Below are 115,343 nucleotides of genomic sequence, written 5' to 3' on the forward strand. Positions count from 1 at the left end.
CCTTGGACTGGCTCCATTTGGAAATTGGGTATTTAAGAAGTAGGGTTACAGGTAAGTCAGTAGTAAACGATGACGGGTAATGTCTTGTTTTTAGCGCTAAAAACGGGAGATTAGGCAGCCTATTTTCTGGTATGTGTTAAAGTCACGCTTTTTTCGACAGGCTTCATTCCAAATTTGGTTCCGGTAAGGATCACGATGGCTACGGAGCCGATCAGTAATTTTTTAAGCACATTATTCATGATTTCCTGGTTTTAGGCGTTCGTAAAATCTTTCAGAGATAAGACGTAATTGCCTAAGAAACGTTTCAATAAATTGACGTTCATTAGACCATCTGTGTTTAAATTTCGACGAACAGTCGTAAATTACCTATCAACAGTTTGTACTAAAATTGCATTAGAGATTATAAAATGACTATAGCGTGGATTCCATCACTTTAAATAAGGAAAGAGACTCATCTTCTTTGGCAGTCATCAATGTTTTAGCCGCTTTACCTTTATCTTTATAACCCAAAAGGTGTAAGGTGCCATGAGCCATGACGCGGTATAATTCGTCTGCTACGGTATGCTTAAATATTTTTGCGTTTTCCTGAATTCGCTCCAAGCTGATAAAAATGTCACCAACAATCATTTTAAGCTCCTCTGAGTTATCAAAAGTTATCACATCAGTATAGGTGTCATGATCAAGGTATTCTTGGTTTATACGCAGTAAATATTCGTCTGAGCACAAAATAAAGTTCAATTCCTGTAACGAATAACCTTCTTTTTCAATGATCGCCTTAATCCAGGCCTTTAGCAAGGTTTTCTTTTTAAGGGTATAACTAAGGTCTTCGGTGAAAAAATGAACTGCTGCTTTTGCCATTTGTATATAGAATTATTGGGTCAAATTTAGCAATTTAAAATATTCCGCAATTTTATTTTTATAATAGTAGTTCAGGCTGGGCGGTAATTTTTGAATCCATTCGGACTCATTCTTTTGATTTTTACGGAATTTTTCCAGCATCTGCTGATAAGAAGGAGGTAGGTCTTTACCAGCTTTACTTTCTCTTTTTGAATCCTGGTCCTGCTCTCGTTTGGCATCATTTGCATCCAGCAGTTTCGTTAACAAGTCTTTCTGGCGGTTCAGCGTTTCTTGTTCCAGGCGCTTATTCACCAGGTCGGTCTCTGTGGCCTTCATGTCCTTGATCATTTGATTCAGGTTACCCAATCCGGACTTACCATCTTTATTTTCCTCGCTATTGATTTTTTGCAAGGCTTCTCGAATCATTTGCTGCTGCTGAGCCATTTTAGCAAATTCTTCAGACATCTGACCCTTTGGAACAGTGCCTTTATTCCCTGATTTTTGCAGTTGATCTTTCGCTTTTTGCATGCTGTTATTGAGTTGCTGTTGCATTTGTTGCAACTGCTTCATGCTTTGTTTTTTCCCTTTACCACCACCACTGGAGTTTTTCATCATCTTTTGGAGTTGTTCGAGTGCTTCATTGAGCATTAGTGATAAATTATTGATGGAGGTCATGGTGTATTGCTGGTTCTTGTTTGCAGCAGCAGTATTTCTTTCGCCAAGGTTATCCAAGCTTTTATCCATATTAAAGTTGATCTTTTGAAGCTCGTCAGTTACTGTGCTTTCAATCTGTGGAACTCTTTTGCTTAGAGAAGACAAGCTATCCGCAATGGTCTTCATATTGTCTTTGATCGCCCTTTGTTCTTGTACATTGGCGGTGTAAAGCGGGTCATTACTACTTAGTTTCTTCAAACTCAGCATTACCTTTTCCTGATCAAATGAAGTTCTCAGCAGATTTTCCAGTAATTGCCGCAGCTCTTGAACGTTCAGGTTATTCTCCATTTCCGCAGATTGTTGTTGCATTTCGTCCATCTTTTTGGCCATCTTCTCTAGCTGATCTGCTGCATTCTGTTGGTTTTCAGCGGCCTTCTTACGGTCGTTTTTATCCAGGTTGTCTTTACTCTCTTTTTGCTGCTGTTGAATGTTTTTACGCTCCTTTTCAGGGTTTTCGAATGGATTTGGTCGTTCTAGCTGCTCATTTTTTTCTTGAAGACTTTTCAATTCTTTTTGAACATCTTCAAAAGTCCTACGTTGCTCCTCTTGCTGTTGTTTCAAGTCGCCAGTTGGTTTTTTTTGATCTTTGCTTTGCTGAGAAAGGGATTTCTGAGCTTTGGCGAGTTCCTTTAGCCGATCAATGTTGTTTTGCAGATTTTGTTCAAATTCCAATTGCTTGTAAAGCTCCAGGATACGATCGAGCTCATTTTTTAGAGATTTATTATCGACTTGCATCTTGGAAAGTTCTTGCTGCGTCTGGTCTTTGTTGTTTTGATCCATCAAATTTTGCAGCTTTTCCAGTAATGCCTTGGTTTTATCGTCTAACACGTTTTTAAAAAGCTCATCGATTTGCTTTTGTTTTTCCAGCAGCTCATCCTTTACTGCAGCATGCTCTTCTTTTTCAAAATTGTTCTTATCATTCAGCTGTTTGAGTGATTTAACCGTTTCTTCCAACTGCTTTTGCTTGTCCACTAACTGCTGGATTTGCTTTTTATCGTCGAAGGTCAGCGTTTTTTTATCCAGTAGCGCAGCACCCAGCTTTTTACTTTCTTTTTCTACTGTGCCAGCTAGTTTGATGGCCTGATCCATTTTCTGTTTGACTGCCTGACTACCTTGATTTATTTTTTCTGCGACCTGTTGTGCTGTTGGGAGCTCATAGGTTTTTATCGCAGATTTGGCAGTTTTAGGCCCGTTTACACCATCATTATCTGCTACTTCAAAGTAATATTCCAACTGCTGACCAGGCTTGATTGCGGCCTGACTGAGGTCCCAGTAGAAGAAAAATGCGTTCTCCAGTTGTGCTTTTTTCACTGGAATGGATTGGCTTACCTTGTTTGTTACTTTTCCATTTTCAGTGACGATATAGCTGAATTTTAATGAGCTAAAGCCATGGTCATCAGTTATTTTTCCAGAAAAATATAGCGCTTTACTACTTATAGAATCCGGCGATTCAGACACCGCGATATTTGGGTATTCATCTGCTATGATGCCAATTTGATGTACCAGGGAATCAGTTCCTCCAGCAAAAATGCTATTTTTTGGACTCAGGTGGTATTCTCCACTCTTTCGTAAAGTGCTTTTAACTGTAAAAATATTGTTTTTAGAACGCAGCACTTGTGCTTTCTTATCCAATATAAAAACCAACTCATCGCTGTTTGCCGTGGTTAATTTCCATGTGACAGCGGTGCCATCTGGCAACAACAGATCACCTGCATTGGAAACGGTCTCCGCCTTTTTACCCAGATATGCAGGATAATGAAGTTCGGCTGTCATGGCTACAATTGATGGACGTGGCTTCACTTCAATCACATAAGGTAGCGAGTTGAACCCAGCTGCAGCAAAGTGGATTTCCTTATTCTTTTGAAGGTTTTTGAAAGTATATTGAAAGGTCGTTGCGTCCTTCTTTTCGAGTTTATAGGTATTCAATCCATCAGATATATAAACCTCTTGTGGGATCTCATTTCCCGTGATTTTAAGGTTCAAGGTCAAGTCATCTCCTTGCGCACAAACTAGTTTTTCATTGAGCAACTTAAAATTAAAGGGGGCTTTTTGCAAAATCTGTTTATTGTACTGTACAAAACTACTGGTACCTTCTTTCAATATTGCAGGGGCAATAATGGCAATCAAAACGATGATGCTCAATGGGAATAGGGAATATCGCAGGTATTTTTTATTTTCATTGAGGCGGATAGCACTGCTAAATGGAATGGGCTTCAGCTCATTGATCTTTTGATCGATACCTGCCATGATCAGCAGATTATGCGCTGGATTTTGATCTGCAAGTGCCTTGAGTTGCAAAGTATTTAACAACTTGTCTTTTACATTGAAGAAATGATCTCCAATGAGCGTTGCAGCCTGTTCTATACTTAGATTTTTACTCAGCTTAAAATAGGAAAGGGCTGGTTTAACAACCCAGAACACGATAACAAGAATTGAAAGGGCAATCGAGCTAAAAAACAAAAAGGTTTTAATAGAGACTCCTGGTTGAGTATAATAAACCAGGAGGAACAGCACTAAGTATAAGGCCAGGAGGAAAGTGGCGGCATAAATGCTACCCCGCAAGAGTTTATTCAAGTAAAACTTTTGCGTAAATTCATTAACCTTTGAAATTAAAAGTTCGTAATTGCTGTTCATTAATTAGCTTTATGATGCTTAAAGGTAGAGAATGAATATTGGTTTTGATAAAATTAAAGATATAATAGCATTAAATTAACGTAGGGATGCCGTTTTTTGTATTGTTCGTGCAGGAACGTGTATGTGGTATAATTAAGTATCGTGATTTATAATTCAATAGCAAAATGACCAATTCAATTTATGGCCTGGCAATGGCAGCTTTATTTACAACAATCGGATTAAAAGCCCCTGTGATGGAAAACACCTTAACCTGGAAAAAAAATCAAGTCATTGCACATCGTGGCGCCTGGAAAAAGAAGGGACTACCTGAGAACTCCATTGCTTCGTTAAAAGAAGCGATTAAGTTGGGCTGTTATGGATCAGAGTTTGATGTACAGATGACCTCTGACAGTATTTTGGTAGTCAATCATGATGCAGATTTCCTCGGAATACCAATAGCGACCTCGACCTACGCTCAGTTGTTGGAGAAAAAACTGAGTAATGGAGAACATATCCCTACCTTGGAAGCCTATTTAAAAGCAGGGAAGAAGCAAAAAGGAACAAAATTGATATTGGAACTGAAACCGGCTAAAGTCAGCGGCGAAAGGGATCTTCAAATGACGAGAAAGGCAGTCGCGATGGTGCAGCAGCTGGGGGCCGGGGCATGGGTAGATTACATCAGTTTCAGTTATGCGATGGGGGAAGAAGTGCTGGCTTTACAACCCGGGGCGAAGGTGGCTTACCTGAATGGGGATGCGACTTTAGAAAAATTAATATTCTCAGGATTTTATGGTGCGGATTATCATTTTTCGGTCTATAAAAATGGCGATTGGTTTACCAAATCAAAAGCACTCGGACTAACCTTAAATGCCTGGACTGTTAACACAGCTGCAGATATGACCTGGCTGTTAGATCAGGATATCGAATTCATTACCACCAATGAGCCAGAGCTCCTGTTTGAGCTGCTTCAAAATAGGAAATAGCCTCCTTTTAAAACAAAAAAGCATCGCGATTGCTCGCGATGCTGTACAATTATGTTTTTAATAATCTAGATTACTTTAACATTAATCGCATTCAACCCTTTTTTACCGCTTTCAACATCGTATTCAACTTTGTCGTTTTCACGAATTTCATCGATAAGGCCTGTTGAATGTACAAAAATTTCGCTATCTCCGTTAGCTGGAATGATGAATCCGAAACCTTTAGTTACATTAAAAAATTTTACTGTTCCTTCTTGCATTGTATTATTTATTAATAAATTAAGTGTGCAAGATACGGAATATTTTTAATAATACACAGGGGCTCAATTTTTTGATAAATTGCGTTTTTGAGGCTTTATCGCACTTATTTTTTACCCACCACAATCAGGTTAATTTCACTGGAATGTGGGATACCAAGGGTCGTACCTGGTTGAATTTTTAACAAATTTTGCAGGTATACATGGATGATCGCTTCCAGTGTTTTTTTCCTGGGTTCGTAGTTTTCCGGGTCTGAAGTCCGGAAGTTTCCTAAGTACATTTTGCCTTTTGCATCTACCAATGCACTGAACTCATAACCGAAGTCTTCATAAGCCCGAGAAATGTCTATTCTATATTTCGGAAACAGGTAGTCATAAGCCTCCGTTTTGCCGTTGATCCGGTCCACGACTTCTAGCTTTTTCACTCGGATCATATCACTCATTGGTTGAAAAACCACGGGCTGACGACCGGCGAATGCCAGCTTCAGGTCAGCGGGCTTTTGATTACTCGCTTTCGCTAATTTTTGGATATATAACGTATCTGCTTTCGATGGTTTTTGCAAATTTTCTGGCGTTGTTTTGAGTACATTTTTAATATAATCATCCGAGTAATAGGTGATATTTACATCCGAACGGATGTCTTTCGCGATCTCCTTCTTGTTGACTTGCAAGCGCTGCATTTGTAAACTATCCTTGCTAATTTTCTTTATCCTGAACCACTCTTTTGCGAAGTTATAGACATCACCATGATCATATTGTAAGAAAAAAGTCTGCATTCTCTTTTTCTGTGGACTATAAGCCATGATCGAGTCGTTAGACTTAAACTGAATGATCCAGCTGGGTTCTTGTTGGAATCCCATTTCATTAAAAGATAAACCAGTACTGAAACGGCGCTTTACCTCATGGTATTTAATGCCTTTTATCGTGTCAAAAGATAGTTCTCTTGTTTTATTTCTTCTTTCTTCATTGGATTCGGAGTTACAACTCAGAAAAACACTAACGACGGCTAATAAGATATAAATGAGCTTTTTGGACATGCAAAGAAAATAATGGTATGGGTTAAAACTGAAGACAAAGGTATAAGAATCGGCAGATTTTATATTCTTTGTTTTAGTTTTATGATCCGAATGCGGATTTCACCTTTCCTCAAGACGGTTACAATGACTGTTTTATGATCGCCATCCCGGAAGAGCTTGTTGACCTCTGTTAAGGTGTAGCTGGTAGAAGGAATAAAATTCAAGTATAAGATTTCGTCTTCTGCCAATAATCCTGCTTGTTCTGCGGGGGAATCGGGTTCTATTCTGCCAATAAAATAACGTTTAAGCTGGGTATCCTCTGAATAGACCTCCATTCCAGCCATATCGTGTTGAAAGGGGCGCTTAAAATTTCCGTTCTTCCGCAAGTACATAGAATTGTCTGCGTAGTCAAAAGTGATGTCGAATCGGCTCAATATATCAGCCCCAAGGTTCCCATTTCGATCATTGAGCAATACCTTTGCAGCAACCTCCTCATATTTTGGATAAGCCGTCAGTACATTGTTCAATTGAAAAGTTCCGATTTTTACCACAGGTAATCTACCGATATTTCCACTGATGGGACCACCAAGTCCAATTCCCAAGTTGGCTAAGATGGAAATCGGCGGCAAAGGAAAAGGTTTTTTATTAAGAATTTCCAAGGAGACTGCATGACTCGCGCCATTATCGATCAACATTTTCAAGGTTAAGGCACCAAGTTCCGGTGATTCCACCTCTATTTTTGCATATGGCTTATCATTGATTAATTCCAAAGGAATCCGTTCCCCTTTGATTTTTCGGCCATATGAAGGTAGATAGAAAACAATTCTTTTAGTAGAGTATTTAAGCTCTACAATGAAACTTTTGAAGAAATGATAGCCCAATAGCCCATGAATAGGTATTCCCAGGTAGCTCGATAAGCGAAATAAGTCTTCTTTTAGTATGGCTGTGGGAATATGGCTTAGGGTTGCTTTTCCAATGCGTGCGTTGACCGAACTGGATACAAAAGCTTCAATTTCATTGCCTTTACCCAAGCCGGAGATTTTGATAGTCCGTAAGTCTTTAATCTTTAAGCTGTCGGAGATGCGCGGGTCTGAGATGATCATTGGTCCAACACCCGTGTCTAAAATGAAGTTAAAAGGTCCTTTTTCATTGATAAAAACGGGAATAATAACCAGATTTTTCATCAGAATGAAATTGATTGCGTCTTTTTTTCGGTTATTTGGAAATTCAAAATTTTGGGCGTAACCGGTTTTTATGGTCATAGCGATGACCAAGAACAGCAGGAGAGTTTTTAGCCAGATCAAATTTATCGCACAGACGGACCGTTTCATTGATCTAATTTAATAAATTAGTACATAGGATGATTAGAGTTAAGGATAAATGTAAATTTTATTTTTCCGATTACAATTGTTGTCAGGTATAGCGGAGGTTACCTGAAAATTGGATTTCAACCATTAATATGATTATAAAATGAAACGCTTCTTATTATTATTCCTGCTTTTAGCAGTTAGTTACCATCTGAATGCCCAAACCACAAGAATCTGGGTAGTCAGACATGGAGAAAAAAACCTAGAAAATCCGGCAGATAAGGATCCTGCATTAAGCCCGGCTGGTGAAGAGCGGGCTATGGCCTTGGCCAAATACTTGAAAGGAAAAAAAATGGCCGCCTTATTCAGTACAGACTATAAGCGAACTAGAGGAACTTTAGCGCCACTAGCCGCTGTACAAAAATTACCTTTACAGTTGTATAAATCTACCGCTTACCAAGCGCTTGCCGATACGATCCTGAACAACTATAAGGGGAAAAACATTGTTATTTGTGGTCATTCAAACCGTCTTTTGGGGATAATAGCGGCATTTAAAGCCACAAGTACCTTGAAAGAGATTTCTGAGGATGAATACAACCACATTTTTCTGATAGAAATTGTAGGAGATCGGGTGAAGCTCAAAGAAAGGACGTATGGTAAATTATAGCTTTTCAAAAGGAATGTCCAAAAGGTCATAATTTCTCCATCCCTGGAAGTCAAAATGCCACCATTCATTTGACATCACGCGAAAGCCATGGGATTGCATAACCTGGATCAGAAGGTTACGGTTTTTCTGCACAGGAGTAGGGAGCGCGCTATAATTCGCTGCTGCCATAGGAGAAAAACTGTCGTAAGCGGTGGGCATTTCCAATTCTTTTCCTGTCTTCAGGTTGACCAGAGTAAGGTCTATTGCGCAACCTCTATTGTGACGGGAGCCTACTTTGGGATTGGCCACAAAATTCTTATTACTCGCCTTTATGTAGAGTGTTTTTGTCGCTGTATAAGGGCGATAGGCATCGTAGATCTTTAGCGCATAACCTTTTTTGGCAAGCACAGCCTGTACTTTTTTCAATTGCATGACCACCGGCTGTCGGGCAAAAGCACGAGCTTGTTTATAGACTGCAAGCTTCATGAAATTATTGCTTGTGGCATAGCGAATGTCTAGCACAATGCCCGGAATTTCTTTTTTAAGTTCCAGGAGTTTCTGATTTGAGTTGTCTTGGTAGGCTTGTTGATAGGCAGTAAAACTGCTGACAACTTTTAAAGGTTTGGGGCTGTTTTTTTTTACAGCACCGGGGTTCTGGAAAAAAAAGGCGGTTAACAGAAAAAGGGAAATGGTTTGAATCATCTATTATTGATTGGAAACGACTAAAAGTTCAATATCCTTATAAGGGAGGTTAAACATATTGGCCAGGTCTTTATTCGTGAGGTGACCCTGATATATATATAATGCTTCTCTGATTCCAGGCTTACTCCAAATTACTCCGGTTAAGCCACCGAGATCCCCAATGTCTAGTAAGATTGGCGCAAAGATATTGGTTAGTGCATAAGAGGCTGTTCTTGGAACGCGCGAAGCAATATTTGGAACACAGTAATGAATCACGTCATGTTTTCTAAACACGGGATTGCTGTGGTTGGTTACTTCAGAGGTTTCGAAGCAACCGCCTTGATCAATGCTCACATCAATCACTACCGAATTCGGTTTCATCCTCATCACCATTTCTTCCATCACGATACAAGGGCTTCTGCCATGATTTGCACGAATTGCGCCGATCACAACATCACAAGTGGTAATTGCCTTGCTTAAAACGATCGGTTGCATCACCGAAGTGAAGACCCTGCTCCCTAAGTTATTTTGAAGCCTTCTGAGGCGATAGAGGGAGCTATCGAACACTTTTACTTCCGCACCTAGAGATAGTGCCGTACGCGCGGCGTATTCTCCGACCGTTCCTGCCCCTAAAATGACAACTTCAGTTGGCGGGACGCCTGTGAAGCCGCCGAGCATCAATCCTTTCCCACCTGTTGCCGAGCTTAAATATTCGGCCGCGATAAAAATTGAGGTTGCGCCAACAATTTCGCTCATGGCCCGTACCACGCTTAAAATCCCACCTTCATCCCGAAGGTTTTCAAAACAGAGCGCGTTGATCTTTTTATTTAATAAAGCTTTTAGGTAGTTTTCTTTCAGCCCGCCCATTTGAAGCGCAGAGATCAGCGTTTGCCCTTTATGCATCATCGCAATCTCTTCTATCGTGGGCGGTGCTATTTTGACCAGTATATCTGCCTCAAAAACACTTTTCTTATGAAAAGAAATAGTAGCGCCTTGCTCACTATAGTCGTTGTCTGAAAAATTAGCTCCAACTCCTGCGCCACTCTCTATAATGACCCGATGCCCATTATTGATCAAAAGGGCAACAGATAATGGGGTCAGTGCGATCCTGTTCTCCTGAAATGAAATTTCTTTTGGAATGCCAATATAGAGACTGTTGGTTTTTTTATTAATTTCCGACATGGTCTCTTTGGGCTGTAGTAGCCCTTTTTGAGCAATAGAGGCCATTCCTTCCCGTAATCCTGTAGCCATTTTATTTATAGATATTTAATCTGAAATTAAGCAAAATACCTGAAAATAAGTGTATTTAGAATTTATATTCTGGAAATTGATAGTAATCTTTCCGTTTCTGAGCTTGCGGAGATTTCAATTTTAATATAATGTTCTGGTAGGAGTTCTGCTACTTTTTCCGGCCATTCGATCAGGCAGATATGGTCCGAATAAAAATATTCTTCATAACCAATATCATAAGCTTCTTGTAAGTTTTTAATCCTGTAAAAATCAAAATGATAAATAATTCGGCCATTTCCTTCATATTCATTTACAATAGAAAAAGTAGGACTAGAAACGACCTCTGTGACACCTAATGCCTTAGCCAAGGCTTTAATGAAAGTTGTTTTTCCGGCGCCCATTTCCCCCTCAAAGATGAAAAAATTCTCATTTTGAGCAAATTCAAGCACTTCTTGCGCCGCCTGATCCAGGCCTGCTAAATTTTTAACTTCAATGTTCATTTGAATCCGATTGGTTTTTTTACGAATCAAAAATAATCAATTTATTATAACCAGATTCTGATTGCTAGAGAATGACCATAGAAAGGGTATAGTATACAATAGCCAGACTATACGAATTTTTGTATAGTCTGGCCAGGAGGTATAATATAGGTGAAACCTATTTACTTGGAGCTATAAGTAGCTACTGGAATGATCATTTCTTCCAAGGAGATCCCACCATGTTGAAAGGTTTCATTATAATAGTTCACAAATTGATTATAGTTATTCTGATAAACGAAATAACGGTCTTCCTTGGCAAAGATATAGTTGGAGCTGATGTTGATTTTAGGCAACTGTGCTTCATGTGGATTTTTAATTAAAAACACCTCTTTTGCATTGTAATTTAGGTTTCTACCTTGTTTGTAGCGTAAGTTTGTGTTCGTATTTCTATCTCCAATCACCTTACTTGCATGTTTTACACGGATTGTTCCGTGATCTGTTGTGATCACCAGTTTCACCTTTTTCTGAGACAATTTTTTCAATAGCTCCATCAATGGAGAATGCTCAAACCAGGAAAGCGTAAGGGAACGGTATGCAGCGTCATCATTGGCCAGCTCACGAATCATTTGCATGTCCGTACGGGCATGAGATAACATGTCTACAAAGTTATATACGATGGCATTAAAGTCGTTTTGAAGTAGATTGTTGACCTGTTCGTTTAAAGCCTTACCGTCATCATAAGTCAGAATTTTATGGTAACTATGCTTGCAGTCTTTTCTAAATGTTCTTTTGATATTCTCAGTGAGGAAAGTGCTTTCATGTAAGTTCTTCCCACCTTCATCATCGTCATTTTGCCATAGTTTAGGGAATCGTTTTTCCATCTCTAAAGGCATCAGTCCAGAGAAAATCGAATTTCTTGCATATTGTGTTGCAGTTGGAAGAATACTAGAATACGTATCTTCTTCTTCCAGGCGGAAATGTTCGGTAATTAGCGGGTTGATGATTTTCCATTGGTCATAACGTAAATTGTCTATGAGAATGAAAAATACGGGGATATTATTGTCGTTGATAAGAGGAAAAGCTTTCTTTTTCAAAAGCTCATTTGAAAGTAAAGGCGCTTTTTCTTTGCCATTTACCCAACCCAAATAGTGGTCTTCAATAAATTTAGAGAATTGTGCATTGGCTTCCGATTTTTGCATTGTCAGGATCTCATGCATTTGTGGGTCATCCAGTTTTTCAAGCTCTAATTCCCAGAAAACTAACTTTTTATAGACTTCTACCCATTCTTCATAACTGAGTTTATCATTCAAGGTCATACCTAGCCTACGGAAATCTTGCTGATAGGCCATAGATGTCTTTTCGCTGACTAAACGCTTATTGTCAATGATCTTTTTAATGGTCAATAACACTTGTTTTGGGTTCACTGGCTTAATCAAATAGTCATCGATTTTAGAACCAATCGCATCCTCCATTAAGTTTTCTTCTTCACTTTTGGTGATCAATACAACCGGTACATCATTTCTAATGTTTTTGATGGCAGTAAGGGTTTCCAATCCGGTTAGTCCCGGCATATTTTCATCTAAAAAAACCAAGTCAAAGTGCTCTTTACCAAAGGCTTCTAATGCGTCGTTGCCATTGGTGAAAGTAGTAACATGGTATCCTTTTTCGTTTAGTAATAGTATATGTGGTTTTAATAAGTTAATCTCATCGTCGGCCCATAAAATTTTGGTTTCCTGCATTGCTGTACTTATATAAAATAAAATTAAATCTTTCAAAAAAGAATTTCTCTTTCTTAGTATGGATAAAAATAGCAATTTTTGTACCGTATAATTTTATTTGTAAGGATTGAACAAAAAGAAAATCATAAATGACCCCGTATATGGCTTCATAAATATCCCCTCTGAAATCGTGTTTGATTTGATCTCGCACCCTTATTTTCAGCGGTTACGATATATTAAGCAATTGGGGATGACCCATTTGGTGTATCCAGGAGCCCTGCACACCAGGTTTCATCATGCGCTAGGCGCAATGCATTTAATGAGTCTCGCTTTGGAAATTCTTAAAAGTAAAGGACAGGAGATCAGCAAGGAAGAGGAAGAAGCGGCGTCAATTGCCATACTTTTACATGACATCGGACATGGGCCTTTTTCTCATGCGCTGGAGCATACGCTAGTCAACGGGATTCATCATGAAGCCATTTCTATGTTGATCATGGAAAAGTTAAATGTGGAGTTTGAAGGCCGGTTAACAATGGCAATAAACATCTTCAAAGGTGATTATCCAAAAAAATTCCTACCACAACTGGTTTCCGGGCAACTGGATCTGGATCGCATGGATTACCTCAATCGCGATAGCTTCTTTACTGGGGTAAGCGAAGGAGTGATCAGTTTTGATCGCATCATCAAGATGTTCAATGTATTGGATGGGGAATTGGTGATTGAAGAGAAAGGCATCTATTCTATCGAAAACTTCCTGATTGCGAGAAGACTGATGTATTGGCAGGTATATCTCCATAAAACGGTGGTTGCCGGAGAATATTTGCTGGTTAAAATATTGGAACGTGCAAAAGAACTTGCCAGCAGAGGCGATACACTCTTTGCAACACCAGCACTACAGCATTTCTTGAAGAATGACGTCAATAAAGCCGATTTCTTCCAGGATGATAGTCATTTGCAAGCATTTTTCAAGCTGGACGACCAGGATATTGTGGCTTCAGTAAAAGTTTGGAGGGAACATGCTGACCCAATTTTATCAAAATTGTGCGACATGTTCATCAGCCGTAATCTATATAAAGTAGAGATCAGCTCAGATGCACCAGATCCAAAACGCGTTCAGGAGCTACAAGCGAAAACAGCTGCACTTTTACAACTTAACGAACAGGAAGTTAATTATTTTGTTTTTACAGACCAGATAGAAAACCGCGCATATAACGCCGGAAGTGGAAATATCAATATTCTGTTTAAGAACAATACCATCATTGACATTGCAAAAGCATCGGATTTATCTAATTTAAAATCTTTAGATAAAACGGTAACCAAACATATACTATGCTATCCTAGAATGATTTAGCATTTTTTAACAAAATAATTAATTTTTAATCCCGTTTTTAGATTGACCAAGTGATAACCTAATTAGGTTTATTTGTTCATATCAATTTAACACTTAACTTTGTACGATGCAATTTACTGCCAAGCAGATAAGCGAATTTATAGATGGCACCATTGAAGGCGATGAAAATGCTAAGGTAACAGAACTTTCTAAGATAGAAAATGGTACTGCTGGGTCTTTATGTTTTTTGTCTAATCCTAAATATGAAAACTATTTATACTCAACGAAGGCCTCTGTAGTCATCGTAGGGAATGATTTTTTTCCATCTCAGCCAATTGAAAGCACCTTAATTAAGGTGGCTGATCCTTATAGCGCGTTCTCAGTTTTGCTGGAGAAGTACAATGAGGTAATGAATCAGTTGAATGCACAATCAGGTATTGAGCAACCTTGTTTTATCCACCCTTCCGCTAAAATCGGTAATAATGTTTTTATTGCAGCATTTAGTTATATCAGCGAAAACGTAGTCATAGGTGATGATACCAAGATTCAGGCGCAAGTTTTCGTAGGCGCAGATACCCTAATTGGGAATAACTGTCAGATTTTTCCTGGCGTAAAAATATACAACCGTTCAGTTCTTGGAAATAACATTGTCATTCACGCAAATACCGTAATTGGTAGTGATGGTTTTGGCTTTGCGCCACAACCGGATGGTACGTATTCGAAGATTGCACAGATCGGAAATGTGGTGATTGAAGACGATGTAGAGATTGGCGCAAACACTGCTATAGACCGCGCTACAATGGGCTCTACTTTCATTAGAAAAGGAGTGAAACTAGATAACCTGATCCAAATTGCACACAATGTAGATATGGGCGCCCACACGGTAGTTGCAGCGCAAACGGGTATCTCTGGAAGTACAAAAGTCGGAGAAAATTCCGTGATTGGAGGACAAGTTGGTATTGCTGGTCACCTGAGCCTTGCAAAAGGAACTCAGATTGGTGCTCAGGCAGGAATCAACTTCAATACCACTACCGAGTTTAAACAATGGCATGGTAGCCCTGCACAGCCTTTAAGAGACTGGATGAGGGCTTCAGTGATCTTTAAACAACTGCCAACCGTTGAAAAACGAATTGTGGCATTAGAAAATACTATCTCAGAACTCAAAGCATTAATTGAACAAAACAGCACAATAGCAAAATAATGAATGTGAAGCAAAAAACCATAAAAGGCGAAGTTTCTGTATCGGGCGTAGGCCTGCATACCGGAGCAAATGTGACGCTTACTTTTTGTCCGGCACCAGAAAATCACGGATTTAAATTTCAAAGAATTGATTTACCGGGTAGCCCGATTGTGGATGCTGATTGTGACAACGTTACGGACACTGCAAGAGGAACTACAATTTCTCAAAACGGTGCAAGTATCAGTACAGTAGAACACGTAATGGCTTCTCTTGTTGGGATGGACCTGGATAACGTGTTGATTAAGTTGGATGGCCCTGAAACGCCTATCATGGATGGGAGCGCAATTATGTTCCTTGAAGCACTGGAAAGTGTTGGTGCACAGATCCAAAGCGTTGATCGTGAATATTTCTCGATTCCGCATAACATTACTTATACAGAACCGGACAGAAAAGTCGAAATCGTGGCCATGCCATTAGATGATTACAGGTTTACTTGTATGATCGACTATAATTCTCCTGTATTGGGGAGCCAGCATGCCGGAATTTCCAGCATTGCAGAATTTAAAAAAGAAATTGCTTCTTGTAGAACTTTCTGTTTCCTGCACGAATTGGAATACCAACTTCAAAACAACCTGATTAAAGGGGGGGATTTGAATAATGCCATCGTGATTGTAGATAAGGAAGTGACTAAAGAAGAGCTAGATCACCTTGCGAAAATCTTCAACAGAAGCGCAATAGAAGTAGCTCCTCAAGGCATCTTAAATAATATGGAATTGCGGTACCAGAATGAGCCAGCAAGACATAAATTGTTAGATATGATCGGTGACCTTGCTTTGGTAGGGGTACACTTAAAAGGTCATATCATGGCTGCACGTCCTGGACATGCTGCCAATGTGGCTTTTGCGAAGAAAATCAAAGCAGCCATTAAAAAAGAGAAAAATAAAAAAGTACAGCACATCTATGATCCATCTGTAAAACCACTATATGATGTGGTTCAGATTATGGATATTCTGCCACACAGACAGCCATTTCTGTTTATAGATAAGATTTTGGAATTGTCTAAAACACATGTTGTTGGTGTTAAAAATGTGACGATGAACGAAGAGTTCTTTAAAGGGCACTTCCCGGGAGCACCAGTATTTCCTGGTGTTATTCAGATCGAAGCAATGGCACAAACCGGTGGTATTTTAGTGTTAAGTACCGTTGAAGATCCAAGAAATTACCTGACGTTGTTTTTGAAAATTGACAATGTACGTTTTAGAGCTCAGGTGTTACCTGGTGATACCATCGTATTCAGGTGTGACTTAATGGAGCCTATCAGAAGAGGAATCGCTCAAATGAAGGGTGTCGGCATGGTCGGAGGTAAAGTAGTGGTGGAAGCAGAAATGATGGCCCAAATTGTTAAAGTAAAAGAAAGCGAAACCGTATCATGATACAACCCTTAGCGTATATACATCCGCAGGCAAAAATTGCCGATAATGTAGTAATTGAGCCTTTTGCAGTGATACACAAGGATGTAGAAATTGGGGAAGGAACCTGGATCGGTTCAAATGTGGTCATCATGGATGGCGCTAGAATTGGTAAAAATTGTCGGGTATTCCCTGGATCTGTGATCTCAGGTGTACCTCAGGATTTGAAGTTTGCAGGGGAAGTAACCACTGCGGAGATTGGCGATAATACCACGATCAGAGAGTGTGTAACCATCAATAGAGGAACGAAAGATAAATGGAAAACTGTGATTGGCAGCAACTGTTTGATTCAGGCGTATTCTCACATCGCTCACGATTGTGAGGTTGGGGATCACTGTATTTTCTCTAACAGCACTACGCTTGCAGGACATATCACCATCGGTGATTATGTGGTTCTTGCGGGCTTGGTAGCGATTCATCAGTTTGTGAAAGTAGGTTCTCATGCTTTTGTCACTGGTGGTTCATTGGTGAGAAAAGATGTTCCTCCATATGTGAAAGCTGCGCGTGAGCCACTTTCTTATGCAGGAATCAACTCAGTTGGTTTGAGAAGAAGAGGTTTTTCTTCAGAACAAATCAATGAAATTCAGGAAATCTACCGTGTATTATTTGTGAAGCATAACAATGTAAGTAAAGCATTAGATATGATTGAAGCAGAATTTGCACCAACGGAAATCAGAGACGAAATCTTAGAATTCATCAGAAACTCGAATAGAGGAGTGATGAAAGGCTTTGGTTCTGGTAGCTAATATTATTAATGAAAATCAGCTTAAATAAGGCCGGTAGAAGATTTAACCAGGAGTGGATTTTTCGTAATGTAGATTATGAATTTAAAAGCCCGGGTACTTATGCCATCCTTGGACCCAATGGTTCAGGAAAATCGACCTTATTAAGCATGATTCTAGGCAATTTATCTCCTTCTGAGGGCAAAATCAGCTATCAGAAGGACAAAATTGTCCCCGTAGAAAATATCTATCAACACCTGAGTTTCGCAGCACCTTACCTCGATTTGATCGAAGAATTCACGCTGGAAGAGACGATAGATTTTCATTTCAAATTTAAAGGGCTGTACAAAGACATGACTAAAGCGGGAGTGTTGGAGTTGCTTGGACTAGAGAAATCGCAGGATAAGGCCTTAAAATACTTCTCTTCGGGAATGAAACAGCGTACTAAACTCGTGCTGGCCTTCTGTACCGATACCCCAATCTTACTTTTAGATGAGCCAACTTCTAATCTTGATCAGCAGGGTGTGGACTGGTATCTGGACTTAATTGCGAACTTTACCGACCAAAGATTAGTCATAGTAGGGTCAAATCAGGAGGTCGAGTATTCATTTTGCGAGCATTTAATCCAAGTTACTGACTATAAATAATGTCATGTTTCTATTTTTTTTCGGCCTTTAATGGCGTTTAAACGAAGAAAAGCGCATAAAAAAATATTTTTTTAAAATACTATTGTGGGATTCATAAATAGTACTTACCTTTGCAGAACGAAATAACGGCCTGGTGGTCAGGTGTTAGTTCAAATAAAAATGTAAAATATTACTCCGCAAGGAGGTTATATATAAAGAGAATAAAATAAGAATTTTCATAGTTTAGTTTTAGGTTTAGGTTGATTGTGGCTTCGGAGTGGTTCCCGAAGCCATCTTTTTTTACCCGTTTTTTTTTCTTAGCTTGAGGATTCCTGAGCATCATTTCTGAAATATTCAGGATTATAATCAAAACATGGATAAAGCCAGCATCAGAAAAAGAATTTTGCCCATTCGAAAGGGGCTCTCCCCAGAAATTGTACATCAGCTTAGCGAAAAGTTACTCGAACAGTTTAAACAGCTCGACCTTTCTAAACTGAAAACCCTCCATATTTTTCTACCAATTAAATCCCAGAATGAACCGGATACTTTTTTGATCATTGATTGGTTGAAGAAACACCATCCAGGCATTCAGATTGTAGTGCCTAGAGCTGATTTTGAAACATCTTTAATGACCCATCACTATTTTGAGGGGCTGGAAGATCTGGAAATAAACGCGTATCATATTCCCGAACCTGCAAAAGCAAAAATTCATACTGGAAAAATCGATATGGTCATCGTTCCTTTGATTGCATTTGATAAGAATGGTTACCGTGTGGGCTACGGGAAAGGATTCTATGATCGGTTTTTACAAGGGATAGCAGCAAAAAAGATCGGTTTGTCACTCCTGGATGAATTGCTGGAGATCGACAATGTCAACGCTCATGATGTGAAGCTGGATCAATGTATCACACCAGAAAAAATATACGTTTTTCCCGTCAGTGGTTAATTCTCCCAATTGTTAGGCTATTTTTTGATTTCCCTTTGTGCTTTAATAAAGTCGCTGACCAGGTATGCGATCGTTTTTGCAGTAGCGGCACTTGCTCTGCCATCTGCCATTTGACTGGCGCCTTCACAAACGTGCATGTAAGCGAACTTCTTTCTGGATTGAAGGATGATCCTTCTGATGTCATTGATCTGGAATCCTGAGGGCGTAAATGCGCTGGAAAGGACATTTTCAATGCAGTCCAGGTCTATTTCCAATCCGGGTTCATTATTTAAGCCTGCAAGTAATGGAGATAGGGCCTCCTGGTGGGTTATTTCCTGCTTTAACAGGTCGTCAAAAAATACCGTATTTATCTTTGGGTTGTTTTCGATTTCAACTAAAATAGCCCTGTTGTTATAGTTCTGGTGTAAACCAAAAATGGCGTAATGTTCTAAGAAACCTTGTTGTATGGCATAGCTGAAGCCATTGCCACTGTGTCTGCCGTGGGTAGGTCGCAAGTCTGCATGCGCATCAATATTCAATACATCCATTGCTTTCTTAAGGCCTTTGGCACATCCTTTCAGAATCGGATAGGCATTATTATGACCGCCACCAATGACAATAGGCGTTTTCCCTGCTTCAATGATCTTTTGAATCACCGGATACACTTGTTCGTCAATTTGTGTCACTGCATTTTCCAGGTTCTGGATTTGATTTTTTGCTGGATCTTCAAAGTCAAAATGGCCCAAAACCATTAATTCATTGCCCGGTAAAAAATCAGTGCTTTGGAGGTTTAATAAAGCTTTAAGTGCTGGTGCCCATGCTGTTGCGGTGCCAGCGATGCCATGATTGGCACGTACGCCAATATCTTCCGGAATTCCCAGCAGGACAAAAGTGGCTGGACTGTCTCTCAATTCCTTCCAGCTACTGAAAATCTGTACCTGTGTTCCAAGTTTGACTTCTCCTTCTCGCTGATGAATCAGTGTAGATATTTCTGCTTTTCCGTATATTTTTAAGGCCTCCATTATCGGATTTTACCGTTAATAATGATCGTTTTTATTTGTGATTGTCCGAAACTATAAGGTAGGAAAGCCAAGGAAGAGATAGGTCTGGTGATGATTAGATTGGCTTTTTTCCCTTTTGTGATGCTGCCGGTTTCCCTGCTTAACTCCATGGCTGCTGCGCCGTTTAAGGTACAAGCATTTATCGCCTCTTCGGGTAGCATTTTCAATTTTATACAACCCAAGGACAGGACGAAATTCATATTGCCAGAAGGGGTGGAGCCGGGATTATAATCACTGGCTAGTGCCACCGGGGCGTTTGCCTGGATTAAGGCGCGAGCATTGGCAAAAGGAATACCTAGATAAAATGAGCAGGAGGGCAATAAGGTGGCGATGGTATTGCCATTCGATAATGCGGCAATTGCTGCTTCATCTGTCGCTTCTAAATGGTCAACAGAAATAGCTTGGTGTTTTACGCCAATTTGAACGCCTCCGGATACGGAAAGCTGATTGGCATGGATCTTTGGTTTGAGGCCATATTTGGCCGCTGCAGTTAGTAATTGATCGGTTTCCTCCACAGAGAAGAAACCTGTCTCACAAAATACGTCCATATAATCGGCCAGCCCCTCGGCTGAGATTTGAGGTAACATCTCGTCGATAATCTGAGAAATATATCCCTGATGGTTGTTTTTATAAGCGATAGGAAAGGCATGGGCGGCTAGAAAACTCGCTTTTATGGGTATTGGAAAGCTTTCTTTTAGCCTGCGTATCACCCGCAGCATTTTCAATTCACTACCGACCGATAATCCATAACCGCTTTTGATCTCCAAGGCAGCGGTGCCCTGCTGGATCATGTCGTTTAAGCGTATTGCTGCAGTTTCAAATAAAGCCTCTTCTGTAGCTTGTTGCATTTTTGCGGCAGAGTTTAAAATACCACCTCCTGCAGCAGCAATCTCCTCATAGCTTTTCCCTGCAATTTTCATCACGAATTCTTCCTCCCTTGGGGCGGCAAAGACGATATGAGAATGCGAGTCACACCAGGAAGGGAGCACATAGCCACCTTCAGCAGAAAGCGTTTCCAGGTCGTTTGGTAATTTTCCTGGAAGCGCATCCATGGTTCCAAAATCACTAATCAGTCCGTTTTCACAAAGGAGCCAGGCATCTTCCAGTGTTGGAAGGTGGCTCATTTCTGGTCCTCTGAGCATAAGTTGCTCTTTAGGATGTAAGCCAACAAGGGTGCCAATATGGGTGATGAGTAAGGAAGCCATGGTTTATGTATTTAAGTGGTTAATTCTAACATCACCGGACAATGGTCAGAGTGAACGGCATCTGCTAAAATAGTCACGTTTTTTAGTCTTTCCAACATCGGTTTACTGGCCAGGTGATAATCGATACGCCAACCCAGGTTCTTTCCTCGGGAACCAGCTCTGAAACTCCACCAGGTATAATGGTGAGGATCTTTGTTGAAATGTCTGAAGGTGTCAATAAAACCGTTTGTCAGGAACATTTCCATCCATTCTCTTTCCTCTGGTAAAAATCCCGAGGAGTTCGCGTTAGATTTCGGATTGTGGATGTCGATAGCCGTATGGCAGATATTGTAATCCCCGGAAATGATCAGATTTGGATGCTCCTTGCGAAGTTCGCCAATGTAATTGTCGAAAAAACGCATGAATTCATACTTTTTAACCTGTCTTTCATCACCACTTGATCCGGATGGCAAATATACGCTCATTAAGGAGAACGTGTCGAAATCGGCTCTAATGATGCGTCCTTCTTTGTCGATCCATTCCTCTCCGCAGCCATAGGCTACATGGTTAGGTTTGATGCGTGTTAAAATGGCCACGCCACTGTATCCTTTTTTCTCTGCCGGAAACCAGTAATGGTGGTATCCAAGCTGCTCTATTAAGGCCAGGATTTCAGGGATTTGAATTGGCAATGCTTTAACTTCTTGTAAGCAGACCATGTCTGCATCTGTGCTCTGTAACCAGCCAATGAAGTTTTTTGTAGTGGCAGAACGTATGCCATTGACGTTATAAGAAATGATTTTCATCAGAATTGCTTTGTTTTTATGCTGAAATGATTGGCTCAGCGTTGTTTTCGTAGGATCAGTTTAAGACGCAGAAGGAAGAGGTTGTTGTGCCTGAAGTTTCATCTCTTTCTCGAGTTTCTTCGCTTCACGACGCTTCAATAAGGTGATGGTCATTTTTACATCAGTTTCAGGGCGATCATTTTTGTCGGTTGCTACGGCTGCAACCATATCAATCAGGTCTATACCTTTCACCACTTCACCATAAACGGTATAATTGCGATCCAGGTGAGGTACGCCACCAATGGTCTTATATACTTCACGCTGATATGTTGGAATTTTTGCTTTTAACCGAGTGGTTTCTAAACGATCAAGGTCCTCATCGTTAAACTTTTTACCTTGAACGAGGTAAAACTGACTCCCACTAGAGGATTTCTCTGGATTGTTGTCGCGGGCAGCGGCCAAAACACCTTTCTTATGAAATAAGCTGTCGCGGAATTCTGCAGGAACATTATAGCCAACACTACCCTCACCTAACATTTGGCCTGGCTTTGCATTTTTTGAATCTGGATCTCCGCCCTGAATCATGAATCCTTTAATCACCCTATGAAATAAAGTGCCGTTAAAAACACCTTTCTTGGTTAGTTTCACAAAGTTATCTCTGTGTAATGGGGTTTCATTATAGAGCATGATAATACATTCTCCCAGGTCAGTTTTTAACCTTACAAATTGATGTTTTGGTTTGGCTGCAAAGGCTGTGCTGAAACATAAGCACAGGATAAGTACGCAGAATTTTTTCATTATATAGTCAAATTTAGGGCTAAGTTAAAGTAAATCTGCTTTATTAAAAGGGCCAGTCGTTTTCTCTCACAATTATGACTAATTTTGGGAAAACATGAAGCTGCAACAAAAACTTACCTTAGGCCTATGTGCATTTTACCTGATCACGATGATCGGGTTTGCATTGAATATGCACTTTTGTGGGGGCAAGCTTTCTGAAGTGCGTTGGATAGAAAATGCAAGTTGCAGCGCATGTAAATCCTCAGCAAAGAAGCAGGAATCCGGTGATTGTTGCAAGGATAAATCAATTGAAGCGAAAATTAAAGACAGTCATCAGGTCGGGGCTAAAGTAAAATTACCTACGGATTTCAGTCTGGAAATGTTGTTTAGCCCGATGATTTCGGAAGTTTTCCGCCAATTGATGCCCATGCTATTTAGTCGCATAGAAAACAAGGCGCCGCCGCTTTCTTCCATTCTTTCCCTTCACGCTTACCATTGCGTATTCAGAAATTAGATCAGGAATAATTTATTTTCCTTACGGCAAGCTTGCTGTGAGGGCTTTGACGCGCTAACATTTCGCCGTCAACGAGTTCATTATTAACACATAAATTATATCCCATGAATACTATTAAAAATCTAATCATACTCTCTATCGTTTTAATCGCAGGTAATGCATCTGCTCAACAAATCACTACTGCCGAACTACAAGTTACCGGTTTAACTTGCTCCATGTGCTCTCAGGCCACGGAAAAATCTTTGAAAACACTGGATTTTGTAGATGCAATTGAGCCGGATTTGAATAAAAACCTATTTGCGATTACTTTCAAAAAAGATAAAGCAGTTAATATTGATCAGATCAGGAAAAAAGTGGAAGATGCTGGGTTCTCTGTAGGAAACTTAACTGCGGTTTTCAATTTTAACAATACTAAAGTAGACGATAAAGGATTGGCAACTGCCGGAACTAATGTTTATCAGTTTTTAAATCAAAAAAGTCAGACGTTAAATGGTCCTGTAACAGCAACAGTAGTCGATAAGAACTTTATTTCTGGTACAGCCTTTAAGAAAAAATCAGCACAGGTTAAATCGGATTCTTATGCCAGTGGCTCAGGCTTAATTAACGGTAAAAAAACACGTATTTATCACTTAAGCATTTAATCGCGGCGCATGAGATTTCTTAAATTTTTATGGTTACCGATCGTTCTTGCGATGGGTACCTCTACTCAGGCGCAGGAATTATATGTGTTTTCGGAGCCTGCCAGCAATATGCCAGCAAAGTCAGTAGGGTTTAGATTAACCAACGAAGGTCGGGTTAAGCCTGATTTCACCATTAGGACAACGCCAGAGCTTATGTTTGGCTTCAACAAGAACCTAATGGTGCATGCGCAGGGATTTTTGTCCAACATGGATGGTCGTTATAAGGCTGAAGGAGCAAGTCTGTACGCCAAATACAGATTCCTGTCAATAGATGATATGAAGCGACATTTTCGCGCTGCGGCATTTGGAAGGATAAGTACCAGCAATAGACATGGGCATTCGCAAGATATTAATTTGGAAGGGGATAATTCCGGGATTCAAGGGGGAGTAATTTTCACTCAGTTACTACATAAACTGGCTTTGTCGAGCACCTTGAGTTATACCAAAGCTTTTGACAATCAGGCTGAAGACATGTTCAATAAACCAAATCAAATGCTGGGTTACAGCCTTTCTTCAGGTTATCTGTTATTGCCTTTCGTTTATAAGAATTATAATCAGCCAAACCTGAACCTTTATTTTGAAGTATTGGGCAAGACTAACCCTGAAAATGGGAGTTCTTATGTGGATCTGGCGCCGGCAGTTCAAATGATCATCAACAGTAGAACACGTATAGATCTTGGCTATAGATTTGAAGTAGCAGGGAATATTGCCAATCGTTATAATAAGAACATGTACATGATCAGGGCGGAGTTTAACTTTTACAATGTACTAAAATAAGTTCCGAAATCTATTTATTATCATAGATCAAGAATATGACTTTTTAATAGTTATATATTTGTGAATCACTTAAATATAAAATTATGAAAAAGGTATTTTTATTGCTGGTTGTACTTTCTATCAGCGTTGCGTCTTTCGCACAAACGAAATGGACCGTCGATCCAATGCACTCTTTTGTGAACTTCTCTATAGGCCACATGGGAATTTCATTTGTAGACGGCTCATTTAATAAATTTGAGGGAACTGTGGAATCTGCTAAACCAGATTTTGTGGATGCTAAAGTTAAATTTACAGTAGATGTAAATAGCATAGATACTCGCGTAGAATCGCGTAATAAACATTTGAAAACAGATGATTTCTTTAATGCGGAGAAGTATCCAACGATGACTTTCGAAAGTACCTCTTTCAAAAAATTAACTGGAAAAAATTACGAGCTGGCAGGCAAATTAACCATTCGTGACATCACTAAGGACGTAAAGTTTAATGTGGTTTTTGGGGGGACGATTACTGATCCAAAAGGAACAACGAAAGCAGGTTTCGCTGCAAATACAACGATTAACCGTTTAGATTATAACATTAAATTTGATCCGACAGGAATGGGAGTTGCTAAAGACGTTAACATTTCTTTAAATCTGGAGCTTGTTCAGGCAAAATAAGGACATTTATAATCATCAGTTGATCATTCTTTAATAGGTAGGGCTTCATCAGGGAACCCGATTTTTGAAACCCTACCTATATTCTTTAGCCCTCCTCCTTTGTTAGGGGCTCTGTTTTTTCATTTATCATCATGACAAACTTATCTCAATTCCGAACTTTCAGTCAACATTTACCTGTTCAGGACTATTTAATGCCCGTTTTATTTATGGGGCATGGCTCTCCAATGAACGGGATCGAAGACAATGAATTCAGCGCAAAGTGGACTGAAATGGCGCAGGATATTCCTGTTCCAACAGCTGTAATTGTGGTTTCCGCACATTGGTTTACCAAAGGGACACACCTTACCGCCATGGACTTTCCCCGCACCATTCATGATTTTGGGGGCTTCCCTCAGGCTCTATTTGATGTGGATTACCCCAGTCCAGGGAGCCCAGAACTGGCTATTGCAGCCAAAAAGCTGATCCATAGTGTAGAAGTTGGTCTAGACCACGATTGGGGCTTAGACCATGGGGCATGGACCGTTTTGAGGCACATGTATCCAGCAGCAAATGTACCTGTGGTACAATTGAGTATTGATTATTCCAAGGATGCCCGGTTCCACTATGACCTTGCAAAAGAGCTTTATGAGCTGCGAAAAAAAGGCGTGCTTATTCTTGGTAGCGGAAATATGGTGCATAACCTGAGGATGATGAGTTGGGAAATGATCAATGGTGGAGGCTATGATTGGGCTTTAGAGATTAATGATGAATTTAAGCGTCTGATTTTAAACAATGAGCATCAGCCATTGCAGGCTTACCAGACGCTTGGAAAGGCTGCAATGCTGGCCATTCCTACACCCGAGCATTACTTACCATTGATGTACACTTTGGGCCTGAAAAACGAGCAGGAATCAGTTTCACTTTTCAATGATAAAGCTGTTGCGGGTTCTTTAACCATGACATCAGTCAGGATTGGTTAGCCTTTTTATAAATCTTCAGCAGGTAATTATTTTGGGTTTACATTAGTTTTTTTAACCACTTGAGGACCCACCCTTTTTTTTCATAGGGGGGATAAATCAGGTTACTCATCTCCAGTTTGGATTGAAAAACAATGGCTCTTTCATGAGAAAAGGTTTTAAATCCATATTGGCCGTGGCAGCTGCCTAATCCGCTTCTATTTACACCCCCAAAAGGCAATTTAGGATTACTGATGTGGATCAAGACATCGTTTACACAGGTTCCTCCGGCGCTGGTGTTTTTGATCACTTGCTGAATCCGTTTTTTATCCTGACTAAAAATGTAAAGCGCTAAAGGTTTATCCATTTTGTTGATTAAAGAAATGGCCTCTTCTATTTTTTTAAAGGTGATAATGGGCAATACCGGGCCAAAAATCTCTTCCTTCATGATGTTTGCATTTTCCGGTAAAGCGGTCAAAATTGTAGGTGTAATGGTTTGTGTAGCATCATCGCCATTTCCGCCAAAAGGAATTTTGGCACCTTTGTCGACGGCATCACTAATCAATGCTTCAATACGGTTGAAATGTTTTTTATTGATGATTTTCGCATAACTATCCAGGTTGAGCTCCCCGCTTTTAGTGTAAAACATCTGATGGACAGCGGATTTATATTTTTCGATAAAAGCCTGCTCAAGGGATTCATGAATTAAGATGTAATCGGGAGCAATGCAGGTTTGACCAGCATTTGTCAGCTTTCCCCAGGCAATTTTTGAAGCAGCAGTATCCAGGTTGGCTGTTTCATCAATCAGTGTTGGCGATTTTCCACCTAGCTCTAGTGTTAAGGAAGTTAGGTTTTTTGCCGCAGCTTCCATAACGATCTTTCCAACAGCTGTACTTCCTGTAAAAAAGATGTGATCAAAGGGCAGGCTCAAGAGGTAAGTGGAGAGCTCGGCATCCCCTTCAAAACAGGAAACTTCGGATTCCTCAAAGCATTTTTCTATGATCCGGCAGATGATGGAGCTGGTTTCAGAACTCAGTTCTGAAGGTTTTAATATGGCGCAATTCCCCGCGGCGATGGCTGAAATTAGTGGCGCCATCAGGAGCTGAAAAGGGTAGTTCCATGGCGAAATAATCAGGCAAACTCCCTTTGGCTCATAATAAATCCTGTTTTTTGCCGTCAGTGCTGTAATCGTTTTTCCTACTTTTACCGGACGCATCCAGTCACTTAAATTCTTGATCGCAAAATCTATTTCCGCGTAAATAAAAATAATTTCAGTGATCGCCGACTCGAACTCGCTTTTCCTTAAGTCACTTTGTAAAGCCGCATAAATTTCTTTTTCATGCGCTTGGATACTACTCTTTAAAGCACTTAATTTATTAATTCGTTGCGTTGCATTGCTGTTTCTAAGCGTATATTTATGCGCCTGCTGTGCTTTAAAAACGGAGTTAATAGTTTGTATCATAAGTGCCAGGTAGGTTATGCTAATAAAAAGGACCTCATTTGAGGTTACTAAATATACAAAATGAAACGATCTTATGCTCAATGTTGCTTTGCAAGGAGATAAATATTGTGGAGGGATCTAACGTAAATATTGAGCCAACTTGCCGGGTAATTAGGTAATCCCGGTCTGAATTACCAAAACAAACAAAATGAAAAGATTATTTACCCTCTTGTTGCTTGCTGGAACTGTCGCTCAGGCACAACAAAATCCGACACTTAGTGTAGAGAAAATCATGCGCGATCAGAAATGGATCGGTGTGGCGCCTACAAACTTCCGCTGGTCAGCCGACAGTAAAAGCCTGTTCTTTGATTGGAACCCTGAAAATAAAGAAAAATCAGAAGGTTACCAGGTACAAGTAGCGTCTTTGAAAAGAGAAAAGTCTGATGAGAAAGCGAAAACGCTGGCTATAGGCACTAACTATATTTACACGGACGATCATTCGATGGGAATCGTTGAGAAAGCAGGCGATCTTTACCTGTATCATCCAAAAACAAAACAGGAGCAAAGATTAACCCGAACCACAGAAAGAGAAATTAATCCTCGTTTTCTGAAGGATGGAACTGTCGTTTTTCAACGTGGCGACAATCTTTTTGCCCTTAATTTGAAGAACAATGAAGTTAGTCAACTGACCAACTTTGTACGGGGAAAAGCAGGGAGTAGCGGGGATAAAAGCAAGCCTACGATTCAGAATACCTGGTTAAAAGATGAACAGACAGATCTTTTTGACATCATTAAGAAAAGAAATAAAGAAGGAAAGCCAACAAGAAACAGGTTTGCTATGGCAACTCCTGACAAAGGGGAGAAAACATTAAGGCCGATTTACCTGGAAGAGAAATTTTTGAGCGGATTAGTGGTCAGTCCGGATGCCAGATATGTGAGCTATAAGCTGATCAGCCCGGCTGTAGGTGCAGTAAATACAATCGTTCCCAATTACATCACGGCTTCCGGTTATACGGAAGATATCGCCGGGAGAACTAAAGTTGGGGAGCCATTGCCAACTTATCAGAATTATATCTACGACCAGCAACGTGATACTGTTTATAGTGTGCATACGGATCAAATCCCAGGGATAAAAGACCTCCCTGACTATGTAAAGGACTACCCTAAACAACTGGCAGAGCGTCAAAAGAAAAACGAAGATCGTCAGGTAAATCTCAGCGGCCCCTATTGGAATGCATCAGGAACGGCAGCATTCATGATCGCCGATGCACAAGATAATAAAGACCTTTGGTTTCTTAAACTGGATGCAGCAACGGGAAACCTGAGCCTTATCGACCGACAAAGAGATGAGGCCTGGATAGGTGGCCCTGGTATTGGCTGGGGAAATGTAGGCTGGGTAGATCAAAATCGCTTTTATTTTCAAAGTGAGGCTTCTGGATACAGTCATTTGTACCTGGCAAATATTGCGACCGGTGCCAAGCAAGAACTGACCTCCGGTAAATGGGAAGTGCAAGGATTGCAACTTTCAAAAGACAAGAAAACCTTCTATATCACCGCAAATAAAGACCATCCTGGCATCACTCATTTCTATAAACTGGATGTAAATGGAGGCCCATTGATACAATTAACCAGTATGAAGGGCGGGAATGAAGTGACGCTTTCTCCGGATGAAAAATGGCTGGCCATCAATTATTCTTACATGAATAAACCATGGGAGCTATATATTCAGCCAAATAAACCAGGTGCAAAAGCCATTCAGGTGACCAGTTCCAGCTCTGAAGAGTTCAAAGCTTATCCATGGAGGGAGCCAGACCTGGTCTCTTTTAAAAACCGTTACGGATCTGATGTATACGCCAGAATTTATCCGGCTAAGAACCCACATCCTAACCGTCCAGCAGTTGTCTTTGTACATGGTGCTGGTTATTTGCAAAATGTGCATTACTGGTGGAGCCAGTATTCAAGAGAGTATATGTTCAATAATATGCTGTCAGACAATGGGTATACGGTGATTGATATCGATTATACCGCAAGTTCTGGTTACGGAAGAGACCATAGAACGGGTATATACAGACATATGGGCGGAAAAGATTTAACAGATCAGGTAGATGGTGTAAAATTGTTGGTAGAGAAATACAACGTAGATCCCAAGCATGTAGGGCTATACGGAGGCTCCTACGGCGGTTTTATTACCCTAATGGCCTTATTCAACGAATCGGATGTTTTTGCCAGTGGAGCCGCTTTAAGGTCGGTTACCGATTGGGCACATTACAACCATGGCTATACTTCAAATATCCTAAATGAACCATTTAATGATGAACTTGCTTATAAACGTAGCTCTCCAATCAATTTTGCAAAGGGTTTAAAAGGTAATTTATTGATGTGTCATGGCATGGTAGACGAGAATGTGCAGTTCCAGGATATCGTTCGGCTCTCGCAACGGTTCATTGAATTGGGGAAAGACAATTGGGAACTCGCTGTTTATCCGGTTGAAGATCATGGATTTGTGGAACCTTCCAGTTGGACGGATGAGTATAAAAGGATCTTTAAATTGTTCGAGACGACTTTGAAAAAGTAAATAGAGGAAAACTAATACTTAATTCATATGTATAGTTTTTCTCTATATGTGTATCAGTATTAAGTATCTGTTATCTCTTGAATTTGGTTGCATTTCAGGGGATATAGCCTTACCTTTGTATCACGAAATTAAAAAATAAAAAACTATGATTAATATAGGTCAACAATTCCCATCATTCTCAAAAACTGCTGTAGTTAGTATCGAAAAAGGTAAAGAATTCGAAACAATTACTTCAGATTCTTTAATCAACGAAAACAACCAGTGGACTTGTATGTTCTGGTGGCCAAAAGATTTTACTTTTGTTTGCCCAACAGAAATTGCTGAATTTAACAACAACTTCAATGAATTCCGTGACCGTGATACTACCTTAATCGGTGCATCTACGGATTCAGAATTCGTTCACGCTGCATGGAGAACTCATCACGATGATTTACGTGATTTGAAATTCCCAATGTTAGCAGATACTTCTAAATCTTTAGCTGAAGCTTTAGATATTTTAGAGCCAAACGAAAAAATCGCTTACCGTGCTACTTTCATCATCGATCCTCAAGGTATCGTTCGTTGGGCAAGTGTAAATGATTTAAGCGTTGGTCGTAACGTTAAAGAAGTGATCAGAGTACTAGATGCTTTGCAAACTGACGAACTTTGCCCATGTAACTGGGAAAAAGGTCAAGAGACTTTAACTGTATAATTTTACTGTTTAATCCTAAGAATCCCTGTAAAATGCATTTTTGCAGGGATTTCTTTTACCCAAAAATTTATTTATCATGACAGCAGCAACAGAAACCATTCAGGAATTATTAGCCGTAGTAGGTCTTGAACCAGATTATAGAAATGAGAGCCTAACGCTTTTAGAAAAAGGTAATTCAAGATACGTACGTGATTTAAAATTAAACTTAAGCAGCACTTTTACCTCAAATCACCTGAGCGACAAAGAATGCGCATTAATCGCATTGAGCATTGCTGTAAATAACAACAATAAAGTATTGACCGATTTCTTTGAGAAATTGGCGATCGCTAAAGAAGCAACTGCAGAAGAGATTGCAGAAGCAGTTGGTTGTGCCTCTCTATTGGCCCTAAATAACGTTTTTTACCGTTTCCGTCACTTCACAGGAAAAGAAAAATATACTCAAATTCCTGCCCGTGTACGCATGCAAATTATGAGCAGCCCGGTTACTGGTAAAGAGTTTTTTGAGCTAATGAGTATTGCCGTTTCTGCCGTTAATGGCTGTGAAATGTGTGTAAATGCACATGAACACTCGATACTTGCTTTAGGCGCTACAGAAGAAAGAGTATTTGATGCGGTACGTATCGCTTCAATCGTTACTTCTGCAGGTAAAGTAATTTACTAATTCCGTTTGTGCTTCGGGGGTATTAGATTACACTTGAAGAATTGTTAAAAAAGAAGCTTGACTACTCATCGGCTGAAACCTTTTGCGCTAAACAGCGCAAAAATTTCAAAGCCGCTTCCTAGCAAAGCTTCTTTTTTTATGCAATAAAGGTTCGGAATGTAGCCCAAGCCAGCGTATTGTAAAGCCTACTTGGAGCCGAAATCTGGAAATACATTGAAATTTGAAAAAGGAAATTGCTAAACCTTGAACAGCGATAAATTGGTAGGAGTATGATGCGAATATATAAAAGCAGAACTAATGCTTTCTAGACATCCCCGAATCTTTGCTTTTCATCAAATATTCGGGGATGAAATTTTAGTTCTGCTTATTAAGGAAATTAAGCCAGGTTCCTACCCGCGTTTACGATACCGTAAACAGTCCTAATCGCCAGTTTTTCTAAAGATTGTTGTTCTTCCTCAGTAAGGTCATGTTGCAATTGTTCTAAAGCATAGTGCTGAATCAATACCAATGGCAGTACAATCTTCTCCCTAACGGAAATAGAGCGCTTCTCTACCGGGTAATTCTCCATCAGGCTCTCATGTCCTGAAAGTTTCAATAAGAGTTCCTTAGAGAGCTTAAATTCGTTGTAAAGCATCGTCCAGAATGCACCATAAGTCTTATCATTGGCAAAGTAGGCCGTAATCGCGAAATCTGTCTTGCTCATAGACATCATGCAATTGTCTACGATTGTTTTAAAATAACCTGATTCCTGATACGTTTTTACCACTTTATCCCAATTTCCAAGGTCTAACTGGCTTTTTAATGCTGTTCCGATACCGTAAAAACCTGGAATGTTTTGTTTCAACTGGCTCCAGGATGTGACAAAGCTAATGGCCCTCAAATCCTCTAATTTCAATGCTTCTCCAGAATTTCTCTTTACCGGTCTGCTGCTGATGGTGATCTTAGACAATAACGTAAGCGGTGAGAACTTCTCCAGGTAGCTTAAGAATAAAGGGTGTTTACGTAAAGCAACGAAGGCATCAAAGCTTTCTGTGGCCATTTCATCCAATAGGTTTTTATGTAATGGATCCAGAAGGATGTTGTGCTTTTCCTTCATACCTGCAGAAATGCCGGCATTGATCAGTTGCTCCATATTGAATTCTGCACTGTCAATAGAACCGTATTGAGAACTGATACTTTGCCCCTGAACGGTAAGTTGAATGTTTTTATTTGCAATCTCTTTCCCCATTGAGGCATAGAAACGGTGTGTTTTACCCCCCCCTCTGGAAGGAGGCCCGCCTCTGCCATCAAAAAAGGCCAGCTGTATGTTATGCTTATCGGCAGTAGTAGTAAGGGCTACTTTCGCATTGAAAATAGACCAATTGGCCATTAAATAACCACCGTCTTTAGTACTGTCGGAGAAGCCCAGCATGATGTGCTGTTTGCCACCTCTCTTTTGTAAGTGTTTTTTGTAAAACGGATGACTATAAAGCGTCTCCATAATGCTTGCTGCGTCTGCTAAGTCATGAACGGTTTCGAAAAGCGGCACAAAATCTATCGTCAGCTCATCTTCTGTCCAGCCATTGTAAAGGAACAGCTCTATCAGTTGTAAAATATCACTTGCTTGTTGACAATTACTAATGATAAACCTGTGGCAGGCCAATGCACCATTTATTTGCTGTATTTGTTTAATCTCAGCAATGGTTTGCAGTGTATCTTCTGTCAAAGCGTTCGGCGCTTCTGTATAGTTTACCTTGGCGCTTTTAAAGATCATTGCATTGATCTTTTCCTGCTCATTTAGCGCTTCATAATTTTCCGGATACAGGGTGGTTAGCGGTTTGCTCTGGCGGCAATATGTATGCACATCCCTGAGCACTCTGCTGTCCTGTCTGATGTCCAGAGAGGCAAAATGACTGCCATACAACTCCATTTTACGGATCAGGTCGGAAACCAGGTCGGAAAATAAGCCATCATGGTCTTCATTAAGCGTAGTTTTAATCTTATTCAGACTTTCAATTACACAGCCTGAAATGTCTTCGGTTGCAATATTTGGACTAAATGCCTGTTGATACAAAGTATCCTGAACTTTCGCAATATTTTCCTCAACACCCCTAAAGGTAATGCGACGTTTCAAGTTTCTAAAGTCCCTGTAATAGCATCTGTAAAGGATCTGGCGCAGCATTTTTGACACCTGAATGGTGGAATCGGTATGCACATTTGGATTTCCGTCACGATCGCCACCTGGCCAGAAACCCAGTTCGATGATCTTTTTGGATTCCAGATTATAATCATTTAAGCTTTTATCAATTTCCGATTGGATGTTGGCCGCAGCAAAATAGAACACGTTTTCAAGGTACCAGGCCAGGCTCAACGCTTCATCAACCGGAGTCGGCGACTTCTTATTAAAGAAAGGCGTTTTACCCAGTTGCTGTAGCAATTGGTTGATGGTAGAAATGTCGTTGGTTTTGATGGCTGTGGTTAGGTCGGTAATGATAGAAAGCACACTTCCAGGATAAAACTGCGTAGGGTGGGCAGTCAGCACCAATCTCAGGGAAAAGTCTTCAATTAGTTTTTCAATTTTTTCGGTTAAGGCCGGGTTGTCGACCCCCTTCTTCAGATAAACGAGTAAAGCACTGTGTTCTTCATCTGCATTTAGTTTATTGAAGGAGGCATCTTCAACAGCATCAAACAATACCACCTGACGTTCGATGTATTGAATGAAGCGGAAAAGTAGATCGATAATGTCTTTCTTAGAATTATTTTGGGTGTACTTTTCAAAAAATGCATTAATGATTCCTGCTGGCGTTTCGTGGTTCTTGACACCATCTTCGCAATACTTAATGAAGAGCGGAAGTAAAGTTCCGGTATCTTTTACTCGGTAGAAGGGAAGGGTTAGGAAAAGGCTGTTATAAAGTTCAAATCTGGAGACAACTTCATTGTTGAATACGGACTCTCTCTGGCCTTTCGCGCGTTGTTTCTGCATCATCTTTATGGTTCATTTTTTCGCGCTTAAGCTAGTAAAAATGATTTGGAAATGCAGAACTGTAGGTAAATTAATTTAATTGCGGTTGTACCCGGAATTGCTTAACTTAGATTTATAGAGGTTATACAAATTCCTTTTAAAGAATTGCTGAATTTGGGCGTATGCGCCTGATCGAAGCGAAATTAATTGTTAATTTTTTGGGATAAAACAGCCGTTAAGATATTCTTAACGGCTGTTTTGTTTTAGTGTAAATCTGCCGGAATGGCAACATTCTTTTTGAATTTCTGAAGATATAGTAGTGGGATGGAGCATAAAAGCACCAATCCTGCCACCCAATAGGCGTCACTATAAGTCAGCAATAAACTTTGCTTCGTAACCGTGCCTTCAATAGCTTTTAAGGCCAGTGTTTTTGCATCCAGGTAATTGTAGCCTTTGGCTATAAAACTTTGAATATAGCCATTGAACCGCTCTGTAAATGCAGGATTATGCTCGTTCACATTAACCAGCAAATTGCTGCGGTGAAAGCCTTGACGAACGTGAATTAAGGTCGTTAAAGCGGCAATACCGAAAGATCCACCCAATTGTCTCATCATGTTGTTCAATCCTGATCCCTGTCCGATTTCAGCACCTTTTAGGTCCTGAATAGCCAATGTAGTAAGCGGTACAAATAATAAGGCCATACCCACTCCTCTAATGATCAGCGGTAGGAAGAAATCTCCGGTTCCCGATTGTAAGGTCGAATTGCTCAACATGGAACAGAAAACGAAGAAAAGGAACATTCCAATGGTAGCCATAAACTGTGCAGGTATGTTCTTCTTGAGCATAATCCCAACAAAAGGCATCATCACAATCGTACATAGCCCACCTGGGAATAGTAACTCTCCTGTCTGAAGTGGCGAAAAGCCCAACAGATTCTGACAAAATACGGGGAATACGAATACGGAACCATATAATCCAAACCCTAAAATGAAGGAGGTAAACATGCCGACAGAAAAACTGCGGTGCCTCATGATTTTAAAGTTCACAATCGGGTGATCCGTACTTAATTCTCTCCAGATGAATAGTAATAAACCCAATACGGAAGCCACCGCCAAAGCGGTAATGTAAGGGGTAGCAAACCAATCTTCACTTTCTCCTTTTTCTAATACCGTTTGTAAACTACCCACTGCTACTGCTAGCAATACAATTCCCCACCAATCTACTGGCATTCCTTTTCCTTCTTTTGGTGTTTCCCTGACAAAGGTGTAGGTACAATAGGCCGCCAAGATCCCGACGGGAATGTTCACGTAAAAAATCAATGGCCAGGAGCTCACTTCCAGTAAATAACCACCGATAGTTGGACCAACAGTAGGGCCTACTACGGCACCAAGCCCAAATAAGGCGGTGGCAATACCGATATCTTCTCTAGGCCAGGTTTCAATTAAGATCGCTTGTGCAGTAGAAATCAATCCACCACCTGCAAGTCCCTGAAGGATACGAAAGGCGATGAGTTCTTCCAGATTAGTCGCATTTCCACAAAGGAAAGATGCGATGGTAAAGAGTACAATGGAAAAAAGGAAATAATTCTTGCGTCCGAAACGACTGCCCAGCCAGCCCGACATAGGCAGCACGATCACATTCGCTACCGCATAACCGGTAGATAACCAGGCGACATCCTCAAGGGTTGCGCCCAGGTTACCCTGTATCTGAGGGATGGCAACGTTCACAATGGTCGTATCAATCAGCTCCAATAAGGAGGCTGTGATTACCGTGAACGTGATCACCCACTTTTTTAAACCTTTCTCGGCCATCTTGTTAGTCTTTTATAGAAACGGAAACTTTTACACTCATTCCAGGACGAAGTTTGGCCAGGATTTCTTTCGGAGCGTTGGTAATTTTGATTTTTACCGGAATACGTTGTACTACTTTTACGAAGTTTCCTGTGGCATTATCCGGAGGAAGAAGAGAACCTTTAGCACCCGTAATTGGGGCGAAATTATACACTTCACCTTCCACCTCTGCATTTGGATATGCATCTACCTCCACTTTTACTTTTAAGCCCGGTTTAATGTCTTGTAATTGCGTTTCTTTGAAGTTTGCCGTTACATAAATGCTGCTGTCATTCACGATAGAAAACAAAGATTGTCCAGCCTGAACCAATTGCCCTTTTTGAACATTCTTTTTAGAAACGATTCCAGTTGCAGGTGCTTTGATTTCAGTATAAGACAGTTGTAATTTCGCGAAGTCTACGTCAGATTGGCGTTGCGTTACCCCAGTATGACTTACTGCCAATTGAGATTCTGTTGTGCCCACCTGTTTAACCGCTGCCGCATATTGGTCGTTTGCAGCTGCAAAAGCAGCTTCAGCAGATTCTTTCTGGGCTTTTGCCTGGTCAAATTGCTGTTGAGTAATTGAACCATCTTTTACCAGATTCGCATAACGCGCGTAATCTTTTTGTGCTAAGGATAATTTTACCCTGGCCGCTTCGATATTTGCTTTTGCAGTGCTGGTATTTGCTGCGGTAGCGGCAATCTGAGCCTGAGATACACCTACACCTGCACTAGCTCCCAGCTGACCTGCCGTTGCTTGTTCCAGCTTCACTTTGTAATCGCTGTCGTCAAGTTTAACCAAAACATCACCTTCTTTGACATGGGTGTTTTCTTCAAAATTGATATCTTTTACGTAACCACCCACACGTGCTACCACCGGACTGATATCGCCATCTATCTGCGCATCATCAGTATCTACATGTTTACTGTAATAGATAAATTCTTTTACGCCAAAAATCCCGCCTATGATGATCAATACTGCCAATATGATCGGGATTACGATATTCTTTTTTTTCTTTTCAGTTTCCATTGGAATTTGTATAAAAGGTTTTTATTGGGAGATTTTCCCTGTTGATTTTAATAAAGTGTAATAGGCTAGTCCGGCATCTGCCTTTGCCAATTCAAGATTGATTTTTGCCTGGTATAAAAGTGTTTCTGCATCAATTCTATCAATGGCAGAAGCGACGTTGTTCTTGTATTTTGAAGCCAGTAATTTGTCGTTTTCTGTAGCCTGTGCGATAGAGGTTTCTAAGACCTTAATCTTATTCACCGACAACTGGTAATTTTGATAGTTTCTGTTTACTTCTGTTTTTACCTGATCAGAAAAAATGTCTTTTTGAAGCTCAATGTCTTTTTGCTGAATTCTAGCGTCGGTTACTTTGTGCTTATTTGTCCAAAGTGTGCCGATATTCCAGGAAACATTCGCCCCTAAAGTCATAGGAACTAAAAACTGATGACTCGCTGGGATAAAGGAGCCCCCTGGGTTGATATAATACAAATCTGCACCGATACCTACCGTAGGTAAAGTATTCGCTTTTACAGATTTAATGTTCACATCAGCTACCTTATTCCTGATGTCAAACTGTTTCAGTTCCTGACGGTTCGCGAAAGCAGCATCCATATAACTGTTTAACGAAGGCAGGCCTTCCAGGTGCTCATTGGGATCCGCTGGCAATAGCTCAGTGTCCTCGTTGATCCCTAACAGTACGTCCAGGTTGTAGTTTAAAATTTTTCGGTTGTTTTCAATCTCCATCTCTGTTAAAGTGACGTTGGCTTGTTGCAACTGGAACCTGAGCACATCATTTTTGGTGACGATACCCTGGCTAAAAAACCTTTCTGCTTGTTTCAGCTGGCCAGCAATGGACTCCAGATTTTGCGCAACCACCTTTTTACTTTGGATGATTTTGTAAAGCGAAAAATAAGTGTTAATCACCGCATAGCTGATCTCCTCCTTATCTTTATCCGCATCTAAGGTGGCCACTTGCGTCAACAGACGAGTGGATTCTTCCGCATACTTCAGCTTTCCACCGCCATAAATCAACTCTTTAATGCTGGCTGTTCCTACAAATGCATCTGCACGTTTTGGCAGATTAATTGGATCAGCACCGCCAATAACCAGTTGATTGGTAGGGATTTCTGCATGAGTGTACAGAAAAGAAGCCTGTGCAGAAGGAAGTTTTGCATCCTTCGCAATACTCAGCTGATTGATGGCCGCATCGATCTTATTTTGCGAGCGCTTGAGGTTCTTGCTGTTTTCAATGCCGAGCTGTATGGCCTCCGATAAGCTCAGGTTTTTGGTGTTTTGCGCGTAAAGCATTCCGGGCAGGAGCAATGCGATGACGCTGAACTTGATTCTATTTATCATTATTGGGAGTTAAATACATGGTGAGTAGGTCTTTTAGATGGTTGATCAGACGCTCAGTAATCACAGCTTTGTCTTCCTCGTTGTTAATGTCAAGGGTGGTGCCATAGGTGATTTTTGCAGGGGAGATGGCCACATTACTAATGGTACCCATTACCGTTGCGATGAGCATCCTGACATCTACAGGGCGGAAACTGCCTTCGTCAATACCAGCTTCGATGATCTTTTCGATCACGATCAAATTGTTTGCCATAGAGTTTTTGACTTTCAAAAACATTTCCGGACGTTGGGAAAGCGTCAGCTCCCGGTGCATCATTTTATGTAAACCCGGGTTGCATAGAATCCGTGTCGCATAGTTCTCAACTACTTTCAGTAATTTTTCCATGTTTGAGAGTTTATCCTGACTGATGCTTAGCAGTTGATCATTGAAACCGAAGATCCTTTGGGACATGATTTCCATAAAAACCCCTTCTTTGGAGCCAAAGTAATAGTTGATCATGGACATGTTTGCCCCTGATTCTTTAGCGATTTGACGGGTAGAAGTACCTTCATAACCCAATTCTGTAAACAATCGCTCCGCGGCGTCCAGAATGTCAGCCTTTTTATCTGCTTTTTCCATTTGTAAATTTGACGCATCAAAATTAATCAATCGATTGATTAGTTGTAGATGCAAAGTCGAACCGCAACCTTAATTGACAAATCAATGACAATTTTTACCTAGATAGGAGACCCATACTTCTATCAATGCTACTTCCTATTTTGAAATAAATCAATATCTTTGGGGCCTAAGTATATTAAAAATGACTAACGAAGAAAATAACAACAGTTTTGATTGGGTATATTATGTTTTAGGCCTGTTTTTCGGGACTTTAACTGCAGCAATAATTTCAGGCGCATTCTTATGGTCTGTTTTAGGTGGAATCATCGGTTTCATTTTCTCAGCAATATTCCTAAACGGATTGGTTAAAGGCCGCGAATACTAGAATTTTAATACTTTTTATTTCCTATGAAAAGAATCGGCTTTATTGCAATGTTAGCACTCTACGCTACATTTTCTCAAGCACAGGAATATAAATTGCCAGCACTAGACCCTAGTCCGGCGGATATTCTTTACTATCCCTTAAATGTGGCCAAAGCTAAAGATGATGCAAGTCCGGTGGTAAAGGTGGTGTATTCCAGACCCGGTAAAAAAGGACGCGATATTTTCGGTGTGCTTGAACAGTTTGGTAAGGTTTGGCGATTGGGAGCCAATGAAGCGACAGAAATTAAGTTCTTTAAGAACGTGGTGATTGACGGTAAAAAGATAAAAAAAGGAAGTTATAGTTTATTTGCGATTCCTGAAAAGGATAAATGGACCATGATTCTCAATAAGCAAACGGATCGCTGGGGTGCCTATACCTATAACGAAGCACAAGATGTTCTTCGGATAGAAGTACCAGTTAAGCTCATGGAAAAGCCCATCGAGACTTTATCTATGACTTTTGTTCCGCAGCCTGAAGGTGCTAATCTGGTTGTTGCCTGGGATAAGACGGCCGTTGAATTGCCGATTATATTCAAATAAACAAGCTATTATATACGAAAATGCCGGATCATCATTTGATCGGGCATTTTTTGTTTAACGATTTTTGATAGGCCAGACTTAAACCGACCAGGTTCTATTAACTTTCCTTAATATGGAGTCTTTTTCTTCTAAGAAAGCTATCCAGATAAGCAAAAGCCAATAATAAATCTACGAAAAGGAATACCTTGATAAAGGTTGGTGTCACATATTTAGTAAAGTTCAGTTGTCCGCTTGACAAGAAGTTGTCTAACTTGAAAGGCTGAAGGTTAAAATTGCTATTGGCCACAACATAGCCTACAATACCTAGCATGGCAAGGATAAAAAAGGCCGAAATACTATAAATAATTCGCTTGTCAGTCCTGGTCTTCAGCGATACAGGGGCAATTTCTAGTTTCACCTGCTCCATCACATTCCGCGTAAAAGACATTGACGGTTCTTCCAGATCCATCCCGCTCATCTCTGCATTGATTTCCAGTAGCTCCTCATATAAGGAACGGTAAACCGGATCAGCGGCAATCTTAGCTTCCACAATCAGTCGCTGGTCAGCATCGCTGTTGCCATCAATATAATCCCAGATTTCTTCTTCTATAGTGATCATAATAACTCCTTTACTTCGTCTTTTAACAAATATTGTAATTTCTCTTTTAATCGAATTCTTGCCCGGTGTAATTTTACTTTCACCGTATTGCTTTCCATATTGAGGGTCTTTCCGATCTCCTCCAGGCTTTGTTCAGCCTGATAAAATAAGGTGATGATACTGGCATCATCCGCAGATAATAACGCGATGGCCTGGTTCAGGTATACATAACCGGATTTTTTTTCTATCAGATCTGCATTGAAATCAGAACTGTGATTTTCCAGTTGAAGGATACTGCCTTCGTCGTCGATGGACTGTACATCCAGTCGCTTTTTACGTAAAAAGCTCATAGAAGTGGTATAGGTAATGGTATATAGCCAGGTGGAAAACTTTGCCGTCTGTTTATAGGTACCCAGAGCCTTATATGCTTTTACGAAACAATCCTGTGCAATCTCTTCTGCATCTTCCCTGCTTTTGGAAAAGCGCATGGCCAATGTAAATACAAAGCGCTGATGACGTTTTACCAGTTCGGAATAAACCGCGGTATTGCCCGACAGGACTTCAGTAATTAAATCGATATCCGATTGCTTATGCTGCATATTTTTGTAGACGCGCGTCTTTTTTAGAGAGTTTAAGAGGTAATTAGGTTCTTTGAGGTTAAATCAGGTCTTTTTGCTTATCTAACCAGTTCTTCTCGACAGCATAAGAAATAATCAGGCCTAATCCTCCAAAAATACTCAGACAGCCAAAGTAAACGGCTACACCCTCTTCATCATCAATACCTGTAGCTCTTACGGTAAACAAGGCAACCAATAATCCTATTCCTAATCCAACTAATAATAAACCGAATTTTAAACTTAGAAAAGGTGTTGGTGCACTAGTTCTTGGTCTGGCCAGGCCTGGCTCCATGCCACGCTCAATCATAGCCATTTTTTCTTTATTAGACATATACCTCAAGCCAAAAACAAGGGCGGTGGTACAAATGAAAAGCGTGATAGGTACTAAAATCTCTGGTCCCATTTTATTTAAATTTAATTGTTAATATTCTGTTCTGTAAGCTATGACCACATGAAAATGAAAGAGGTTACAGTCGAATGAAAAAAAAGAGGAGATGAAAGATATATACCTTGAAAGAAAGGATTAATGGGGTAAAAAGTGTAAAGCCGGAACATTCCGACTTTACAACTGAGGTTTTGGGATTATGGCTACGGTTAAACGGCTAACACAGTTCATCTTACCCTTATCATTGTATATTTTGATTTCCCAAACATGGGTCTTTGCACCGATGTGTAAGGGCTTACAAATGCCAGTCACCAATCCACTTTTGACTGGTCTTAAATGATTGGCGTTGATTTCAAGGCCTACAGGTATGTGTTTTTCCGGATTGATACACATATAAGAGGCAATGCTGCCCAAGGTTTCTGCAAGAACCACAGAAGCACCGCCATGCAGAATTCCTGCTGGCTGATGCGTGCGCTCATCTACCGGCATAGTGGCCGCTAAAAAATCAGTCCCAACTTCCGTAAACTGAATGTCCAGTAATGCTCCTAAATGATTTTTTGGGCGATCATTTAAACCCTCGGGTGTAAATTCTGAAAACCACATTATAAATACCTTTCTTCAATAATACCGATGTGGTGCACCAGATGTCCGGCAATGACAAATAATAATGCTCTAACGGTGATTTGACGCTCTGAAGCGGTGCCACTGCGGTCTAGTTCATGCTCATTTAAAGAGTTGAATAAGTACATGTTAGCTTTTCTTAATAAGGCAAATTCTTCAGATAGACTCAATAGGCTGCGGTCTGAAAAATGGGCATTGCTCACATAATCATCTTCATCAAACCCGGGTAAAGCATGTTGTTCAGCACGGGCAAAACAAGTTAAACGATAAACCAGAATTCGTTCTGTATCTACAATATGTCCTGCCATCTCTTTGATGGTCCATTTTCCAGGAGCATAGGCATAATCTGCCTTCTCTACTAAATTATTGAGGTAATCAGGGAAATCAGTTGCCTGTTTTTCTAAAATATCCAGGATATCATCACCTGAAATTTTGCTGATGTAAGTCTCCGCCCAGGCGGGATACTCATGTGCTTGAGGTCGGTTCATAAGTTATACTGCTTTTTAAAATGATTCGAAAAGTGGTCCCTTTTTCCAGCTCTGATTCTTTCACAAAAATCTGTCCGTTATGATAGTTCTCTATTATTCTTTTAGTGAGGGATAAACCAAGACCCCAACCGCGTTTCCGAGTGGTATAACCGGGCTGGAATACCGCGTCGAATTTCGATCTGGCGATACCTCTTCCGGTATCTGTTACATCGATAAATACCTCTTCTTTAGCTAAGTTTTCAATGATGTTGATCGTGATGGTACCTTCATTTTCAATCGCATTGGCAGCATTTTTCAATAAATTTTCAATTACCCAATCAAACAAGGGGACGTTCAGCAAAGCCCGAACCTGGTCATCACCAGTAATTTTAAAAATGATCTTATCCGAAGTTCGCAGTTTAAAATAGGCGACGAAATTATAGATCACAGTATAAACCACATGGTCCTCCACAATGGGTTTAGAGCCGATCTTAGAAAACCTGTCGGTAATGACCTCTAATCTTTTGATGTCGTTTTCCATTTCGGCAATCAGCGGATCGTCCTCCGCATTGAAGCGGGATTTCATCAACTCTACCCAGGCCATAAGGGAAGAAATTGGTGTGCCTAATTGATGCGCAGTTTCCTTGGCCATACCTACCCAAACCTGATCCTGTTCGGCTTTCCTTGCCGAACTAAAGGCCACATAAGCAGTGAGCAGGAACAATCCAATTACAGCCAATTGAATGTATGGAAAATACCGCAACTGGGTTAAAGTAGGGGAGTCTTTGTAGTAAATATACCAGCGGGTATCGTCAAGGCCAATAATGGGTGTTGGCGGATGCTGCTTTTTCATGATATTCAACTCCCGGAGAAAATAATTGGGATCATAAGTTTTCCCGTCATTTTTCTGGAAGTCATAATTGGTTTTCGTAGAATCCAGGCCATTATAGGAAAGGATGGTTCCCTCGCTATTGATGATCATGATGGGTAATTTGGTATTCGTTCTGATGATGTCAATCAGGTCAGTCGTATTTTCATCGTCATACATGGCCAGTGCTTTTTCGGTCACTTTCACATAGAGCTGAAACTGCATCCGTTCTTCACGTTCCATCTTTTTAACAAAGAAATCACTGTACAACACAGAAGCAGTACCGATCACGATGGCAAAAAACAGTAAGAAGAATTTCCAGCGGCGCTTTTTTTCGTATGGATTCATATTTATCCTGGCAAATTACAAATTACGATTCAAAAATTGATGAATAGAAAGGTAACGCGGTAAAAAATATATCTTTGTAATTCGTATGATGGAAAAGAAAGTAAGAGTAAGATTTGCCCCTAGCCCAACAGGCGGGTTGCATTTGGGTGGTGTACGCACCGCTTTGTTTAATTATTTGTTTGCAAAGAAACACAACGGAACCTTCGTCCTTAGGGTAGAAGACACCGATCAGACACGTTTTGTTGCTGGTGCAGAGGCTTATATTGCTTCCTGCCTGGAATGGTGCGGCATGAAGCCGGATGAGAGCCCTGAGGTTGGTGGCCCATTTGCGCCATACCGCCAGAGCGAACGTAAATCTACTTACAAACAATATGCAGATCAGCTGATTGCTGACGGCTTTGCTTACTACGCTTTCGATACCCCGGAAGAGCTAGATGCTAAACGTAAGGAAATTCCTAATTTCACTTATGGCTTGTCTACTCGTGGCGACATGAGAAACTCGTTAACCTTGGCTGATGAAGAAGTAAACGCACTTTTGGCGGCAAATACGCCTCATGTAGTACGGATAAAAATGCCTGCTGATGAAACCGTTTCTTTTACGGATTTAATCAGAGGTCATGTGAGTTTCGATACCAACTTAGTAGACGATAAGGTATTGTTAAAAGCGGATGGCATGCCGACTTACCATTTAGCTGTAGTGGCAGATGATAAGGCCATGGAAATCAGTCATATTTTTAGAGGTGAAGAGTGGTTACCTTCAGCACCAATTCATGTGCTCCTTTGGAGATACCTGGGCTGGGGTGATGAAATGCCACAATGGGTACATTTACCTTTAATCCTGAAACCTGATGGCAATGGAAAGTTGAGCAAACGTGATGGAGACCGCTTGGGCTTCCCTGTTTATGCGCAAAACTGGACAGATCCTAAAACCGGAGATTTAACTCAGGGATTCAAAGAGCTAGGCTTTATGCCGGAAGCTTTTGTGAATTTGCTGGCGATGTTAGGCTGGAATGACGGTACAGAACAAGAGATTTTCTCTATGGCTGAGCTGGTTGAAAAGTTCTCTATCGAACGCATCAGCAAAGCAGGTGCAAAATTCGACTTTGAAAAGGCAAAGTGGTACAACCACGAATGGATTAAAAATAGTACGGCAGAAACACTGATGCCAACCGTTAAACAAGCTTTTGCTGCGCAAGGAACAGCAATTAATGATGACGTTTATTTAGCAAAAGTAATTGACCTGATTAAAGATCGTTGTAACCTGCTAACGGATTTCGTTCCTCAAAGTGTTTACTTTTTTGTAGCACCAGTTGAATTTGATCTTCCGGCTGTACAACCAAAATGGTCAGCGGAAAAAGCAGCGTTTTTTAATGCTTATGCAGCAGTCATTACTGATGGTTTAACCGCACAGGAATTAGAAGAAAAGTTCAAAGAGCTTGCTTCAACGCATAGTTTCAAACCTGGAGAGCTGATGTTGCCTTTCCGTGTGATGCTGGTAGGTGGTAAATTTGGTCCTGGTGTATTTGACATCGCAGTAGCACTAGGCGCGACAGAAACTATCCAAAGAATACAGACGGCTTTAACTGCCTTCGCATAAAAATAAACTTTTCGTTTAAATTGGTATAACAATTGTCCCTGATTTTTGTAAACCAATTTAAACGGAATTTATATGCAATGGTTCGGTAAAGGAAGTGGGAAGATTGAAGACAGACGAGGGATGAGCGGTGGCGCCATCGGCGGTAGTTTAGGAATCATCGTGGTGATCCTCGGATTGTTCTTCGGACAAGACTTAACAGGGCTGGTGAGTCAGTTGCCTCTCGGCGAAATTACCCAGGGAACCCCTAAAACAGGCGACCCCACAGATAAAGAAGCAAAATTTGTAGATGGGGTGCTTGCATCTACCAATCAGGTTTGGGAAAAGCAATTCCAGGAAATGGGAAAAACCTACGAAGAACCTTATCTAGTCTTATTTACCAATAATGTACAATCCGCTTGCGGAAATGCCAGTGCCGCGGTAGGCCCGTTTTACTGCCCTAGTGACCATAAAGTATACATCGACCTGAGTTTCTATCAGGAATTGCAAAACCGTTTCGGTGCAGGTGGGGATTTTGCCCAAGCCTATGTCATTGCTCATGAAGTAGGACACCACGTTCAAAACCTTTTGGGAATTTCAGAAAAAGTACAACGCGCCAGAGCTCAACTCAGCGAAAAAGAATACAACAAACTTTCCGTAAAACTGGAATTGCAGGCAGATTTTTTTGCCGGATTATGGGCAAATCATGCGCAAGGGTTAAAAGATTTCAGATTAGAGGCAGGCGACCTTGAGGAAGCCATTACCGCTGCCAATGCAATCGGAGACGATAAATTGCAGAAACAGGCACAGGGAGAAGTTGTACCCGACGCCTTCACTCACGGTACCTCAGCCCAAAGAATGTATTGGTTTAAAAAAGGCTTCGATACCGGTGATTTTCGCCAGGGAGACACCTTTAACTCCTCACAGCTTTAAGGCTTCCTGCAAGTTTTTTGATATAAAGCATGTCTAAACATACTTTATTCTTCAAACTTACATAAATTAGCAAAAGACGAATTGCACAATTATGCATTGGCAGCTGAACATTCAGTAGCCTTATTTATTTAATAATGATACTAATTGTAGATGATACCCCCGAGAACCTGATCTCATTAAAAAAGGTTCTGGAGAAACATAATTTTGAAGTAGATACTGCATCATCGGGAGAAGAAGCACTAAAGAAAGTTCTTAAAAATGAATATGTCCTGATTATCCTTGATGTGCAAATGCCCGGAATGGATGGTTTCGAAGTTGCTGAAGCCATTTCAGGCTATAGCAAAGCGAAAGAAACCGCTATTATCTTCTTATCTGCAGCCAATACAGAAACTAAGTTCATTACTAAAGGCTACTCTTCCGGTGGATTGGATTACATCACCAAGCCGGTAGATATGGATATCCTCCTGCTCAAAGTGAAAACTTTCTACCGAATTTATGAGCAAAGTCGCAAACTGATAGAAATTCAAAAGGCTTTATTGGATGAAATTGAGTTTAGAAAACAAGCTGAACGCAAGAAAGATGAATTCATTAGTATCGCCAGTCATGAGTTAAAAACTCCGCTAACCAGTGTTAAAGGATATGTTCAGCTTCTCGATAGAAGCATAGATAAAGGCGATGTGCCTACTTTAAAGAAGCATTTGGCGAAAGCACAAGTGCAACTGGAGAAGTTAAATGAACTCATCACGGACCTCCTCGACATCTCCAAAATTGAAAGCGGTAAACTCAAGTTCAACAAACAACCCTTCCTTATAGATGATTTGCTGAATAGTGTGATCGAGATTATTCACCAATCCAATCCTGAATTTAAACTGTTGAAAACCGGATCTGTTAGCCGGGAAATTTGTGGCGATGAAATGCGCATCGAACAAGTGATCATTAACTTTTTAACCAATGCCATAAAATACGCACCAGGTACCTCTGAGGTGCACATCCATGTCGAAGACCGTGGCCACAATGTGTATGTTGGTGTTAGAGATTTTGGAATTGGTATCGATAAAGACCTGCAAAAAAACGTCTTTGAAAAGTTCTATAGAGTAGAAGAAACGGCCATTCATTTCCAAGGGCTCGGTATTGGCCTCTACATTTCCGCCGAAATAATCAGAAGACATGGCGGTGAAGTTGGGGTGAAAAGTACCCCTGGAGAGGGTTCTGAATTTTATTTTAGTATTCCATTTAATGCTACATCCGAGAAGGATTAACAAGAAATTCTATTTATATGCAAAATAAGCAAAGATCTTTAAGAGGAAAACTACGCATTGGACTAGGGTTATCCTTACTGATTTTATTTATCAGTTCTCTGGCTTCCTATAAAAGCATTACCAGCCTGATTCGCAGTGCAGAATTGGTACACCATAGTAATGAGGTGATTACCGGCCTGGAAGAAATTATTTCTACGCTAAAAGATGCGGAAACCGGACAGCGTGGTTATCTCTTAACCGGTGAAAATATTTTTTTAGATCCATATGATGGCGCAAAAGAACGTGCAGTCACGTTACTTCAAAATGTAGGCTTCCTGACCAGGGACAATCCATTACAACAGAAACAGATTGTTAAATTGGATGAGATCATCACCGAGCGACTGAACATCCTTCAAAAGTCAATTGACGTCAAAAAGAGAGGTGGAAGCGCCACAGTTACTGAACTGCTTAATGGTAAAACCCATATGGATATCGCCCGTGCGGTGATCTCCAGCATGGAAAAGGAAGAAAAGCGACTGCTGGAAGAACGTACAGCAGACATGGATAAGTTATCCAAATTTACGCCCATACTCATTATGGTTGCAGCGTTCCTGGCCATCCTGATTACCATTTTCTTTTACCGTAAAGTCATCTTTGATTTCAATGAACGATTGAAACTGGAAGAGGAACTGAAAAAACAAAACGAAGATACGGAGCGCAGAATTGAAGTGATTCGAGAAATTGCTTCAAAGATCTCTAATGGAGATTACGAAGTAAGAGCGGATGTAGCAGGAGAAGACGGATTGGGGAGCGTTGCCGTATCACTCAATGCCATGGCAGAGTCTTTAAAATATTCTTTCTCGCTACTGGCCGATAAGGAATGGCACCAATCGGGAATTGCCAGCTTAAACGATCAGATGGTGGGTGAGAAGAGTGTGCCTGAATTGGCAAATGACATCCTGGAAAGTATCATCGGGCATACCCATAGCCATGTGGCAGCCTTTTATTTACTGGAAGAGGAATCTCATTTGGAATTGATCGCCGGTTATGCCCTTCTGGAAAGAGAAAAGAAACAAACGTTAAGATTAGGTGAAGGTCTGGCCGGACAAGCCTGGAAATCTGCAAAGCAAATCTTAATCAATGATATTCCTGCGGAAGAGCTGACCATCAGTTATGCTGCCGGAAATACTAAACCGCGCAATGTGGTGGCAGTTCCTGTTTTCCGCCATGAAGAGTTGGTAGGCGTGCTTGAAATAGGCTCTCTAAATATTTTTACGCCTTTACAACTGGAATTTTTAAATACAATCTCCACCAATATTGGCATCGCCATTCATGTGTCTCAGAATCGTAAAAAACTCCAGGAATTCCTGGAAGAAACTCAGGCACAAGCAGAAGAATTACAAGCACAACACAGCGAACTGGAAGGCCTAAATGCGGAACTAGAGGCGCAAACACAGAAAATACAAACCTCAGAAGAGGAATTGAGGGTGCAACAAGAAGAGCTTTTACAAAGTAATCAGGAGCTCGAAGAAAGAACCAGTCTGCTGGAAGAAAAAAATCAACAGATTCAGGAACGCAACCTGGACATTCAGCATAAGGCCGAACAGCTGGAACAAAGTACCAAATACAAATCAGAATTCTTGGCCAATATGTCTCATGAATTGAGAACACCATTGAATTCCATCTTGCTGCTTTCCAAATTAATGTCGGACAATAAAGAGCTGGACGAAGAGTATATTGAATATGCAGAAGTGATCCAGAGCTCCGGACAAGGTTTGTTGGCGCTGATTGATGAAATCCTTGACCTCTCTAAAATTGAGGCCGGAAAGATGAAATTGGAGTTCTCGGAGGTCTCGATGACCGAAGTAGCAACCGATATGCGCGCTTTATTTACGCCTTTAGCTGCAGATAAAAAACTGGAGCTGGAACTGAACATTGAAAATGAACTCCCACTGGTGGAAACGGATAAGATGCGTTTGGAGCAAGTATTGAAAAACCTGCTTTCCAATGCCATTAAGTTTACGAACAATGGTAAAGTGAGCCTGGATATTAAAAAAGATAGCACCGGTAAATTCCTGATGTTTAAAGTGAAGGATACCGGAATCGGAATTCCTGCGAATAAACAAGCCATGATTTTTGAAGCATTTCAACAGGCAGATGGTTCCACCAGACGCAATTTTGGGGGTACCGGACTCGGACTTTCGATAAGTCGCGAGTTGGCGAAATTATTGGGTGGTGAAATTCAATTGAGTAGCCAGGAGCAAGTAGGGAGTGAGTTTACATTGCTATTGCCGATTAAACAGGCCGATGCTATTGTTACCGGTTTCGGAGAGATCGAACCCAGACCAGTCTCTAAACCTTTCTTCGAAGAGGCATTCGTGGAAGCCCCTATTGCGCGTTTCACGGTGCAAAAAATCCCTCAGGAGATTGCAGATGACAGGGATGATATTCTCCCGGGTGATAAAGTCATCCTGATTGTTGAAGATGATACCAATTTTGCGAAAACCCTGTTGCAATTCACCAGGAAAAGAGGGTATAAAGGAATTGTGGCCGTAAGAGGTGATGTGGGCATTGAACTGGCGAACCAGTATAAACCCCTGGCCATCCTGCTGGACATTCAGTTGCCGGTAAAAGACGGTTGGGAGGTAATGGAAGAGTTGAAATCTAATCCGGTAACTAAGCCAATTCCGGTACACATCATGTCTTCTCTGGAAGTGAAAAAAGAAAGCCTGCTCAAAGGTGCCGTTGATTTTATCAATAAACCGGTAGCCCTGGAACACATGAAAGAGATCTTCCAGAAACTGGAAGACGCCTTTAGCCGATCTCCAAAGAAGGTACTCATTGTAGAAGAAAATAAACAACATGCAGAAGCATTAAGCTTTTTCTTAAGCAACTATAACATTCAGACAGAAGTGGTCAACAATGTTGGTGAAAGTATTGGGGCGCTACATAAAAAGGAAGTCGACTGCGTGATTCTGGATATGGGTGTTCCTGATAAAAATGCCTATGAAACCTTGGAAACCATCAAAAAGAGCCAGGGATTAGAAAACCTACCGATCATCATCTTTACTGGTAAAAACCTGTCAAAAGGGGAGGAAATCAGGATAAAACAGTATGCAGACTCTATCGTTGTGAAAACGGCGCATTCTTACCAAAGAATTCTGGATGAAGCAGGTCTGTTTCTTCATCTGGTGGAAGAAAAAGAGATCGAAGGAAAAAATAAAAAACCGGTATCGGAACAACTTGGCGGATTGTATGAAGTACTCAACAATAAGACGGTTTTAATTGCCGATGATGATGTCAGAAATATCTTCTCCCTAACCAAAGCACTGGAACAACATAAAATGAAAGTTTTGGCCGCTACAGATGGAAAAGAAGCGCTACAACTGCTTAAAGAGAACCCGTCGGTAGATGTTGTCCTAATGGACATGATGATGCCGGAAATGGACGGATATGAGAGTACAAGAGAGATTAGAAAGATGCCTGCATACAAACAATTGCCCATCCTGGCTGTTACTGCGAAAGCAATGATGGGCGACCGGGAAAAGTGTATTGCAGCAGGTGCTTCTGATTACATCTCAAAACCGGTTGATATCGATCAACTCATTTCCTTGCTCAGGGTATGGCTTTATGATAAAGTGTAACCAACCTGACAGGTATAAAATGAACGCACAATTGTTTTGATATATGGCAGAAAATAAAATACTAATTGTAGATGACGACAACAGGAATATATTCGCCCTCTCGGCAGTATTGAAATCAAAAGGTTTTCGATGTGTTTCCGCAACAGGGGGAGAAGAAGGACTAGACTTGTTGAAAAAAGAAAAGGGAATCGCTGTCGTCTTAATGGACATGATGATGCCTGGAATGGATGGATATCAGGCCATGGCGCAAATGAGTAATCACCCGGAGCTAAAAGGTATTCCGGTGATTGCCGTTACCGCACAGGCAATGTTGGGCGATAGGGAACGGTGTCTGGATGCAGGTGCTGTTGGCTATGTTTCGAAACCCATCAATGTGGATGAATTAACCGATTTGTTGAAGCTTTATATCTAAAAATTTTGGAACTTTCCGCTGTTAATGATGATCAGATTGAAGTCCTGCTCTCAGATCTTCTGGAGCAATATGGATATGATTTTACCGGCTATTCTAAAGCCTCTCTAAAACGAAGGATCAATAGATTATATAGCCTGGATAAGTCTTTGAGTTTTGCCGAATTCCGGTATAAAGTAAATAATGATCCGATCTATTTTAAGCGGTTTGTAGAACAAATTACCGTAAATGTAACGGAGATGTTCCGTGATCCAGAGTTCTTTAAAACATTGAGAGAAGAGGTCTTGCCTCAACTAGGGACCTATCCTTTTATTCGGATCTGGCTTGCCGGATGCTCCACCGGAGAAGAAGCCTATTCCATCTCCATTGTATTAAAGGAATTGAACTTATTGCATAAATCATTGATTTATGCCACAGACTTAAACCCCACAGTGCTCGAAAAGGCGGCTCAGGGGATGTTTGCTTTAGCTCAAATGAAACAATACTCGGAGAATTATATCGCCGCCGGAGGTAAGCAGGATTTTTCCAGTTACTATAGCGCAAATTATTCCCTTGCTAAATTTGATGATGAGCTGAAAAAGAAAATCATTTTTTCTACGCATAACCTGGTTTCAGACCATTCTTTCAATGAATTTCAGCTGATTCTTTGCCGCAATGTCCTGATCTATTTTGACCGGGATTTACAGAATAAGGTGCTCGAACTTTTTAATGATAGCCTGGATGAACTGGGGTATCTTGCCCTGGGTACTAAAGAAACCATCGAATTTTCGGATATTCACAAACAATATAAACGATTACCTGGAAATAAAATCTGGAGGAAACAACGCTAATGAAAAAGTGTAAAGCATTTATAATCGGTGGCTCAGCGGGGAGCCTGGAAGTCCTGTTAAAGGTCTTGCCAGCTGTCAATCCGGAGCTTTCTTTTCCGATTGTTATTGTAATACATCGCAAGCATGGCGCAGATTCATTGTTGCCCGGACTGCTATCTTCCAGAACAAAGATGCCAGTCAAGGAGGCCGATGAGAAGGAAATGATGGTTCCGGGAACGATTTATATCGCGCCCTCAGACTATCATTTGCTCATTGAAATGGACGGTAGTTTTTCTTTAGACTATTCAGAAAAGGTGAATTATTCCAGGCCAGCAATAGATGTCACCTTCCAAACCGCTGCGGAAGCTTATAGAGAGGGCTTGGTTTGTTTACTCCTTTCCGGCTCTAATTCGGATGGCGTTAAAGGACTGCTGACTGTAAAAAGCTGGGCTGGAACGGTCGCAATCCAGGACCCGGAAACGGCACAGGTAGCTTATATGCCTGACCAGGCAAGAAAAAGTATGGATATAGACCGTATATTACGCATTGATGAAGTGGCAGATTATATAAATTTACTTAGCTAGAAACAACGATAATAATAATGAGGAATTTGAAAAAGGTTTTTGTGTTTGATGATAATGCTGATATCCTGGAATTGTGTACCATCATCCTGGAAGATGCCGGTTATGAGATTAAGACTTCCGCAACTTCGAACCAGATCATCGATCAGGTTTTGGCCTATATGCCAGATATCATCTTTATGGACAATTGGTTACCAGATGTAGGTGGAATTGATGCCACAAGAGAACTGAAAGGAGATGAACGCTTAAAAAATATTCCTGTGATTTACTTTACGGCTAATAACGACGTGAAATCGTTAGCAGAGCAAGCAGGAGCAGATGGTTACCTGTCAAAACCCTTCGATATTCAGGAACTGGAAAATATCATTGAAAGACATTTGAAAAATTAAACAAGCTTTTAATCGAAAAAGGCAGCAACCATGATCTGATCGCTGCCTTTTTTATGATATCATAAATTCTGGTACTAAACGAGCTTATTTTACGCCAAGCACATCAACACCTTGTTCAAATATAATATCGACAGGAATGCCTTTTTGAGTCAGTTTGTCTAAGTCTTTCTGTAACTCCGGACTAATCACGGCATTCTCTTTTTGTACTTTCGCAACGGCTGCTTTATCGCCATTTCCCTGAAGGGTAATGATCAGACTACTCAGCTTATTCATCGCCGTTTCAAACTTCGTAAAATCTACTTTGTAGGTTCCATTCGGATTTCTGACGAAAGCCCCGTTTTCTTTGAAGAAATTGAAACACTGCATATTGGCTTTACCATGTGCACTCGCCGCACCAAATCTTACTGAACGAAGGATTCCAGCCATATAAGTGGTGTAAAAGGTTTTGAGATCACCTTCTAATTCCCCTTTTTTAAGTAAGCCAGTCACCATGTAAAGGCCCAAAACATCAGCTTTACCTTCTTCTAACCAGGAATATTGTTCCTGTAAAGCTTCTTTCACAAAGCCTTTTCCAGTTACTGTTTGTTTGATTCCCAAACCATGAGCAACCTCATGGAACATCACATTGGCAAAGAAAGCGTCAAAATTAATGTATTGTTGCTGATCCTTGTCAATCAGTTCCTTAGCAATTGGAACCAGAATCTTGTCAAACTTGGCTTTCATGGCGTTTTTCAATTGTGAACGTCTTGTGCCTTTTTTCTGCTGGATGATTTCATCATTTGGTAGGTTTACCGCAATGGTTTTTGATCCCGCATTACAATCCCCGGCATAATAAACTACATCGTAAGCATTCAGCTCAGAATCGATTCCAGGTTTTTCTTTCTTATACTTCGCTGCAACTGGTAATCCTTCTTGTAATTGAGGCAACATGGCTACATATTTGGCCAGTCGTTTACTCCATACCTTATCTTTTACCAATACATAAGACTCGTAGGAAGCTCTGGCATTGAATAACTTATCTTCATAATTTTCAATCGGACCAATAATGATGTCCAGATTGTTCGTTTTCATGTCCAACCAGGCATAATCACTCGCCGTGAAATCATCCGAGGTCAAAGCATCCGCACGAAGGTTCAGGTATTTTTTAAATCCGGCGTCTTCTGTTAGCAAGGCCGCTTGTTTTAGCAATGAAGAAGCATTTTGCAATTCAGAAGCGAATAATACATGGTAAGGGATCTCCACAAGTTTTCCAGTACTGTCTTTTTGGATGACAGAATACTGGTTGAATTTATTTTTTAAATCTGATTTTTCCAGCTGTTCTTTAGTCATTCCTGCAGGGTAGAACGTTGCACCCTCAGGTTTTGCCCCGATGCCTGCAATAAATGGTTTATCACCGTTTAAACGATCCCATGGGCCATAATTGATCCATACAAATGCTTTGGTTTTTTCGTCTTTTATGGTACTCAATAAGCTGTCACGTTGAGGATAAGCCTGTTTCCAGAACAATTCATCCATAATCTGTGCAGCCTGAATCAATAAAGGCAAGATCTTACGGTCTGTCGCGGATAAATCGTTCAGGTTAGTACTCAATTTCACCTTTTCATAGATGCCAATGCGTTCGTCTACGTAATGTTGTAGGCTGTCTTCACTAGAGCTGATTTCTTTGGCATGGGTATTGGTATTTCCCTGAGGATTACTACAAGATGAAATCCCTGTAGCGATGGCACATCCGGCAATAATAAGCGTTAATTTGCTTAAGTTCTTCATATGGATACTTGTTTTTTTATCGGTAGCAAAGTTACATCAAATGCGGGTATTTCTGTCACGATCCTGCATTGATCTGAGTATAAGATGACAACTAAATTAGTAAAAAATAGTAATTTTACCACTTCTATACCCTCCACTATGATACAAAGTCTCCAAATTAAAAGCGCAAGCTTATTGATATGCTCCTTATTATTTATGGCATCCTGTTCTTCAAATAAATATGCCGCAACCAATAAAATCTATAAAGAGCAAGCTAAGGGTTTTGCCGAAATCATCCAATCTACACCACCAATAAAACAGGCTAAAGAGACCCTCGATCCAACCATGCAAGAATGGATCGGCTCCGTGAATTTTGGAATGCGCCGCCCGAATTTTGTAATTATACACCATACGGCACAAGATTCGCTAAATCAAACTGTGAAAACATTTCTCAATAAAAAAGCGGAGGTAAGTGCACATTATGTGATCGGAAGAGACGGTAAAGTGCTTCAAATGGTGAATGAATACTTGCGATCTAACCATGCAGGGGTAGGAAAATGGGGTAATGATACCGATTTGAACTCTTCTTCAATTGGGATAGAATTGGATAACAATGGTAAGGAGCTTTTTGCAGATGCACAGATCAGAAGCCTGGTGACACTTTTAGGAGCCTTGAAGAAAAAGTATAACATCCCTGCAGCCAACTTTATTGGCCATTCAGATATCGCACCAAGACGTAAAATAGATCCTTTGAATTTCCCATGGAAGGTTTTAGCAAAAAAAGGATTCGGATTCTGGTATGATGACCTGTTAAAAATGCCGCCAGTAGATTTTAATGCAGAATTGGCATTGAAGGCGATTGGATACAATGTGAGTAATGTCAGTGCGGCGATTGTGGCCTTCAAAATACATTTCGTACAAACGGATATTACTCCGGTTTTGACCCCTGCTGATAAGCTGATTCTTTACAACTTATATACGAAATACCTTTAAGCATAAAAAAACGGCCAGATTAACGAATTTTCGTAGATCTGGCCGTTTTAGAATTATTTTTTTGCTTTTGCCCAGGCATCCTTCAATCCAACCGTACGGTTAAAAATCAAATGATCTGGAGTAGAATCCTGATCTACACAGTAATATCCTTTACGAATGAACTGGTACCTTGAATCCAGGTCTGCATTGGCTAAATAAGGCTCGATATAAGCTTCTTTAATCACGTGCACGCTTTCCGGGTTCAGGTAATCTTTGAAATCACCTTCTTCAGAATCCGGAGATTCTACCGTAAATAAGCGGTCGTAAGTCCTGATTTCCGCTTTTTTTGCATGTTTTGTACTTACCCAGTGGATTGTTCCTTTTACGTTGATACCGCTGGTATCTTCGCCACTTTTCGATTCAGGGATATAGGTACAATGAACCTCAGTTACATTACCTGCTGCATCTTTAACGAAGTTTTCGCACTGTACAATGTAAGCGTGTTTCAATCTTACAGTTGCACCAGGTGCTAGTCTGAACCATTTTTTAGCAGGTTCTTCCATGAAATCTTCGCGTTCAATCCACAATTCATTGCTGAAAGGAATGGCTCTGATTCCGCCTTTATCTTCTGCTTCAGGATTATTTTCGCCATTTAAGGTTTCTTCTTGTCCTTCAGGATAATTGGTAATGATCAGCTTAATCGGATCTAATACCGCCATTACTCTATTGGCAATTTTATTCAGGTGCTCACGTACACAGAATTCCAATAAGCTAAGCTCGATTAGATTTTCTCTTTTGGCAATCCCGATTCTTTCACAGAATTCACGGATACTATCTGGTGTATATCCTCTTCTTCTCAAACCACTGATGGTAGGCATGCGTGGATCATTCCATCCGGTTACCACCCCTTCATTGACCAGTTGAAGCAATTTTCTTTTGCTCATCACCGTATAAGAAAGGTTTAGACGGGCAAATTCATACTGTTTAGAAGGGAAAATTTCCAGGTGTTCAATGAACCAATCGTATAGCTCACGGTGTGATACATACTCTAAAGTACAGATCGAGTGCGTGATTTGCTCAATGCTATCACTTTGTCCGTGTGCAAAATCGTACATCGGATAAATACACCATTTGTTACCAGTACGGTGGTGTTCTGCATGTTTGATACGGTAAATAATCGGATCGCGCATGATCATATTCGGGCTGGACATATCTGCCTTCGCTCTTAAAATACATGCACCATCAGGGAATTCGCCAGCTTTCATACGGGCAAACAAGTCGAGGTTTTCCGCAATACTGCGGGAACGGAATGGGCTGTCTATTCCAGGCTCCGTAGGAGTACCTTTCAGTGCTGCAATTTCTTCCGCAGTACTGTCGTCGATATAAGCCAGGCCTTTTTCAATTAGTTTTACCGCGAAATCGTATAAAGTATCAAAGTAATCTGAAGTATACAGTTCATTTTTCCACTCAAAACCAAGCCATTTAATATCTTCCTGTTGACTGTCTACGTATTCGGTTTTCTCAGTTACTGGATTGGTATCATCAAACCTAAGGTTTGTATAGCCACCATATTTTTTAGTCAGACCGAAGTTCAGGCAAATGGCCTTTGCGTGTCCGATGTGTAAATAACCATTGGGTTCAGGCGGAAAACGAGTAACTAGGGTCTCGTATTTTCCACTGCTCAAATCGTTTTCAATGATCTCTTCAATAAAGTTCAATGATCTTTCCTCACTCATAAAAACTGTAAATTTAGTCTTCAAAGTTAACATAAAACCGCTAATTTACTTACATTTACAACCTACTATTCGTATATTTTATGAGCAACACATTAAACAGACCCATTCGGGTTTTAGTGGCTAAAGTTGGATTGGATGGGCACGATAGGGGGGCAAAAATTATTGCTACTTCTTTGCGGGATGCTGGGATGGAAGTGATTTATACCGGCCTCCGACAAACGCCGGAGATGGTGGTTAACACCGCCTTACAGGAAGATGTCGACGCAATTGGTGTCTCAATTTTGTCAGGAGCTCACATGACCGTCTTCCCTAAAATAGTAGAAATCATGAAACAGAAAGGGCTAACTGATGTGCTGCTTACCGGTGGTGGCATCATTCCGGAAAATGATATGGAGAAACTTAAAGCCATTGGCGTTGGGGAGTTATTTGCTCCGGGAACAACCATGGAAACCATCACCAATTACATCAAAGACTGGGTATCTGAAAACAGAAACTTCTAACCTTTAAAATTCTTAACCGAACCATATGGCGTATCAAAATCTTTTATCAGAAATTAGGGAATCCGTATTATATGTGACCATCAACAGGGAGCAGAAGCTAAATGCGCTCAATAAAGCGACCTTAGCTGAACTTGCTGATGTGATTGCTTTTGCAGCAAAGAACGAGGAAGTCCGTGCAGTTTTGCTAACCGGTGCCGGACCTAAAGCTTTCGTAGCCGGAGCGGATATCTCCGAATTTGCCGATTACTCCGGCGCAGAAGGAGAGGCCTTAGCGAAAAATGGACAAAACCAGGTGTTTGATGCGATTGAAAATTGCCCGAAACCTGTGGTTGCAGCCATTAACGGTTTTGCTTTAGGAGGGGGATTGGAACTGGCTATGGCCTGCCATATTCGCATTGCTTCAGAAAATGCAAAATTAGGCTTGCCGGAAGTGACTTTAGGCTTGATTCCTGGTTATGGAGGGACACAACGTCTGACGCAGTTGGTAGGGAAAGGAAAAGCGATAGAAATGATCACAACTGCCGATATGATTTCTGCTGTGGAAGCCGAGAAAATTGGCCTGGTGAATCATGTCGTTCCTGCGGAAGAATTACTTCCAAAAGCGGAAGAAATTCTGTCAAAAATTAAGCTTCGGGCGCCACTGGCCATTGCCAGTGCAATTTCTGCCGTCAATGCCGCTATTCGCTATGACGAAAATGGCTTTGAAACTGAAATTAAAGAGTTTGGTAAGTGTTTTGATACAGAAGACTTTAAAGAAGGTACTTCTGCATTTTTAGAAAAAAGAAAAGCAGTGTTTTTAGGCAAATAATTTCGTTTAAATCATATTTAAGGCCCATTTGATTCTTTCCAATGGGCTTTTTTATTGGATTAAAACTGCCCTTTTTAAAGGGCAGCAGATTTAAAAGTGTAGAAAATTTTTCCCATACAAAAAAAGTATTTATATTTATCTGGTTATAATGGACTAAACTATTTAATTTCCCTATGAGAAAAATATTGATTGTTGACGACGAAATAAACATCGGTTTATTACTTTCGAAGTTTTTAACCCGAAATTCATTTAGCGTCTCAACAGCTACAAGTGGTGTTTCAGCGATGGAATATCTGGCAAAGGAAAGCTATGATCTGGTCTTATGTGATTACCGTCTGGAAGATACGGATGGAAAAGAGATGTTGATCAAGATCAAAGAAAGCTATCCGGGCACTGGAGTAATCATTATTACAGGATATTCAGATATTAAATTGGCTGTAGAACTCATTAAGCTGGGCGCCTACGACTATATCACCAAACCTTTATACCCTGATGAGATTTTAAATACCATCAATAAGGCGATTGATACCCAAATGGCTTTGAATGTAAACAGGTTGGAGATTCCGGCTGAAGCACCGAAGCAAAAGGGCTCAAAACCAAGTAGTAGCCAAACCGATAACTTTGTGAACGGTACAAGTGCTGCTTCAAAGGAGCTTTTAAGGCAGATACAACTGGTTGCGCCTACCACTTATAGTGTGATTCTAACCGGCGAAAGTGGAACTGGTAAAGAATCTGTAGCGATGGCCATTCACTTGAATAGCCCACGCAGGGATCAACCATTTGTAGCCATGGACTGTGGTTCCCTAACCAAGGAGCTTGCAGGAAGTGAATTTTTCGGTCACGAAAAAGGATCATTTACGGGCGCACTTTATACAAAAATTGGTCATTTTGAAATGGCCAATGGAGGTACTTTGTTCTTAGATGAAGTAGGAAACCTTTCTTATGAAATCCAGGCAGCCTTATTGAGAACAGTACAGGAACGTAAGATCAAAAGAATTGGGAGTACCAAGGAAATTGAACTGGATGTACGAATCATCGTGGCCACCAATGAAAACTTGTCAGATGCCATACAAAAAGGAAGGTTCAGGGAAGATTTATACCATAGGTTTAACGAGTTTTCTTTGAGCTTGCCGCCATTAAGGCAGCGCGGTAGTGACATCATGTTGTTCGCACATACTTTCTTAAAAGGAGCAAATCAGGAGCTGAATCGTAAGATCCATGGCTTTTCAGAAGAAGTGGAAGAGTGTATCATGACTTACAACTGGCCAGGGAATGTTAGAGAATTGAAAAATGTAGTGAGAAGAGCCTCTTTACTCACAGAAACACAAGAAATTCAATTGAAAGCACTGCCATTGGAGATCTCTACCTATGCCAAAGCTTCCGCTATGGAAACTTCCATTGCGCGGACTGAGAAACCTCGAGACCTTAAAAATGCCGCTTTAGAAGCAGAGTATGAAGCAATTTTGAAAGTATTGAGAGAAGTGAATTTTAACAAAACTAAAGCAGCGAAAATCTTGAATATCGACAGGAAGACGCTTTACAATAAAATGAGAGCCATCAATTTGGAGAGTTAAACCTGAAACATGTCTTTATTCAATCATAAACAACGGAATAACATCAACCTGGTGATTATCATTGCCCTTGGTTGTTTAATTGCTTATTCTATACAGGGGATTTTCGGATCTATTTTAAGTACCCTGGTGTTGTTTACGATTTTAAGACCCCTTTATATTTATCTGGTAGAAGGGAGAAAATGGCATAAACGGCCTACTGCCCTGCTACTTTTATTTGCCTCTGTGATCGTGCTGATCCTTCCTTTTTATGCGCTCAGCACGATGGTAATCCAGAAAATTGCAGAACTGCAAAGCGATCATATCTATTTCAAAAATCTGATTTTCAAATTTAAACACTTGATTCCGCTGAATAGTGATATTCAGAATCTGGTAGAAGAAGGGCTGAAAAAGGCAGGAACATGGGCTACAGAGCTCTTTCCATCCTTAATTTCTGGTGCTTTTAATATTATCCTGGGCCTGATCATCATGTATTTTTTGTTGTATTTCATGCTGGTGGAAAGGGAGAAGTTTGAAGCTTCCATGATCAAATATGCGCCCTTCAGGGAGCAAAACGCCTATCGATTTGCGGAAGAAATGCGCAATACCACCTATTCCAATGTATTGGGACAGGGCTTAATTACCATTGTACAAGGCTCTTTGCTGAGTTTGGCATTTTATGTACTGGGGTATTCCGACCCCTTATTCTGGGGGGTGATTACCATGTTCATTTCTTTCGTGCCCATATTAGGCCCGCCGGTAGTTTTTGTGCCTGCCGCATTATTGCAGTTGGCAGATGGGAACAATTTTGCCGGCTGGGCGATGCTGATCTTTGGATTTGTGGTGATTATCAATATCGATAATGTACTGCGTTTCATCATCGCTAAAAAAGTTGGAAATATTCATCCCATTATCACCGTAATTGGCGTAGTTATTGGTGTACCCTTATTTGGAATATTAGGCCTGGTCTTCGGTCCGTTGTTATTGTCATACTTCGTTTTATTGATCAAAATATACGAAAACAGCGCATTGGCGGCGGAAAGATTGGAAAGAATTAAAACAATTTCTGAAGAGGAATCGTTATAATTACTATATTCCAGCATCAACAATATAAATATTCAACACAAAATGTAAATGTCATGAATGATAATTCAAAAGTATTAATTGGGCTATTAGCCGGTTTAGCTGCGGGTGCGGCATTGGGATTACTTTTTGCTCCGGAAAAAGGCAGTGAAACCAGAGATAAATTGAGCCAGTCATTAAAAGACCTTGGAGATACCATTAGAGATAGAGCCGCAGATGAAATTAATCAACTGGCGAGCTTAAAAGATAAGGTTGTAGGTACTGTGAAAGAGAAACTTCGTAAGGAAGAAGAAGAGTTTGAAGATGATTTAGAACACGCATAGATAATCGTAAAATTACATTGTAATGCAGGAAAATAAAGAGAAAGATCTGGAGGAACTGGTAGGAGACGCCAAGGAGTATGTGAATACGCGATTGGAATATACCCGTTTATACCTGATTGAGCGGGGCTCCAAAATGTTCGCCGATGTGGTCACCAATGCGGCGGTTGCCATTTGCTTTTTGCTGGCTTTCCTGTTTGGGACCTTCACTTTAGCCCTGTTTTTATCTGATGTACTCGGTAGTTATACCAGAGGGTTTGGCTGTGTAGCCTTAATCTACCTACTGTTGGCTTTAATCGTTTATTTTGCGAAAGAAAAATACATTGAAAAAGCCATCATTAATTTTACCATCAGACGCTATTTTAATAAGCTCGCGGACAAGGAGGAGGAAGATGAAGAGAAAATATAACATCAACAACCTCGAAGATCTACACCTGCAAGTGCGGTTGTTGAAATCGGAATATACGGCCAAAGGAGACGCATTGGCAGGGGATTCTAAAAAATACCTGCATCAGTTTACTTTAAATGGCTTTATAAAAAAATATGCCACTCCATCAGCCTTCCTTAAAATTGATGATAAATTTAACATCAGCAGCAAGGTGCTTTCTATGGCCCTTCCTTTAGTGATGAACAGCACCTTTTTTAAAGGCTCTGGTTTAGTTACTAAGGCTTTGGTTGGCTTGGCTTCGGGCAAGCTAGGAAAGTCGCTTGATGCGGAGCATTTGTCTGCGATATTTAACTCTGTGACAAGCTGGTTTAACAAGCCAAAGAAAACAAAAGAAAAACAAGCACTGGAAGTCGATTATGGCATCCCACCAGATTCTGAAACTTATTAGTTTAGATATACAAAAAAGGAAGCCCTAAAGCTTCCTTTTTTTATTGAACGTTTGTTGCTACTCAACAACAAACGTTCGTTTCTTAAAAAATGACTAAACGGTCGTTTGGATTTTCAATTCTTTCATCTGTTTCTCATCAATAGTTGAAGGACTATCAATCATCACATCTCTTCCAGAATTGTTTTTTGGGAATGCGATTACATCGCGGATGCTATCCAAGCCTGCGAAAATAGAACACAACCTGTCAAATCCGAAAGCAATTCCACCATGTGGAGGTGCACCAAATTCGAAAGCATCCATCAGGAAGCCAAATTGTTGCTGCGCATCTTCAGGAGAGAAGCCTAAATGCTTGAACATTAATGCTTGAAGTGCTCTGTCGTGGATACGGATAGAGCCACCGCCGATTTCAGTACCATTTACCACCATGTCATAAGCATTTGCTCTCACATTTCCCGGATCGGTATCTAGTAAGGCAATATCTTCTGGTTTTGGAGAAGTAAAAGGGTGGTGCATCGCATGGTAACGTTCAGATTCTTCATCCCATTCTAAGAGTGGGAAGTCCAATACCCAAAGTGCACTAAATTTGTTTTTATCACGTAAACCTAAGCGAGTACCCATTTCAAGGCGTAATTCGCTCAATTGCTTGCGTACTTTATCGGTTAGACCTGACATGATCAACACTAAATCGCCCGGTTGGGTATTCATTGCTGCCGACCATTTTTTCAGTTCTTCCTCATTATAAAACTTATCTACTGAAGATTTTAGAGAACCATCTTCGTTATGACGCATGTAAATCAGACCTGTAGCTCCAATTTGCTGACGTTTCACGAATTCAGTCAATTCGTCCATCTGCTTTCTGGTATAGCTTGCGCAACCAGTTGCATTGATTCCGATGATCATTTCTGCACTGTCAAAAACCGGGAAATCTTTTCCTTTAACCAGGTCTGTCAATTCAACAAATTGCATTTCAAAACGGGTATCCGGTTTGTCAGAACCATAGAACTTCATGGCATCTGAGTACTGCATTCTTGGAACTTCCGGCAAATCAAAGTCTTTCAAGTCTTTGAATAAGGTACGGATCAGTCCTTCGAAAGTATTTAGAATATCTTCTTGTTCGATGAAAGACATTTCGCAGTCAATTTGAGTGAACTCAGGCTGTCTGTCCGCACGTAAATCCTCATCTCTGAAACATTTAACGATTTGGAAATAGCGGTCAAATCCAGACACCATTAACAACTGTTTGAACGTTTGTGGCGACTGTGGAAGGGCGTAGAACTGTCCTTCGTTCATTCTGCTTGGCACCACAAAATCTCTCGCACCTTCAGGTGTAGATTTGATCAATACTGGTGTTTCTACTTCAATAAAGTCTAGATTATCTAAGTAACGACGAACAGCTTGTGCCATTTTATGACGCAATACCATGTTGTTACGGATCGGATTTCTACGTAAATCCAGGTAACGATATTTCATGCGCAAGTCATCACCACCATCAGTTTCATCATCGATCATGAATGGAGGTAATTTTGCTGCGTTTAGTATTTCTAATGCAGTGATTTTTATCTCAACTTCACCTGTAGGCATTTTCAGGTTTTTGTTAGAGCGTTCTACGACAAGGCCGCTTGCTTTAATTACAAATTCCCTGCCCAGGCTACGTGCTGCCTCGCATAATTCCCGGTTGTCGTCCATATTGAAAACAAGTTGGGTAATCCCGTATCTGTCACGGATGTCAATAAAAGTCATCCCTCCTAAATCCCTGGATTTTTGTACCCAGCCACATAAGATTACATTTTCACCTAAATTCTCAATAGTTAGAGCTCCGCAAGTAGTTGTTCTTAACATTATTAAAAGTATTAAGTCCCAAAAATATTGATTTTGAATGGGATATTTCAACCCTCATTGAATTTAGCTTAGTATATTGAAAATATTTTTGTCTGAGATGCAACGTTTCAAAAAATCAGCTGTCCTATAATCGAATTGAAAAACATTGGAAACTGTATACATCGATAAACACGTAACACTCGTTCAGGAGTGCCGGCAAGGAAACCGGAAAGCACAATTTGAAATTTACAAATTGTATGCTAAGGCTATGTATAACGTGGCCCTTAGGATCGTGAATTTCGATGATGAAGCAGAAGATGTTTTGCAAGAGGCATTTCTTGACGCTTTTACGCGGATAGAGAGTTTTAGAGGGGAAACTACCTTCGGCCTTTGGCTGAAGCAGATCGTGATCAATAAATCGATCAATTATCTCCGGAAGCGAAAAGTGGAGTTTGTGAGTATGGAGGCTGTGGATGTGGCAGAGCCCTTGGATGCGATGGAAGAGGAAGATCTGGAGTGGCGGGTAGAGGAAGTGAGAACGGCCATTGCGGCATTGCCAGATCGGTATCGCGTGGTACTGACTTTATACCTTTTTGAAGGGTATGACCATGAGGAGATTGCTCATATTTTGAAGATATCTGAAAGCACTTCCAGAACACAGTACATGCGTGCGAAATTGAAATTAAATGGATTATTAGTAAAGAGAGGGGTATAGAGATGAATAAGAGGAGTATTGAAGAATACATTAAAGAGAACAAAAAGGAGTTTGATTTTAAAACGCCATCCGACCAGTTATGGGCAAGAATAGATGCGGGATTGGATAAAGAGAAAGTAAAAAAAAAATCGGTGATGCCATTCTGGTTCGGTATAGCTGCATCGCTGATGCTGATCATGACGGTTACTTTTATCTATACCTCTCGTAAGCCCGTACAGGAGTTGCAAATTGCTGACATCAGCCCGGTATATGGGAAGAAAGAAATGAAGTTTGCCAGCCTGATTGAAGAGAAAAAAGACAGTTTGCAGGTATATGCGAAGAAAAACCCAGTGTTGTATGCGAAGTTCAGCGCAGATTTGAACCAGCTGGGCGAGGATTATGAAAAGATGAAGAAAGAATTGCAACGCAGCCCGAATCAAGAGGTGGTGGTCAGGGCAATGGTGAAAAATCTGGAATTACAGCTGCAGGTGATCAATCAACAATTGTCGATCATCAATGAAGTAAATCAATACAAAGAGGAGAATCAAATATGAAAAAGTTAATTTGGGGAATGTGTGGCCTGTTGTTGGCTACAAATCCGGCCGGCGCACAGTCGGTGGTTAAAGAACTGAATGAGGCCACAAAACTTGCGGTTCAAACGCACTTGAAGACGCTTTCTACGGAAGTGCAAACCTCGCTTAGTTCAACGCTAACCACATTACCACCATCCCCGGCAATGGGCGCTTTGTCATCAGTCAATTTAGGCGTAAATAACCTACAGGAAGATTCCGATGACCCGATGAAGTCTAAAATTTTTTCTAAATCATTTCCCGTAAATGCGAATGATAAACTGAGCTTGAGTAATCAGTATGGCGGCATTACCATCCAAACCTGGGATAAGAAGGAAGTAAAGGTGGAGGTTGATATCAAAGCTTACAGCAAAAGTGACGAGGATGCGCAGCGTTTGCTGGATGAAGTGGGTATTGAATCGGGTAAAAGCGGGGACCAGATCACTTTCAAGACCGCTTTTTCGTCTAAGGATGGCAATTATGGAAGCGGGATGCGGAAAGGGAAGTTTTGGCGTAGAGAAGTGAAGATCAATTACGTGGTCTTTATGCCTGCAAATACACCTTTAACAGTAAGAAATCAATATGGAGGTGTGTCTATCGGGGAGCTTTCAGGCGCATTATACGCAAAGGTCCAATATGGTTCTTTTACAGCCGAAAATCTGGCGAGCACCAACAACTATGTGGATGTGCAATACGGAAAAGCGCAGATTCAAAACATGAATAAAGGGGTTGTCAAACAACAATATGGGGCAGGATTAGTATTGGGAACTATTGGTACATTGGAACTGGATGCTCAGTATACCGGGGTTGTGATCAATACAATTAAAGGAGATGCGGTGATCAATCAGCAATACGGAAAGGGATTGTCCATTGGCTCCGTAAGGAACCTGGACTTAGACGCGCAATATACCAATGTGAATCTGACTACAATTAATGGAAACGCGACCATCAAGCAACAATACAACAGCCTTAGCATTGGCTCGGTGAATAAACTTAAGGTGAATGGCGATTATACCACTGTTAAGGTGGGCAGCCTAAAGGGAGATGGGAACTTCAATCTTGGATATAATAAACTAACGATTGATAATGTGCTTCCAGGCTGTAAAAATCTAACCGTAAATTCGAACTATGCAGGAGTTACCCTCGGCTTTGCCAACAATTATAGCGCTGATTTTGAGGTAGGAACCAATTATGGTAATTTCAATCCCGGAAATAATGTGAATTCTAAACTGTTAACTGAGCATGGAAATAGCAAAACTTATGGTGGTAAAATCGGAAACGGTGGAACCGGAAATATAAATATACGCGCAAATTACGGTAATGTTTCCTTGAATTAAGTTGGGGTAAGCATAGCGCATAGCAATCTTAAGCAAGAGCCTGTTGATAAATTCAGCAGGCTTTTTTTATATCTTAGTGGCTTGATTTATTTTATTTCATATGGAAATTTTTAGTAGCCCGGAAGCTTGGATATCACTCATTACTTTAACCATTTTGGAGATTGTACTGGGGATTGATAACATTGTATTTATTTCAATTTTGGCAGGAAAACTGCCTGCTGATCAACAGAAAAAAGCACGTCAGGTTGGTTTAGGTCTTGCGATGATCACTCGAGTATTACTGCTATTGTCTCTGACATGGGTGATGAAATTAACTGCACCATTGTTTAATGTGGGTGATTGGATTGGCATTAGTAATGCAGAATGGTTAGAAAAACTGGCGATTTCAGGAAGAGACTTGATCCTGATCATCGGTGGATTATTCCTGATTTATAAAAGCACGCATGAGATCCATCAAAAGCTGGAAGGTGAAGAAGAAGGAGGGATCAAAGGAAAAGTTCATTCTTTCCTGGGGATTATCATCCAAATCTTAATTTTAGACGTTGTATTCTCTCTGGATTCTGTAATTACCGCAGTGGGTATGGCAGATCATATTGAAATTATGATTGCGGCGGTTGTAATTGCCGTATTGATTATGTTGGTTTCGGCATCAGCCATTAGTAACTTCGTTAATAAACACCCAACAGTGAAGATGTTGGCTTTATCATTCTTGCTGTTGATCGGGGTTTCCCTCCTTGCAGAAGGATTAGATCAACACATTCCTAAAGGCTATATCTATTTTGCTATGGCATTCTCCGTATTGGTAGAGATGCTGAATCTGAAAATGAAGAAAAGCAATAAACCTGTCGAACTTAGAAATACACCACACGAAAACCAGTAATTTTACCGCATGATTTCATTTTTTGAAGCCGCATTGGCCGAATTATCTATACATCGCATTGGAAACAAGGCGCAGGACGAGTTTTATGTATTGTCTGAAAAGTCTATTCCTGTAAAAGACAATATGCTGAGCAATTTGCTCCAGCAGTATTTCTTAGGCCCCTTTGCGAAGGTGAACGAAATTTATCATTTTACGCACCCGAATGTTGATTTAAACCTGAACGAGGTGTATCATTTCGCTGATAAGATTTTTGAGGATGGCACTACTTTTCATGAAAATAGTAAGGAGCTGGCAAAATACCTATATGATGTTTCCGGACATCCGAAAATCAAACCAGGAGAGTTGTATGTTGCTTATTTTGAAAATGTGCAGATTGAAGGCGAGCTTCATGATGCGATAGGAATCTTTAAATCAGAAACTAAAGAATCATTTTTAAAGGTGTATCCGGAAGAAGGTGGATTTGGTTTGGGCTACGAAGAGGAAGCAATCAATATCAACAAGCTGGATAAAGGCTGTTTAATCTTTAACACCGACAAAGAAGAAGGTTTCCGTGTAGCAGTGATCGATCAGACCAATAAAAGTGCAGAAGCAGTTTACTGGAAAGACGAGTTTTTGAAATTGAAAGTCAGAAATGACAATTTTAACCAGACCAATAGCGTGTTGGGAGTGGTTAAGAACTTTGTAACGGAGAAACTGGATCAGGAATTTGACATTTCTAAAGCGGACAAGATCGATTTGCTGAATAAATCCATAAAATATTTCAAGGAAAAGGAGAGTTTTGACCTGGATGAGTTCTCCAATGAAGTGATTGGTAATGCCGAAGGGATTGAGTCTTTCAAGAACTATAAAAAGAGTTATGAGGAAGAGTTTGATGCGCCAATTGCTGATACTTTTGATATTTCCGGTGCTGCGGTAAAAAAACAAAGCAGAGCTTATAAGAGCGTATTGAAGTTGGATAAGAATTTCCATATCTATATCCACGGAGATAAAGATTTGATTGAGAAGGGATACGATGATGATAAGTCGATGAACTATTATAAAGTGTATTTCAGAGAAGAAGAATAATAAATCTTTTTTTTCAATTTATACCCAAAAGAACCAAATCGTTTAGCCTCATAAATGGTTTGGTTCTTTTTTTGCAAATACCTTTTATTGACAGTTAATAGTTGAGAATTAATAGTAGCTTTATTTTAGAAGCCAAATTTTTCCTTAACGTATGAACCCGGAACTACAGAAGAACAGTATTTTCAAAGTCATCGGTGCCTCTTCTTTGGGGACATTGATCGAATGGTATGATTTTTACATTTTTGGTAGCCTGGCTACGATTATCGGCGCACAGCTTTTTCCTGCAGATGCAGGGGCTTCCGCACTGATCAATACTTTAGCAATTTTCGCGGCAGGTTTTATTGTGCGGCCCTTTGGTGCTTTGGTATTTGGTCGCCTTGGCGATTTAATCGGGCGTAAATACACGTTCCTGCTCACTTTGGTCTTGATGGGCGGCTCCACTTTTTTAATCGGTCTAATCCCTTCTTATTCCAGTATTGGATATGCGGCACCAATTTTAGTGCTGATCTTGCGCCTGGTTCAAGGCTTGGCCTTGGGTGGTGAATATGGTGGCGCGGCAACTTATGTAGCAGAACATGCCCCAGCCAATAAACGAGGTTTTTTTACGAGCTGGATTCAGACAACCGCTACAGGGGGCTTGTTTTTGTCGCTGGGTGTGATCGTCTTGACTAAAAATTGGTTAGGGGCAGAAGATTTTGCCGCCTGGGGTTGGCGGATTCCATTTTTATTGTCGATCCTGCTGGTAGGCGTGTCGATCTATATCCGAATGAAAATGCACGAATCTCCAATGTTTACGAAATTGAAAACAGAAGGAAAGATTTCGAAAAACCCATTAAAGGAGAGTTTTAACCATAAAGCGAACTTTAAAATGGTATTACTGGCGCTTTTTGGTGCTACGATGGGGCAAGGGGTAATCTGGTACACCGGACAGTTTTATGCGCAATCCTTTATTGAAAATACTTGTAAGGTCGATTTTAATGATTCCAGGTATATCTTGCTTTGGGGAATTGCCTTTGCAACCCCTTTCTTTGTGATTTTTGGCTCCTGGAGCGACAGGGTAGGCCGGAAGTGGATTATGCTGACAGGGATGTTGTTGGGGATCATATTTTACCGGCCTATCTATCAGGTCTTTCTGGACGATACGGATTTCAGTGATGTGACACAAGAGGATATTTTCTCTGTCGCGAACCCGGTAGTTACCAAGCTTGCAATCAATGGGGGAGTGGATAGCTTGATTACCACCTCGGCCATGGTGACATTGGTAGACGGCAGCAGCTATCAGAAAGTACAATCTCATACAAAATTTGGAGCCAGCATGGATGGAACAGCTGCGGAGAAACCGCTGGAAGTTCATCCGGAGCTGATAAAAGATAAAAAACTCTCTACTCCGGTATTTTGGAAATTTGTGGGGCTTATTTTTTTCCAGATCTTACTGGTCACGATGGTGTATGGGCCTATCGCCGCATTTTTAGTGGAACTATTTCCAACAAAAATCAGGTATACCTCTATGTCGCTGCCTTACCATGTTGGAAATGGCGTGTTTGGTGGTCTGGTGCCCTTTATCGCTACACTAATTGCCAGTTTCTCTGGTTCTACGCCTTTATCCGGCCTTTGGTACCCAATTGGCATTGCCAGTCTCAGCTTTGTGATCGGCGCGATTTACCTGTCTAATAAAAAACCTGTAGAAGCAGAAACTGCAGATTAAACCCCTAAAAAACACGATGATGAACGCATTAAAAAAAGGATTAGGATTGTTTTGGATGATATTGGGACCTGTATCTATCCTGTTTTTGTTCTTGCAGGCTTATGAAAAAGTAGGCTTGGCAGCAGAAGGGGTGCAAAAGACCAATACAGCCTTACAATGGGGGATTATCTTATTCATTTTTATCCCAATCAGCGCAGGCCTTGTGATATTCGGCTATTATGCGCTGAAAGGGGAATATGATCAACTGTCTGAAGGTTCTGAAGAACCCGCCGACTAAAGTACTCTTAACAACAAACCTTTCAGGTACTCACCTTCCGGGAAAGAAACTCTTACTGGATGGTCTTCTGGTTGGTGGAATTGTTTTAGAATTTGCACTTCTCTTCCTGCGTCTAAAGCGGCCCAGGCAATGATTTGCTTGAATGTCTCCATGTCTACCGCGCCCGAGCAAGAGAAAGTAGCTAAGATGCCACCTTTTTCAAGTAACAGCATTCCCAATCTATTTAAATCTTTATAAGCTCTTGCAGCTCTGTCCAATGCAGAACGTGAAGGTGCATATTTAGGTGGATCTAATACGATAACGTCGAACTTTTTGCCTTCTTCTTTGAAAACACGCAGTTGTTTGTTGACATCCGATTGAATGCTTTCCTGACGGGAAGCTTCCAGTCCGTTAAGCTCCAGGTTATGTTTTAAAGTTTCAATGGCCAATGCCGAGCTGTCTACACTGGTTACATGCGCTGCACCTTGTTTTAAGCTGTTTAATGTGAAACCACCGCTGTAGCAGAAGCAGTCCAATACGTTTTTATCTTTGCTATAAGCGGCAAGAATGTCGCGGTTATCACGCTGATCGCAGTAAAAACCTGATTTTTGTCCGTCGGCAATATTGATGTGATAAGTAATCCCGTTTTCTTTAACTTCAATGAATTCTGGTGGCGTTTCACCCCAAAGTAAACCTTGAGTCGCTTCCAGGTTTTCATGTTTACGTGCACCAGCATCACTTTTATCGAAAATTCCTCTTGGGTTTAGTTCCTCGATTAGGATTTCAATCAGCTCCTGTTTCGCATTTTCCATTCCTGAACTCAGGATTTGAAGCGAAAGGAAATCTGCGTATTTATCTACGATTAATCCAGGAAGGAAATCGGCTTCACTGAATACTAATCTGCATGTATTTGTGTTTTCGTTTAACAAATGCTGTCTGGAAGCAATTGCATCGCGAAGTTTTAATTGGTACCATGATTTGTCAATGGTTTTGCTTTCATTCCATTCCATCAACCTCAATGCTACCCTGGATTCGGCATTGTAATACGCATAGGCAAGAAATTCTGACGCTCCAGAACAAACTTTAACGATTTCACCATTTTCTGGCTTCCCCTTAATTTTATCAATTGCTCCTGAAAAAATCCAGGGGTGGTGAAGCATTGCCGCTTTTTCTTTTCCTTTTTTAAGTATTACATCAATCATGCTGCAAAGTTAGGAAAAACAATGCTCTTTTTAGTTTGAAGGATTTGGTCGAATAAATAACCACTTTATAGCTAAAGGGAATATATTAGACCAGTAACTGATGTGGGTTACGCATAAGCTCCTTGATTAATGGCAAAAGAACAAACAAACCTAAGTGAATCTGTTATAGATGAGCTTTATTATAGTATAAAACGAACTATAGAGCAAGGAAGAAATCAGGCCTATTATAGTGCTAATTTTGCGATGGTAGAATCCTACTGGAATATTGGAAGGCTGATTGTAGAAGATGAGCTGTCCGGTAAGCATCGCGCAGAATATGGGAGGGAGCTGATTAAAAATCTTTCTTTTAGGTTGATGAAATCTTCAGGAAAGGGGTTTAATGAAAGGAATTTGTGGTATATGAAGCAGTTCTATTTGGCTTTGCCAATTCTGCACGCACTGCGTGCAGAATTGAGCTGGACACATTACCGATTGTTGTTAAAAGCAGAAAGAGAAGATGCCAGGTTGTTTTATATGCAGGAAGCCATTGATGGTAGTTGGAGCACGAGAACGCTGGAAAGGCAGATGAACAGTCTGTATTTCGAAAGGATGATTTTAACCCAGGATGGAGGGCGGAAATCGGTTAAAGCAGAAGCGGAAGGCCACAAAGAACTGATGGAAGCAAGGGATATGATCAAAGATCCTTATGTGCTTGATTTTTTGGATCTGAAACCCAATACCAATTTTTACGAACAGGGAATGAACAAGCGATTATTGATAAGCTGCAGGAGTTTCTATTAGAACTGGGCAAAGGTTTTTCATTTGTAAGCAGACAACATCGGATAAGTTTGGAGGGGGAGCACTTCTTTATCGACCTGGTTTTCTACAACTACATTCTAAAATGCTTTCTGCTCATTGATTTAAAAACAGGTAAGCTTAGCCATCAGGATGTTGGACAAATGGATATGTACGTTAGGATCTTTGAAGAGAAAGTACGTCAGGAAAGTGATAACCCAACTATTGGGCTAATCCTTTGTGCAGATAAGAATAAGGCGGTAGCGAAATACAGTCTTTTGAATGATAACAAAAACATCTTTGCATCGAAATACAAGACATATCTGCCAACGGAGCAACAATTACAGGAGGAAATAGCAAAAGAAAGAGCGGCAATAGAAATGGAAAATAGTTTATTCGGCAACGCTTAATGCCATTTTTATAGCCATACCAACCAAGACGCTTGCCATCAGCCATTTTTGAACCTTTACCCAGGTTGGGTTATTCGCAAAGAAACGCGCAACCTGTGCAGCCGTCAACACGATTAGAAAATTAATTGATGCACTGATACTGACCTGAGTAAGCCCAAGTTGTATGCTTTGCCAGAACACAGAGCCATAGGCTGGTTTGATGAAATAGGGGAACAAAGACAAGTAAAAAACGGCGACTTTGGGGTTGAGTATGGTGGTAATTACGCCAATTTTGAAAAGTCTGGCTGGTGGATCATGCGCCAATGTCGTATTCGCTTCAAACAATGGCCTTCCATTGGGTCTAACCGATTGGTAAGCCAGATATAATAAGTAAATCGCTCCTATAACTTTAATCAGGGTAAAAGCATGAGGAAGGGCAAATAAGACGGCAGTCAGGCCAAAAGCCACCATGAAAATATGGAAAAGGAAACCGCACATTAATCCGGCTAAAGAAACCAGTCCGGCATTACGGCCTTGTGTGATAGACCGGGAGATCAGGTACACCATATTCGGCCCTGGACTTAGAACCAGCACTAAAGCAGCTAAGGCAAAATAAGTAAGTTCTTGAATAGGTACCATCGTGTTCCGGCTGAGGCAAAATTAGTAAAATAATTAGGTTTTCGGACCGATTGACCATGGCCGGTTTTTTTGGATAAGTACTGGAAGTAGCCGGGTTGTAGTCGGGTAGTGGTTTGGGTTGGAAAGGGGTATGGTAAGGGGATAGAAGCAGTTGCCGGTGGGTTGCTGTGGGTTTTAGCCTTCCGTTCTCCTGCGCAACTCCTAGTCAACCCTTACCCATACCTGAACTCATCCCAACTACAACCCTCCTGTTTCCATGGGTATTTTGATTAAAATTTGCCGCTTTTGTACTTTTTAGCTGTTTCCTTTTTACCTGCGCTCAATCGCTCTGGAACAATCTCCTTTGATTATAGGTCTTTAGGTTTTGGCAATAAGTTGTAATTTTAGCGCATGGAAGAAATAACCTGGAATGATTTTGAAAAAGTCGAACTTCGTGCAGGGACGGTTCTGGGGGTATTTGACTTTCCAGAGGCCAGAAAGCCCGCTTACAAATTGAAAGTAGATTTCGGCGATCTTGGGATTAAAATGAGCAGTGCACAGGTAACGAAGCATTATTCAAAAGAAGAACTGATCGGTCAACAAATTGTAGGTGTTGTCAATTTTCCCAAAAAACAGATCGGTAAATTTATGTCTGAATTCCTGGTGACAGGTTTTGCAGATGAGCATGGAGATATTGTGTTGACAACGTTAAATGGTACCGTGCCGAATGGCAGTAAAATGATGTAAATGAGCTATTATAATTTTTCAGAAGAAGAGGGGCCTGCTGCCGAAGATGAACATTATATGCGTCTTGCTTTGCAGGAAGCACAAAAAGCGTATGATGCAGAAGAGATCCCGATTGGGGCGATTATCGTGTGTAAAGGAAGGATTGTTGGGCGGGGTTATAACCTGACCGAACAGCTGAATGATGTCACTGCACATGCAGAAATGCAGGCTTTCACTGCCGCAGCACAGACTTTAGGCGGTAAATACCTAAAAGATTGCACGTTGTATGTTACGATTGAGCCTTGTGTGATGTGTGCTGGTGCGAGTTACTGGACGCAAATTGGACGCCTCGTGTATGGTGCAACAGAACCTAAACGTGGTTTCAGTTCTAAAAATGCCAATCTCCTGCATCCGAAAACAGAATTGAAAGCTGGCGTGCTTGCCGAAGAATGCGGGTCATTGATGACGCGTTTTTTCGCCAACAAAAGAGGCTAACTTGACAAACTATTGAACAAAAACTAACGTTTGAATGTTATATTTGTACAAGAAATAATATTTAACCTTAAAATATAATAATATGGCTTTTGAATTACCTGCGTTACCTTACGCAACAGATGCACTAGAACCGCATATTGATAAACTTACAATGGAAATTCACCATGGTAAGCATCACCAAGCATACGTTACCAACTTAAACAAAGCTTTAGAAGGTAAACCAGAAGCGAATCAAAGCATCGACGAAATCGTTAAAAACATCTCTAAGTTTCCTGCAGCAGTAAGAAATAATGGTGGTGGTCACTATAATCACTCTTTATTCTGGGAAATTTTAGGCCCAAATAAAGGTGGCGAACCTAAAGGAGAATTGGCAGAAGCTATCAATGCTGCTTTCGGTTCTTTCGCAGATTTCAAAACTAAATTCGCAGAAGCTGGTGCTACTCGTTTTGGTTCTGGATGGGCTTGGTTAATCGTTACTCCTGAGAAAAAATTAGCAGTATGCTCTACGCCAAACCAAGATAATCCATTAATGGATATCGCTGAAGTAAAAGGTACGCCACTATTGGGTATGGACGTATGGGAACATGCTTACTACTTAAAATATCAAAACAGACGTCCTGATTATATTTCAGCTTTCTGGAATGTAGTAAACTGGGATGCAGTTGCTAACCGCTTCAAAAAAGCTTAATCAACGCGTTTTTCAAAAGAAAAGCCTGTAGGGATTCCTTACAGGCTTTTCTTTTTTATTTTCTTTTGATCCCTGGTGATGTCCCTCCTGAATTGCTAAATTCCAACTACATCTTTTCTTTTTTTCTGTTTCATGGTCTTAGGAATAACGGCCAGAATTTCTTCTTTTAAAGCATTCAGCATCCGTTTCTTAATGAAGTTTTTATGTGTGATCAAACTGATCTCTCTAACTGGCTCAGGCGACTTAAAATGGCGCACTTTGCTCAACTGCTTACTGTTCAGGTCTGTCAAGGCCAGCTCAGGAAGTAAAGTGGCGCCATTGTTCACATCCACCATCCGAATCAGCGTTTCTACGCTTCCGGTGTTATAGGTTAATCCAGCCAGACGGTTGTCTTTGGTAGAGCGACAAATGTTCAACACCTGTGAACGCATACAATGCCCTTCATTTAATAACCAAATGTTTTCTTCTTCCAGGTCAGTGGCATCAATTGTTTTCTTTTTATAGAGCTTACTATTCTTGCTGATATAGGTCACAAAGTTTTCATAATAGAGCGGAAGCTCATTGATGTGGTTGTCGGCAAGGGGTGTGGCCAGAATGCCGCAATCCAATACACCTGTTTTTAAGTGGTGAATGATATCTTCTGTCGTATATTCCCAGATCAGGAGTTTAAGATCCGGAAACTTTTCCATCATACCAGAGATCACTCTCGGTAATAAGTAAGGCGCTACAGTAGGAATAATCCCTACTTTTAGTTCTCCAACAACATCTTGCTGCTGACTGCTGATGATTTCTTTGATCTTTTGGCTTTCCTGTAGGACCAGTCTGGCTTGTTCAATTATCTGGGCGCCGATTTCTGTAGGAACTACCGGTTGCTTGCTGCGGTCAAAGATTTTGACATTCAGCATTTCTTCCAGCTTTTGTACCTGCATACTTAAGGTCGGCTGCGTCACAAAACATTTCTCTGCGGCGCCAACAAAGCTTCTGTAGGTGTCTACGGCAACAATATATTCCAGTTGAACTAAAGTCATATAGTTTAAATTTATCTTGTTTAACAAAGATATCAATTTAAACTATACAACTTCGGTATTGTGAAGGTATGACCTAAATATGTTTTGCTAAAAAGTCCATGTAAGCAAGCTTAATGCCTTCTTCCAATTCTATTTTATGTTTCCAGCCTAGTTCATGGAGTTTAGAAACATCCATTAATTTACGTGGTGTTCCATCCGGTTTGCTGCTGTCGAAGGTTAATTCTCCTTCAAAACCAATCACTTTTTTGATCAATAGCGCAAGGTCTTTGATGCTCAGATCTACTCCGGTTCCAATGTTGACAAAGCCGGCTTCATTATAGTTTTGCATTAAGAAGTAACAGGCTTCTGCCAGATCGTCTGCAAAAAGAAACTCGCGCATTGGTGATCCTGAACCCCAGATGTTTACTTCTGCTGTGCCATTTACCTTTGCTTCATGAAACTTACGGATCAATGCAGGGAGCACATGAGAGTTTTGTGGGTGATAATTGTCGTTATAACCGTATAAATTGGTGGGCATGACCGAGATAAAGTTGCAATTGTACTGCGCTCTATAAGCTTCACACATCTTGATTCCCGCAATTTTGGCAATCGCATAAGGCTCATTGGTTTCTTCCAAAAGACCGGTTAACAGGTATTCTTCTTTCAGTGGCTGCGGAGCCAGTTTTGGATAAATACAGCTCGATCCTAAGAACATCAGTTTCGTCACACCAGTTTTGTAAGCCTCATGAATCACATTGTTCTGAATGCAAAGATTTTCATATAAAAAGTCTGCTCTGTAAGTATTGTTGGCGATAATGCCACCCACTTTTGCTGCGGCAAGAAAAACATATTCCGGTTTTTCCGCTGCAAAGAAGTCGGCCACATCCTGCTGATTGCGTAAATCAAGCTCCGATGAGGTTCTGGTGATCAGTTGGGTATATCCTTCCTTAACCAGCTTACGATAGATTGCTGAGCCTACCATACCGCGATGGCCAGCTACATATATTTTTGCGTTCTTTTCCAATTAAAATTCGATTATGGGGGCAAAACTACGAAATAGTTCGCATCATCTTTAAGAGACTGATTTAATTGTATTTTTGCACAAAAATATTTTAGTAGTGGGTAAAGATAAATTAAGAAAATTTGCAGAGATAGATACTTTTTCCAATGTATATCAGATGGAAGAAGGAAAACCTTTACAAGGTAAATGGGTTTCAGAGCATTTCAAAAATGATCAGCCAATCGTATTGGAGCTGGCTTGTGGTAAAGGAGAATACTCGGTAAACATGGCGAAATTCTTCCCGGAGAAAAACTTCATCGGGATTGATTTAAAGGGAAATCGCATCTGGAGAGGTGCAAGAACAGGTGTAGATGAAAACATTGAAAACCTGGCTTTCCTAAGAATTCAGATTGAAGACTTGACGGAATACTTCGCAAAAGGAGAAATTGATGAGATCTGGATTACGTTCCCCGATCCGCAGCCTCAGGACAGTAGAGAAAAGAAAAGGTTAACTTATGATCGCTTTCTTGATATGTACAAGAGCTTACTTAAACCGGGTGGTAGAGTAAACCTGAAAACCGATAACGATGGTTTATATGCCTATACTGTGGAGAAAGTAGCAGAATTAGGACTGATCTGTCATAAGAAAACAGATCATTTATATACTTCTGAATATTACGATGACGTTTTAAAAATTAAAACGCATTACGAACGAATTTATTTGAAACACGATAAAAACATCAATTACATACAGTTCTCTTTTGAATAAGGCTTGCTTTTGAGTTTTTGCCATATTAAGAAGCGAACCTTAAAAAATCGTTAATGGAGCAATCATTTTATGACCAGGTTTTTGAATTGGTAAGACTGATTCCTAAAGGAAGGGTGTCTTCTTATGGCGCAATTGCGAAAAGTTTAGGCGCTGGCGGGTCCGCTCGCATGGTAGGTTATGCCATGAGCGCTGCTGGTGCCGCACATCCTGCTGTTCCCGCCCATCGGGTAGTGAATAGTTCAGGGCTGCTGACGGGTAAATTCCATTTTAAAACGCCGGAAATGATGCAGGAACTGTTGGAAGCAGAAGGAGTTGTGGTGAAAAACGATAAAGTGCAGAATTTTAAAGCTTTGCTTTGGAATCCTTTGCTGGAACTGTAGGAAAAATAAAAGAGAAACCTAGAAAATTGATAACATCAGCTTATTATGGGAAAATTAGTAGAAGAATTTAACGACTACCGTTCTAAAATGAACGATAGAATTATGGAGACCGCCAACACGAATATCAAACGGTTTTTTGCCTTAGATACCACCACTTATGCAGATGGTGCATTGAATGTGAAAACGAAGGAAATGTTGGGTTTAGTGGCTTCAATGGTGTTACGTTGTGATGATTGCATCAAATATCACCTGGAAAAATGTTTTAATGAAGGTGTCAGCAATGAAGAGATCAATGAGGTTTTCATGATTGCCAATCTGGTAGGGGGCTCTATTGTAATTCCTCATTACAGGAGAGCAGTAGAATACTGGGACGAACTTAGTCAATCGTAGCTAGCTGATAGCACGTTTTAGCATACGGAATTTTAAACTTAGTGTAATGTCAGAAATTATCAGATGCGGATGGTGTGGTACCGATCCTTTATATGTAAAATACCACGATGAAGAATGGGGCAAGCCAGTTTATGATGACCAGAGATTATTCGAATTTTTAATTCTGGAAGGTGCTCAGGCAGGGCTTAGCTGGATCACGATCTTGAAGCGCAGAGCGGGCTATAAAGCTGCTTTTGCAGATTTCGAAGTGCAGAAAGTAGCTGCTTTTACGGAGGCCGATGAGGAACGTTTAATGAACGATGCCGGCATTATCAGAAACCGGTTAAAGGTCAAAGCGGCCATCACCAATGCCCGTCTTTTTATAGAAATTCAGAAAGAATTTGGCTCGTTTTCCGATTTTATCTGGGGATTTATTCCAGGAAAAAAGCCGATTGTAAACGTAGTAAATTCATTGAGTGATGTTCCTGCGCGCACAGAAATATCGGATGCCATTAGTAAAGACATGAAAAAACGCGGCTTTAAATTCTTTGGAACAACGATCTGTTATGCGCACATGCAGGCTACCGGTATGGTCAACGACCATATAACCGGCTGTATCAGCAAGTAAGTAGTATCTTAAATAAATTCCGGATTAAACAAAGCTATTTATGCGCTTCGTTATAAGCCGTCACAAAAGCGATAATTAACTTTGAATCAAAGTTTTCTGTCGCTTTTATTCTTTCTGCCAGATCCGCGTCATCGCCTAGTTGTTCTAGCAATACTTTTTTGATCTGTTGGTTCTTTTCAACTGAACCGGCTCCTTCAACAGGCATTTCCATCAATCGGCCAGTGCCAGGTTTCTCCATAAAAAAAGTAGCAGGCATCATTTTCTTTGCCGCCGGCTCTTGTCTGCGGCCACCCAGAATGGTGATTCCTCCGCCAATGCCTACACCACTACCGAAGCTCCCGGTGCCAGCTCCAATGCCTATACTTGGGATAATCCGCGTTTTTTTTGGCTCCGGGGCATCTACAAGGGCATTTCCACCTCTGGAATACAGGTATATGGCACCATGTTCAATGATTTTGAAAAACTTGTATTGCGTTTTTTTGTTGACTACAACTGGTTTACTCACATAAGTTTCCCCATTCCACACAAATTCCTGAATGTCTGTCGCCTTAAATTGCACCACAGATTCATCTTCTTTGCTGAAGATTACGGTTGAATAGTCGGTTCCCTTGATGGTTCCCCTAAGGAAGTCTCCTGGTTTGATCACTACAATATCCTGCGCCATTGCGCCAATACCTGCAATCGTTAGTGAAACTAGCAGGCCGAGGGTCTTTATCGCTTTCATCATGATCAAATAACGGAAATTATTTGCTGTTGTTATGGATAATGACAAACAATTATTTAAGTATTAGTACCTTTATCCGATACGGTTAATCCATAAAAAAACGACATACTGATGAAAAAACTTTTTCTTCTTGACGGCATGGCGCTCATTTACAGAGCGCATTTTGCATTGAGTAAAAACCCCCGATTTACATCCACAGGGATCAATACATCGGCAGTGATGGGTTTTGCAAACACCTTAATGGAGGTACTGAAAAAGGAAAAACCAAGTCATATTGCCGTGGTTTTTGACACTGCGGCTCCTACAGAAAGACATACAGATTATGAGGCTTATAAGGCCCATAGACAGGCGATGCCGGAAGATCTTTCCGCAGCATTACCTTATGTGTTTAAGCTGATTGAAGGCTTTAAAATTCCGGTGATCACCAAAGACGGCTTTGAAGCAGATGATATTATTGGAACTTTAGCTAAGGAAGGTGAAAAGCAAGGTTTTACAGTATACTGTATGACTCCTGATAAAGATTTCGCACAATTGGTGTCTGAAAATATTTTCATTTACAAGCCTGCACGTATGGGCAATGAAATGGAAATTATGGGCGTTGATGAGGTAAAAGCGAAATGGGAAATTGAAGATGTGAAGCAGGTCATTGATATCCTTGGTTTATGGGGTGATGCAGTGGATAATATCCCTGGCATCCCTGGCATCGGAGAAAAAACAGCGAAATCATTGATCCAGAAATATGGCTCAATGGAAAATATCATCGCCAATGCCCATGAGCTAAAAGGAAAACAACGTGAAAACGTGGAGACCTATGCAGAACAAGGTTTATTGTCAAAAAAACTGGCTACCATCATTCTGGATGTTCCAGTAGAATTTAAGGCCGATGAACTGGTATTAGAATCTCCAAGTAGAGAATTATTAGAGCCGTTATTTGCAGAATTAGAATTTAGAACCATTGGTAAACGTGTTTTTGGCGAAGAATTTAATGTGAATGAGGCGAAAGCTCCTGCGGCCTCCCAACAAATAGATTTATTTGGCAGCCCGGTGGATCAACCTGCAGCAAAGACGGGCACATTTGTGTCAGCTCCAACCTTCAGCGAAGAAACACCAGCTTCAAAAACAATAGAAAATACGGCCCACAATTATCAATTGGTGGATACTCCTGAATTGCGTAAATCATTGATCGCGCAGTTAGAAACACAAGAAAGCATTTGCTTCGATACGGAAACGACAGGCACGGATGCCAACCTTGCAGATTTAGTAGGGATGTCTTTCAGTACCAAACCTGGCGAAGGCTATTATGTGCCTTTGTCTGCGGATAGGGAAGAGGTTCTGGCGATCCTTGAAGAGTTCAGAGGGGTGTTGGAAAATGAAAACATTGGAAAAATCGGACAGAACATTAAGTATGATATCCTGATCATGAAGTGGTATGGCATTTTTATCAAAGGAAAACTTTTTGATACCATGCTTGCCCATTATCTGATTGATCCGGATACCAGACACAACATGGATGTACTGGCGGAAAATTACCTGGGTTATACCCCAATTTCTATCACTAAACTGATCGGTGCAAAAGGGAAAAATCAGGGGAATATGAGAGATGTTCCTGTAGAACAGGTAGTTGATTATGCGGCCGAAGATGCAGACGTAACCCTGCAGCTGGCAGAGGTTTTCAGACCAATGTTGAAAGAACTGAATGTGGAAGAACTGGCCAGGGAAGTAGAAAATCCTTTGGTTTATGTGCTTGCGGCGATTGAAAAAGAAGGGGTAAAGATTGATGTAGATACGCTAAACAACTATTCAAAAGAACTGGAAATCGACATCAGGAAATTTGAGCAGAATGTTTTCGAAAAGTGTGGCGTTACTTTTAACCTGGCTTCGCCAAAACAACTTGGGGAAGTACTTTTCGATAAATTACAATTAGACCCTAAAGCAAAAAAAACTAAAACAGGACAATATCAGACCGGAGAGGACGTGTTATTGGCACTTGCTAATAAAAGTGACATTGTGCAGGATATCCTTGATTTCCGCCAGTTACAAAAGCTGAAATCTACCTATGTTGACGCCTTGCCATTGTTGGTAAATCCGAAGACGGGAAGAGTGCATACCAGCTATAATCAGGCGGTAGCGGCAACAGGAAGGTTAAGTTCAAACAATCCAAACCTACAAAACATTCCTATTCGTAGCGATCGTGGTAGAGAGGTGCGTAAAGCCTTTATTCCCAGAGATGAAAACCATGTCTTGCTTTCTGCGGATTATTCGCAAATAGAGCTTAGAATCATTGCTGAAATCAGTAAAGAGGAAAACATGCTGGATGCTTTTAACAATGGCATAGACATCCACACGGCTACTGCTGCGCGTGTTTATGGAATCGCTATTGAAGAAGTAACTTCAGATCAACGTCGCAATGCGAAAGCGGTAAACTTTGGAATTATCTATGGCCAGTCGGCTTTTGGTTTGTCTCAGAACCTGGGCATTCCAAGAAAAGAAGCTGCTGCCATCATTGAACAATATTTCGAGCAATATCCTGGTATTCAGCGCTACATGGCTGATACGATGAATTTCGCCAGAGAAAATGGCTTTGTAGAAACGATTTTAGGAAGAAGAAGGTACTTAAGAGACATCAACTCTGCCAATCAAACCGTACGTGGTTTTGCAGAGCGAAATGCGATTAATGCCCCAATTCAGGGATCAGCTGCGGATATGATTAAAGTAGCGATGTTGAACATTCATAAAGACATCGAAGATCAAGGCTTACAATCAAAAATGACCATGCAAGTACATGATGAGTTGGTCTTTGACGTGTTGAAAACGGAAGTGGAAGCCATGAAAAAGATCATTACACATCGCATGAAAACTGCCATTAAAACCACAGTACCGATTGAAATAGAAATCGGTGAGGGGAACAACTGGTTAGAAGCACATTAATAAATAAAAAAAGGAGATATGTCAGGAGATTCCCAGGAAATTTTGCCCTTCTTCAGGGTAAAAGATTCCAGAATCGACGACATACCTCCTTTTTTATATAAGGTTCCGAATGAAGGTCCTGTTATAAATCTATCGTTTCGCCAATCGCTGGCAACAATAAAACTTTATTTTCTCTGTTAAACTTTGCAATCGCTGCCTCTGTGTCAATCGCGATCACTGGAAAGGTATTGTAATGTACCCCAATCACTTTATCACAGTCAAAATATCTGGTAGAGATCAACGCATCATCTACATCCATGGTGTAATTTCCACCAATCGGTAAAATCGCATAATCTAAATTGTAAAGCTCAGCAAGTAATTTCATTTCTACGGTCAATGAGGTATCTCCGGCAAAATAAATCGCTTTTCCTCCAGTCTCAAGTACAAATCCAGCAGGATTCCCACCATAACTACCATCCGGCATAGAGCTGGAATGTGCCGCCCATACCATTCTTAATTTACCAAAGTCAAATTTCTGAGCCCCGTAATTCATGTCATGGGTATTGGTTACGCCTTGAGCCTTTGCCCAGGCGATGACTTCCGGCATTGCAATCACTTTCGCATTGGTTTGTTTTGCGAGACTGACTAAATCTGCCACGTGGTCCCCATGTCCATGACTCACCAGAATGTAATCTGCTTCAATTTTGCTGGTGTCAATGTGTTTTGCCAGCCCATTTGGACTAATGAATGGATCAAAAAGAAATTTTTTGCCAGCTGCTTCTATTAAAAAGCAGGATTGACCGTAATAAGTATACTTCATGTGGCTAAGAAATTAAAGTTAAAAACGACTATTGACCAAACATACCGCCAAGACCACCCATCATCGATTGTGTAGCCGCTTGCATTTCATGCGAGCTTACTTGCTCAGCTTGCGCTAAAGCCTTGTTGATGGCAGTCAATAACAGTTCTTCTAATTCTTCTTTATCTGCTTGTTTGTAAAATTCTTCTTCGATTTCTACAGCGGTAATCGCTTTATTTGCGGTTGCAGTAATGCGAATGGCACCACCTTCTACCTCACCAAAAACAGAAACCGTGTCTAATCTCTTTTTTATTTCTTCGGCTTGCTTTTGAGCAGCCATTAATTTTTCGAACATAAGCTTGTTTATTTTATTATAACAACGAAATTAAGGGAAATTGGTTTAAAGAAATCATTTTGTGTAAAGATTTCCTGAGTCGGTTTAAAAAAAAACAGCCATATCTGAAGAGATACAGCTGTTTCGTAGGTAGATAGAAGCAGGTTACATGCCTAAGCCAAGGGTCATTCCGCTGACCGTTTTTGGGAAATCAGCAATTGGTGTGGCGACCCCGCTGGTTAGGTTAATCGTATATATTTTGTTGACTGTGCCAACCGTTAGCATGGCATATGCGGTTCCGGAGGCGCTACCAATGTCAAAACCATTGCTGCTTTCTACATTGATACCCAAGCTACCAACTTCCACTAAAACCCCATCATTTGGTGGACTTTGTTTATAAAGTTTATCGGTTACATAGTCAATATCGAAGAGCACTGTTTCTGTGGCTCCAGCAAAATTATTGGTATATGCTGCGGCACTAACAGACGGTGTTCCTGGTTTCAACACCCCATCTACAGCAGCTACAGCGCCTGTTTCAGGGTGTAAACGTAAATTCTGACCGTTGTTGCCAACCACACGGATGCGGTCCACTGTGGGATTAAAGTCAAAGCCATAGCTGGTGCCGGTTAACAAGGTAGTCAGGACTCCTGAACCCACTTGACTGAAGGCACCCGTTGCGGCATTTACGGTATACAACCTACTGGAGCTTCCTAAGGCGTAAATCTGACCGTTAACAGGTCTGAAATCGATGCCAAGAACCGTTTCTAATGGCGCCAAACCTGTGATCGGTTTAGAGACCATTGCCGCCGGATTCATCGGGTTAAAGATGAGAAAGTTGTTGGCATTGTCTACCGCGTACGCTACAGGATCTGTTGGAATGGCTAAACCTTCAATTGGACTGGTTGCCGGAAATTTTCCTGCAAGGGTCGCTTTTCCTGTTTCAAGATTGATCGTATATAGGCTGGATGCGCCAGAAATGGTTCCTGAAGCAAGTGCTTTAGTGTTGTCTGGAGAAATGTCAAAGGCGGCGTTGGTACCGATTTCTACTCCTAAAGCACCAACTTCCAGAAGTTTTCCATCGTTCGGTGGATCTTGTTTATAGAGCTTTTTGCTGGTCAGATCGATGTCATAAAGAATGGTCGTTGCCGCTCCGGCTTTACTGTTGGTATAAGCTGCACCAGAGATATTCGGATTCGTCACACCGTTGATATTCCCGTCTACAGCAGCCACTGCGCCTGTTTCGGGATGTAATCTTAAGTTTTGCCCCGTATTGGTGATCAGACGAATCCGGTCTACAGTTGGGTTAAAATCCAAACTCACCGCCGTACCGTTAATTGCAGGGTTAAGGCCTGTTCCGATCGCTCTGGCCACTCCGTTTAACCGGATTACAAATAGTTTATTGGTATTGCTGACGCCGTAAAGCTCCCCGGTAGCAGGGCGGAAGTCAATACTCAGGATTTTTTCTGCAGTCGCAAGCCCGGTAATCGCTACAGTGGATAATGCAGTCCCAATGTCTTTTGCATTGAATTTATGTAGGTTGTTATTGGATAAGGCATAAAAAACCTGATCGGGTCCTGAGACTGGTAGCGTTGGCGGTTCAATGATTGGATTTTTGTCTTTCTTGCATGCCGTTATCGTTGCGGTAAAGAGCATGAGTAAGAGTAGGGATCTCCTTAGGAGCGTCCCTTGTAAGGTATAGTTTTTCATAGGTAGGCGTTTTAATAGTAGGTTGCAAGTACCTACGGAAAAAAACTTAGCCTGGTTTTGTTGGTTTTAACTCTATTATGGGGTGTAAAACTTGTCTTTCTGTTGGAGTTAAGACCTATCCCCTGTATAGAATTGCTGTAAATAGTACTTTCGTCAGTTTATTATTAAATGGATTTTTACTCGATAACAGAATTTATGGAAAATCCATTATCCCATTGTGTATGGGCTAGCAGATTAAGTTTGTCGCTTATTTCATTAAGTCAGTGTTGAAATCTACAAACAACCGGAAAAGATTTTCAAATGAGGTCAGTGGCAAGGTTTTGGGCTGATCGTTTAGGTCATGGTAAGCAGCAGTTCCTCCCTGAGTATAGATGAAAAATGCCGGAACACCTTTTTCCGTGAAAAAGAAATGATCACTGTTTGCGGCTTTCCCTCTGGAATTAATTTTAGGTAAGTATTGTTTCTCTTGGTTAATCTGCTGGAAGATGGCGAATTCTTTGGGATGAAGGGTGGCGTTGACTACAGTAATGCCATTTTCTCCAGTGCCCACCATGTCTACATTGATTAAAAACCTGATTTTGTTCAATTCAATTAAAGGATGTTCCGTAAAATATTTTGAGCCTAGTAAGCCGATTTCTTCCCCAGCAAAGCAAATGAATGCCATGGTATAAGGCTGTGGATGCATGGCGTAATATTTTGCAAGGTTTAGTAATAAAGCAATGCCGCTGGCATTATCATTTGCGCCAGGAAAGTAACTGTCCTTACCCAGACTTCCTAAATGGTCATAATGTGCGGTAATTAATAAGATAGAATCTGGATTCCTGGTGCCTTTTACCATCGCACAGATATTGGCTGCTGGAAATGCAGGAATGAACTTATTCTCTAAATTGATCTCGATGTTTTCAGGAGTGTCAGATATGGCTTTATGGTCTACTTCAATTACTGTGTAATCTGCTACAGTAGGGGCTGCAGACCAGGTGAGTTTATCTTTTAACAGTAAAAGTAGGCGGTGTTCCGGATTAATAAAGGTGACACTGTCTTTTTGCGTCAATCCTCCTTCCATCTGCTGTCCCATGCTTTCCGGACTCAATAAAAAGTCTTTCCCCGGAACTAGTGGCTTTCCATTCAGAACTAATTTCATTTCTCCGGGAAAGGTATTCGCAGGATAGGTAAATGCTTGTTTGAAGTCTTTTCCATCCATAGGAATCAATCCATAACTCGCAAATGTTGCACTGATATAGTTCGCTGCTTTCCCCATGCCATCCCTGGTATAACCACGGCCCCACATCTCCGGAGATGTTAGTGTATCAATTACTTTTCTTGCCAGTTTCAAATCCTGTCCAAAAGTTGATTTTGTAACTAAAAACAGCAGTATAAAAAGATACTTTTTCATGGATTTGTAGCGTTTGAAAACGAATATAAGGGATTTAAAGCTATAGGGGATCAAAACAGATGGCTAAAAGTATTGTTATTGCTTGAATTGGAATCTTTATCTATTTAGGAACTTTTCGGTTCTGAATTTGAATTTAATGCCTGAATCCTGACAAAAGCTAAGCCCTCAAAATATGAACATTAGATCAAATGAACCCTTCTGGTTAGTGAAAAATGGACTGTTATATACTTATCCTTCCCTGAGGGAGAACACCATTTGTGAAGTCTTGATTGTAGGAGCTGGGATTACTGGCGCGCTGATGGCGCATTCCATGATCAAGCAGGGATACGATACGGTATTGATAGACAAAAGAGAAATCGCTCATGGCAGTAGCTCAGCCACTACTTCCATGCTGCAGTACGAGATTGATGTCTCTTTAGTTGAACTCACAGAAATGATCGGGGCACAAGGTGCAATCGCCAGTTATAGAGCCTGCAAGGATGCCATCTACAAGTTGAAAGAATTGGTAGACGAAATCGAATCTTCTTGTGGATTTGAGCGGAAAGACTCGCTTTATTTTGCGGGCAGACGTAAAGACATATCCTGGTTGAAAGCGGAGTTTGATGCCCGTAAAACAGCAGGTTTTGGTGTCGAATGGTTAGAGAAGAAGGAAATTAAAGAGCGCTATGGTATTGCAGCAGAGGGAGGGATTTTATCAGAAGATGGCGGAAGCGTGGATGCATTTTGCCTGACACACGACCTGTTGCACTACAATGCGAAAAAAGGCCTGAGGGTATTTGATAAGACTGCGTTAAAAAGAATAAAATATAGGAAGGATAGTGTGCAGGTAGAATTGGAGTCGGGAATCCAGATTACTGCGGGCAAGGTGATTTATTGTACCGGCTATGAAACACAAGCGATGCTGCCGGAAAAGATTGTCTCCCTGAAAAGCACTTATGCCATGGTGAGTGAGAAAGACCATACTTTATCACCAGAACTGGAAACCACCCTATTTTGGAATACGGACACCCCATATCTGTATATGCGAACGACCACAGATGGAAGGTTATTGGTTGGCGGTGAAGATGAGAATTTTAAAAATCCTGGATTAAGAGATGCACTCCTCGGACGAAAAAGAGCTAAACTTCTAAAGACTTTGAAGCAGTATCTGCCAGATCATCAGTTTATTGACGACTTCTGCTGGTGTGGTACTTTTGGGGAAACTAAAGACGGATTACCTTATATCGGAGCACACCCGAAGTTTCCTAATAGCTATTTTGTGTTGGGCTTCGGGGGGAATGGCATTACTTTTTCTATAGCAGGAATGGATATCATTCCAGAGATGATGAGAGGGACACCTGGCTTATTGTCACACTATTTTAGATTCGGAAGATAATCTGTTGTTTTTAAGTCATTTATGTGTTTTCTGATTTTGAAGAATTAATGAAAACTTAATGCTTAAAGGGATCGTAGTTTTAGCTATTAGCTTATTTTTGAACGATAAGTTAAAAGGGGCTCGCTCAGGTTTTTAAGAAAACGGTCATATTATGGCGTTTTTATTGGGTAAAAAAAAGAAAGGGGGAGTAAAAACAGAAAGCTTGAAAAAGGGGCTTGATTTTTGATTAATTATAGCGGCAAAAGGAGAGCAGGGAACTCCGTTTTTAAATTAATCTTTTTTCACGTAAAAATGTAAAAAAATTAAAAACGTATTGCACAACTCAATATTTATTTAAACCTTTGCGCCTCAACTATTTTAAAGAAGTATCAGACACAAGAAATGATTAAGCAAATTATACATAAACTTTCTATTGTAGAAGCAAAGAACATTGCTTCCAAAAGTCTGTTTATTGTCCGTTTGCGACCCATATTTTCTGTTACCACTAATCGGCAAAATTTCACGCCCCGGATTTGAATCATTTCTGAGTAACCCTCAGTACATTTCCATAGAGGATTGCCTCTTAAAAAACAATTAATCAGAACATTTATTTTTTTCGTTAACCTATTAATGAATACAAACGATTTTATAGTGCAAGTTGCACTTCCTGAACATCGTGTCTTTGCCGAAGAAATTTGCGAAGAAATGGCCGAATCGGCCAAAGCACGTGGTACAGGTATCGCTAAACGCTCTCCGGAGTACGTTGCAGGTAAAATTTCGGATGGAAAATCTGTCATCGCCTTCCATAAAGATGGAAGTTGGGCAGGTTTCTGTTATATCGAAACCTGGAGTCATGGACAATTTGTGGCCAATTCTGGCCTCATCGTAAGTCCTAAATTCCGAAAGGCCGGGCTTGCCCATGCCATCAAAGAAAAAATCTTCGAACTTTCCAGACAGAAATACCCGAAAGCTAAAATTTTCGGTCTAACCACTGGTTTGGCAGTGATGAAGATCAATTCTGACCTTGGCTATGAGCCGGTTACCTACTCAGAACTTACCCAGGATGAAGATTTCTGGAAAGGGTGTCAAAGTTGCGTGAACTTTGAAATCCTGACGATGAAGGAACGTAAGAATTGCATGTGTACCGCAATGCTTTACGATCCGGCAACTCAAAAGCACGATGTGGCAAAGAAATTTGCAGAAGAATTAGCGCGAAAGCCAAAATTGTATGAACGCTTTATGCGCATTAAACAACGATTGGTGTTAAAGCCTAAGCCTTCGGGAAAAGGGGGAATTAAAGCCCTGTTATTATTGTTTACCTTTTTATTTAAATAGCTGTTATTTTAAGATGAAGAAAAAAGTTGTTTTAGCTTTTAGCGGAGGTTTAGATACTTCGTTTTGTTGTATTTATTTGGCGCAGGACCGTGGACTGGAAGTACATTCTGTGATTGTTAATACTGGTGGTTTTTCTGAGGAAGAACTTCAGGAGATCGAGAAACGTGCTTATGCCTTAGGAGTAGCTTCTCATGCGGTAGTGGATGAAACTGCCAATTATTATGATGGCTGTATTAAATATTTAGTGTTCGGTAATGTGTTGAAAAATGCGACTTACCCACTTTCTGTAAGTGCAGAACGTGTAAGTCAGGCAACGGCCATTGCAAACTATGTGAAAAAAATTGGTGCTGATTATGTGGCTCACGGTAGCACCGGTGCAGGAAATGATCAGGTACGTTTCGATATGATTTTCAATATCATCATTCCAAATGTAGAAATCATCACACCAATCAGAGATTTGAAATTATCCCGCGAAGCGGAAATAGAATATTTAGCCAATCATGGCGTAGCGTACAGTGCAGAAAAAGCAAGATACTCTATCAATAAAGGCTTATGGGGTACTTCAGTAGGAGGAAAAGAAACTTTGACTTCGAATGAAACTCTACCTGAAGAAGCTTGGCCAACACAGGTTTCAGTAACGGAACCACGTAAATTGGAGCTGACTTTCGAAAAAGGGGAGCTGGTAGGTATCGACGGAGAAACTTTAGCTCCGGTTGCAGCCATCCAAAAATTACAAGCAATAGCACAACCTTACGGTATCGGAAGAGATATTCACGTGGGTGATACCATTATCGGAATCAAAGGTCGTGTGGGTTTTGAAGCTGCGGCACCAATGGTGATCATCAAAGCACACCATACTTTAGAAAAACATACCTTAACGAAATGGCAGTTGTCATGGAAAGAGCAATTGGGTTCTTTTTATGGAAACTATTTACATGAAGGTCAGTTCCACGATCCAATTATGCGCAATATTGAAGCCTTCCTGACTGATACCCAGAAAATGGTGAGCGGAAAGGTATTCGTAGAATTGTTGCCATACCGTTTCCAGATTATTGGTATCGAGTCGGCACATGATTTAATGAGCAATAAATTCGGTAGCTACGGCGAAATGAACAACGCATGGAGTGGTGAAGATGTAAAAGGTTTCTCTAAGATTTTTGGTAACCAGGTGATGATCTGGCACAAAGTGAACGGTGATGAGAGTTAGAGCCGGGATCGTTGGCGGTGCCGGTTATACCGGTGGAGAGATGCTGCGCTTGCTGATCAACCATCCTTCGGTGGACATTGCTTTTGTGAATAGCAAAAGCAATGCAGGAAACCTGATCTCTGATGTGCATACGGATCTTTTCGGAGATACAGACCTGCGTTTTACAGGCGAATTATCTTCGGATATTGATGTCCTGTTTTTATGTGTAGGTCATGGCGATGCAAAAAAGTTCTTAGCTGCCAATCCTGTTGCTGAAGGCATCAAAATCATTGACCTGAGTCAGGATTTTAGATTGAAAGCTGCAGCTGGCGAGGATTGGGTTTATGGTTTGCCAGAAATGAATCGTGAGCGTATTAAAAATGCGAATTATATTGCAAATCCAGGTTGCTTTGCCACTTGTATCCAATTGGGATTATTACCACTGGCAGCGAAGGGCTTATTAAAAGGAGAAGTTCATGTGAACGCGACAACCGGTTCTACCGGCGCGGGACAAAGTCTTTCGGCTACTTCCCATTTCAGCTGGCGCAACAATAACCTGTCGATTTATAAAGCTTTTGAACACCAACACCTGAATGAAATCGGCGAAAGCCTGATACAGATGAATCCTGATTTTGATGGTGTCCTGAATTTCATCCCACAACGTGGAGATTTTCCAAGAGGAATTTTGGCTTCCATGTACGTGGAAAGCGACCTCACGGCCGAGGAAGCGCAAGCTTTATATGAAGCGTATTATGCGGCACATCCTTTTACGCATGTGAGTAAGAAAAATATAGATTTGAAGCAGGTAGTGAACACAAACAAAGCATTGGTACATGTAGAAAAACATGGTAATAAACTGTTTGTGATCAGTATCATTGATAATTTATTGAAAGGGGCAAGCGGACAAGCAGTGCAGAATATGAATTTGATTTTTGGACTGGAAGAGCGGCAAGGTCTGGCGCTTAAAGCAGCAGGGTTTTAATAAAACCCGCTGTACTGAACCTTGTTCAGGAACCGTTTAATCTTTTAATCACCTATTCAAACCTTAAAAAATGAACTTATTTGACGTATATCCGTTAAACAATATTGAAATCGTAAAAGCCGCAGGAAGCACCGTTTGGGATGCTGATGGCCAGGAATATTTAGACCTTTATGGCGGCCATGCCGTGATTTCTATCGGTCATACACACCCTCACTATGTGAAAAGACTGACCGATCAGTTGAACAAAGTGGGCTTTTATTCTAATTCCGTTAAAATCCCTTTGCAGGTGGAACTGGCTGAAAAGCTGGGGAAAGTATCTGGAAAGGTAGATTACCAGCTTTTCCTATGTAATTCAGGTGCAGAAGCAAATGAAAATGCATTGAAATTAGCTTCTTTCTACAACGGACGTAAAAAAATTATTGCCTTTAAAGGCGCCTTCCACGGAAGAACTTCATTGGCAGTTGCTGCTACTGATAACCCAAAAATTATTGCACCAGTTAATGAAACGGAAAATGTTGTTTTCCTTCCTCATAATGATGAAGCGGCTTTAGAAGCTGCGTTTGCATCCTTCGGAAACGAGGTTTGCGCGGTAATCATTGAAGGTATTCAGGGTGTTGGAGGGATTAAAGAGGCTTCAGTGAGTTTCCTTCAAAAGATTCGTTCGCTTTGTGATCAATATGATGCCCTTTACATCGCCGATAGCGTGCAATGTGGCTATGGGAGAACAGGAAAATTCTATTCTCATGATTATGCCGGTGTTGACGCTGATGTGTATACCATGGCAAAAGGAATGGGTAATGGTTTTCCAGTAGCAGGAATCTCGATCGCTCCGAAATTTAAGCCTTGGCATGGGATGTTAGGTACAACTTTCGGAGGTAATCACCTGGCTTGTGCCGCTGCCTTATCCGTTTTGGAGATTATGGATCAGGATCAGCTGATGAAAAATGCGGAAGAAATTGGAACCTACCTGATCTCGGAACTTCAGAAAGTTGAGGGCGTAAAAGAGGTTCGTGGTCGTGGTTTGATGATCGGTATTGAGCTTCCGGAAAGCCTGGCAAACGTAAAGAAAGATTTGTTGTTCAAGCACCATATCTTTACCGGTGAGGCCAAGCCAAATGTGATTAGACTATTGCCCGCATTGAACTTAACAAAAGCACAGGCAGATCACTTTTTAACTCATTTCAAAACCGCTTTAACAGGATCATAAGATGAAACAATTCACTTCAGTAAATGATGTTGAAGACATCAAAGAGTTAGTAGAAGCGGCATTGGCTTTGAAAAAAAGCCCTTACGCGCATCAGGAACTTGGAAAAAACAAGACTTTAGGACTGGTTTTTTTAAACCCTAGTCTGCGCACCCGCTTAAGCACGCAAAAAGCAGCACTGAACTTGGGGATGAATGTGATGGTGATGAATATGGACAAGGAAGGCTGGGCATTGGAAACACGTGATGGTGTGGTGATGAATGGTACTACTGTAGAACATATTAGGGAAGCTGCCGCAGTGATGGGGCAGTATTGTGATGTGTTGGGATTGCGTTCTTTTCCGAAGTTAGTCAACAGGGAAGAAGATTATAATGAAGAGTTTTTTAATAAATTCATTAGCTTTTGCGGTGTTCCAGTTGTGAGTCTGGAGAGTGCTACCCGTCACCCTTTACAAAGTTTGGCGGATCTGGTAACGATCAAAGAAACCTGGAAAGGCAGTAAAAAACCGAAGGTAGTTTTAGCCTGGGCTCCTCACATTAAAGCTTTGCCACAAGCAGTGCCGAATTCTTTTTCAGAATGGATGTGTCAAGCTCAAGAAGAAGGGATTCTGGATTTCACTATCGTGCAGCCAGTAGGCTATGAGCTGTCGACGGACTTTACATCAGGAGCAAATATTAGCCATAATATTGATGAGGCACTGGCAGATGCAGATTATATTTATGTGAAAAACTGGTCAAGTTATAAGCAATACGGAAAGGTATTGCCATTTCCAGAAGGTTGGATGATTACAAATGAACGGCTTAAAGTGACAAATGATGCGAAAGTAATGCATTGTTTGCCTGTGCGCCGGGATTTAGAGTTGTCCTCAGAAGTACTGGACGGACCAAATTCTTTAGTGATACAAGAAGCAGGGAATCGTTTATGGGCCGCGCAAGCAGTCCTGAAAGCAGTCCTGGAAACATTATAAATACCATAGGGATGTTGGAATAAATCCAACATCCTTTTTTTATACCTATTGATTTTCTGGAAAATGGTATGGTCTTATTAAATAGGACTAATATCGAAATCAAGGCCAGGAACATTGAAAAAATATTGAATAGAAATGAAGAAACTAAGTGTAATTAAAATCGGCGGAAATGTAATTGACAACTCGGAGAAACTGCATCAGTTCTTGCTGGACTTTAAAGCAGTTCCCGGAGATAAGATTTTAATTCATGGAGGTGGGAAAATAGCGACTGAACTCGGGCTCTCCTTAGGGGTAGAAGCGAAAATGGTAGAAGGTCGCCGCATTACCGACATTGAAACGCTGAGAGTCGTGACGATGGTATATGCCGGATTGATCAACAAAAATATGGTGGCACAATTGCAGGCAAAAGGTTGTAATGCAATCGGGATGACTGGTGCCGATGGAAACATCATCAAGGCTGTTAAACGTCCTGTTAAAGATATTGACTATGGCTTTGTAGGAGATCTGGATGAGCATTCTGTGGCTTCAGGGACTTTAGATAGTTTGATGAAAGCTGGATTAGTACCCGTTTTATGTGCGATTACGCATGATGGCGAAAGTCAGTTGTTAAATACCAATGCGGATACGATTGCCTCTGCCGTAGCCGTGGCCATGTCCGATTTGTACGATACGGTATTGGTATATTGCTTTGAAAAAAGAGGCGTTATGCGCGATATTGAAGATGATAATTCCTTAGTTCCTGTGATCAGGATGGAGGAATTTGAGGGATTAAAAGCAGAAGGGGTCGTATCCGGTGGAATGATTCCGAAACTACATAACGCTTTTGAAGCGATAAAAAAAGGAGTGGCTGCGGTTTATATTGGCAAAGCAGATGAGCTTCCTCAGTTAAATGAACAGGGTTTCGGAACCCGATTAACCATTTAACTATTTTGAATCTAGATCAATCACCAACCAAACGATAATAAGATGAAACAGTTTAACGGCAACATCGCCATTTTAGGAAGCGGAAATATTGGCATTTCTCTGGCCAAGGGACTAGTAAAAGCAAATTATGCAAAGCCCGGTCAGATTAGTTTAACCAGGAGAAATGTAGATCATCTAAGCCCCTTTGCCGAACAAGGCTTTGTGGTTAGTGGCGATAATGCAGCAGTTGTTGCTACTGCAGATGTTGTTGTACTGGCGGTTTTACCCCAGCAGTTAAACCAGTTGATGGATCAGATTCGCCCTGCAATAGATTTGAAAAAACATCTTTTTATCTCGGTAGCCTCCGGTGTCAGCTGTGCAGACATCAGGAATAAATTGGGAGCTGAAGCACAGGTGGTGCGGGCAATGCCAAATACGGCCATTGCCATCGGGCAATCCATGACCTGCATTGCAACGGATCAGGCTTCAGCAGAATATATGGAAGAGGTGACCCGTATGTTTGAAACAGTAGGTGCGGTAGTGAAAATAAATGAAGATCTGATGACAGCCGCGACAGCCCTTTGTGCCTGTGGCATTGCTTTCTTTCTAAGAGGGATCAGAGCAGCTTCGCAGGGCGGGGTAGAAATTGGGTTCCATGCAGATGAAGCGCTAAAAATGGCGGTTCAGACCGCAAAAGGAGCCGCAGACTTGCTGTTACAGATGCAGTCGCACCCGGAACAGGAAATAGATAAAGTAACTTCGCCGAAAGGCTGTACCATTGCCGGATTAAATGAGATGGAGCATAACGGCTTTAGCTCTTCTTTAATTAAAGGCATCAAGTTGTCGGCACAAAAAGCCGGCGCTTTATATACCAAAGAATAAAAATTATGATAGAACAACTGCAAAAAGATAGTTTAGAACTGTTGAAACAATTGATTAGCATCTCTTCTTTTTCTAAAGAAGAAGATCAAACCGCTGATGTAATTGAACAGTTTTTGCAGACGCGCGAGGTAAAAACTCAGCGCAAATTGAATAATGTGTGGGCTTATAACAAGCATTTTGATCCGACAAAGCCGACCATGCTTTTAAACTCACACCATGATACGGTGAAGCCAAATTCTGGCTATACACGCGATCCTTTCGCGCCAACTGTTGAAGATGGTAAATTATATGGATTGGGGAGTAATGATGCAGGAGGATGCCTCGTTTCGCTTATAGCAACCTTCCTTTACTTCTATGAGCAAGAGGGATTGAGCTATAATGTGTGTCTGGCAGCCACTGCGGAGGAGGAAATCTCTGGAAATAACGGCCTGGAATGTGTCCTCCCAGATCTTGGAGCATTAGAATTTGCAATTGTGGGTGAGCCTACGCTAATGAATTTAGCAGTTGCAGAACGTGGTTTGCTCGTTTTAGATTGTGTTTCGACCGGAAAAGCAGGTCATGCTGCCCGAGAGGAAGGTGACAATGCGATTTATAAAGCTTTGAAGGATATTGAATGGTTCCGCAGTTATCGTTTTTCTAAGGTGTCGGAAATGTTTGGTCCTTTGAAAATGTCGGTTACCATTATCAATGCAGGTTCTCAACACAATGTGGTGCCTGCAACCTGTACTTTTACAGTAGATGTGCGGGTTTCTGATGCCTATACCAATGAAGAGGTGTTGAAAATTATTAGAACAAATGTGGATTGTAGCGTTACGCCAAGATCAATTCGCCTGAAGCCTTCTTCGATTGATAAACAACATCCAATTGTGCTTTCAGGAATTGCTTTGGGAAGAACAACTTATGGCTCGCCAACAACTTCCGATCAAGCGCTATTGAGCATCCCTTCTTTGAAAGTTGGGCCTGGTGATTCTGCACGCTCACATATGGCAGACGAATATGTGTTTGTAAAGGAGGTAGAAGAAGGCATTAAACTTTATATAGAAATGTTAAAACCAGTGATTAACGGAAAATAAAGTCTGGTTCTCCATAACTAACAAACCTTATCGAATAGTGTCATAGTCTCTTTTTTATAATCAACAGGCCGCAACACCAGTGAAGTGTTGCGGCCTGTTTCGTTATTATTATTATTATTATTCATTTTCAAATGCTCTGGCTTCCAGGTGTTTTTCCATATCCGAGCGGTTGATTCCTTTTGCCCACCAATCTGGGGCAGGTTTATCTTTTAGCATATAATCGAAATATTCCATCATGCGAACGGCGTAATCTTTACGGTTCGGTAATTTAGCAATCCCATGGTTCTCTCCACGATAAGTGATCATAACAACCGGTTTATTTAACCTTCTTAGTCCGTTATAATATTCAATACCTTGTGTGTAATCCACAGCGCCGTCTTTGTCGTTATGCAGTAGTAATAAGGGCGTTTGTACTTTTTTGATGTGATATATAGGAGAGTTGCGCGTAAAGGCATCCCAATTGTCCCAGTATCCTGGCGTTAATCTACCCTGACTTGCTTCAAAAATAGCCTGGTTTGTGCCTCCGCTGTTCCAATATATCAAACTATACATACTGATCATATTGGTTAAGGGAGCACCTGCTGCCGCTGCCTTGAAAATGTTGGTTTGAGTGATCAAAAATGAAGTCTGATAACCTCCCCAGGAATGACCATGGATGGCTACTCTTTTTTCATCAACGACGCCTGTAGCAATTGCAGCTTTTACTGCTGGAACTACGCATGCAACAGCCGACATTCCCGGATCATTTAGTTTATATTTAATATCCGGCATTAAAACTGCATAGCCATTGCTGGTATACATTGCGCGGTTGAAACCTCCACCAGGAAAAACAGGCATGGCGTAAGTATTCATTTGATCTGTTAAGCGCTCGTAGATATAGGTGATGGTTGGATAACTTTTTCCTTCCTGATAATTGGCAGGGAGGTATAATACTGCCTGCAAAGAATCACCGTTTGCACTCAGATAGTTGATGAGCTTAACACCTTTAGACCAGGCGTACTTTGCTTGATCTGGTGTGTTTCGGGTAACCTGTTTTGCGCTGGTCAGGTTAGCCGAGTTAGTTGCATAAACTTCTGGTGAATTCTCATTGTCCTGTTTCATGTAAATGAAAACATTTCCATCTGTTGCTTTGCTTACTCCGTTATAAATATGATCATCTAAGAAAAGTGGTTTGATGCTGTTTTTACCAGCCTCTAAGAGGCCAATTCCTGATTTTTTATTCTGGTTATTGAAAATTGTAAAATACTGATCTTTACTTAAGTCTATTCCCTTTTCTTTTGGGTAATTGAAGGATTTTCCCTGGACTTCCTGTTTTTTACTTTTCCAGTTTTCAGAAAGGGAAATTGCAGTTTTTCCATCCGCCGAAATACGCCAGAGATCATAGTTGTCTTTGATCAAGGCATACTTGGAGTCCGCAGACCAGCCAAAGTTCGACGTAGATGGTTTCAAGACATTGTGATCGTCTAATTCATCTACAAAGGAAGCCTTGATGTTTTTGGTCAAGTTGTATTGTTGCCCACTTTCTAAATTGATACTGTAAAAGGCGCCATCTTTGCTGAAACTAGCCCATTTTCCATTCGGAGCCATGCTCAACAGTCCTCTTCCTGCGGTATAGAATTTTTCGAAAATACGTTTTTTTGAACCTGTCTTTAAGTCAATGACATAGATGTCCGTATAACCTTGCCCGTCCAAATTGCCCATCAACTCATAATTAGAATTGTCATAGCCGATGGCATATAGGTTTTTGGGGCCCACAAATACGGTTTTTAACGTGCTATCTGCCAATTGACTGAATTTTTGATCCGCAATGCGATAGGAACTCAGGTAACTGTAGTTTTTGTCTCTGGTTTCCTGTGTTTGTTGCGCCGATTGAAGGCGTTTATCCTGCCAGTTCCAAATGATCATATCTGGCTTTTCAATATCGGCTTTTGCCAAAGCTTTGTTGTCCATTTTAGACTTTCCGGTAGTATCTGCCTTGGTTTTATCTTTCAATTTCTCCCCGGATTTATCTTTATTGGTACTATCTGTTTTCTTTTCCTGAGTAGTGATGCCGAAGAATAATGTGCTCTGATCCTCTGACCAGGCAGGTAGCCCATTTCCACTGATTCCCATGTCCGTAGGGAAGTTCTTCAGACTTAGTCCACTGAAAGTGATTTTATGGCTCAATTCTCCAGCAATTTTATGAATGCCGATCACCGAAAAAACAGCGTCTTTGAATTTGTCATTTTTGTTGGACTTGAGTAGGGCGAATGCATCTCCATTCTCATTCCAGTTGATGCTCTTGTAATTTGCCTTGTCATTTTCTAAAGCTGTAATGAGTCCGGTTTTCATATCTCTAATGAAAATTCCATTCCCATTTTGTCCATTGGCATCAATGATGTAAGCCAGGACGGTACCCGCTTTATTGAAAGAGTATTCGGATACATTGCCCAGATTGAAGCTCTTTTTTGTATTCATTTGATAAAGCAAAAGATCGGTTCCTTTCGGTGCATCTTTATCTTTTGATGCATTCTCCGCTGCGGTAAAATGGATCGCCAGCCATTCCGGATTATCCGCAGAGAAGTTGAAATTCTTTACTTTTTCAAAAGTTGTCTTTTGATTGCCCGGTAAGGAAACCAATACCAATTGATCGTAAAGTGGTTTCATTGTTTTCTTTGCGGCTTTGACCTCTGTATCTTTCGCCGAAACTTTAAATGCAGCATATTTCGAGTCTTTAGAATAGACCACAGGCGAAGCTGTTGCGCCAATCGGGTAACTGAAATTACTGGTGTCTGATATTTTTCGGATGACGGTTTGAAGATCCCCTTCAGTAGGGCCTTTTGCCCAAGATAACCACTGTCCGTTAGGAGAGAGGCTATAGGTATTGCTTCTGATGGAATTCCATTTGGAGACTTCTTTCCAACTCAGTGCTGGTTTCTGTTGTGCAAGAACGCTTGTTGCGAAGGGCAGGATCAACAGTAAGAGTGAATACTTGATTCTGTTCATTATGGTTAAGGTTTCTACTAAATTATTGTTTTAGTTTAACAATATTCCAATGTGACAAGAATATTGTACACTCCTCCTTTATAGCGTAATTATTGTATTTTTGCAAAATACCTTTAGCCTTTAAAGAACCTAAACTATAGATTGATCAATGAAGATTTGGCAAAAAAACGTAGACGTAAATAAAGATATTGAAACTTTTACCGTAGGTAAAGACAGGGAACTGGATTTGCAAATGGCTGCTTTTGATGTGTTAGGCTCTTTAGCCCATGTGGAAATGCTGGAAAGTATTGGATTACTAACCGCATCGGAGCTTTTAGATATACAAAAAGAACTCAAACATATCTACTCGGATATCGCCGCAGGGAAATTCACTATCGATGATACCGTAGAAGATGTGCACTCGCAGGTAGAATGGTTGCTGACACAACGCATAGGGGAAGCAGGGAAGAAAATTCATAGCGGACGCTCTCGTAATGACCAGGTTCTGGTAGATTTAAAACTTTATTTCAGAAGCTGTATTGAAGAGATGGTGGGCAATACCACGGTTCTTTTTGAACAACTAATAGAACTGAGTAATACCCATAAAGATAAATTGCTTCCAGGATATACGCATTTACAAATCGCCATGCCTTCTTCTTTCGGTTTATGGTTCGGTGCTTATGCAGAAAGTCTGGTAGATGACATGGAATTGATGCTGGCCGCTTATAAAATCTGTAACAAGAATCCGTTGGGATCTGCAGCAGGTTATGGCTCATCCTTTCCTTTAAATAGAACTATGACTACAGAACTATTGGGCTTCGAAAGACTCAATTATAATGTGGTTTACGCACAGATGGGGAGGGGGAAAACAGAACGTGTATTGGCACAGGCGATGTCTTCTGTAGCCGCTTCCTTAGCTAAAATGGCGATGGATGTTTGTTTGTTTATCAACCAAAATTTCGGATTCATTAGTTTCCCTGATGAATTGACTACCGGATCGAGCATCATGCCTCACAAAAAGAACCCGGATGTTTTTGAACTTATTCGTTCCAGATGTAATAAAATTCAGGCATTGCCAAATGAAATTGCATTGATGACCACCAATTTGCCTTCAGGTTACCACCGTGATCTGCAGTTGCTGAAAGAGAACCTTTTCCCGGCCATCACTTCCTTGAATGAGTGCCTGGAAATGACCACTTATATGCTGCAACATATTCGTATTAAAGAGGAAATCCTTGCAGATAAAAAATATGCTTACCTGTTCAGCGTTGAAGTAGTAAATGAACTGGCTTTACAAGGTGTGCCTTTTAGAGAGGCTTACAAAATTGTCGGGGAATCGATTGAGAATGGTACATTTTCACCATCTACGCAGTTGAATCATACTCATGAAGGTAGTATTGGGAATCTTTGCAATCCTGAAATTAAGGACATGATGAATGAAGTGCTCTCCCAGTTTAAATTTGAGAAAACGACTGCCGCAATTGAGAAATTGCTGGCTTAATTATTCATATATAAATAAAATACAATGAAAGTATCAGTATTAGCCAACACGCTTATCGGTTCAGAAATCATTAAAATTGGAAACGAAGTAAATGAAATGAAGCGAAAGGGTGCAGAGATTGCAAACCTGACTATCGGTGATTTCGACCCTTCTATTTTTCCAATTCCAGCTGAACTGAAAGAGGAGATTATTGATGCTTATCACCACAATCAAACCAATTACCCTCCTGCTGATGGGATCTTGCCCTTGCGTGAAACCGTGGTTGGAGTTTTAAAAGATCGGTATGCGTTAAGCTATACGACTCAGGATATTCTGGTTGCAGGCGGTTCACGCCCTCTAATTTATGCAACTTATCTGGCGTTAATCGATCCTGGAGATAAAGTGATTTATCCGGCACCATCATGGAATAATAACCACTATTGTCACCTTTCTTCGGCAAAAGGAATTGCTGTGGAAACCACAGTTGAAAATAACTTTATGCCTACCGCGGCACAGTTAAAGCCTCATTTGAAAGGAGCAACGCTATTGGCTTTATGTTCTCCGCTGAATCCTACCGGGACGATGTTTACCAAAGCGCAGTTGGAAGAGATTTGCGATGTGGTAATTGCAGAGAATGATAGCAGATCACCTGATGAAAAGCCTTTATATATCATGTATGACCAGATTTATTCTCTATTGACTTTTGGTAAGGAGCATATAAATCCAGTGAGCTTACGACCGGAATTGAAAGATTATGTAATTTATATTGATGGGATTTCTAAATGTTTATCTGCGACAGGAGTTCGTGTAGGATGGGGTTTTGGACCAGAAAAAATCATTGGTAAAATGAAATCAATCCTAGGTCATATCGGAGCATGGGCACCTAAAGCAGAGCAGGTGGCCGTTGCAAAATATTTTAAAAATGCAAACCTGGTAGATCAATACCTGAGCTCATTCAAAAAACAAGTTCAAAACAGCCTTGATGCTCTTTACAATGGTTTTCAGCAATTGAAAACAGAAGGATTTGCTGTAGATGCAGTGATTCCTATGGGCGCAATCTACCTGACGCTAAAAATCGACTATATCGGTAAAACGACGCCCGAAGGTGAAGTGTTGAAAAACAGTGCAGATGTAAACTTCTACCTGATTAAAGAAGCTCAGGTGGCTTTAGTTCCTTTCTCTGCGTTTGGAACAGATGAAACCGTAAACTGGTTCCGTGCTTCTGTTGGAGGTTGCTCTTTGAGTGATATTGAAAATATGATTCCAAGAATCAAAGCCGCTTTGAGTAAACTGAAGTAATAAAGCTTGTAAAGTGAAAAGCTTTGTTTAGTGCTAATAACCTAGCGGTCGCAATTGCTTAAATGAAAACTTGCTGATAAAAGAAATGCCCCCAAATTTTGGGGGCATTTTATGTTTAACTCCATTCGGAGTATTTCATCAGCTTATTTAAACTCCGACGTTTTGTGGAATTCAATATCCGGATAATCACGCATGGTCATATTGATCATGAAATCATTATCCGCAAGGAATACTGGATTGCCATCCTTATCTTCACCAATATGTTGCTGTTTCCTTTTCAGGAATTCTTCTAATTTTTTCTTGTCTTTCGAGGTAACCCAATTCGAACGGCCATAACTCAAGGTACGGAAATGCGCTTTAGCACCATACTCATGCTCCAGACGGAAAGCAATTACCTCAAACTGAAGCTCACCAACTGCACCAATAATCTTACGGTTACCCGGTTGTGCAATAAATAATTGTGCAACACCTTCCTCAGTAAGCTGCTGGATGCCTTTTTCCAGCTGTTTTGTACGTAATGGATCTCTATTCTCTACTTCTTTAAATATCTCAGGAGAGAAGCTAGGAATGCCCTTAAATTTCAACTGTTCGCCTTCAGTTAAGGTGTCTCCAATTTTAAAGTTTCCACTGTCGTATAATCCAACAACATCTCCAGGCCATGCTTCTTCTACAATACTCTTCTCATTGGCCATGAAATCCATTGGGTTCGAGAATTTCAATTTTTTACCCTGACGCGTATGGTAATAGAATTTGTTTCGCTCAAATTTTCCAGAGCAAACCCTTAAAAAGGCGATACGGTCACGGTGTTTTGGGTCTAAGTTGGCATGAATTTTAAATACAAAACCACTAAAGTTCTTTTCATCTACTTTCACTTCACGCTCTTCTGCCTCTCTGCTTCTAGGGCTAGGTGCAATCTGAACGAAAGTATCTAACAATTCTTTAATCCCGAAGTTATTGATTGCACTACCAAAAAACACAGGGGCAAGTAGGCCTTCCGTGTACATACTTTTGTCTAGCTGACCATAAACACCATCTACCAATTCCAGGTCACCTTTCAGGCCATCAAGTTCTTTTGGTTTCAGGAAATTACTTAGGTTAGGATCATTCAGATCATTTACCTCCACAACAGATTCACTGATTTTAGTTTTATCAGCCTCAAAAAGATTCAGGTGATTATTATAGATGCTATACACCCCTTTGAAGGTATGGCCTTGACCAATTGGCCATGACAAAGGACAAAGACTGATGTTCAATTTATTCTCAATTTCGTCTAACAGATCGAAAGCATCTTTACCCTCACGGTCCATCTTATTCACAAAGATGATCACTGGGGTATTCCGCATGCGGCAAACTGCCATCAATTTTTCGGTCTGCTCTTCCACACCTTTTACACAGTCGACCACCAAAATAACACTATCTACAGCAGATAAAGTACGGTAAGTGTCTTCCGCGAAGTCCTTGTGACCTGGTGTATCTAATATATTAATGCGTTTTCCACTATATTCAAAGCCCATTACAGAGGTCGCTACGGAAATTCCACGCTGTTTCTCAATTTCCATAAAATCGGAAGTATTGCTTTGGTTGGCCTTGTTACGTTTAACCGCTCCGGCTGTATTAATTGCACCTCCAAAGAGTAAAAACTTCTCTGTAAGGGTAGTTTTACCGGCATCGGGGTGACTGATAATAGCGAATGTTTTTCGTTTTTCTATTTCTGGGTGAATCATAAAGAATTAAGCCTGTTGTGCTTGATGAGGCTGCAAAGATAAATATAATATATAAAAGAAATCGTATCGCTTCCTATAGTGCTTCGGATCAGCAGGGCTGAACACTAAAAAACCGGCCATCGCTGACCGGTTTTTAATGATTTTCAAAAATTATCCTCTTCCGGATCTTCTTTCGCCTTCAGATCTGCCTTCGCTGCTGCGACCTTCTGAACGGGGAGGCGCACTTTGACGTTCCTGCCTTTCCATTCTTTGCGGTTGTGCCTGAGGTTGTCTTTGTGGCTCTGGCTGGCGTTGTTGTTGCGGCTGTTGCTGTGGCATTGGCCTTTCTGCCCTTTGTTCACGCTGTGGTCTGGCTTGAGGCTGTGGCACCTGCTGTTGTGGTGCTGTTTGCTGTTGCGGAACATTTTGAGGCGCATTCGGCATTCTAGAGGGACGGTTTTCCCTTCCAGAATAAGTCCGGTCAGGTTGCGACTGATTTACATCAGGGTTTCTGTTCGGTAAGGTTGCAGGTCTGTTGTTATCTCTAGAAGGCCTGTTGTTGCCGGTATTATCTCGCTCAGTTGTGTTATTCGTAGGTGGGTTTACATTTGCATTTCCCCGATCTCCTCTTCCTGTTCGGTCTGCGCCTGGATTTCCATTTCCAGCCGTCGCTTCATTTCTGGATGGACGACCAATGGTAGAAGAGTTTGCCGGAGAAGTACGATCACCTCTGGTTAAGTTGGCGTCACCTTTAATTGCGTTTCTTGGTGCTTCCACTGATCCCCGATTTGTTCTCGAAACTCTAGGATTGTAGATGTCCAGTTCATTGCCCCTGATTTCACTTCTTCCCGCTCTATCCGTTCTGTTTACACGATATATAGGTACATCCCCTCTGGTGGCACGCCTCACATCATCTACCCTCGGACCAGTGTAATATGTTCTTCTACCTCTTACATAAGTATTATTAATGATTGTCGTATTGTGAATAATAGTCACATTTCTACGAGAATAATACCTTGGAAATCTATTGTAATAAATGTTTGCCTGAGGGATAAATACCCACCAGTTATCCGGAATGCCTATATTGATGTTGATATTTAGGCCAGGGCTTAAAGGTGCCCATCCATAATATCCACCGCCGCTTCTCCAGGTTACCCATGCAGGCCCCCAAACGGTATCAGGAATCCATAACCACTGTCCGTAACGGTTATAGACCCATCTTCCGTAGTGAAATGGTGCCCATCCCCAATCATAATCTGAGACCCAAGTATTACCATATTCTGTCATTGCCCATCGGCCATTGCTATAATAAGGTCTAAAATCCTGGTCGTCAACATCTGGCCTCCATACGTATCCGTATTGCGGATCCTGTATCCAAGTGCCATAGGGAGAAAGCTCATCATAAAATGATTGGAGCGATACCTCATCATCTTGCGCCATAGCGCGCTGCGTGAAACCGGTGAGGAGGAGCAAAAGCCCCAGCACAATTGTCGGTAATTTGATTAACTTTTTCATTTGTGTGTGTGTTTAATTTACCTAACGGTATTGATATATCAATTTGAGTTCCAAATCCTAAGAAAAGTTTAAAGCTCGAAAGAAATATTACATTAGGATTAGGAAGATTTACCTAACAATATTGGCTTTTTGAAGGTTTATGCGAACATTTAATTCGCTGGATAGGTCTGATTTTATCGCCAAATTAGTGAAAAATATTTTTTATCATCGTTAAAATACGGTCAGATTGTAATATTAAATCCCAGGTCTTGCTCTTTCCAAGAATATATTTTCTTCTTTTGTAAACAAAACACAACTTATGCAAAAAGGCACTTTATTTTTGATACCTGTACCTCTGGCAGAAAATGCTGCTCAGAAATCTTTTACTCCTTTTCTAGGTGATACCATTAATTCCATCAGTACTTATATTGTGGAGAATGAGAAATCCGCCAGAAAATTTTTGAAAGAGGCTGGATTGAAAATGCCACAGAGTGAGCTGGTGGTTCATGATTATGGCAAACATCAGCGTAATGCCTCTTTAGCGCCTTATTTCAAAGAATTAACCGCTGGAAAAGATGTAGGTCTAATGAGTGAAGCCGGATGCCCGGGTGTAGCAGATCCAGGTGCTGAAATCGTTGCTGAAGCACATAGAAGAGGGATTAAAGTAGTTCCTTTGGTAGGCCCAAGTTCTATTCTGCAGGCTTTAATGGCTTCAGGATTTAACGGACAAAGTTTTACGTTCCATGGATACCTACCAATTGATAAAGTTGAAAGAGCAAAAAAAATAAAAGAAATCGAGTTACAGTCGACAAAAAACAAGCAAACGCAGATTTTTATGGAGACTCCTTTCAGAAATAACCATTTGTTTGAAGATGTATTGAAAAATGCTTCTGCACATGCAATGTTATGTGTGGCTTCCAATATCAATGGGGAGGAAGAATACATTAAAACATTATCGGTGACATTTTGGAAGAAGGAACGTATCGACCTTCATAAAAAGCCAACGATCTTTTTGCTGTATAAACCAGCATAACCGAGGCAATTAGGCCTAGCGGTACATGTTTTTATTATCCATGAAGGACAAGACATTATCCGGAACAAAAAATTGAACATTTCTTCCATCTTTTAACGCTTTGCGAATAAAGGTAGAAGAAATGTCCATTTGTGGGGTATCTGTTATGGTAATTGAAGGATGATTTTCCCACTCTTTTACGTCTACACCTGGTCTTGGGTAGACATAAATCTCATAATTTTTGAGCAGTGTTTCATAATTCTTCCACTTTTTAAGTGAACTGAGGTTGTCTGCACCCATGATCAGCACGAACTCCTTTCCAGGATATTTTTCCTGAAGGTAAGCCAAGGTATCAATGGTATATGAGGGTTGAGGAAGGCCAAATTCAATGTCACTCACTTTAATGTGATCTGCACCTTCTGTAGCTAGTTTAGCCATTTCCAGGCGGTCGTACATATTTGTAAGTCCGTTTTTATTTTTCAGGGGATTATGTGGTGAAACCACCAACCATACCTCCTTAAGCCCTGTAAAACACGCCATGTAATTGGCGATGATCAGGTGCCCGATATGGATGGGATTAAATGAACCAAAAAATAACCCTGTTTTCATCTATTTTTTATTGATAAAGTCACCCACTAGCTTTTCCGCTTCTTTACAAGCAGTTTCCAGATCATAATTTTTCAAAATGACATCAAATTTATCAGCATAGGCCAATTCTTTTTCCGCCTTTGTAAAGCGTTCCTGAAGTTTTTCCGGACTATCAGTTCCTCTTCCGGTTAAACGCTCTTTTAAGATCTCTAAAGAGGGTGGCTGAACAAATATAGCCAAAGCATCATTTTCGTATTTACGTTTAAGGCGCAAGCCACCTTCCACGTCAATGTCAAAAATTACATGTTTGCCGGTATTCCAGATACGCTCTATCTCAGACCTCAATGTGCCATAAAAAGTGCCATTGTATACTTCTTCGAATTCTACAAACTCCTGATGCGCTACTTTATGGAGAAAGCTCTCTTGAGAGATAAAATAATAATCCTTTTCATGTTCCTCATCTCCCCTTGCCGGACGTGTAGTGGCTGAAATAGAAAAGCTTAAAGAAGGAAATTTCTGTAATAGGTGTTTTACGATAGTGGTTTTGCCTGCGCCAGATGGTGCAGAAAATATAATGAGTTTACCTTGTGTCATGCTTACTTATAAAACGTTTAATAGTTGTTCTTTAATTTTCTCCAGCTCTTCTTTCATCCCTACTACTAACTGTTGTATCTGTGCGTCATTTGCTTTAGCACCCATAGTATTGATTTCTCTACCAATTTCTTGGGAGATGAATCCTAATTTTTTACCGTTTGCGTCCTTGCTTTTTAAAGTCTGTGTAAAATAATCACAATGGCTTTTCAGGCGTGTTTTTTCTTCGGTAATGTCTAATTTGTCAATGTAATAGATCAATTCTTGCTCTAAACGGTTCTGATCAACGTTGATCTTACCTACGTTTTCTTCTAAAAACTGGTTCAATCTAGCCCTGATCTGCGGAATCCTTAGGGGTTCTAATTCTTCCACCTGCGCAAAAAACTGTAAGATATTTTTGATTCTCAGTTCTAGATCCGTCTTTAACACGTTTCCTTCAGTAAGTCTGAACTGATTAAAGCTGTCTAAAGCTTTATTGAATGTACTGTATAAGATATCCCAATCACCTTCATTGATTTCCTCTTCCTGGTAGCTGATGACCTCAGGAAAGGTTAAAACGGCTTGTAAGAGATTGGTAGAATTTGCACCCAGATCCACATTAATGGCTTCCAGTTGCTTATAATATTTGCTCAATAACGCAGCATTGATTGTTGCACCTTTCAGACTTTCTTCACCACGGTCGATGTTAATAGAAACACTTACTTTTCCGCGCTCAATCTCTTTACTGCAAACGTTACGCAATAACAACTCCTTTTCGGAAAAAGCTCTGGGAAGTTTTAAGTTGAGTTCTAAAAACTTACTGTTTAAAGACTTAATCTCTACTGCAAACTTGATGTTTTCATGATCAGTAGAGGCCAGGCCAAAGCCCGTCATTGATTTTATCATGTGCAAAGATATAATTTATTGTTAAAATGATTAAACCTATGTTACTTAATGACGCTGAGATCTCATTGGTATCTAACCTTTTTCTCTTTTTTTTGTTAAAAATACAACAGATACCAAGCCGTGTATATGGTTAAAATAACGTCATTAATGGTTATTTTAACTTTTTTTAACGCATTCGGTTGAAAAACAATAGTTAAGTTTACAAAAAAACTATACAAAATGAAGTTTCTACATCTCCTAACATGGTCATTTGGCCTGTTTTTCTTTGCGGCGACGCCGTCAGCATTCTCTCAACAAGAGTTTTTGCTGCGTGGAGTGGTGAAAGAGCGGGGAACAAACACAAGAATACAAAATGCCCAGGTGATTAATAAACGCAATGGATATACCGTATTTACCAGTGATTTGGGGCTTTTTCAATTGAAATCAGCGGTAGGAGATAGCTTATTGGTGATTAAAAAGGACTATTCCGATGGAGAAGCTGGCGTATTTACAACTGCAGACCTGACAATTTATCTAAATAGAGGAGCAACCTTAGAGGAGGTGAAAATTGTTGGACAAACAAAAAAGCAGGAGCTGAATGATATCAAGCGGGAATTTAGAAATAAGGGGTCTTTTTACCAAGGGAAGCCGCCGCTTTTGGCGTATATTTTTCAACCCTTAACAGCAATGTATGAGCTTTTTGGACGTACCCCTAAGAACGCCAGAAGATTTGGAAGGTACTACGACAATGAAATTAAGCAAAGTCAGGTAGACGGTGTTTTTAATGAAGCATTGATTCAGAGCCATACGGACCTTAAAGGGAAGGAACTGGAAGATTTTATGCTCAATTACAGGCCTGAATATGAAAAAACTCAAAACTGGGCGGAATACGATGCCATAAAATACATTCGTGATTCGTATAAAAAATACAAGGATTCCTTAAAAAAGAATCCCTAAATTAAATAGAAAGGGCTTCACATGCTTTTTCTGCCGCAAGCTTCTCCGCGTTTTTCTTATTGTAATCACGGCCAACCCCATAACTTTCGCCCTCTACAACAGCGCTGATTGTAAATAGTTTAGCGCTATCTCCTTCTGTGTTTTGAATCATGTCAAAAGTAATATCTTTTCCATGACGCTGGCACCATTCAATCAATTTGCTCTTGAAGTTCGTTTCTGTAAGTTCCAGAGTATGGATGTCGATGTAAGGCTTAATGATTCTTTTTAATAAGAAATCTTTGGTATAATTATATCCTTTATCCAAATAAACTGCACCAACTAAAGCCTCAAAAGCATCTCCAAGCATGGAGTGATGTTTAGTCTGAATGTTTACCGCTTTCTGATCAAAGACCATGAGCTGGTCAAAACCCATTTTACGTGCGAGCTGATTTAGATTAGCCCTGTTCACGATTTTCGAACGCATTTCCGTTAAAAAGCCTTCTTCTTTGTAAGGATAGGCTTTGAAAAGTACTTCTGCGATAACAGAACCTAAAATCGCGTCTCCAAGAAACTCAAGACGTTCATTACTGCTTCTGCTTCCGTTCTTCAGAACTTTTGCTACAGACCTGTGCCTGAATGCCATTTTGTATAAAACAGTATTTCCAGGAACAAAGCCTAAAATATTTTTTAGCTTTTTTATAAAGACCTTATCTGTTGAAAAATAAAGCTTGTATAGGTCGAATAACGGCATTAATTGTTACAAAAATTATGGATCATATTTGTGAATAGTCTCCTTTTACAGAGACTAATTATTATTCTTCGTACTTTTTGAATATCACAGATGCATTATGACCACCGAAGCCAAAAGTGTTGCTTTGTGCAGCACGAATGGTGCGTTTTTGAGCCTTGTTGAACGTGAAGTTTAATTTAGGATCACATTCCGGATCATCAGTAAAGTGATTGATCGTTGGTGGTACTATATCATTCTGGACAGCAAGGATTGCAGCAATAGCTTCAATAGCACCTGCAGCACCTAGTAAATGGCCTGTCATTGATTTTGTCGAACTGATGTTTAGTTTGTAAGCATCCTCTCCAAATAGATCAACAATAGCCCTGCTTTCGGAGATATCTCCCAATGGGGTAGACGTACCATGGACATTGATATAATCAATATCTGCGGTAGTTAAACCTGCATCTTTTAAAGCATTTGACATTACCATTCTCGCGCCAAGTCCTTGAGGATGAGGTGCGGTAATGTGATTCGCATCCGCGCTCATTCCTCCGCCTACTAATTCAGCATAGATTTTCGCACCGCGTTTTTTTGCATGTTCCAGTTCTTCAAGAATGATCGTTCCTGCACCTTCACCGGCAACAAATCCATCTCTGTCTTTGTCAAACGGCCTTGAAGCTGTTTTTGGATCATCATTTCTAGTAGATAGCGCATGCATTGCATTGAATCCTCCGATTCCAGCCTCATTAATGATGGCTTCAGAACCTCCGCTAATGATCACGTCACACATATTCAAACGAATATAGTTGTAAGCATCAATCATGGCGTTAGTGGATGAAGCACAGGCTGAAACAGTGGCAAAATTCGGTCCGCGTAACCCATATTTTATGGAAATATGGCCCGGAACGATGTCAATAATTACCTTAGGGATGAAGAACGGATTTATACGAGGTGTACCATCGCCTAAAAAGAAGTTCTTCATTTCGTCCTGAAATGTTTTAAAACCGCCAATACCTGATCCCCAGATAACGCCTATACGATTGCAATCTAATTGTGAAAAATCAAAATTACCATCCTTAACAGCCTCATCTGTTGATACTAAAGCGTATTGAACAAATGGATCTAACTTGCGGGCTTCTTTTTTGTCCAAAAAATCTTCAGGGTTGAAGTTTTTAAGTTCACATGCAAACTTCGTCTTGAACTTTGATGTGTCAAAACCTGTAATAGGGCCAGCGCCGCTCACGCCATTCAGCAAACCATCCCAGAATTCTGGGATCGTATTGCCAATTGGAGTGAGCGCACCCAACCCTGTAACTACTACTCTTTTTAATTCCATTTATACGGATTATACGGAGACCGTATTTTTACTTAACGTTTTTCTCTAAGTAAGCAATTGCTTGACCAACAGTACCAATAGTTTCAGCCTGATCATCAGGAATCGCTACATTGAATTCTTTTTCGAACTCCATAATAAGCTCTACTGTATCTAAAGAATCAGCACCTAAGTCGTTAGTGAAAGAAGCTTCTGGTGTAACTTCGTTTTCATCCACACCTAATTTTTCAACGATAATAGCCTTAACTCTTGAAGCAATATCAGACATAATGTTTATAATTTAATGGTTAAATAATTCAGTGCAAAGAAAAATAAATAATTACACATTTCAAATGTTTTTATTTCTCTTCCAATTTTAATGTTTTTATTTTGAACATTAATGTAAAATTAGTTTTATAATTTTGTAATTCCCGTAAAAAAGTGTGTTTTGAACAAAACTTATTTAAAACTGTCCTTAGATCTTGATTTTGTTTTAATCGCCATTACAGCCTCGTTGAAGGATTATATGCTCTGTCATAAGGTCAATACCAGCTTAAATTTCGACTTCGAAAAGATTGAAGATCACGAGGTTTACTTCAATGTGGATGAGAATCCCCTGGCTTTTTCGAAGTATTATTTTTTTGTAGAACAGGGCGAAATCGAGTACTATATCATCAATAATCGCAACGCAGAAGGATTTTTAATTCCAGAAATGAATAAAGTTGACTTTTTTATGATAATTCATCAGTATATTGACAAAGAAGACCTAAATTTTATTTTAACCGGGCTGAACAAACTGGCTGATATTCAGGTAGCTGCGCAAATAGATCCAAAAAAACTAAAGTCCCGGGAAAATTTGGTAATGTAAATTTTATATTGAAGGTGTATTAAATACACTATATTTGATTTTATAAGATTCAGAAATAAAATATTAATAACCAGGCCAACATCGGTTTTCGACATCAGAACCTTCATTTTGTTGGTCCATATAAATTTAAGTAACCAAAATGAAACCATTTCATTCCAGAACAAAAATCGTAGCGACGCTCGGTCCTGCTTCAGCTAAACCAGAAGTTTTATTTAGCATGTTTAATGCCGGACTTGACGTATGCAGATTAAACTTCTCACACGGTTCTCAGGCAGATCACCAGGAAGTTCTAAATACCATCCGCAGTCTTAATAAAAAACACAATTATAACGTAGGTATTCTGGCAGATTTACAGGGTCCTAAGATTAGAATTGGAATGGTAAAAGATGGTGGTATTCACTTAGTTAATGGTAACAAGACGGTCATCACGACCAAAGAATGTATCGGTAACGAAGAGCGTATCTACATCACGTATAACACCTTCCCTCAAGACGTTAAACCAGGTGAGATCATCTTGTTAGATGATGGTAAACTTCAAATGAGAGTGATCGAAACTAACCTTGTTGATGAGGTAGTGTGTGAGATCGTTCATGGTGGTATCCTGACTTCAAGAAAAGGGGTAAACCTTCCAAATACTAAAGTTTCTATCCCTTCTCTAACGGTAGAAGATCGTAAAAACTTAGAGTTTGTATTGGAAAATGATGTAGAATGGATCGGACTTTCTTTTGTTCGTAACGCTGCAGACATCGTAGAATTAAAAGAAATTATCAAACAAAGAGGTAAAACTGCCCGTGTAATTGCGAAGATTGAAAAACCGGAAGCAATTGCTAATATTGATGAAATCATTGCTGTTTCAGATGGTATCATGGTGGCCCGTGGTGACCTGGGTGTTGAAATGCCAATGGAAGAAGTACCGTTGTTGCAAAAAATGATCGTTCAGAAGTGTAGAGCAGCTTCTAAACCTGTAATTATTGCTACGCAAATGCTGGAAAGCATGATCACTACACCAAGGCCAACACGTGCAGAGGTGAATGACGTGGCTAACTCAGTACTTGATGGTGCAGATGCTGTAATGCTTAGCGGAGAGACTTCAGTAGGTGAATTTCCACTGATTGTTATCGAAACTATGCAGAAAATCATTCAGAACATCGAGGTTAACAACTATCCATTCCACCCGGAAAAGTTCCTTAAACCGAAATCTGAAAGCTTCCTAAGC

At 40.6% G+C, this 115,343-nt stretch carries 112 protein-coding genes (1 of these 112 cut by a window edge); 66 read left to right on the forward strand and 46 right to left on the reverse strand.

Features of this window, described 5'->3' with window-relative positions:
• Positions 1-411: 411 nt before the first annotated feature.
• Entirely contained in the window at positions 412-858 is a 447-nt protein-coding gene (gene ybeY, locus GM920_RS14810; protein ID WP_182958821.1) for an rRNA maturation RNase YbeY, read from the reverse strand.
• A 12-nt stretch (positions 859-870) separates the two neighbouring features.
• Positions 871-4,185 (reverse strand): DUF4175 family protein, encoded by a 3,315-nt coding sequence (locus GM920_RS14815; RefSeq protein WP_182958823.1) that lies wholly within the window; start codon positions 4,183-4,185, stop codon positions 871-873.
• 164 nt (positions 4,186-4,349) lie between these two features.
• On the opposite strand from GM920_RS14815, the gene GM920_RS14820 reads away from it, so the two are divergent.
• Entirely contained in the window at positions 4,350-5,147 is a 798-nt protein-coding gene (locus tag GM920_RS14820; protein ID WP_235964538.1) for a glycerophosphodiester phosphodiesterase, read from the forward strand.
• 65 nt (positions 5,148-5,212) lie between these two features.
• On the opposite strand, the gene GM920_RS14825 is transcribed toward GM920_RS14820, so the two are convergent.
• From GM920_RS14825 to GM920_RS14835, 3 genes are all read right to left on the reverse strand, one after another.
• Positions 5,213-5,404: a cold-shock protein gene (locus GM920_RS14825; protein ID WP_008241764.1), complete on the reverse strand. Its 192-nt coding sequence runs from the start codon at positions 5,402-5,404 to the stop codon at positions 5,213-5,215.
• Between the two features lie 104 nt (positions 5,405-5,508).
• Positions 5,509-6,438 carry a hypothetical protein gene (locus tag GM920_RS14830; protein ID WP_182958825.1) on the reverse strand — a complete coding sequence of 310 codons (930 nt, stop codon included), beginning with the start codon at positions 6,436-6,438 and terminating at the stop codon, positions 5,509-5,511.
• A 59-nt stretch (positions 6,439-6,497) separates the two neighbouring features.
• Positions 6,498-7,601, reverse strand: coding sequence for an aspartyl protease family protein (locus GM920_RS14835; protein WP_235964539.1), 1,104 nt, complete (start codon positions 7,599-7,601; stop codon positions 6,498-6,500).
• Between the two features lie 286 nt (positions 7,602-7,887).
• Here GM920_RS14835 and GM920_RS14840 point away from each other — a divergent pair, with 286 nt between their 5' ends.
• Positions 7,888-8,391 carry a phosphoglycerate mutase family protein gene (locus GM920_RS14840; protein WP_182958831.1) on the forward strand — a complete coding sequence of 168 codons (504 nt, stop codon included), beginning with the start codon at positions 7,888-7,890 and terminating at the stop codon, positions 8,389-8,391.
• Here the strand turns inward: GM920_RS14840 and GM920_RS14845 are convergent.
• The 4 genes from GM920_RS14845 to porX all read right to left on the reverse strand — a co-directional run bounded on the left by GM920_RS14845 (position 8,386) and on the right by porX (position 12,499).
• Positions 8,386-9,072, reverse strand: a complete 687-nt coding sequence (locus GM920_RS14845; protein WP_182958833.1) for a M15 family metallopeptidase — start codon at positions 9,070-9,072, stop codon at positions 8,386-8,388. The two genes, GM920_RS14840 and GM920_RS14845, sit on opposite strands and share 6 nt — an antisense overlap.
• Positions 9,073-9,075: 3 nt before the next feature.
• Positions 9,076-10,302, reverse strand: a complete 1,227-nt coding sequence (locus GM920_RS14850) for an alanine dehydrogenase (protein WP_182958836.1) — start codon at positions 10,300-10,302, stop codon at positions 9,076-9,078.
• A gap of 62 nt (positions 10,303-10,364) precedes the next feature.
• On the reverse strand, positions 10,365-10,781 hold the full coding sequence (gene tsaE / locus GM920_RS14855; protein ID WP_182958844.1) for a tRNA (adenosine(37)-N6)-threonylcarbamoyltransferase complex ATPase subunit type 1 TsaE: 417 nt from the start codon (positions 10,779-10,781) through the stop codon (positions 10,365-10,367).
• A gap of 161 nt (positions 10,782-10,942) precedes the next feature.
• Positions 10,943-12,499, reverse strand: coding sequence for a T9SS response regulator signal transducer PorX (gene porX, locus GM920_RS14860; RefSeq protein WP_182958847.1), 1,557 nt, complete (start codon positions 12,497-12,499; stop codon positions 10,943-10,945).
• A gap of 106 nt (positions 12,500-12,605) precedes the next feature.
• Between porX and GM920_RS14865 the strand changes: the two genes are divergently transcribed.
• From GM920_RS14865 to GM920_RS14890, 6 genes are all read left to right on the forward strand, one after another.
• Positions 12,606-13,829: an HD domain-containing protein gene (locus GM920_RS14865; protein WP_182958850.1), complete on the forward strand. Its 1,224-nt coding sequence runs from the start codon at positions 12,606-12,608 to the stop codon at positions 13,827-13,829.
• Between the two features lie 106 nt (positions 13,830-13,935).
• Positions 13,936-15,009: a UDP-3-O-(3-hydroxymyristoyl)glucosamine N-acyltransferase gene (gene lpxD, locus GM920_RS14870; protein WP_182958853.1), complete on the forward strand. Its 1,074-nt coding sequence runs from the start codon at positions 13,936-13,938 to the stop codon at positions 15,007-15,009.
• Complete coding sequence (locus tag GM920_RS14875; protein WP_182958856.1) at positions 15,009-16,421, forward strand: bifunctional UDP-3-O-[3-hydroxymyristoyl] N-acetylglucosamine deacetylase/3-hydroxyacyl-ACP dehydratase; 1,413 nt, start codon at positions 15,009-15,011, stop codon at positions 16,419-16,421. Before lpxD ends, GM920_RS14875 begins: the two co-directional genes overlap by 1 nt.
• Entirely contained in the window at positions 16,418-17,203 is a 786-nt protein-coding gene (lpxA, locus tag GM920_RS14880; protein WP_062546374.1) for an acyl-ACP--UDP-N-acetylglucosamine O-acyltransferase, read from the forward strand. The genes GM920_RS14875 and lpxA overlap by 4 nt, the downstream gene beginning before the upstream one ends.
• 8 nt (positions 17,204-17,211) lie before the next feature.
• Positions 17,212-17,826: an ABC transporter ATP-binding protein gene (locus tag GM920_RS14885; protein ID WP_182958858.1), complete on the forward strand. Its 615-nt coding sequence runs from the start codon at positions 17,212-17,214 to the stop codon at positions 17,824-17,826.
• Positions 17,827-18,178: 352 nt separating this feature from the next.
• The gene (locus GM920_RS14890; protein WP_182958861.1) at positions 18,179-18,751 is read left to right on the forward strand and encodes a 5-formyltetrahydrofolate cyclo-ligase; all 573 of its coding nucleotides are present in this window, start codon (positions 18,179-18,181) and stop codon (positions 18,749-18,751) included.
• A gap of 17 nt (positions 18,752-18,768) precedes the next feature.
• On the opposite strand, the gene GM920_RS14895 is transcribed toward GM920_RS14890, so the two are convergent.
• The 4 genes from GM920_RS14895 to GM920_RS14910 are packed head-to-tail and all read right to left on the reverse strand — an operon-like array spanning position 18,769 to position 22,555.
• Positions 18,769-19,752 (reverse strand): formimidoylglutamase, encoded by a 984-nt coding sequence (locus GM920_RS14895; protein ID WP_182958863.1) that lies wholly within the window; start codon positions 19,750-19,752, stop codon positions 18,769-18,771.
• Positions 19,752-20,996 (reverse strand): imidazolonepropionase, encoded by a 1,245-nt coding sequence (gene hutI / locus GM920_RS14900; RefSeq protein WP_182958865.1) that lies wholly within the window; start codon positions 20,994-20,996, stop codon positions 19,752-19,754. The genes GM920_RS14895 and hutI overlap by 1 nt, the downstream gene beginning before the upstream one ends.
• Before the next feature lie 11 nt (positions 20,997-21,007).
• Positions 21,008-21,778 carry an exodeoxyribonuclease III gene (locus tag GM920_RS14905; protein WP_182958867.1) on the reverse strand — a complete coding sequence of 257 codons (771 nt, stop codon included), beginning with the start codon at positions 21,776-21,778 and terminating at the stop codon, positions 21,008-21,010.
• Positions 21,779-21,838: 60 nt separating this feature from the next.
• Entirely contained in the window at positions 21,839-22,555 is a 717-nt protein-coding gene (locus GM920_RS14910; RefSeq protein ID WP_182958870.1) for a peptidylprolyl isomerase, read from the reverse strand.
• A 94-nt stretch (positions 22,556-22,649) separates the two neighbouring features.
• On the opposite strand from GM920_RS14910, the gene GM920_RS14915 reads away from it, so the two are divergent.
• From GM920_RS14915 to ygiD, 5 genes are all read left to right on the forward strand, one after another.
• Positions 22,650-23,048 carry an HYC_CC_PP family protein gene (locus tag GM920_RS14915; RefSeq protein WP_182958872.1) on the forward strand — a complete coding sequence of 133 codons (399 nt, stop codon included), beginning with the start codon at positions 22,650-22,652 and terminating at the stop codon, positions 23,046-23,048.
• 104 nt (positions 23,049-23,152) lie between these two features.
• A complete protein-coding gene (locus GM920_RS14920) occupies positions 23,153-23,689 on the forward strand; it encodes a heavy-metal-associated domain-containing protein (RefSeq protein ID WP_182958875.1) in 537 nt (178 codons plus the stop codon).
• A gap of 9 nt (positions 23,690-23,698) precedes the next feature.
• Positions 23,699-24,505 (forward strand): hypothetical protein, encoded by an 807-nt coding sequence (locus GM920_RS14925; RefSeq protein WP_182958878.1) that lies wholly within the window; start codon positions 23,699-23,701, stop codon positions 24,503-24,505.
• Positions 24,506-24,588: 83 nt separating this feature from the next.
• A complete protein-coding gene (locus tag GM920_RS14930) occupies positions 24,589-25,161 on the forward strand; it encodes a YceI family protein (RefSeq protein ID WP_182958880.1) in 573 nt (190 codons plus the stop codon).
• Between the two features lie 131 nt (positions 25,162-25,292).
• A complete protein-coding gene (gene ygiD / locus GM920_RS14935) occupies positions 25,293-26,120 on the forward strand; it encodes a 4,5-DOPA-extradiol-dioxygenase (RefSeq protein ID WP_182958883.1) in 828 nt (275 codons plus the stop codon).
• Positions 26,121-26,157: 37 nt separating this feature from the next.
• Here ygiD and GM920_RS14940 read toward each other — a convergent pair whose 3' ends face one another.
• Positions 26,158-27,558: an aldehyde dehydrogenase family protein gene (locus tag GM920_RS14940; protein WP_182958885.1), complete on the reverse strand. Its 1,401-nt coding sequence runs from the start codon at positions 27,556-27,558 to the stop codon at positions 26,158-26,160.
• Positions 27,559-27,745: 187 nt separating this feature from the next.
• Here GM920_RS14940 and GM920_RS14945 point away from each other — a divergent pair, with 187 nt between their 5' ends.
• The 3 genes from GM920_RS14945 to GM920_RS14955 all read left to right on the forward strand — a co-directional run bounded on the left by GM920_RS14945 (position 27,746) and on the right by GM920_RS14955 (position 31,464).
• Entirely contained in the window at positions 27,746-30,112 is a 2,367-nt protein-coding gene (locus tag GM920_RS14945) for a S9 family peptidase (protein ID WP_182958888.1), read from the forward strand.
• A gap of 145 nt (positions 30,113-30,257) precedes the next feature.
• Positions 30,258-30,803 (forward strand): peroxiredoxin, encoded by a 546-nt coding sequence (locus GM920_RS14950; protein WP_062546387.1) that lies wholly within the window; start codon positions 30,258-30,260, stop codon positions 30,801-30,803.
• A 76-nt stretch (positions 30,804-30,879) separates the two neighbouring features.
• A complete protein-coding gene (locus tag GM920_RS14955; RefSeq protein ID WP_182958892.1) occupies positions 30,880-31,464 on the forward strand; it encodes a carboxymuconolactone decarboxylase family protein in 585 nt (194 codons plus the stop codon).
• A gap of 376 nt (positions 31,465-31,840) precedes the next feature.
• Here GM920_RS14955 and GM920_RS14960 read toward each other — a convergent pair whose 3' ends face one another.
• The 5 genes from GM920_RS14960 to GM920_RS14980 all read right to left on the reverse strand — a co-directional run bounded on the left by GM920_RS14960 (position 31,841) and on the right by GM920_RS14980 (position 39,215).
• Positions 31,841-34,429, reverse strand: a complete 2,589-nt coding sequence (locus GM920_RS14960; RefSeq protein ID WP_182958895.1) for a phosphoenolpyruvate carboxylase — start codon at positions 34,427-34,429, stop codon at positions 31,841-31,843.
• A gap of 239 nt (positions 34,430-34,668) precedes the next feature.
• Positions 34,669-36,216, reverse strand: a complete 1,548-nt coding sequence (locus tag GM920_RS14965; RefSeq protein ID WP_182958898.1) for a DHA2 family efflux MFS transporter permease subunit — start codon at positions 36,214-36,216, stop codon at positions 34,669-34,671.
• Positions 36,217-36,220: 4 nt separating this feature from the next.
• The gene (locus GM920_RS14970; protein WP_182958900.1) at positions 36,221-37,264 is read right to left on the reverse strand and encodes an HlyD family secretion protein; all 1,044 of its coding nucleotides are present in this window, start codon (positions 37,262-37,264) and stop codon (positions 36,221-36,223) included.
• A gap of 21 nt (positions 37,265-37,285) precedes the next feature.
• Positions 37,286-38,599, reverse strand: a complete 1,314-nt coding sequence (locus GM920_RS14975) for a TolC family protein (protein WP_182958902.1) — start codon at positions 38,597-38,599, stop codon at positions 37,286-37,288.
• Positions 38,589-39,215, reverse strand: coding sequence for a TetR/AcrR family transcriptional regulator (locus GM920_RS14980; protein ID WP_182958905.1), 627 nt, complete (start codon positions 39,213-39,215; stop codon positions 38,589-38,591). The genes GM920_RS14975 and GM920_RS14980 overlap by 11 nt, the downstream gene beginning before the upstream one ends.
• A gap of 181 nt (positions 39,216-39,396) precedes the next feature.
• On the opposite strand from GM920_RS14980, the gene GM920_RS14985 reads away from it, so the two are divergent.
• Both GM920_RS14985 and GM920_RS14990 read left to right on the forward strand, forming a co-directional pair.
• Positions 39,397-39,579, forward strand: coding sequence for a hypothetical protein (locus GM920_RS14985; RefSeq protein WP_182958908.1), 183 nt, complete (start codon positions 39,397-39,399; stop codon positions 39,577-39,579).
• Between the two features lie 23 nt (positions 39,580-39,602).
• Positions 39,603-40,157: a DUF2911 domain-containing protein gene (locus GM920_RS14990; protein ID WP_182958910.1), complete on the forward strand. Its 555-nt coding sequence runs from the start codon at positions 39,603-39,605 to the stop codon at positions 40,155-40,157.
• Positions 40,158-40,254: 97 nt separating this feature from the next.
• Here the strand turns inward: GM920_RS14990 and GM920_RS14995 are convergent, their stop codons facing one another.
• The 6 genes from GM920_RS14995 to GM920_RS15020 all read right to left on the reverse strand — a co-directional run bounded on the left by GM920_RS14995 (position 40,255) and on the right by GM920_RS15020 (position 44,040).
• Positions 40,255-40,755 (reverse strand): anti-sigma factor family protein, encoded by a 501-nt coding sequence (locus GM920_RS14995; protein WP_182958913.1) that lies wholly within the window; start codon positions 40,753-40,755, stop codon positions 40,255-40,257.
• Positions 40,752-41,333 (reverse strand): RNA polymerase sigma factor, encoded by a 582-nt coding sequence (locus tag GM920_RS15000; RefSeq protein ID WP_182958916.1) that lies wholly within the window; start codon positions 41,331-41,333, stop codon positions 40,752-40,754. The genes GM920_RS14995 and GM920_RS15000 overlap by 4 nt, the downstream gene beginning before the upstream one ends.
• A gap of 58 nt (positions 41,334-41,391) precedes the next feature.
• Positions 41,392-41,754, reverse strand: coding sequence for a DUF6249 domain-containing protein (locus GM920_RS15005; RefSeq protein ID WP_235964540.1), 363 nt, complete (start codon positions 41,752-41,754; stop codon positions 41,392-41,394).
• Between the two features lie 159 nt (positions 41,755-41,913).
• A complete protein-coding gene (locus GM920_RS15010; protein ID WP_182958918.1) occupies positions 41,914-42,339 on the reverse strand; it encodes a hotdog fold thioesterase in 426 nt (141 codons plus the stop codon).
• Positions 42,339-42,845 carry a DinB family protein gene (locus tag GM920_RS15015; protein ID WP_182958921.1) on the reverse strand — a complete coding sequence of 169 codons (507 nt, stop codon included), beginning with the start codon at positions 42,843-42,845 and terminating at the stop codon, positions 42,339-42,341. Before GM920_RS15015 ends, GM920_RS15010 begins: the two co-directional genes overlap by 1 nt.
• Positions 42,823-44,040 (reverse strand): sensor histidine kinase, encoded by a 1,218-nt coding sequence (locus GM920_RS15020; RefSeq protein WP_182958923.1) that lies wholly within the window; start codon positions 44,038-44,040, stop codon positions 42,823-42,825. Before GM920_RS15020 ends, GM920_RS15015 begins: the two co-directional genes overlap by 23 nt.
• Positions 44,041-44,128: 88 nt before the next feature.
• Here GM920_RS15020 and gltX point away from each other — a divergent pair, with 88 nt between their 5' ends.
• The 8 genes from gltX (at position 44,129) to GM920_RS15060 (ending at position 53,616) form a co-directional block, all read left to right on the forward strand.
• Positions 44,129-45,637: a glutamate--tRNA ligase gene (gltX, locus tag GM920_RS15025; RefSeq protein WP_182959229.1), complete on the forward strand. Its 1,509-nt coding sequence runs from the start codon at positions 44,129-44,131 to the stop codon at positions 45,635-45,637.
• 72 nt (positions 45,638-45,709) lie between these two features.
• The gene (ypfJ, locus tag GM920_RS15030; RefSeq protein WP_182958925.1) at positions 45,710-46,546 is read left to right on the forward strand and encodes a KPN_02809 family neutral zinc metallopeptidase; all 837 of its coding nucleotides are present in this window, start codon (positions 45,710-45,712) and stop codon (positions 46,544-46,546) included.
• Positions 46,547-46,680: 134 nt separating this feature from the next.
• The gene (locus tag GM920_RS15035; RefSeq protein ID WP_182958927.1) at positions 46,681-47,805 is read left to right on the forward strand and encodes a hybrid sensor histidine kinase/response regulator; all 1,125 of its coding nucleotides are present in this window, start codon (positions 46,681-46,683) and stop codon (positions 47,803-47,805) included.
• Between the two features lie 17 nt (positions 47,806-47,822).
• On the forward strand, positions 47,823-51,428 hold the full coding sequence (locus tag GM920_RS15040) for a response regulator (RefSeq protein ID WP_182958929.1): 3,606 nt from the start codon (positions 47,823-47,825) through the stop codon (positions 51,426-51,428).
• Between the two features lie 43 nt (positions 51,429-51,471).
• Complete coding sequence (locus GM920_RS15045) at positions 51,472-51,840, forward strand: response regulator (RefSeq protein WP_182958931.1); 369 nt, start codon at positions 51,472-51,474, stop codon at positions 51,838-51,840.
• 2 nt (positions 51,841-51,842) lie between these two features.
• Positions 51,843-52,667 (forward strand): CheR family methyltransferase, encoded by an 825-nt coding sequence (locus GM920_RS15050; protein WP_182959231.1) that lies wholly within the window; start codon positions 51,843-51,845, stop codon positions 52,665-52,667.
• Positions 52,667-53,230, forward strand: a complete 564-nt coding sequence (locus GM920_RS15055) for a chemotaxis protein CheB (RefSeq protein ID WP_182958933.1) — start codon at positions 52,667-52,669, stop codon at positions 53,228-53,230. Before GM920_RS15050 ends, GM920_RS15055 begins: the two co-directional genes overlap by 1 nt.
• A gap of 17 nt (positions 53,231-53,247) precedes the next feature.
• Positions 53,248-53,616 carry a response regulator gene (locus GM920_RS15060; RefSeq protein ID WP_182958935.1) on the forward strand — a complete coding sequence of 123 codons (369 nt, stop codon included), beginning with the start codon at positions 53,248-53,250 and terminating at the stop codon, positions 53,614-53,616.
• Positions 53,617-53,700: 84 nt separating this feature from the next.
• On the opposite strand, the gene GM920_RS15065 is transcribed toward GM920_RS15060, so the two are convergent.
• The gene (locus GM920_RS15065) at positions 53,701-55,383 is read right to left on the reverse strand and encodes a dipeptidyl-peptidase 3 family protein (protein ID WP_182958938.1); all 1,683 of its coding nucleotides are present in this window, start codon (positions 55,381-55,383) and stop codon (positions 53,701-53,703) included.
• A gap of 138 nt (positions 55,384-55,521) precedes the next feature.
• Between GM920_RS15065 and GM920_RS15070 the strand changes: the two genes are divergently transcribed.
• Positions 55,522-56,355 carry an N-acetylmuramoyl-L-alanine amidase gene (locus GM920_RS15070; protein WP_202986125.1) on the forward strand — a complete coding sequence of 278 codons (834 nt, stop codon included), beginning with the start codon at positions 55,522-55,524 and terminating at the stop codon, positions 56,353-56,355.
• Between the two features lie 53 nt (positions 56,356-56,408).
• On the opposite strand, the gene GM920_RS15075 is transcribed toward GM920_RS15070, so the two are convergent.
• Positions 56,409-58,070, reverse strand: coding sequence for a glutamine--tRNA ligase/YqeY domain fusion protein (locus GM920_RS15075; protein ID WP_182958941.1), 1,662 nt, complete (start codon positions 58,068-58,070; stop codon positions 56,409-56,411).
• An 80-nt stretch (positions 58,071-58,150) separates the two neighbouring features.
• Here GM920_RS15075 and GM920_RS15080 point away from each other — a divergent pair, with 80 nt between their 5' ends.
• The 7 genes from GM920_RS15080 (at position 58,151) to GM920_RS15110 (ending at position 63,167) form a co-directional block, all read left to right on the forward strand.
• Positions 58,151-58,570 carry a cobalamin B12-binding domain-containing protein gene (locus GM920_RS15080; protein ID WP_182958944.1) on the forward strand — a complete coding sequence of 140 codons (420 nt, stop codon included), beginning with the start codon at positions 58,151-58,153 and terminating at the stop codon, positions 58,568-58,570.
• A gap of 25 nt (positions 58,571-58,595) precedes the next feature.
• Entirely contained in the window at positions 58,596-59,378 is a 783-nt protein-coding gene (locus GM920_RS15085) for an enoyl-CoA hydratase/isomerase family protein (protein ID WP_182958946.1), read from the forward strand.
• A 173-nt stretch (positions 59,379-59,551) separates the two neighbouring features.
• Complete coding sequence (locus GM920_RS15090) at positions 59,552-60,952, forward strand: sigma-54-dependent transcriptional regulator (protein WP_182958949.1); 1,401 nt, start codon at positions 59,552-59,554, stop codon at positions 60,950-60,952.
• Between the two features lie 9 nt (positions 60,953-60,961).
• Positions 60,962-62,014, forward strand: coding sequence for an AI-2E family transporter (locus GM920_RS15095; RefSeq protein WP_182958952.1), 1,053 nt, complete (start codon positions 60,962-60,964; stop codon positions 62,012-62,014).
• Positions 62,015-62,067: 53 nt separating this feature from the next.
• On the forward strand, positions 62,068-62,334 hold the full coding sequence (locus tag GM920_RS15100; protein ID WP_062546416.1) for a YtxH domain-containing protein: 267 nt from the start codon (positions 62,068-62,070) through the stop codon (positions 62,332-62,334).
• A gap of 22 nt (positions 62,335-62,356) precedes the next feature.
• Positions 62,357-62,740 (forward strand): phage holin family protein, encoded by a 384-nt coding sequence (locus GM920_RS15105; protein ID WP_182958955.1) that lies wholly within the window; start codon positions 62,357-62,359, stop codon positions 62,738-62,740.
• Positions 62,724-63,167 carry a hypothetical protein gene (locus tag GM920_RS15110; RefSeq protein WP_182958957.1) on the forward strand — a complete coding sequence of 148 codons (444 nt, stop codon included), beginning with the start codon at positions 62,724-62,726 and terminating at the stop codon, positions 63,165-63,167. Before GM920_RS15105 ends, GM920_RS15110 begins: the two co-directional genes overlap by 17 nt.
• A 93-nt stretch (positions 63,168-63,260) precedes the next feature.
• On the opposite strand, the gene aspS is transcribed toward GM920_RS15110, so the two are convergent.
• Positions 63,261-65,006 (reverse strand): aspartate--tRNA ligase, encoded by a 1,746-nt coding sequence (aspS, locus tag GM920_RS15115; RefSeq protein ID WP_182958960.1) that lies wholly within the window; start codon positions 65,004-65,006, stop codon positions 63,261-63,263.
• A gap of 145 nt (positions 65,007-65,151) precedes the next feature.
• Here aspS and GM920_RS15120 point away from each other — a divergent pair, with 145 nt between their 5' ends.
• The 7 genes from GM920_RS15120 to GM920_RS15150 all read left to right on the forward strand — a co-directional run bounded on the left by GM920_RS15120 (position 65,152) and on the right by GM920_RS15150 (position 71,512).
• The gene (locus GM920_RS15120) at positions 65,152-65,700 is read left to right on the forward strand and encodes an RNA polymerase sigma factor (RefSeq protein ID WP_182958963.1); all 549 of its coding nucleotides are present in this window, start codon (positions 65,152-65,154) and stop codon (positions 65,698-65,700) included.
• 2 nt (positions 65,701-65,702) lie between these two features.
• Entirely contained in the window at positions 65,703-66,233 is a 531-nt protein-coding gene (locus GM920_RS15125) for a hypothetical protein (RefSeq protein WP_182958966.1), read from the forward strand.
• The gene (locus tag GM920_RS15130) at positions 66,230-67,585 is read left to right on the forward strand and encodes a hypothetical protein (protein ID WP_182958968.1); all 1,356 of its coding nucleotides are present in this window, start codon (positions 66,230-66,232) and stop codon (positions 67,583-67,585) included. Before GM920_RS15125 ends, GM920_RS15130 begins: the two co-directional genes overlap by 4 nt.
• A gap of 100 nt (positions 67,586-67,685) precedes the next feature.
• Complete coding sequence (locus tag GM920_RS15135) at positions 67,686-68,465, forward strand: TerC family protein (RefSeq protein WP_182958970.1); 780 nt, start codon at positions 67,686-67,688, stop codon at positions 68,463-68,465.
• 9 nt (positions 68,466-68,474) lie between these two features.
• Positions 68,475-69,530, forward strand: coding sequence for a nucleoid-associated protein (locus GM920_RS15140; RefSeq protein ID WP_182958973.1), 1,056 nt, complete (start codon positions 68,475-68,477; stop codon positions 69,528-69,530).
• Positions 69,531-69,681: 151 nt separating this feature from the next.
• Positions 69,682-71,235, forward strand: coding sequence for an MFS transporter (locus GM920_RS15145; RefSeq protein WP_182958976.1), 1,554 nt, complete (start codon positions 69,682-69,684; stop codon positions 71,233-71,235).
• A gap of 16 nt (positions 71,236-71,251) precedes the next feature.
• Positions 71,252-71,512 (forward strand): DUF6814 family protein, encoded by a 261-nt coding sequence (locus tag GM920_RS15150; RefSeq protein WP_235964541.1) that lies wholly within the window; start codon positions 71,252-71,254, stop codon positions 71,510-71,512.
• Here GM920_RS15150 and GM920_RS15155 read toward each other — a convergent pair.
• On the reverse strand, positions 71,509-72,693 hold the full coding sequence (locus GM920_RS15155; RefSeq protein ID WP_182958979.1) for a class I SAM-dependent rRNA methyltransferase: 1,185 nt from the start codon (positions 72,691-72,693) through the stop codon (positions 71,509-71,511). The two genes, GM920_RS15150 and GM920_RS15155, sit on opposite strands and share 4 nt — an antisense overlap.
• Positions 72,694-72,822: 129 nt before the next feature.
• Between GM920_RS15155 and GM920_RS23745 the strand changes: the two genes are divergently transcribed.
• Together GM920_RS23745 and GM920_RS23750 are read left to right on the forward strand one after the other, a co-directional pair.
• Entirely contained in the window at positions 72,823-73,473 is a 651-nt protein-coding gene (locus tag GM920_RS23745) for a DUF1016 N-terminal domain-containing protein (RefSeq protein WP_235964542.1), read from the forward strand.
• A gap of 2 nt (positions 73,474-73,475) precedes the next feature.
• A complete protein-coding gene (locus tag GM920_RS23750; protein WP_235964545.1) occupies positions 73,476-73,877 on the forward strand; it encodes a PDDEXK nuclease domain-containing protein in 402 nt (133 codons plus the stop codon).
• On the opposite strand, the gene GM920_RS15165 is transcribed toward GM920_RS23750, so the two are convergent.
• Positions 73,860-74,495 carry a LysE family translocator gene (locus tag GM920_RS15165; RefSeq protein WP_182958981.1) on the reverse strand — a complete coding sequence of 212 codons (636 nt, stop codon included), beginning with the start codon at positions 74,493-74,495 and terminating at the stop codon, positions 73,860-73,862. The genes GM920_RS23750 and GM920_RS15165 overlap by 18 nt on opposite strands.
• 390 nt (positions 74,496-74,885) lie before the next feature.
• Between GM920_RS15165 and GM920_RS15170 the strand changes: the two genes are divergently transcribed.
• The 3 genes from GM920_RS15170 (at position 74,886) to GM920_RS15180 (ending at position 76,383) form a co-directional block, all read left to right on the forward strand.
• Positions 74,886-75,221, forward strand: a complete 336-nt coding sequence (locus tag GM920_RS15170; protein WP_182958983.1) for a tRNA-binding protein — start codon at positions 74,886-74,888, stop codon at positions 75,219-75,221.
• Entirely contained in the window at positions 75,222-75,695 is a 474-nt protein-coding gene (locus tag GM920_RS15175; protein ID WP_182958986.1) for a nucleoside deaminase, read from the forward strand. It begins immediately after the preceding gene.
• Between the two features lie 82 nt (positions 75,696-75,777).
• Positions 75,778-76,383, forward strand: coding sequence for a superoxide dismutase (locus tag GM920_RS15180; RefSeq protein WP_182958988.1), 606 nt, complete (start codon positions 75,778-75,780; stop codon positions 76,381-76,383).
• 95 nt (positions 76,384-76,478) lie between these two features.
• On the opposite strand, the gene GM920_RS15185 is transcribed toward GM920_RS15180, so the two are convergent.
• Both GM920_RS15185 and fcl read right to left on the reverse strand, forming a co-directional pair.
• A complete protein-coding gene (locus GM920_RS15185; RefSeq protein ID WP_182958991.1) occupies positions 76,479-77,411 on the reverse strand; it encodes a hydrogen peroxide-inducible genes activator in 933 nt (310 codons plus the stop codon).
• A 73-nt stretch (positions 77,412-77,484) separates the two neighbouring features.
• Positions 77,485-78,414 (reverse strand): GDP-L-fucose synthase, encoded by a 930-nt coding sequence (gene fcl, locus GM920_RS15190; RefSeq protein ID WP_182958994.1) that lies wholly within the window; start codon positions 78,412-78,414, stop codon positions 77,485-77,487.
• Between the two features lie 94 nt (positions 78,415-78,508).
• On the opposite strand from fcl, the gene trmB reads away from it, so the two are divergent.
• The 4 genes from trmB to GM920_RS15210 are packed head-to-tail and all read left to right on the forward strand — an operon-like array spanning position 78,509 to position 80,536.
• Complete coding sequence (trmB, locus tag GM920_RS15195) at positions 78,509-79,159, forward strand: tRNA (guanosine(46)-N7)-methyltransferase TrmB (protein ID WP_182959236.1); 651 nt, start codon at positions 78,509-78,511, stop codon at positions 79,157-79,159.
• A gap of 53 nt (positions 79,160-79,212) precedes the next feature.
• Positions 79,213-79,539, forward strand: a complete 327-nt coding sequence (locus tag GM920_RS15200; protein WP_182958997.1) for an MGMT family protein — start codon at positions 79,213-79,215, stop codon at positions 79,537-79,539.
• 45 nt (positions 79,540-79,584) lie between these two features.
• Positions 79,585-79,929 carry a carboxymuconolactone decarboxylase family protein gene (locus GM920_RS15205; RefSeq protein ID WP_182958998.1) on the forward strand — a complete coding sequence of 115 codons (345 nt, stop codon included), beginning with the start codon at positions 79,585-79,587 and terminating at the stop codon, positions 79,927-79,929.
• A 46-nt stretch (positions 79,930-79,975) separates the two neighbouring features.
• Positions 79,976-80,536, forward strand: a complete 561-nt coding sequence (locus tag GM920_RS15210; RefSeq protein WP_182959001.1) for a DNA-3-methyladenine glycosylase I — start codon at positions 79,976-79,978, stop codon at positions 80,534-80,536.
• 34 nt (positions 80,537-80,570) lie between these two features.
• Here GM920_RS15210 and GM920_RS15215 read toward each other — a convergent pair whose 3' ends face one another.
• On the reverse strand, positions 80,571-81,263 hold the full coding sequence (locus GM920_RS15215) for a hypothetical protein (protein ID WP_235964543.1): 693 nt from the start codon (positions 81,261-81,263) through the stop codon (positions 80,571-80,573).
• Positions 81,264-81,371: 108 nt separating this feature from the next.
• Between GM920_RS15215 and polA the strand changes: the two genes are divergently transcribed.
• Complete coding sequence (polA, locus tag GM920_RS15220) at positions 81,372-84,188, forward strand: DNA polymerase I (RefSeq protein WP_182959004.1); 2,817 nt, start codon at positions 81,372-81,374, stop codon at positions 84,186-84,188.
• Between the two features lie 121 nt (positions 84,189-84,309).
• Here polA and GM920_RS15225 read toward each other — a convergent pair whose 3' ends face one another.
• The 4 genes from GM920_RS15225 to GM920_RS15240 form a co-directional block, all read right to left on the reverse strand.
• The gene (locus tag GM920_RS15225; RefSeq protein WP_182959006.1) at positions 84,310-84,987 is read right to left on the reverse strand and encodes a metal-dependent hydrolase; all 678 of its coding nucleotides are present in this window, start codon (positions 84,985-84,987) and stop codon (positions 84,310-84,312) included.
• A gap of 28 nt (positions 84,988-85,015) precedes the next feature.
• The gene (locus GM920_RS15230; protein WP_182959008.1) at positions 85,016-85,321 is read right to left on the reverse strand and encodes a YbaB/EbfC family nucleoid-associated protein; all 306 of its coding nucleotides are present in this window, start codon (positions 85,319-85,321) and stop codon (positions 85,016-85,018) included.
• Positions 85,322-85,465: 144 nt separating this feature from the next.
• Positions 85,466-87,007 carry a DUF4394 domain-containing protein gene (locus GM920_RS15235; RefSeq protein WP_235964544.1) on the reverse strand — a complete coding sequence of 514 codons (1,542 nt, stop codon included), beginning with the start codon at positions 87,005-87,007 and terminating at the stop codon, positions 85,466-85,468.
• A gap of 247 nt (positions 87,008-87,254) precedes the next feature.
• Complete coding sequence (locus GM920_RS15240; RefSeq protein WP_182959011.1) at positions 87,255-88,400, reverse strand: M28 family metallopeptidase; 1,146 nt, start codon at positions 88,398-88,400, stop codon at positions 87,255-87,257.
• Between the two features lie 172 nt (positions 88,401-88,572).
• Between GM920_RS15240 and GM920_RS15245 the strand changes: the two genes are divergently transcribed.
• The 9 genes from GM920_RS15245 to GM920_RS15285 all read left to right on the forward strand — a co-directional run bounded on the left by GM920_RS15245 (position 88,573) and on the right by GM920_RS15285 (position 98,286).
• The gene (locus tag GM920_RS15245; RefSeq protein WP_182959014.1) at positions 88,573-89,775 is read left to right on the forward strand and encodes an NAD(P)/FAD-dependent oxidoreductase; all 1,203 of its coding nucleotides are present in this window, start codon (positions 88,573-88,575) and stop codon (positions 89,773-89,775) included.
• A 609-nt stretch (positions 89,776-90,384) separates the two neighbouring features.
• Positions 90,385-91,089: a GNAT family N-acetyltransferase gene (locus GM920_RS15250; RefSeq protein ID WP_182959017.1), complete on the forward strand. Its 705-nt coding sequence runs from the start codon at positions 90,385-90,387 to the stop codon at positions 91,087-91,089.
• A gap of 13 nt (positions 91,090-91,102) precedes the next feature.
• Entirely contained in the window at positions 91,103-92,296 is a 1,194-nt protein-coding gene (gene argG, locus GM920_RS15255; RefSeq protein WP_182959019.1) for an argininosuccinate synthase, read from the forward strand.
• Positions 92,286-93,257, forward strand: a complete 972-nt coding sequence (argC, locus tag GM920_RS15260) for an N-acetyl-gamma-glutamyl-phosphate reductase (RefSeq protein ID WP_182959021.1) — start codon at positions 92,286-92,288, stop codon at positions 93,255-93,257. The genes argG and argC overlap by 11 nt, the downstream gene beginning before the upstream one ends.
• A 70-nt stretch (positions 93,258-93,327) precedes the next feature.
• Positions 93,328-94,464 carry an aspartate aminotransferase family protein gene (locus tag GM920_RS15265; RefSeq protein ID WP_182959023.1) on the forward strand — a complete coding sequence of 379 codons (1,137 nt, stop codon included), beginning with the start codon at positions 93,328-93,330 and terminating at the stop codon, positions 94,462-94,464.
• Between the two features lies 1 nt (position 94,465).
• Positions 94,466-95,428 (forward strand): Rossmann-fold NAD(P)-binding domain-containing protein, encoded by a 963-nt coding sequence (locus tag GM920_RS15270; protein ID WP_182959025.1) that lies wholly within the window; start codon positions 94,466-94,468, stop codon positions 95,426-95,428.
• Between the two features lie 135 nt (positions 95,429-95,563).
• A complete protein-coding gene (argB, locus tag GM920_RS15275; RefSeq protein ID WP_182959028.1) occupies positions 95,564-96,352 on the forward strand; it encodes an acetylglutamate kinase in 789 nt (262 codons plus the stop codon).
• A gap of 42 nt (positions 96,353-96,394) precedes the next feature.
• Positions 96,395-97,213 (forward strand): pyrroline-5-carboxylate reductase, encoded by an 819-nt coding sequence (gene proC, locus GM920_RS15280; RefSeq protein ID WP_182959031.1) that lies wholly within the window; start codon positions 96,395-96,397, stop codon positions 97,211-97,213.
• A gap of 5 nt (positions 97,214-97,218) precedes the next feature.
• The gene (locus tag GM920_RS15285) at positions 97,219-98,286 is read left to right on the forward strand and encodes a M20 family metallo-hydrolase (protein ID WP_182959033.1); all 1,068 of its coding nucleotides are present in this window, start codon (positions 97,219-97,221) and stop codon (positions 98,284-98,286) included.
• 117 nt (positions 98,287-98,403) lie between these two features.
• On the opposite strand, the gene GM920_RS15290 is transcribed toward GM920_RS15285, so the two are convergent.
• Positions 98,404-101,271, reverse strand: a complete 2,868-nt coding sequence (locus GM920_RS15290) for a S9 family peptidase (protein WP_182959035.1) — start codon at positions 101,269-101,271, stop codon at positions 98,404-98,406.
• Positions 101,272-101,419: 148 nt separating this feature from the next.
• Here GM920_RS15290 and argH point away from each other — a divergent pair, with 148 nt between their 5' ends.
• Both argH and GM920_RS15300 read left to right on the forward strand, forming a co-directional pair.
• The gene (gene argH, locus GM920_RS15295) at positions 101,420-102,751 is read left to right on the forward strand and encodes an argininosuccinate lyase (protein WP_182959037.1); all 1,332 of its coding nucleotides are present in this window, start codon (positions 101,420-101,422) and stop codon (positions 102,749-102,751) included.
• A gap of 24 nt (positions 102,752-102,775) precedes the next feature.
• Positions 102,776-104,029 carry a pyridoxal phosphate-dependent aminotransferase gene (locus GM920_RS15300; RefSeq protein ID WP_182959039.1) on the forward strand — a complete coding sequence of 418 codons (1,254 nt, stop codon included), beginning with the start codon at positions 102,776-102,778 and terminating at the stop codon, positions 104,027-104,029.
• 143 nt (positions 104,030-104,172) lie between these two features.
• On the opposite strand, the gene GM920_RS15305 is transcribed toward GM920_RS15300, so the two are convergent.
• Together GM920_RS15305 and GM920_RS15310 are read right to left on the reverse strand one after the other, a co-directional pair.
• Positions 104,173-105,753: a peptide chain release factor 3 gene (locus GM920_RS15305; RefSeq protein ID WP_182959041.1), complete on the reverse strand. Its 1,581-nt coding sequence runs from the start codon at positions 105,751-105,753 to the stop codon at positions 104,173-104,175.
• Between the two features lie 150 nt (positions 105,754-105,903).
• Entirely contained in the window at positions 105,904-107,247 is a 1,344-nt protein-coding gene (locus tag GM920_RS15310; RefSeq protein ID WP_182959043.1) for a DUF6600 domain-containing protein, read from the reverse strand.
• Positions 107,248-107,545: 298 nt separating this feature from the next.
• Between GM920_RS15310 and GM920_RS15315 the strand changes: the two genes are divergently transcribed.
• On the forward strand, positions 107,546-108,259 hold the full coding sequence (locus GM920_RS15315; RefSeq protein WP_182959045.1) for an SAM-dependent methyltransferase: 714 nt from the start codon (positions 107,546-107,548) through the stop codon (positions 108,257-108,259).
• Between the two features lie 15 nt (positions 108,260-108,274).
• Here GM920_RS15315 and nadD read toward each other — a convergent pair whose 3' ends face one another.
• Genes nadD through GM920_RS15330 form a run of 3 tightly spaced genes read right to left on the reverse strand, consistent with a single transcriptional unit; the run spans position 108,275 to position 110,290 of the window.
• Positions 108,275-108,847, reverse strand: coding sequence for a nicotinate (nicotinamide) nucleotide adenylyltransferase (gene nadD, locus GM920_RS15320; protein WP_182959047.1), 573 nt, complete (start codon positions 108,845-108,847; stop codon positions 108,275-108,277).
• A complete protein-coding gene (gene gmk / locus GM920_RS15325) occupies positions 108,848-109,420 on the reverse strand; it encodes a guanylate kinase (protein WP_182959049.1) in 573 nt (190 codons plus the stop codon).
• Positions 109,421-109,426: 6 nt separating this feature from the next.
• Positions 109,427-110,290 carry a YicC/YloC family endoribonuclease gene (locus tag GM920_RS15330; RefSeq protein WP_182959240.1) on the reverse strand — a complete coding sequence of 288 codons (864 nt, stop codon included), beginning with the start codon at positions 110,288-110,290 and terminating at the stop codon, positions 109,427-109,429.
• A 231-nt stretch (positions 110,291-110,521) separates the two neighbouring features.
• On the opposite strand from GM920_RS15330, the gene GM920_RS15335 reads away from it, so the two are divergent.
• Positions 110,522-111,238 carry a hypothetical protein gene (locus tag GM920_RS15335; protein ID WP_182959051.1) on the forward strand — a complete coding sequence of 239 codons (717 nt, stop codon included), beginning with the start codon at positions 110,522-110,524 and terminating at the stop codon, positions 111,236-111,238.
• Position 111,239: 1 nt separating this feature from the next.
• Here the strand turns inward: GM920_RS15335 and rnc are convergent, their stop codons facing one another.
• The 3 genes from rnc to GM920_RS15350 all read right to left on the reverse strand — a co-directional run bounded on the left by rnc (position 111,240) and on the right by GM920_RS15350 (position 113,548).
• Complete coding sequence (gene rnc / locus GM920_RS15340) at positions 111,240-111,968, reverse strand: ribonuclease III (protein ID WP_182959053.1); 729 nt, start codon at positions 111,966-111,968, stop codon at positions 111,240-111,242.
• 61 nt (positions 111,969-112,029) lie between these two features.
• Positions 112,030-113,283, reverse strand: coding sequence for a beta-ketoacyl-ACP synthase II (fabF, locus tag GM920_RS15345; protein ID WP_062546457.1), 1,254 nt, complete (start codon positions 113,281-113,283; stop codon positions 112,030-112,032).
• A 28-nt stretch (positions 113,284-113,311) separates the two neighbouring features.
• Positions 113,312-113,548, reverse strand: a complete 237-nt coding sequence (locus tag GM920_RS15350) for an acyl carrier protein (RefSeq protein WP_008241990.1) — start codon at positions 113,546-113,548, stop codon at positions 113,312-113,314.
• 159 nt (positions 113,549-113,707) lie between these two features.
• Here GM920_RS15350 and GM920_RS15355 point away from each other — a divergent pair, with 159 nt between their 5' ends.
• Together GM920_RS15355 and pyk are read left to right on the forward strand one after the other, a co-directional pair.
• Positions 113,708-114,127 carry an IPExxxVDY family protein gene (locus GM920_RS15355; protein WP_182959055.1) on the forward strand — a complete coding sequence of 140 codons (420 nt, stop codon included), beginning with the start codon at positions 113,708-113,710 and terminating at the stop codon, positions 114,125-114,127.
• 139 nt (positions 114,128-114,266) lie between these two features.
• On the forward strand, positions 114,267-115,343 hold the 5' portion of the coding sequence (gene pyk / locus GM920_RS15360) for a pyruvate kinase (protein ID WP_182959058.1). 354 nt of this gene lie beyond the right edge of the window; 1,077 of the gene's 1,431 nt are visible here — the first part of the coding sequence; the start codon lies at positions 114,267-114,269; the stop codon falls past the right edge of the window.

It is taken from the genome of Pedobacter gandavensis (genome assembly GCF_014172405.1).
Classification (GTDB): Bacteria; Bacteroidota; Bacteroidia; order Sphingobacteriales; family Sphingobacteriaceae; genus Pedobacter; species Pedobacter gandavensis.

Coding starts and splice junctions, on each gene's coding strand:
- GM920_RS14845 (WP_182958833.1), bottom strand. CDS start 9,072: ATGATTCAAACCATTTCCCTTTTTCTGTTAACCGCCTTTTTTTTCCAG.
- gmk (WP_182959049.1), bottom strand. CDS start 109,420: ATGACACAAGGTAAACTCATTATATTTTCTGCACCATCTGGCGCAGGC.
- GM920_RS15250 (WP_182959017.1), top strand. CDS start 90,385: ATGAATACAAACGATTTTATAGTGCAAGTTGCACTTCCTGAACATCGT.
- GM920_RS15065 (WP_182958938.1), bottom strand. CDS start 55,383: ATGAAGAACTTAAGCAAATTAACGCTTATTATTGCCGGATGTGCCATC.
- GM920_RS15080 (WP_182958944.1), top strand. CDS start 58,151: ATGAGCAACACATTAAACAGACCCATTCGGGTTTTAGTGGCTAAAGTT.
- GM920_RS15285 (WP_182959033.1), top strand. CDS start 97,219: ATGATAGAACAACTGCAAAAAGATAGTTTAGAACTGTTGAAACAATTG.
- GM920_RS15200 (WP_182958997.1), top strand. CDS start 79,213: ATGGAGCAATCATTTTATGACCAGGTTTTTGAATTGGTAAGACTGATT.
- argH (WP_182959037.1), top strand. CDS start 101,420: ATGAAGATTTGGCAAAAAAACGTAGACGTAAATAAAGATATTGAAACT.
- GM920_RS15125 (WP_182958966.1), top strand. CDS start 65,703: ATGAATAAGAGGAGTATTGAAGAATACATTAAAGAGAACAAAAAGGAG.
- GM920_RS15330 (WP_182959240.1), bottom strand. CDS start 110,290: ATGACGGGCTTTGGCCTGGCCTCTACTGATCATGAAAACATCAAGTTT.
- GM920_RS15235 (WP_235964544.1), bottom strand. CDS start 87,007: ATGAAAAACTATACCTTACAAGGGACGCTCCTAAGGAGATCCCTACTC.
- GM920_RS15350 (WP_008241990.1), bottom strand. CDS start 113,548: ATGTCTGATATTGCTTCAAGAGTTAAGGCTATTATCGTTGAAAAATTA.
- GM920_RS14955 (WP_182958892.1), top strand. CDS start 30,880: ATGACAGCAGCAACAGAAACCATTCAGGAATTATTAGCCGTAGTAGGT.
- GM920_RS15230 (WP_182959008.1), bottom strand. CDS start 85,321: ATGTTCGAAAAATTAATGGCTGCTCAAAAGCAAGCCGAAGAAATAAAA.
- GM920_RS15240 (WP_182959011.1), bottom strand. CDS start 88,400: ATGAAAAAGTATCTTTTTATACTGCTGTTTTTAGTTACAAAATCAACT.
- argC (WP_182959021.1), top strand. CDS start 92,286: ATGAGAGTTAGAGCCGGGATCGTTGGCGGTGCCGGTTATACCGGTGGA.
- GM920_RS15180 (WP_182958988.1), top strand. CDS start 75,778: ATGGCTTTTGAATTACCTGCGTTACCTTACGCAACAGATGCACTAGAA.
- fabF (WP_062546457.1), bottom strand. CDS start 113,283: ATGGAATTAAAAAGAGTAGTAGTTACAGGGTTGGGTGCGCTCACTCCA.
- GM920_RS15165 (WP_182958981.1), bottom strand. CDS start 74,495: ATGGTACCTATTCAAGAACTTACTTATTTTGCCTTAGCTGCTTTAGTG.
- GM920_RS14945 (WP_182958888.1), top strand. CDS start 27,746: ATGAAAAGATTATTTACCCTCTTGTTGCTTGCTGGAACTGTCGCTCAG.
- proC (WP_182959031.1), top strand. CDS start 96,395: ATGAAACAGTTTAACGGCAACATCGCCATTTTAGGAAGCGGAAATATT.
- GM920_RS14820 (WP_235964538.1), top strand. CDS start 4,350: ATGACCAATTCAATTTATGGCCTGGCAATGGCAGCTTTATTTACAACA.
- GM920_RS15225 (WP_182959006.1), bottom strand. CDS start 84,987: ATGAAGTATACTTATTACGGTCAATCCTGCTTTTTAATAGAAGCAGCT.
- GM920_RS14915 (WP_182958872.1), top strand. CDS start 22,650: ATGAAGCTGCAACAAAAACTTACCTTAGGCCTATGTGCATTTTACCTG.
- GM920_RS14890 (WP_182958861.1), top strand. CDS start 18,179: ATGGATAAAGCCAGCATCAGAAAAAGAATTTTGCCCATTCGAAAGGGG.
- GM920_RS15075 (WP_182958941.1), bottom strand. CDS start 58,070: ATGAGTGAGGAAAGATCATTGAACTTTATTGAAGAGATCATTGAAAAC.
- GM920_RS15035 (WP_182958927.1), top strand. CDS start 46,681: ATGATACTAATTGTAGATGATACCCCCGAGAACCTGATCTCATTAAAA.
- GM920_RS15155 (WP_182958979.1), bottom strand. CDS start 72,693: ATGATTGATGTAATACTTAAAAAAGGAAAAGAAAAAGCGGCAATGCTT.
- GM920_RS15085 (WP_182958946.1), top strand. CDS start 58,596: ATGGCGTATCAAAATCTTTTATCAGAAATTAGGGAATCCGTATTATAT.
- GM920_RS14930 (WP_182958880.1), top strand. CDS start 24,589: ATGAAAAAGGTATTTTTATTGCTGGTTGTACTTTCTATCAGCGTTGCG.
- GM920_RS14970 (WP_182958900.1), bottom strand. CDS start 37,264: ATGGAAACTGAAAAGAAAAAAAAGAATATCGTAATCCCGATCATATTG.
- GM920_RS14835 (WP_235964539.1), bottom strand. CDS start 7,601: ATGAAAAATCTGGTTATTATTCCCGTTTTTATCAATGAAAAAGGACCT.
- tsaE (WP_182958844.1), bottom strand. CDS start 10,781: ATGAACATTGAAGTTAAAAATTTAGCAGGCCTGGATCAGGCGGCGCAA.
- GM920_RS15215 (WP_235964543.1), bottom strand. CDS start 81,263: ATGATGAAAGCGATAAAGACCCTCGGCCTGCTAGTTTCACTAACGATT.
- GM920_RS15270 (WP_182959025.1), top strand. CDS start 94,466: ATGAAACAATTCACTTCAGTAAATGATGTTGAAGACATCAAAGAGTTA.
- GM920_RS15300 (WP_182959039.1), top strand. CDS start 102,776: ATGAAAGTATCAGTATTAGCCAACACGCTTATCGGTTCAGAAATCATT.
- GM920_RS15105 (WP_182958955.1), top strand. CDS start 62,357: ATGCAGGAAAATAAAGAGAAAGATCTGGAGGAACTGGTAGGAGACGCC.
- GM920_RS14825 (WP_008241764.1), bottom strand. CDS start 5,404: ATGCAAGAAGGAACAGTAAAATTTTTTAATGTAACTAAAGGTTTCGGA.
- GM920_RS14920 (WP_182958875.1), top strand. CDS start 23,153: ATGAATACTATTAAAAATCTAATCATACTCTCTATCGTTTTAATCGCA.
- aspS (WP_182958960.1), bottom strand. CDS start 65,006: ATGTTAAGAACAACTACTTGCGGAGCTCTAACTATTGAGAATTTAGGT.
- GM920_RS23745 (WP_235964542.1), top strand. CDS start 72,823: ATGGCAAAAGAACAAACAAACCTAAGTGAATCTGTTATAGATGAGCTT.
- GM920_RS14960 (WP_182958895.1), bottom strand. CDS start 34,429: ATGATGCAGAAACAACGCGCGAAAGGCCAGAGAGAGTCCGTATTCAAC.
- GM920_RS15000 (WP_182958916.1), bottom strand. CDS start 41,333: ATGCAGCATAAGCAATCGGATATCGATTTAATTACTGAAGTCCTGTCG.
- nadD (WP_182959047.1), bottom strand. CDS start 108,847: ATGAAAACAGGGTTATTTTTTGGTTCATTTAATCCCATCCATATCGGG.
- GM920_RS15010 (WP_182958918.1), bottom strand. CDS start 42,339: ATGTGGTTTTCAGAATTTACACCCGAGGGTTTAAATGATCGCCCAAAA.
- GM920_RS15245 (WP_182959014.1), top strand. CDS start 88,573: ATGAACATTAGATCAAATGAACCCTTCTGGTTAGTGAAAAATGGACTG.
- GM920_RS14975 (WP_182958902.1), bottom strand. CDS start 38,599: ATGATAAATAGAATCAAGTTCAGCGTCATCGCATTGCTCCTGCCCGGA.
- lpxD (WP_182958853.1), top strand. CDS start 13,936: ATGCAATTTACTGCCAAGCAGATAAGCGAATTTATAGATGGCACCATT.
- GM920_RS15005 (WP_235964540.1), bottom strand. CDS start 41,754: ATGGGACCAGAGATTTTAGTACCTATCACGCTTTTCATTTGTACCACC.
- GM920_RS15070 (WP_202986125.1), top strand. CDS start 55,522: ATGATACAAAGTCTCCAAATTAAAAGCGCAAGCTTATTGATATGCTCC.
- GM920_RS15135 (WP_182958970.1), top strand. CDS start 67,686: ATGGAAATTTTTAGTAGCCCGGAAGCTTGGATATCACTCATTACTTTA.
- GM920_RS15170 (WP_182958983.1), top strand. CDS start 74,886: ATGGAAGAAATAACCTGGAATGATTTTGAAAAAGTCGAACTTCGTGCA.
- GM920_RS15020 (WP_182958923.1), bottom strand. CDS start 44,040: ATGAATCCATACGAAAAAAAGCGCCGCTGGAAATTCTTCTTACTGTTT.
- GM920_RS15175 (WP_182958986.1), top strand. CDS start 75,222: ATGAGCTATTATAATTTTTCAGAAGAAGAGGGGCCTGCTGCCGAAGAT.
- ybeY (WP_182958821.1), bottom strand. CDS start 858: ATGGCAAAAGCAGCAGTTCATTTTTTCACCGAAGACCTTAGTTATACC.
- GM920_RS15310 (WP_182959043.1), bottom strand. CDS start 107,247: ATGAAAAAGTTAATCAAATTACCGACAATTGTGCTGGGGCTTTTGCTC.
- lpxA (WP_062546374.1), top strand. CDS start 16,418: ATGATACAACCCTTAGCGTATATACATCCGCAGGCAAAAATTGCCGAT.
- GM920_RS14830 (WP_182958825.1), bottom strand. CDS start 6,438: ATGTCCAAAAAGCTCATTTATATCTTATTAGCCGTCGTTAGTGTTTTT.
- GM920_RS15015 (WP_182958921.1), bottom strand. CDS start 42,845: ATGAACCGACCTCAAGCACATGAGTATCCCGCCTGGGCGGAGACTTAC.
- GM920_RS14965 (WP_182958898.1), bottom strand. CDS start 36,216: ATGGCCGAGAAAGGTTTAAAAAAGTGGGTGATCACGTTCACGGTAATC.
- argG (WP_182959019.1), top strand. CDS start 91,103: ATGAAGAAAAAAGTTGTTTTAGCTTTTAGCGGAGGTTTAGATACTTCG.
- GM920_RS15305 (WP_182959041.1), bottom strand. CDS start 105,753: ATGATTCACCCAGAAATAGAAAAACGAAAAACATTCGCTATTATCAGT.
- GM920_RS14990 (WP_182958910.1), top strand. CDS start 39,603: ATGAAAAGAATCGGCTTTATTGCAATGTTAGCACTCTACGCTACATTT.
- GM920_RS15185 (WP_182958991.1), bottom strand. CDS start 77,411: ATGACTTTAGTTCAACTGGAATATATTGTTGCCGTAGACACCTACAGA.
- GM920_RS15140 (WP_182958973.1), top strand. CDS start 68,475: ATGATTTCATTTTTTGAAGCCGCATTGGCCGAATTATCTATACATCGC.
- GM920_RS14875 (WP_182958856.1), top strand. CDS start 15,009: ATGAATGTGAAGCAAAAAACCATAAAAGGCGAAGTTTCTGTATCGGGC.
- argB (WP_182959028.1), top strand. CDS start 95,564: ATGAAGAAACTAAGTGTAATTAAAATCGGCGGAAATGTAATTGACAAC.
- GM920_RS14980 (WP_182958905.1), bottom strand. CDS start 39,215: ATGGAAAAAGCAGATAAAAAGGCTGACATTCTGGACGCCGCGGAGCGA.
- GM920_RS14950 (WP_062546387.1), top strand. CDS start 30,258: ATGATTAATATAGGTCAACAATTCCCATCATTCTCAAAAACTGCTGTA.
- GM920_RS15095 (WP_182958952.1), top strand. CDS start 60,962: ATGTCTTTATTCAATCATAAACAACGGAATAACATCAACCTGGTGATT.
- GM920_RS15045 (WP_182958931.1), top strand. CDS start 51,472: ATGGCAGAAAATAAAATACTAATTGTAGATGACGACAACAGGAATATA.
- GM920_RS14895 (WP_182958863.1), bottom strand. CDS start 19,752: ATGGAGGCCTTAAAAATATACGGAAAAGCAGAAATATCTACACTGATT.
- GM920_RS15145 (WP_182958976.1), top strand. CDS start 69,682: ATGAACCCGGAACTACAGAAGAACAGTATTTTCAAAGTCATCGGTGCC.
- hutI (WP_182958865.1), bottom strand. CDS start 20,996: ATGGCTTCCTTACTCATCACCCATATTGGCACCCTTGTTGGCTTACAT.
- GM920_RS15130 (WP_182958968.1), top strand. CDS start 66,230: ATGAAAAAGTTAATTTGGGGAATGTGTGGCCTGTTGTTGGCTACAAAT.
- GM920_RS14815 (WP_182958823.1), bottom strand. CDS start 4,185: ATGAACAGCAATTACGAACTTTTAATTTCAAAGGTTAATGAATTTACG.
- GM920_RS14995 (WP_182958913.1), bottom strand. CDS start 40,755: ATGATCACTATAGAAGAAGAAATCTGGGATTATATTGATGGCAACAGC.
- GM920_RS15100 (WP_062546416.1), top strand. CDS start 62,068: ATGAATGATAATTCAAAAGTATTAATTGGGCTATTAGCCGGTTTAGCT.
- ygiD (WP_182958883.1), top strand. CDS start 25,293: ATGACAAACTTATCTCAATTCCGAACTTTCAGTCAACATTTACCTGTT.
- GM920_RS15205 (WP_182958998.1), top strand. CDS start 79,585: ATGGGAAAATTAGTAGAAGAATTTAACGACTACCGTTCTAAAATGAAC.
- GM920_RS15055 (WP_182958933.1), top strand. CDS start 52,667: ATGAAAAAGTGTAAAGCATTTATAATCGGTGGCTCAGCGGGGAGCCTG.
- GM920_RS14905 (WP_182958867.1), bottom strand. CDS start 21,778: ATGAAAATCATTTCTTATAACGTCAATGGCATACGTTCTGCCACTACA.
- GM920_RS15060 (WP_182958935.1), top strand. CDS start 53,248: ATGAGGAATTTGAAAAAGGTTTTTGTGTTTGATGATAATGCTGATATC.
- GM920_RS15290 (WP_182959035.1), bottom strand. CDS start 101,271: ATGAACAGAATCAAGTATTCACTCTTACTGTTGATCCTGCCCTTCGCA.
- GM920_RS15210 (WP_182959001.1), top strand. CDS start 79,976: ATGTCAGAAATTATCAGATGCGGATGGTGTGGTACCGATCCTTTATAT.
- gltX (WP_182959229.1), top strand. CDS start 44,129: ATGGAAAAGAAAGTAAGAGTAAGATTTGCCCCTAGCCCAACAGGCGGG.
- polA (WP_182959004.1), top strand. CDS start 81,372: ATGAAAAAACTTTTTCTTCTTGACGGCATGGCGCTCATTTACAGAGCG.
- GM920_RS14925 (WP_182958878.1), top strand. CDS start 23,699: ATGAGATTTCTTAAATTTTTATGGTTACCGATCGTTCTTGCGATGGGT.
- GM920_RS15090 (WP_182958949.1), top strand. CDS start 59,552: ATGAGAAAAATATTGATTGTTGACGACGAAATAAACATCGGTTTATTA.
- GM920_RS15150 (WP_235964541.1), top strand. CDS start 71,252: ATGATGAACGCATTAAAAAAAGGATTAGGATTGTTTTGGATGATATTG.
- GM920_RS15110 (WP_182958957.1), top strand. CDS start 62,724: ATGAAGAGAAAATATAACATCAACAACCTCGAAGATCTACACCTGCAA.
- GM920_RS14885 (WP_182958858.1), top strand. CDS start 17,212: ATGAAAATCAGCTTAAATAAGGCCGGTAGAAGATTTAACCAGGAGTGG.
- GM920_RS15265 (WP_182959023.1), top strand. CDS start 93,328: ATGAACTTATTTGACGTATATCCGTTAAACAATATTGAAATCGTAAAA.
- GM920_RS15335 (WP_182959051.1), top strand. CDS start 110,522: ATGAAGTTTCTACATCTCCTAACATGGTCATTTGGCCTGTTTTTCTTT.
- GM920_RS14940 (WP_182958885.1), bottom strand. CDS start 27,558: ATGATACAAACTATTAACTCCGTTTTTAAAGCACAGCAGGCGCATAAA.
- rnc (WP_182959053.1), bottom strand. CDS start 111,968: ATGCCGTTATTCGACCTATACAAGCTTTATTTTTCAACAGATAAGGTC.
- GM920_RS15040 (WP_182958929.1), top strand. CDS start 47,823: ATGCAAAATAAGCAAAGATCTTTAAGAGGAAAACTACGCATTGGACTA.
- GM920_RS14985 (WP_182958908.1), top strand. CDS start 39,397: ATGACTAACGAAGAAAATAACAACAGTTTTGATTGGGTATATTATGTT.
- GM920_RS14910 (WP_182958870.1), bottom strand. CDS start 22,555: ATGAAAAAATTCTGCGTACTTATCCTGTGCTTATGTTTCAGCACAGCC.
- GM920_RS14850 (WP_182958836.1), bottom strand. CDS start 10,302: ATGGCTACAGGATTACGGGAAGGAATGGCCTCTATTGCTCAAAAAGGG.
- porX (WP_182958847.1), bottom strand. CDS start 12,499: ATGCAGGAAACCAAAATTTTATGGGCCGACGATGAGATTAACTTATTA.
- GM920_RS14840 (WP_182958831.1), top strand. CDS start 7,888: ATGAAACGCTTCTTATTATTATTCCTGCTTTTAGCAGTTAGTTACCAT.
- GM920_RS15315 (WP_182959045.1), top strand. CDS start 107,546: ATGCAAAAAGGCACTTTATTTTTGATACCTGTACCTCTGGCAGAAAAT.
- ypfJ (WP_182958925.1), top strand. CDS start 45,710: ATGCAATGGTTCGGTAAAGGAAGTGGGAAGATTGAAGACAGACGAGGG.